The organism is Paraburkholderia lacunae, from assembly GCF_003353175.1.
In the GTDB taxonomy this organism is placed as follows: Bacteria; Pseudomonadota; Gammaproteobacteria; order Burkholderiales; family Burkholderiaceae; genus Paraburkholderia; species Paraburkholderia lacunae.
Window position 1 is genome coordinate 172,600 of the sequence record NZ_QHKS01000004.1, and the last position, 114,749, is coordinate 287,348.

The 114,749-nt window shown below is 63.0% G+C and carries 100 protein-coding genes and 3 pseudogenes (2 of these 103 only partly in view); 36 read left to right on the top strand and 67 right to left on the bottom strand.

The genetic code is table 11. From position 1 onward, the window contains the following. The 5 genes from DLM46_RS07465 to DLM46_RS07485 all read right to left on the bottom strand — a co-directional run. Window positions 1-89, bottom strand: partial view of a nicotinate phosphoribosyltransferase gene (locus DLM46_RS07465; RefSeq protein WP_115100122.1) — the beginning only. 1,354 nt of this gene lie to the left of the window's left edge; 89 of the gene's 1,443 nt are visible here — the first part of the coding sequence; the start codon lies at window positions 87-89; its stop codon lies off the left edge, out of view. A gap of 60 nt (window positions 90-149) precedes the next feature. After that, window positions 150-1,193 (bottom strand): bifunctional nicotinamide-nucleotide adenylyltransferase/Nudix hydroxylase, encoded by a 1,044-nt coding sequence (locus DLM46_RS07470; protein ID WP_115100123.1) that lies wholly within the window; start codon window positions 1,191-1,193, stop codon window positions 150-152. Window positions 1,194-1,383: 190 nt separating this feature from the next. Further along, entirely contained in the window at window positions 1,384-2,157 is a 774-nt protein-coding gene (locus DLM46_RS07475) for a methyltransferase family protein (protein ID WP_425273967.1), read from the bottom strand. Between the two features lie 418 nt (window positions 2,158-2,575). Then, window positions 2,576-3,778: a CpaE/TadZ family protein gene (locus tag DLM46_RS07480; RefSeq protein WP_115100124.1), complete on the bottom strand. Its 1,203-nt coding sequence runs from the start codon at window positions 3,776-3,778 to the stop codon at window positions 2,576-2,578. 211 nt (window positions 3,779-3,989) lie between these two features. Beyond that, window positions 3,990-4,292, bottom strand: coding sequence for a hypothetical protein (locus tag DLM46_RS07485; protein WP_115100125.1), 303 nt, complete (start codon window positions 4,290-4,292; stop codon window positions 3,990-3,992). Window positions 4,293-5,792: 1,500 nt separating this feature from the next. On the opposite strand from DLM46_RS07485, the gene DLM46_RS07490 reads away from it, so the two are divergent. The 4 genes from DLM46_RS07490 (at window position 5,793) to DLM46_RS07505 (ending at window position 12,084) form a co-directional block, all read left to right on the top strand. Beyond that, on the top strand, window positions 5,793-7,229 hold the full coding sequence (locus tag DLM46_RS07490; RefSeq protein ID WP_115100126.1) for a sigma-54-dependent transcriptional regulator: 1,437 nt from the start codon (window positions 5,793-5,795) through the stop codon (window positions 7,227-7,229). Window positions 7,230-7,338: 109 nt separating this feature from the next. Next, window positions 7,339-8,931 (top strand): MFS transporter, encoded by a 1,593-nt coding sequence (locus DLM46_RS07495; RefSeq protein ID WP_115100127.1) that lies wholly within the window; start codon window positions 7,339-7,341, stop codon window positions 8,929-8,931. 113 nt (window positions 8,932-9,044) lie between these two features. Continuing rightward, window positions 9,045-9,377 carry an NIPSNAP family protein gene (locus DLM46_RS07500; protein ID WP_115100128.1) on the top strand — a complete coding sequence of 111 codons (333 nt, stop codon included), beginning with the start codon at window positions 9,045-9,047 and terminating at the stop codon, window positions 9,375-9,377. Between the two features lie 199 nt (window positions 9,378-9,576). Next, the gene (locus DLM46_RS07505) at window positions 9,577-12,084 is read left to right on the top strand and encodes a mechanosensitive ion channel family protein (RefSeq protein WP_115100129.1); all 2,508 of its coding nucleotides are present in this window, start codon (window positions 9,577-9,579) and stop codon (window positions 12,082-12,084) included. 3 nt (window positions 12,085-12,087) lie between these two features. Here the strand turns inward: DLM46_RS07505 and DLM46_RS07510 are convergent, their stop codons facing one another. The 4 genes from DLM46_RS07510 to DLM46_RS07525 form a co-directional block, all read right to left on the bottom strand. Continuing rightward, window positions 12,088-14,358: an ATP-dependent DNA helicase gene (locus tag DLM46_RS07510; protein ID WP_115100130.1), complete on the bottom strand. Its 2,271-nt coding sequence runs from the start codon at window positions 14,356-14,358 to the stop codon at window positions 12,088-12,090. Continuing rightward, window positions 14,355-16,073, bottom strand: coding sequence for a VRR-NUC domain-containing protein (locus DLM46_RS07515; RefSeq protein WP_115100131.1), 1,719 nt, complete (start codon window positions 16,071-16,073; stop codon window positions 14,355-14,357). The genes DLM46_RS07510 and DLM46_RS07515 overlap by 4 nt, the downstream gene beginning before the upstream one ends. A 54-nt stretch (window positions 16,074-16,127) precedes the next feature. After that, complete coding sequence (locus DLM46_RS07520) at window positions 16,128-17,306, bottom strand: pyridoxal phosphate-dependent aminotransferase (protein WP_115100132.1); 1,179 nt, start codon at window positions 17,304-17,306, stop codon at window positions 16,128-16,130. Window positions 17,307-17,411: 105 nt separating this feature from the next. Next, the gene (locus DLM46_RS07525; protein WP_115100133.1) at window positions 17,412-18,368 is read right to left on the bottom strand and encodes an AraC family transcriptional regulator; all 957 of its coding nucleotides are present in this window, start codon (window positions 18,366-18,368) and stop codon (window positions 17,412-17,414) included. Between the two features lie 116 nt (window positions 18,369-18,484). Between DLM46_RS07525 and DLM46_RS07530 the strand changes: the two genes are divergently transcribed. Next, on the top strand, window positions 18,485-18,847 hold the full coding sequence (locus DLM46_RS07530; protein WP_115100134.1) for a carboxymuconolactone decarboxylase family protein: 363 nt from the start codon (window positions 18,485-18,487) through the stop codon (window positions 18,845-18,847). Between the two features lie 360 nt (window positions 18,848-19,207). Here DLM46_RS07530 and DLM46_RS07535 read toward each other — a convergent pair whose 3' ends face one another. After that, window positions 19,208-20,263, bottom strand: a complete 1,056-nt coding sequence (locus DLM46_RS07535; RefSeq protein WP_115100135.1) for an aldo/keto reductase — start codon at window positions 20,261-20,263, stop codon at window positions 19,208-19,210. Window positions 20,264-20,510: 247 nt separating this feature from the next. Between DLM46_RS07535 and DLM46_RS07540 the strand changes: the two genes are divergently transcribed. Both DLM46_RS07540 and pdeR read left to right on the top strand, forming a co-directional pair. After that, the gene (locus DLM46_RS07540; protein ID WP_425273968.1) at window positions 20,511-25,139 is read left to right on the top strand and encodes a DEAD/DEAH box helicase; all 4,629 of its coding nucleotides are present in this window, start codon (window positions 20,511-20,513) and stop codon (window positions 25,137-25,139) included. A gap of 192 nt (window positions 25,140-25,331) precedes the next feature. After that, window positions 25,332-27,335 (top strand): cyclic di-GMP phosphodiesterase, encoded by a 2,004-nt coding sequence (gene pdeR, locus DLM46_RS07545; RefSeq protein ID WP_115100137.1) that lies wholly within the window; start codon window positions 25,332-25,334, stop codon window positions 27,333-27,335. 75 nt (window positions 27,336-27,410) lie between these two features. On the opposite strand, the gene DLM46_RS07550 is transcribed toward pdeR, so the two are convergent. Together DLM46_RS07550 and DLM46_RS07555 are read right to left on the bottom strand one after the other, a co-directional pair. Beyond that, complete coding sequence (locus tag DLM46_RS07550) at window positions 27,411-28,298, bottom strand: crotonase/enoyl-CoA hydratase family protein (protein ID WP_115100138.1); 888 nt, start codon at window positions 28,296-28,298, stop codon at window positions 27,411-27,413. Window positions 28,299-28,845: 547 nt separating this feature from the next. Then, complete coding sequence (locus tag DLM46_RS07555) at window positions 28,846-30,309, bottom strand: M20 family metallopeptidase (protein ID WP_115100139.1); 1,464 nt, start codon at window positions 30,307-30,309, stop codon at window positions 28,846-28,848. A gap of 158 nt (window positions 30,310-30,467) precedes the next feature. Here DLM46_RS07555 and DLM46_RS07560 point away from each other — a divergent pair, with 158 nt between their 5' ends. Further along, window positions 30,468-30,800, top strand: coding sequence for a superinfection immunity protein (locus tag DLM46_RS07560; RefSeq protein ID WP_115100140.1), 333 nt, complete (start codon window positions 30,468-30,470; stop codon window positions 30,798-30,800). A gap of 37 nt (window positions 30,801-30,837) precedes the next feature. Here the strand turns inward: DLM46_RS07560 and DLM46_RS07565 are convergent, their stop codons facing one another. The 11 genes from DLM46_RS07565 to DLM46_RS07615 all read right to left on the bottom strand — a co-directional run bounded on the left by DLM46_RS07565 (window position 30,838) and on the right by DLM46_RS07615 (window position 42,247). Beyond that, on the bottom strand, window positions 30,838-31,113 hold the full coding sequence (locus DLM46_RS07565) for a YodC family protein (protein WP_115100141.1): 276 nt from the start codon (window positions 31,111-31,113) through the stop codon (window positions 30,838-30,840). A 111-nt stretch (window positions 31,114-31,224) separates the two neighbouring features. Then, a complete protein-coding gene (locus tag DLM46_RS07570; protein ID WP_115100142.1) occupies window positions 31,225-31,437 on the bottom strand; it encodes a hypothetical protein in 213 nt (70 codons plus the stop codon). A gap of 173 nt (window positions 31,438-31,610) precedes the next feature. Further along, window positions 31,611-33,191, bottom strand: a complete 1,581-nt coding sequence (locus DLM46_RS07575) for an MFS transporter (protein WP_115100143.1) — start codon at window positions 33,189-33,191, stop codon at window positions 31,611-31,613. Window positions 33,192-33,221: 30 nt separating this feature from the next. Then, entirely contained in the window at window positions 33,222-33,860 is a 639-nt protein-coding gene (locus DLM46_RS07580) for a TetR/AcrR family transcriptional regulator (protein ID WP_115100144.1), read from the bottom strand. A gap of 173 nt (window positions 33,861-34,033) precedes the next feature. Next, window positions 34,034-34,888, bottom strand: coding sequence for an isocitrate lyase/PEP mutase family protein (locus DLM46_RS07585; protein ID WP_115100145.1), 855 nt, complete (start codon window positions 34,886-34,888; stop codon window positions 34,034-34,036). 156 nt (window positions 34,889-35,044) lie between these two features. Further along, window positions 35,045-35,470, bottom strand: a complete 426-nt coding sequence (locus DLM46_RS07590) for an OsmC family protein (RefSeq protein WP_115100146.1) — start codon at window positions 35,468-35,470, stop codon at window positions 35,045-35,047. 280 nt (window positions 35,471-35,750) lie between these two features. Next, window positions 35,751-36,305 (bottom strand): carboxymuconolactone decarboxylase family protein, encoded by a 555-nt coding sequence (locus DLM46_RS07595; protein WP_115100147.1) that lies wholly within the window; start codon window positions 36,303-36,305, stop codon window positions 35,751-35,753. A 28-nt stretch (window positions 36,306-36,333) separates the two neighbouring features. After that, the gene (locus DLM46_RS07600) at window positions 36,334-37,662 is read right to left on the bottom strand and encodes an aspartate aminotransferase family protein (protein ID WP_115100148.1); all 1,329 of its coding nucleotides are present in this window, start codon (window positions 37,660-37,662) and stop codon (window positions 36,334-36,336) included. Window positions 37,663-37,685: 23 nt separating this feature from the next. After that, entirely contained in the window at window positions 37,686-38,744 is a 1,059-nt protein-coding gene (locus DLM46_RS07605; protein ID WP_115100149.1) for a C45 family autoproteolytic acyltransferase/hydrolase, read from the bottom strand. Window positions 38,745-38,908: 164 nt separating this feature from the next. Continuing rightward, window positions 38,909-39,763: a MurR/RpiR family transcriptional regulator gene (locus DLM46_RS07610; protein ID WP_115100150.1), complete on the bottom strand. Its 855-nt coding sequence runs from the start codon at window positions 39,761-39,763 to the stop codon at window positions 38,909-38,911. Window positions 39,764-39,967: 204 nt separating this feature from the next. Next, complete coding sequence (locus tag DLM46_RS07615; RefSeq protein WP_115100151.1) at window positions 39,968-42,247, bottom strand: amylo-alpha-1,6-glucosidase; 2,280 nt, start codon at window positions 42,245-42,247, stop codon at window positions 39,968-39,970. Between the two features lie 120 nt (window positions 42,248-42,367). Here DLM46_RS07615 and DLM46_RS38960 point away from each other — a divergent pair, with 120 nt between their 5' ends. Continuing rightward, entirely contained in the window at window positions 42,368-42,556 is a 189-nt protein-coding gene (locus DLM46_RS38960; RefSeq protein ID WP_133300306.1) for a hypothetical protein, read from the top strand. Between the two features lie 206 nt (window positions 42,557-42,762). Here DLM46_RS38960 and gltA read toward each other — a convergent pair whose 3' ends face one another. Beyond that, window positions 42,763-44,061, bottom strand: coding sequence for a citrate synthase (gene gltA, locus DLM46_RS07620; RefSeq protein WP_115100152.1), 1,299 nt, complete (start codon window positions 44,059-44,061; stop codon window positions 42,763-42,765). 415 nt (window positions 44,062-44,476) lie between these two features. Here gltA and DLM46_RS07625 point away from each other — a divergent pair, with 415 nt between their 5' ends. Beyond that, a complete protein-coding gene (locus DLM46_RS07625; RefSeq protein ID WP_115100153.1) occupies window positions 44,477-44,878 on the top strand; it encodes a hypothetical protein in 402 nt (133 codons plus the stop codon). A gap of 39 nt (window positions 44,879-44,917) precedes the next feature. Here the strand turns inward: DLM46_RS07625 and DLM46_RS07630 are convergent, their stop codons facing one another. The 3 genes from DLM46_RS07630 to DLM46_RS07640 all read right to left on the bottom strand — a co-directional run bounded on the left by DLM46_RS07630 (window position 44,918) and on the right by DLM46_RS07640 (window position 47,866). Then, a complete protein-coding gene (locus tag DLM46_RS07630) occupies window positions 44,918-45,706 on the bottom strand; it encodes an alpha/beta fold hydrolase (protein WP_115100154.1) in 789 nt (262 codons plus the stop codon). Window positions 45,707-45,962: 256 nt separating this feature from the next. After that, window positions 45,963-47,015 carry a rod shape-determining protein gene (gene mreB / locus DLM46_RS07635; protein ID WP_115100155.1) on the bottom strand — a complete coding sequence of 351 codons (1,053 nt, stop codon included), beginning with the start codon at window positions 47,013-47,015 and terminating at the stop codon, window positions 45,963-45,965. 197 nt (window positions 47,016-47,212) lie between these two features. Further along, on the bottom strand, window positions 47,213-47,866 hold the full coding sequence (locus tag DLM46_RS07640; protein ID WP_115100156.1) for an alpha/beta hydrolase: 654 nt from the start codon (window positions 47,864-47,866) through the stop codon (window positions 47,213-47,215). A 407-nt stretch (window positions 47,867-48,273) separates the two neighbouring features. Between DLM46_RS07640 and DLM46_RS07645 the strand changes: the two genes are divergently transcribed. Further along, complete coding sequence (locus tag DLM46_RS07645) at window positions 48,274-49,851, top strand: DHA2 family efflux MFS transporter permease subunit (protein ID WP_115100157.1); 1,578 nt, start codon at window positions 48,274-48,276, stop codon at window positions 49,849-49,851. A gap of 77 nt (window positions 49,852-49,928) precedes the next feature. Here DLM46_RS07645 and DLM46_RS07650 read toward each other — a convergent pair whose 3' ends face one another. Further along, complete coding sequence (locus DLM46_RS07650; RefSeq protein ID WP_115100158.1) at window positions 49,929-50,681, bottom strand: AraC family transcriptional regulator; 753 nt, start codon at window positions 50,679-50,681, stop codon at window positions 49,929-49,931. 147 nt (window positions 50,682-50,828) lie between these two features. On the opposite strand from DLM46_RS07650, the gene DLM46_RS07655 reads away from it, so the two are divergent. The 4 genes from DLM46_RS07655 (at window position 50,829) to DLM46_RS07670 (ending at window position 56,360) form a co-directional block, all read left to right on the top strand. Beyond that, a complete protein-coding gene (locus DLM46_RS07655) occupies window positions 50,829-51,743 on the top strand; it encodes a glutaminase (RefSeq protein ID WP_115100159.1) in 915 nt (304 codons plus the stop codon). Between the two features lie 314 nt (window positions 51,744-52,057). Next, window positions 52,058-52,690 (top strand): malonic semialdehyde reductase, encoded by a 633-nt coding sequence (locus tag DLM46_RS07660; RefSeq protein ID WP_115100160.1) that lies wholly within the window; start codon window positions 52,058-52,060, stop codon window positions 52,688-52,690. 933 nt (window positions 52,691-53,623) lie between these two features. Then, window positions 53,624-55,276: a sialidase family protein gene (locus DLM46_RS07665; RefSeq protein WP_115100161.1), complete on the top strand. Its 1,653-nt coding sequence runs from the start codon at window positions 53,624-53,626 to the stop codon at window positions 55,274-55,276. 262 nt (window positions 55,277-55,538) lie between these two features. Further along, complete coding sequence (locus DLM46_RS07670; protein WP_115100162.1) at window positions 55,539-56,360, top strand: alpha/beta hydrolase; 822 nt, start codon at window positions 55,539-55,541, stop codon at window positions 56,358-56,360. A 137-nt stretch (window positions 56,361-56,497) separates the two neighbouring features. Here the strand turns inward: DLM46_RS07670 and DLM46_RS07675 are convergent, their stop codons facing one another. From DLM46_RS07675 to DLM46_RS07690, 4 genes are all read right to left on the bottom strand, one after another. Further along, window positions 56,498-56,938, bottom strand: coding sequence for a MarR family winged helix-turn-helix transcriptional regulator (locus DLM46_RS07675; RefSeq protein ID WP_115100163.1), 441 nt, complete (start codon window positions 56,936-56,938; stop codon window positions 56,498-56,500). A gap of 3 nt (window positions 56,939-56,941) precedes the next feature. Continuing rightward, complete coding sequence (locus DLM46_RS07680; protein ID WP_115100164.1) at window positions 56,942-58,855, bottom strand: FAD-binding monooxygenase; 1,914 nt, start codon at window positions 58,853-58,855, stop codon at window positions 56,942-56,944. Between the two features lie 101 nt (window positions 58,856-58,956). Further along, complete coding sequence (locus tag DLM46_RS07685) at window positions 58,957-59,730, bottom strand: SDR family oxidoreductase (protein WP_115100165.1); 774 nt, start codon at window positions 59,728-59,730, stop codon at window positions 58,957-58,959. Window positions 59,731-59,766: 36 nt separating this feature from the next. Continuing rightward, window positions 59,767-60,180, bottom strand: coding sequence for an acyl-CoA thioesterase (locus DLM46_RS07690; protein WP_115100166.1), 414 nt, complete (start codon window positions 60,178-60,180; stop codon window positions 59,767-59,769). Window positions 60,181-60,293: 113 nt separating this feature from the next. Here DLM46_RS07690 and DLM46_RS07695 point away from each other — a divergent pair, with 113 nt between their 5' ends. The 4 genes from DLM46_RS07695 (at window position 60,294) to DLM46_RS07710 (ending at window position 64,435) form a co-directional block, all read left to right on the top strand. Continuing rightward, complete coding sequence (locus DLM46_RS07695) at window positions 60,294-60,998, top strand: Crp/Fnr family transcriptional regulator (protein ID WP_115100167.1); 705 nt, start codon at window positions 60,294-60,296, stop codon at window positions 60,996-60,998. 144 nt (window positions 60,999-61,142) lie between these two features. After that, complete coding sequence (locus DLM46_RS07700) at window positions 61,143-62,510, top strand: MFS transporter (RefSeq protein WP_115100168.1); 1,368 nt, start codon at window positions 61,143-61,145, stop codon at window positions 62,508-62,510. 59 nt (window positions 62,511-62,569) lie between these two features. Continuing rightward, window positions 62,570-63,490: a beta-keto acid cleavage family enzyme gene (locus DLM46_RS07705; protein ID WP_115100169.1), complete on the top strand. Its 921-nt coding sequence runs from the start codon at window positions 62,570-62,572 to the stop codon at window positions 63,488-63,490. 3 nt (window positions 63,491-63,493) lie between these two features. Continuing rightward, window positions 63,494-64,435, top strand: coding sequence for a 3-hydroxyacyl-CoA dehydrogenase NAD-binding domain-containing protein (locus DLM46_RS07710; RefSeq protein ID WP_115100170.1), 942 nt, complete (start codon window positions 63,494-63,496; stop codon window positions 64,433-64,435). Window positions 64,436-64,490: 55 nt separating this feature from the next. On the opposite strand, the gene DLM46_RS07715 is transcribed toward DLM46_RS07710, so the two are convergent. The 17 genes and pseudogenes from DLM46_RS07715 to DLM46_RS07795 all read right to left on the bottom strand — a co-directional run bounded on the left by DLM46_RS07715 (window position 64,491) and on the right by DLM46_RS07795 (window position 80,801). Further along, complete coding sequence (locus tag DLM46_RS07715) at window positions 64,491-64,802, bottom strand: high-potential iron-sulfur protein (RefSeq protein ID WP_115100171.1); 312 nt, start codon at window positions 64,800-64,802, stop codon at window positions 64,491-64,493. A 78-nt stretch (window positions 64,803-64,880) separates the two neighbouring features. Continuing rightward, window positions 64,881-66,542, bottom strand: coding sequence for a multicopper oxidase family protein (locus DLM46_RS07720; RefSeq protein WP_115100172.1), 1,662 nt, complete (start codon window positions 66,540-66,542; stop codon window positions 64,881-64,883). 84 nt (window positions 66,543-66,626) lie between these two features. Then, window positions 66,627-66,944, bottom strand: a complete 318-nt coding sequence (locus DLM46_RS07725) for a P-II family nitrogen regulator (protein WP_115100173.1) — start codon at window positions 66,942-66,944, stop codon at window positions 66,627-66,629. 62 nt (window positions 66,945-67,006) lie between these two features. Then, window positions 67,007-67,579 (bottom strand): PCYCGC motif-containing (lipo)protein, encoded by a 573-nt coding sequence (locus DLM46_RS40090; protein ID WP_244305960.1) that lies wholly within the window; start codon window positions 67,577-67,579, stop codon window positions 67,007-67,009. A gap of 95 nt (window positions 67,580-67,674) precedes the next feature. Then, window positions 67,675-67,878 carry a DUF2933 domain-containing protein gene (locus tag DLM46_RS07735; protein ID WP_115100174.1) on the bottom strand — a complete coding sequence of 68 codons (204 nt, stop codon included), beginning with the start codon at window positions 67,876-67,878 and terminating at the stop codon, window positions 67,675-67,677. Between the two features lie 242 nt (window positions 67,879-68,120). After that, on the bottom strand, window positions 68,121-68,474 hold the full coding sequence (locus DLM46_RS07740; RefSeq protein WP_244305962.1) for a hypothetical protein: 354 nt from the start codon (window positions 68,472-68,474) through the stop codon (window positions 68,121-68,123). 70 nt (window positions 68,475-68,544) lie between these two features. Further along, window positions 68,545-70,419 (bottom strand): protein-disulfide reductase DsbD, encoded by a 1,875-nt coding sequence (dsbD, locus tag DLM46_RS07745; protein WP_115100176.1) that lies wholly within the window; start codon window positions 70,417-70,419, stop codon window positions 68,545-68,547. Window positions 70,420-70,508: 89 nt separating this feature from the next. Next, on the bottom strand, window positions 70,509-70,865 hold the full coding sequence (locus DLM46_RS07750; RefSeq protein WP_115100177.1) for a copper-binding protein: 357 nt from the start codon (window positions 70,863-70,865) through the stop codon (window positions 70,509-70,511). Beyond that, a complete protein-coding gene (locus DLM46_RS07755; RefSeq protein ID WP_115100178.1) occupies window positions 70,862-74,089 on the bottom strand; it encodes an efflux RND transporter permease subunit in 3,228 nt (1,075 codons plus the stop codon). Before DLM46_RS07755 ends, DLM46_RS07750 begins: the two co-directional genes overlap by 4 nt. Further along, window positions 74,086-75,633, bottom strand: coding sequence for an efflux RND transporter periplasmic adaptor subunit (locus tag DLM46_RS07760; protein WP_115100179.1), 1,548 nt, complete (start codon window positions 75,631-75,633; stop codon window positions 74,086-74,088). The genes DLM46_RS07755 and DLM46_RS07760 overlap by 4 nt, the downstream gene beginning before the upstream one ends. 11 nt (window positions 75,634-75,644) lie before the next feature. Further along, window positions 75,645-76,940, bottom strand: coding sequence for a TolC family protein (locus DLM46_RS07765; protein ID WP_115100180.1), 1,296 nt, complete (start codon window positions 76,938-76,940; stop codon window positions 75,645-75,647). Window positions 76,941-77,029: 89 nt separating this feature from the next. Next, window positions 77,030-77,392, bottom strand: coding sequence for a hypothetical protein (locus DLM46_RS07770; protein WP_115100181.1), 363 nt, complete (start codon window positions 77,390-77,392; stop codon window positions 77,030-77,032). A gap of 395 nt (window positions 77,393-77,787) precedes the next feature. Continuing rightward, window positions 77,788-77,877: pseudogene (locus tag DLM46_RS07775) on the bottom strand (potassium-transporting ATPase subunit C); the annotation flags it as partial. 273 nt (window positions 77,878-78,150) lie between these two features. Next, window positions 78,151-78,339, bottom strand: coding sequence for a hypothetical protein (locus DLM46_RS07780; protein ID WP_133300307.1), 189 nt, complete (start codon window positions 78,337-78,339; stop codon window positions 78,151-78,153). A gap of 122 nt (window positions 78,340-78,461) precedes the next feature. Then, window positions 78,462-78,872, bottom strand: a complete 411-nt coding sequence (locus tag DLM46_RS07785) for a hypothetical protein (protein WP_115100183.1) — start codon at window positions 78,870-78,872, stop codon at window positions 78,462-78,464. Between the two features lie 451 nt (window positions 78,873-79,323). Beyond that, window positions 79,324-80,502 carry an NHL repeat-containing protein gene (locus DLM46_RS07790; RefSeq protein WP_208866244.1) on the bottom strand — a complete coding sequence of 393 codons (1,179 nt, stop codon included), beginning with the start codon at window positions 80,500-80,502 and terminating at the stop codon, window positions 79,324-79,326. A gap of 74 nt (window positions 80,503-80,576) precedes the next feature. After that, complete coding sequence (locus tag DLM46_RS07795) at window positions 80,577-80,801, bottom strand: hypothetical protein (RefSeq protein WP_115100184.1); 225 nt, start codon at window positions 80,799-80,801, stop codon at window positions 80,577-80,579. A gap of 1,003 nt (window positions 80,802-81,804) precedes the next feature. On the opposite strand from DLM46_RS07795, the gene DLM46_RS07800 reads away from it, so the two are divergent. Beyond that, window positions 81,805-82,842 (top strand): SGNH/GDSL hydrolase family protein, encoded by a 1,038-nt coding sequence (locus DLM46_RS07800; RefSeq protein ID WP_115100185.1) that lies wholly within the window; start codon window positions 81,805-81,807, stop codon window positions 82,840-82,842. A gap of 147 nt (window positions 82,843-82,989) precedes the next feature. On the opposite strand, the gene DLM46_RS07805 is transcribed toward DLM46_RS07800, so the two are convergent. The 4 genes and pseudogenes from DLM46_RS07805 to DLM46_RS07820 all read right to left on the bottom strand — a co-directional run bounded on the left by DLM46_RS07805 (window position 82,990) and on the right by DLM46_RS07820 (window position 84,796). Continuing rightward, on the bottom strand, window positions 82,990-83,220 hold the full coding sequence (locus DLM46_RS07805; protein WP_133300308.1) for a transposase: 231 nt from the start codon (window positions 83,218-83,220) through the stop codon (window positions 82,990-82,992). Between the two features lie 239 nt (window positions 83,221-83,459). Then, a pseudogene (locus DLM46_RS40095) lies at window positions 83,460-83,647 on the bottom strand (IS6 family transposase); the annotation flags it as partial. 145 nt (window positions 83,648-83,792) lie between these two features. Then, window positions 83,793-84,449 carry a class I SAM-dependent methyltransferase gene (locus DLM46_RS07815; RefSeq protein ID WP_165847923.1) on the bottom strand — a complete coding sequence of 219 codons (657 nt, stop codon included), beginning with the start codon at window positions 84,447-84,449 and terminating at the stop codon, window positions 83,793-83,795. Further along, on the bottom strand, window positions 84,446-84,796 hold the full coding sequence (locus tag DLM46_RS07820; RefSeq protein ID WP_115100187.1) for a NirD/YgiW/YdeI family stress tolerance protein: 351 nt from the start codon (window positions 84,794-84,796) through the stop codon (window positions 84,446-84,448). The genes DLM46_RS07815 and DLM46_RS07820 overlap by 4 nt, the downstream gene beginning before the upstream one ends. 217 nt (window positions 84,797-85,013) lie before the next feature. On the opposite strand from DLM46_RS07820, the gene DLM46_RS07825 reads away from it, so the two are divergent. Then, the gene (locus DLM46_RS07825; RefSeq protein ID WP_115100188.1) at window positions 85,014-85,676 is read left to right on the top strand and encodes a response regulator; all 663 of its coding nucleotides are present in this window, start codon (window positions 85,014-85,016) and stop codon (window positions 85,674-85,676) included. A 44-nt stretch (window positions 85,677-85,720) separates the two neighbouring features. Continuing rightward, complete coding sequence (locus DLM46_RS07830; protein ID WP_115100320.1) at window positions 85,721-87,055, top strand: sensor histidine kinase; 1,335 nt, start codon at window positions 85,721-85,723, stop codon at window positions 87,053-87,055. Window positions 87,056-87,500: 445 nt separating this feature from the next. Here DLM46_RS07830 and DLM46_RS07835 read toward each other — a convergent pair whose 3' ends face one another. The 7 genes and pseudogenes from DLM46_RS07835 to DLM46_RS07865 form a co-directional block, all read right to left on the bottom strand. Continuing rightward, entirely contained in the window at window positions 87,501-88,475 is a 975-nt protein-coding gene (locus tag DLM46_RS07835) for a cysteine synthase A (protein WP_115100189.1), read from the bottom strand. Between the two features lie 498 nt (window positions 88,476-88,973). Further along, entirely contained in the window at window positions 88,974-89,132 is a 159-nt protein-coding gene (locus DLM46_RS39320; protein WP_165847924.1) for a hypothetical protein, read from the bottom strand. 28 nt (window positions 89,133-89,160) lie between these two features. After that, window positions 89,161-89,904, bottom strand: a complete 744-nt coding sequence (gene phbB / locus DLM46_RS07845; RefSeq protein ID WP_115100191.1) for an acetoacetyl-CoA reductase — start codon at window positions 89,902-89,904, stop codon at window positions 89,161-89,163. A 164-nt stretch (window positions 89,905-90,068) separates the two neighbouring features. Further along, on the bottom strand, window positions 90,069-90,641 hold the full coding sequence (locus tag DLM46_RS07850) for a phasin family protein (RefSeq protein ID WP_115100192.1): 573 nt from the start codon (window positions 90,639-90,641) through the stop codon (window positions 90,069-90,071). Window positions 90,642-90,883: 242 nt separating this feature from the next. After that, window positions 90,884-91,081 (bottom strand): hypothetical protein, encoded by a 198-nt coding sequence (locus DLM46_RS07855; protein ID WP_115100193.1) that lies wholly within the window; start codon window positions 91,079-91,081, stop codon window positions 90,884-90,886. Window positions 91,082-91,685: 604 nt separating this feature from the next. After that, a pseudogene (locus tag DLM46_RS07860) lies at window positions 91,686-91,995 on the bottom strand (transposase); the annotation flags it as partial. Between the two features lie 148 nt (window positions 91,996-92,143). After that, entirely contained in the window at window positions 92,144-95,029 is a 2,886-nt protein-coding gene (locus tag DLM46_RS07865; RefSeq protein WP_244305964.1) for an alkaline phosphatase family protein, read from the bottom strand. A gap of 216 nt (window positions 95,030-95,245) precedes the next feature. Between DLM46_RS07865 and DLM46_RS38965 the strand changes: the two genes are divergently transcribed. The 3 genes from DLM46_RS38965 to DLM46_RS07880 are packed head-to-tail and all read left to right on the top strand — an operon-like array spanning window position 95,246 to window position 97,667. Next, window positions 95,246-95,656: a hypothetical protein gene (locus DLM46_RS38965; protein ID WP_133300309.1), complete on the top strand. Its 411-nt coding sequence runs from the start codon at window positions 95,246-95,248 to the stop codon at window positions 95,654-95,656. A 57-nt stretch (window positions 95,657-95,713) separates the two neighbouring features. After that, window positions 95,714-96,403, top strand: a complete 690-nt coding sequence (locus DLM46_RS07875) for a response regulator transcription factor (protein ID WP_115100195.1) — start codon at window positions 95,714-95,716, stop codon at window positions 96,401-96,403. After that, window positions 96,387-97,667, top strand: a complete 1,281-nt coding sequence (locus tag DLM46_RS07880; RefSeq protein ID WP_115100196.1) for a sensor histidine kinase — start codon at window positions 96,387-96,389, stop codon at window positions 97,665-97,667. Before DLM46_RS07875 ends, DLM46_RS07880 begins: the two co-directional genes overlap by 17 nt. Window positions 97,668-97,733: 66 nt before the next feature. On the opposite strand, the gene DLM46_RS40100 is transcribed toward DLM46_RS07880, so the two are convergent. The 5 genes from DLM46_RS40100 to DLM46_RS07905 form a co-directional block, all read right to left on the bottom strand. Next, the gene (locus DLM46_RS40100) at window positions 97,734-97,955 is read right to left on the bottom strand and encodes a GDCCVxC domain-containing (seleno)protein (protein WP_115100197.1); all 222 of its coding nucleotides are present in this window, start codon (window positions 97,953-97,955) and stop codon (window positions 97,734-97,736) included. Window positions 97,956-97,962: 7 nt separating this feature from the next. Continuing rightward, complete coding sequence (gene merP, locus DLM46_RS07890) at window positions 97,963-98,265, bottom strand: mercury resistance system periplasmic binding protein MerP (RefSeq protein WP_115100198.1); 303 nt, start codon at window positions 98,263-98,265, stop codon at window positions 97,963-97,965. 12 nt (window positions 98,266-98,277) lie between these two features. Next, entirely contained in the window at window positions 98,278-98,625 is a 348-nt protein-coding gene (locus tag DLM46_RS07895) for a mercuric transporter MerT family protein (protein ID WP_115100322.1), read from the bottom strand. A 112-nt stretch (window positions 98,626-98,737) separates the two neighbouring features. Next, complete coding sequence (locus DLM46_RS07900; protein ID WP_115100199.1) at window positions 98,738-99,394, bottom strand: NrsF family protein; 657 nt, start codon at window positions 99,392-99,394, stop codon at window positions 98,738-98,740. Continuing rightward, entirely contained in the window at window positions 99,391-100,050 is a 660-nt protein-coding gene (locus tag DLM46_RS07905) for a sigma-70 family RNA polymerase sigma factor (protein ID WP_115100200.1), read from the bottom strand. The genes DLM46_RS07900 and DLM46_RS07905 overlap by 4 nt, the downstream gene beginning before the upstream one ends. A 132-nt stretch (window positions 100,051-100,182) precedes the next feature. Here DLM46_RS07905 and bufA1 point away from each other — a divergent pair, with 132 nt between their 5' ends. The 9 genes from bufA1 to DLM46_RS07950 all read left to right on the top strand — a co-directional run bounded on the left by bufA1 (window position 100,183) and on the right by DLM46_RS07950 (window position 110,562). Further along, complete coding sequence (gene bufA1 / locus DLM46_RS07910) at window positions 100,183-100,515, top strand: BufA1 family periplasmic bufferin-type metallophore (protein ID WP_115100201.1); 333 nt, start codon at window positions 100,183-100,185, stop codon at window positions 100,513-100,515. A 13-nt stretch (window positions 100,516-100,528) separates the two neighbouring features. Further along, window positions 100,529-101,419 carry an MNIO family bufferin maturase gene (gene bufB, locus DLM46_RS07915; protein WP_115100202.1) on the top strand — a complete coding sequence of 297 codons (891 nt, stop codon included), beginning with the start codon at window positions 100,529-100,531 and terminating at the stop codon, window positions 101,417-101,419. Continuing rightward, window positions 101,391-102,206, top strand: coding sequence for an HvfC/BufC N-terminal domain-containing protein (locus DLM46_RS07920; RefSeq protein WP_115100203.1), 816 nt, complete (start codon window positions 101,391-101,393; stop codon window positions 102,204-102,206). Before bufB ends, DLM46_RS07920 begins: the two co-directional genes overlap by 29 nt. 50 nt (window positions 102,207-102,256) lie before the next feature. Beyond that, a complete protein-coding gene (locus tag DLM46_RS07925) occupies window positions 102,257-102,667 on the top strand; it encodes a DoxX family protein (protein WP_115100204.1) in 411 nt (136 codons plus the stop codon). Window positions 102,668-102,792: 125 nt separating this feature from the next. Beyond that, window positions 102,793-104,208 (top strand): TolC family protein, encoded by a 1,416-nt coding sequence (locus DLM46_RS07930; RefSeq protein WP_115100205.1) that lies wholly within the window; start codon window positions 102,793-102,795, stop codon window positions 104,206-104,208. Continuing rightward, window positions 104,205-105,269: an RND family efflux transporter gene (locus DLM46_RS07935; protein ID WP_115100206.1), complete on the top strand. Its 1,065-nt coding sequence runs from the start codon at window positions 104,205-104,207 to the stop codon at window positions 105,267-105,269. Before DLM46_RS07930 ends, DLM46_RS07935 begins: the two co-directional genes overlap by 4 nt. Before the next feature lie 66 nt (window positions 105,270-105,335). Next, entirely contained in the window at window positions 105,336-108,434 is a 3,099-nt protein-coding gene (locus tag DLM46_RS07940; protein ID WP_115100207.1) for an efflux RND transporter permease subunit, read from the top strand. Between the two features lie 406 nt (window positions 108,435-108,840). Next, on the top strand, window positions 108,841-109,257 hold the full coding sequence (locus DLM46_RS07945; RefSeq protein ID WP_115100208.1) for a cupredoxin domain-containing protein: 417 nt from the start codon (window positions 108,841-108,843) through the stop codon (window positions 109,255-109,257). Between the two features lie 228 nt (window positions 109,258-109,485). Next, the gene (locus DLM46_RS07950; protein WP_115100209.1) at window positions 109,486-110,562 is read left to right on the top strand and encodes a TIGR03118 family protein; all 1,077 of its coding nucleotides are present in this window, start codon (window positions 109,486-109,488) and stop codon (window positions 110,560-110,562) included. Window positions 110,563-110,817: 255 nt separating this feature from the next. Here DLM46_RS07950 and DLM46_RS07955 read toward each other — a convergent pair whose 3' ends face one another. Further along, window positions 110,818-111,681 (bottom strand): Nmad3 family putative nucleotide modification protein, encoded by an 864-nt coding sequence (locus DLM46_RS07955; protein WP_133300310.1) that lies wholly within the window; start codon window positions 111,679-111,681, stop codon window positions 110,818-110,820. 360 nt (window positions 111,682-112,041) lie between these two features. Further along, the gene (locus tag DLM46_RS07965) at window positions 112,042-112,479 is read right to left on the bottom strand and encodes an NUDIX domain-containing protein (protein ID WP_279635170.1); all 438 of its coding nucleotides are present in this window, start codon (window positions 112,477-112,479) and stop codon (window positions 112,042-112,044) included. 523 nt (window positions 112,480-113,002) lie between these two features. Here DLM46_RS07965 and DLM46_RS07970 point away from each other — a divergent pair. After that, window positions 113,003-113,932 carry a PadR family transcriptional regulator gene (locus tag DLM46_RS07970; RefSeq protein ID WP_115100213.1) on the top strand — a complete coding sequence of 310 codons (930 nt, stop codon included), beginning with the start codon at window positions 113,003-113,005 and terminating at the stop codon, window positions 113,930-113,932. 264 nt (window positions 113,933-114,196) lie between these two features. Continuing rightward, window positions 114,197-114,749 carry the 5' portion of a siderophore-interacting protein gene (locus tag DLM46_RS07975; protein WP_115100214.1) on the top strand. Its footprint extends 299 nt past the window's final position, so only the first 553 of its 852 coding nucleotides appear in the window; it begins with the start codon at window positions 114,197-114,199; its stop codon lies off the right edge, out of view.

Consider the following 114,749-nt stretch of genomic DNA (forward strand, 5'->3'; position numbering starts at 1 on the left):
TAGTGCGACGCCTTGTACGAATCCGTGTTGAGGATCAGATTGGACAGGATCGAGGCAATATCGTTGAGACCGCTGATATCGTTTTGCATGGCTAGAACTCCTCTAGGCCGGTGAGTTGCCGCCAGGTCTATCCCGGCGGAAGGGGTCGATCAAAGCTTGCTCAGAAAGTGATGAGCGATATCGAAGTGATCCTCGAACATCACGTTGCGCATGGTGGCGAGGACGTTTAACGGAATCCACTGCGCCTTGTCGGCGTCGTCGCTCCCCTTCACGCGCGGCAATTCGCCGAGCGGAAAGTGAAACAGGAACGCATGTGTAATAGTACGTCCACGCAGCGAACGATGCGGATGATCGAACACCTGGCGATCCTTCAGCGAACCGCGCATGACGGGTTCGGGGAGTTTCAGCCCGGTTTCCTCGCGCAACTCGCGAATGCAGGCGGTTTCGAGCCGCTCGTCCTGATTGACGAAGCCTCCCGGCAGCGCCCACAAGCCACGCCCGGGTTCACTGCGGCGTCGCACCAGCAGAATGTGGCCGGAATGGACGACTAGAGCGTCGACCGTCACGAAGGTCACCGGATAGGGCGCGGCGGCCCAGGCCTTTTTATAACCGGCGATGAATTCAGCTTCGGATTTCAGTTGCGCGAATTCGGGCCGCTTGCGGAATTGTTCGAGCCACGCAAAGACTGGCGCGGGCACGGCCCATTGCACGAAACTGTTGCTGCGTTCGGCGAATAATTGCTCGCGGATTTCTGTGGCGGAGATGTCCTCCGGCGCTTTCACGTCAATCAGTTCCCACTGCGGGAACATGCGCAGGTAGTACGAAGATGCGTCTTTTTCGTGGCCTATCAGCGCGATTTTCTTGCTCGACGTCTCGCCGAGTTCTGCTGCTACCGCGTCCTGGGTCCAGCGCAGCCAGTCGCCGTCGTTGTACGTTGAATCTTGTACTGCAGTGACGGTGACACGCTCGCGGTCTTCCGCGCTCAGCATGGACGCCAGCATTTCGCGACGTTCTTCGAATGAGAACGGGTCTTTGATTGTGCGAGGTTTGTCTGTCGATCCTATCAGGATGCAGACTTTCTTCGCCAACGCCAACGCGCGGAGCAGAACGTCCAGGTGTCCGCGGTGCGGAGGTTGGAAGCGGCCAATGAAAATGACTGCGTCGTAACGCTTTTGTGGTGATGCGGTGCTCATGAGGCTCCCTCAAGAGATTCTGGCGGTCTTCGGTCTGTCCGTTAACCGTGCGGATATAGTAATTGGTCAGCTGTTTTTTCGTCAATCTCTATTCCAGGCGCAATCTCTGCCCTGCGCGGCCACGCCGTTCGTTCAAGCCAGAGATACGGATTCAGAACGTGGATTCGGAACGCGGATTTAAAACGCGAATTCAAAACACGCCGGGAATCACGCGATAACGCACCTTGCTTCTGTAGATCCGATAGTTGTCGTCGGCGGATAGAAGCTGTTCCTCGCGCACGATTCGCACGATCTGCAAGACGAACTGACAGCCGTACACCATCATGTTCTGTATGCCGAAGTTCACCAGCAGAAAACCAGTGTCCATGAGGAAATAGCCCACGTACATCGGATGACGAACGAAGCGATACGCGCCGCGCGAAACAACGCCGCGATTGGCAGGCAAAATGCCGAACGAGCGGCGCAGCGACATCTTCGCGAATAGCTGCCAGATAATCCCCAGCAACTGCAACGACGCACCGATCATCTCCGGCACGAGTTGAACTCCTGGCGCAAGCTGCACCGCCAGAAAATAAAAAGTGCCGCCGATCGAACAAATGAAAGTGAACGGGCGCCAGTCACGCTTTGTCGGCACACGCGCGAACAACGACAAACCCACGGTCAGAAAAGCGCCCACCACTACCAGCAGGAGCGTGATGCGAGTCGGCACCGCGCGCCATTGCACGACCGCCCCATACGCGAAGAAGCTCAGCATGAGCGCAGCGCCCACGCGCGTAAGGACTTCCACTGACGCTTCGCTCATGCCTCCAACCGAAGGCGAGCGTTCAGCAGCGTCGAGACGCGCCGCCGTGGGCGATGTGGGCGATGTGGGCGATGTGGACGATGCGGGCGCCGCTTCGACGGCTACGGCTTCCGAAGCACTGCCGTCGCCGTCGAGTTCCTGCAAAGGTGTCGTGTTTGTCATGGCGCGCTCGTTCTTATGTGCGAATGACTTGCGAAGCCCACGACATGAAGTACGGTTCAAAAGCCGGCGCCATCACGGCGACAATACTGGTCGAGTCTCTCCAACTTCTTTGTGCTGTTGTTTGTTCTGTTCATTGCATTCCGCCCTTTTGCTTTTTTATTCGAATCACCACAGCGCCATCGTATACAGGTTCTGCGTGATATCTGCAAATGCTGAATGCTGGTTCGTCGAACCTCGATGGTGGTCTCGAGACACCGGCGCTGCAACGTCACGGGCAGCGACTACCCATAGTCCCGGCACTATGGAGCGCGTCATACGCGTGCATTTTCGACAACGATGGGGTCGCGGCCACGGGGTGGCAGATATGGAAGGTCCGCTAGCCGCGCCATGCTGATCCGCACAGTTGAAGACGAGTCGATCAATGCCCCGTCTTCAACTGTGGCGGCGCATTCGGCCGCGTCGAGAACAGGCGGCCAGGCACCCCCTTGCGCGACTCGGCGATGGCCGGCCACAGCATGTCGGTCAGCAGGCCGATGCCTTGCGCCAGCGTGCTGTCCCCAGCCGACGTGACAAGCGGCACACCGTGTTCGAGCGCCTCGTTCACGTGCATTTCGTCGCGCGGCAGTTGATGCGCCACTTTCGCACCGAGGGTTTCTTCTAAGGTCGGCAGGTTGATCCGCGCGTTCTTGTCGTATTGATTCACCACCACCCGTATCTTGTTGGCCGGGTAGCCGAGTCCTTTGAAAATGTCGAGCATGCGCCGCCCTGCGTACAGGTAAGACGTGTCTTGCCGCACGACCATGCAGATTGAATCGCTGTGGTCGAGCGCCTGGACCGCGAGAGGATTGATGCTTTGTCCGATGTCGATCAGGACGGCGTCGTACTGCTCGCACCCCAGCGAGAGAATCCTCTTCAATTGTGCCGGCCGCATTTCAGCCGCCCTGAGCGGATCGCCGGCGCCCGCCAGCACGTCGAGATCCGCATGCACGTGCATCACGCACGTTTCGAGGAAGGCGGGACCCAGCCGGTCGATCTGCGCGCACAGGTCGGCGACCGTCACGGGCGGCGGCTTGTCCGCCACCAGCAGACTGATATCAGCGAATTGCTGGTTCAGGTCGAGCAGCAGCACACGTTTGCCGCGCAGCGCGGCGAGCGTGTACGCGAGATTCACCGCGATCAGCGTGGCGCCGCTGCCACCCTTGCACGACGCGAGCGATACGACGCGGCCAAGGCGGCGCGCGCCCGCGCTGTTCTTCGCGTCGACCGGGTCGAGCGCATCGGGAAATCCACTTGGGTCGAGCGGCAACGACATCACGTGCCGCACGCCGATGCGTGCCGCGGCCGTCAGCAGTGCGGCCGACGGCGCCGGCGTCACCAGCATGCAAGACAGATTCGGCGTGCAGGCCAGCGCCTCCTCGATGCCCACCAGGTCGTGCGCGCTCAGATCGATATCGTCGACGATCAGCACGTCGGTATGTCTGATCGCTGTGGCGTAGACGCGCAGTTGCCGCGCCGTGCCGTGCACGGTGCGCAACCGATACGCAATACCGCTGTCTTCGAGCTGCGCACAGATACGCGACGCGCGTTCCGCGCTGGACGAAATCAGGAGGATGTCGATCATCTGGACTCTCCGCTGGCTTGAACCCATTTCGCCGACCACGCCGCGAACACCCACGCCGGCTCGACAATGCACGCACGCTGAGCGAGCCGGAGACGGCGCGGGTCAGCATCGGCGCCGGCGGCCACGCTTACGCCGACGATCGGGCGAGAGCCGTTGCAGCCTCGCGCGATCACGGCGGCGCCGGCACCGGAGTCGGGCAGATAGCTGGGTATCAGGTGTACTCGTCCGGATCGGGCCGGCGAACGTCTGGGTCGCGATCGCAGCCCCGTCCGGCCGAAGCCGGTATCTCGTACATCGCGTCGCGCAACGCTTCGCGCTGAAGCTCTGCCTGAACCTTGCGCTGCATCGCTTCAGCGATCACGAGCGTCAGCAAGTCTGGCGGCGGCGCGGCGAATAGCGCACGCGGCGGCGCGAAACAACGCTGATAAGAGAGATCGGTACCGCGAAGGTCGGCGCCGCGATCCGTGATGCGGCGCTGCGGCCGCGACACGGCCAGTTTGCTGTTCTCTTTCATGACATCCCCCGAATGCTAGACCTTCCCAAGATCGGTTCCAGGCGGGCCTTGCCTGCACAAACACGCAGGCACGGCACCTGGCTATCCTCGCAACGTGCGCCTCTCTATGGAGGCTCTGGCCATCTCTCCCCGCCTCTTCGCGCCGGCTGGTCCTGACCGTGCGCTGCCCCTTCCCTGTTCCGTGCTCGTCGCGCTGGCGAACAACGCGAGCACGCTGCCTGTCGTTATTGCCGCTTCATACGGCTTGGTCCCCGTCGCGCTGCCCCATCGCTGAATCAACTTGCCCAATCGGAATCGAACGCCCATCCAGTTCGGAATCCTGCGCGTATGCCTATCCCATAGCGGCCCCGCAGCGCAATGGGCAGTGCCAGTTGCATCGCACATGGCCCAACCGGATCAGGCGGCCCCAGGTCCATCCAACCGGACGGAAAAAGTGGCGAGGTCATCGATTGACGTCATCCCGGTCACGAACGACCGATACCCCGTATCGATCGCCCGTGCCGTCTTGTTGGATGTCCGTTTCCCAGTGGCCCCGCCGCACCCTCGTAAAACGCCTTGGCTTCCCCGGCCGCGCTTACGAAGTCTGTGATTGCTGTCGGCTATTTTTACCTGCTGCGTCCCCGCGCTCCCTACTCCCGACTGCAATGTATTTCGCTTGCGATTCCCTTATCGCAATGGCTATGCCACCCACGTCCAAACCGTTGCCGGACGGGGATGGGCGATCTAACGGACCCTGCGGACGGTGCTTCGCGTCACGCGATGATTCGTGCATGACACGACGCGCTCATGCATCGGAAATAAACGGCTCGCGTTATCCGGCCGGATGCAAACCCTGGTACGCCGCTTCTGGCAACGCTTTGCCGAGCGCCCCCGGTAAAATGTTCCGACGCCGGCCAAGCGAAACAGTCCGCGAGGCGGGCCGCCCGATTTGTCGCATACGTGAGACACGGTGGTCTGAAGGCGTCATGTCCGTCACGCGAGTGGTCCACAGCCGCTTGCATTACTGTGCGCAACGCCGCGCGCCACGGCATTGAACGGCTATTTATGAAAGACAAAGCCGGATCGCACGTCACACCGAAATCATTTCTGAATCCAGATTTGTTTGTATGGCGTTCTAAAGCGCTTTCGCTTATGGTTAAGCAATGCGCCACTTAGAGCGCCGTCAATCAGGCCAGCGAGGTATAAACGGTGACTGTAATTCGGGGATGAATTCATTTGGCGGAAACGGCGTTACACGCCGTTTCCGCTTTCTGTCTCATGTGTAGCAACCAGCGGCTTACGCCGCAGCTCCATGCCCCTGCCATTGCCGCTACCGCTACCGCTACCGCGAATGCGTGACCGCCGGGCTGCCGTAACAGAGCTCGAACGCGGCTGCGAAAACCCTGCTCGAGTCCGTGCAACCGGACCGGCTGGCTCAGTTGACCGGGGTCCGGCACCGCTTGCCGGGACGTCGAATGCATTGAAGAGCAATCGAGAGAGCAGCATCGAACCGGGGGTTACATGACTACGACCTGCATACCTGGCGACACGGAACGCACCGTTCTGCATGTGTCGAACTCGCCTGATCAAAATCTCGCCAAATTTCTTGCGGCTTCGGGCTGGCAAGCGGTGCACGCCAAAAGCACCGCGATCGCCGAGCGCATGATCGAGCGCGGCAATATCAAGGTGGGGCTCGTCGAGTTACCCGGCAATTGCACGTCGCAGCATCTGTCGGCGCTGGCCTCGTGCATGCGGCGCGTCGAAACCAACTGGGTCGCACAAATCTCCCCGGGTCAAGCGGACGACGAACTGGTGAGCCGCTTCATTCTCGACTATTGCTTCGATTTCGTGACGCGGCCATGCCTGAACGACCGGCTCGTGTTCGCGCTCGGTCACGCGCACGGGCTGTCGAGCCTGCGGCATACCCAGGTGACACCGGAGCCGTCCCTCGGCAGGCATGGCATGGTCGGCCACTGCGAGGCGATGCAGCAGCTGTATCGCCGGATCGACAAATGCGGGGTGACCGAAGCGCCCGTGTTCATCGCCGGCGAATCGGGCACCGGCAAGGAACTGACCGCCCGCGCGATTCACGACCGCTCGCCGCGCGCCGCCCAGGCATTCGTCGCGATCAATTGCGCGGCCATTCCGCCAACCCTTCTGCAAGCCGAATTGTTCGGCCACGAGCGCGGCGCCTTTACCGGCGCACTGCAACGCAAGATCGGCCGGATCGAAAGCGCCAACGGGGGCACGCTCTTTCTCGACGAGATCGGCGATATGCCGCATGAATGCCAGGCGGTGCTGTTGCGCTTCCTGCAGGAAGGCACCATCGAGCGGCTGGGCGGCAGCGGCCCGATCAAGGTCGACGTGCGCATCATTTCCGCGACCCACGTCGATCTGGACAAGGCCGTCGAAGACGAGCGCTTCCGCTCCGACCTGTATCACCGCCTATGCGTGCTGCGGCTCGTCGAGCCGCCGTTGCGCGAGCGCGGCGGCGACATCAAGCTGCTCGCCAACTATGCGCTCAGCATGTACAAACAAGACGGCGCACGCAAGCTGCGCGGGCTGTCGAGCGACGCGATCGTCGCAATGGCGAACTATTCGTGGCCGGGCAACGTGCGCGAGCTGATCAACTGCGTGCGCCGCGCGGTCGTGATGAGCGAGGGGCGCTTCATCACGGCAAGCGATCTGGGCCTGCCGGAATCCGCGAATGGACCTGCCGTGACGCTGGCGGAAATCCGCAGCAAAGCCGAGCGAGACGCGATCGAACACGCGTTGCAGCGGCACGGCTACAAACTGTCGGAGGCCGCGGTCGAGCTCGGTATTTCGCGGGCGACGCTCTATCGCCTGATGCATGCCAACCGGCTCCATCAGGACCCCTCGGGCGGTCGCGCATCGAATGCGGGCAGCGGCGCGGATGCCGACGAGGAGGCGGAGCGGCAGGCGCAGTCGCTGGCCTAGTTCCGCGTAGGCGCGACCGGCGGGCGGGTGCTCGGAGTCGCGGCTCGCGGCTGGCTGCCTGCCTATCGGATAGGCCGTCGCGTTGCTATGCTGGAAGGCGTTCATCCGGATGGGAGTGGACTTGGCCGATCAGCAGCTTCCGGCGGTTGCGCGCCGCCCGTCGTCCGTGCTCCCCGCGCAGGCGAGCCCTTGCGACACGCTCGTCATCCGCGCTCAGCCCGTAAGCTTCGACCGCCCGTGCCGCCGCAAACGGCTGGCGTTGGCCGCGACCATCCTCGGCTCGAGCATGGCGTTCATCGATGGCTCGGTGGTCAACGTCGCGCTGCCTTCGATCCAGAGTGAACTGGGCGCGAGCGTCGCGGCGATCCAGTGGGTCGTCAACGCGTATCTGCTGTTTCTCGGCGCGCTCGTGCTGGTGGGCGGCTCGCTCGGCGACAAGCTCGGCCGGCGCACGGTGTTCGTCGCGGGCATCGGTTTGTTCACGGCGGCGTCGATTGGCTGCGGCTCCGCGCCCAGCGCGGCCGCGCTCATCGCGGCGCGCGCGGTGCAAGGCATCGGCGCGGCGTTGCTGGTGCCGGGCAGCCTTGCGATCATCGGCGCGGTGTTCGACGAGAAGGAGCGCGGCCGGGCGATCGGCACCTGGGCTGGCGTCGGCGCGATTACGTCGGCGGTCGGGCCGGTGGCGGGCGGCTGGCTCGTCGATGCGTTTTCGTGGCGGGCGATTTTCTTTCTGAACGTGCCGATTGCGTGCGCGACGATCGCACTGGCGATCCTGGCCGTACCGGATAGCCACCGGACGGGCACTTCCGGCACTTCCGACACGCCCAATGCTCCCGGTCAACTCGACTGGCTCGGCGCCGCCACTGCCGCAACCGGGCTCGCCGCGCTGACTTACGGCCTGACGATTGCATCGACGCGCGGCTTTGGCGACCGCTGGGTGCTTGCCGCAATCGTCGCGGGTCTGGGCGTGCTTGCCGGCTTCATCGCGATCGAGGCGAAGAGCCGCTCGCCGATGATGCCGCTCGACGTGTTCCGTTCGCGCGATTTCGCCGGCGCGAATCTGGTGACGCTGCTGCTGTACTTCGGCTTGGGCGGCGCCTTGTTCTTTTTGCCGTTCACGCTGATTCGCGCCTACGGCTATAGCGCAACCGAAGCGGGCGCGGCCTTGTTGCCGGTGCCGGTCACGATCGGCTTGCTGTCGCGTTTCACGGGCGGCCTGACGAACCGTTACGGCGCACGGGCGTTGCTGACCGCCGGGCCGTTGATCGCGGGGCTTGGCTTCGGGATGCTGGCGCTCCCGTGGGTGCGCGGCGCTTATTGGGGCGTTTTTTTTCCCGCGCTGACGGTGCTGGGTCTTGGGATGACGATCACGGTCGCGCCGCTGACGACCACGGTGATGACCGCGGTGAGCGCCGAGCGCACGGGCGTCGCGTCGGGGATCAACAACGCCGTTGCGCGAGTGGCCAGTTTGCTGGCGATTGCCGTGCTGGGGATCGTGTTTGTGTGGTCGCATGACGCGGCGCTGGGCGTGCACTCCGGTGAATCGATGACGACGATAGCGGGCGCTTTGCCCGCTGGCGGCGCGGCGGTCCGGGCGGAAGCCGATGCGCTTGGGACGGCGTTGCGAGCGGTGGCGATGGTGTCGGCTGTTTGCGCGCTGGCCGGGGCCGGCGTGGCGGTTTCTACGATTCGCTCAAGGTAGGCTTGCCGCTGTTCGCGACAGTTCAGGTTGGCGTGAAACGTTCCGGCTCCGCCGGGCGGGATACTGGTTCCTGTCTCATCGGACAATTTTTCAGTTTCCCGGGAGTTTGGCTCATGGCTATTACCTGCTTTATTCGCTACCAGATCGATCCTTTTCAACGAGACGCATTCAACGAGTATGCGGAAAACTGGGGGAAAATTATTCCGCGCTGTGGTGGTTTTCTGGTTGGGTATTTTCTGCCCCACGAAGGGACTAATGACGTTGCCTGGGGATTGATCCGGTTTGACAGCCTCGCCGGATATGAGGTTTATCGGGCCCGGCTTCGCGCTGATGATGAAGCGATTGCCAATTTCCGGTTCGCTCAGGAGCGGAAGTTTATTTTGCGGGAGGAACGGACGTTTACCGAGGTTGTCGAGGGGGCCTTTGGTTTGAATGCCATTCGGTAGTTTTTTCCTTATAAACCCGATAGCGCGACCCGATAACGCCACCCGATAGCGCCACCCGATAACGCCACGACAAGGAACTTGTCCCCCACCCTCATGTCGCTCATACATCGCCGAGCGGCCTTGCCCGCTCTCCAAGGCGAGCCGCAAAAAGCCAAACCTCGCCCCTGCGCGGCGCCCAAGTCCTTCAACAGCCCAACCTATGCGCAAACTACTCCTCATCTGGCTCCTGGCCGTCTTCGCCTCACCGGCCCTCCCCGCGCCGGCCCAGGCAGCGCCGGCCACCTTGGCGCCGGCCTCGGCCGCGTCGATCACCCTGACGCCAGAGCAGGCCCGCCAGGCCCTCGACGTCCTCAACGACCCCAAACGCCGCGCGCAAGTTACAGATACGCTCCAGGCAATCGCCGCCGCCGGCGCACTCAACGCGCCACCCGCTTCGGCCGCTTCGTCCGCTTCTGCAGCGGCGGCGGCCTCGACCGCATCGGCCCCGGCGTCGGCTAGCGGCGCCGCGAGTCTCGTCCCGACCGCATTTCAATCGAATGGCCTCGCCTCGCAACTGGCCCGCCAGGGCGCGCATTGGGCCGTGCGCCTCGGCATGTCGTTGCGCCGTTCGGTCGCCGCGCTCCTCGACGTGTCGTCGGTCCGCGCGTGGTGGAATTGGCAATCGACCAGCCCGCAAGCGCGCGGCGTGCTGGCCCATGCCGCATGGTGGCTGCTCGCCGCGCTGCTGCCCGCGCTCGCGCTGGAATGGCTGGCGCGCCGGCTGCTGCGCCGCGCGTATCAGGCCCTCGCCGCACGCCGGGAACGTGACGATGAAGACGATGCGCCGCGAACCGGTCCGCCTGCCGAGCGCACGCCGCAGCCCGCTGATTCGCCCAACGCAGCGCCGCCGGTAGCCGGTTCGCCCGAGGCAGCGGCTGCAACGCTCACCACAGTCGCAACGGCCCCCGTTGCCGGCAAGGACGCCGACGCCAAAGGCATGTGGTACGCCGCGCATCACTGGCGCCTGTTGCAACGCCTGCCGCGCGCCATCCTGACCGTGGCGCTGCGGCTGCTGCCGCTTGCGGTGTTCGTCGGCGCGGCCAGCGCGCTGATGTCGATGTTCGCCGACGGCGGCACGCCGCCGGACCGCGCGCTCGACTCGCTGATCGACATCTACGTGCTGTGCCGGGTGATCGTGATCGTCAGCGGCTTCTTTCTGCAGCCGGCCGCGCCGCGTCTGCGCATGCTGCGCATGAATGACGCGTGGACCGCCTTTTTGCAGCGCTGGATGGTGCGCATCGTCAGCGTGGTGGGTGCGGGCTCGGCGCTCGCTGAGGTCGCGCAGTCGCTCGGCTTGAACGATGCGGCGCACCTCGCGCTGATGAAAGTGGTCGCGCTCGCGGGTCACGTGATGATCTCGATCCTGATCCTGCAATGCGCGAAGCCGGTCGGCGAACTGATCCGCACGCGCTTCGCCGCCCGCGAGTCGCTGCAAATGTTCGGCAATGCGCTCGCCGATACATGGGCATGGATCGCGCTGTTCATCGTGATGGGGACGTGGTTCATCTGGGCGCTCGACGTGCAGAACGGCTATCGCACGCTGCTGCATCTCGGCGGCATGTCGCTCGCGCTTCTGATAGCCGCGCGGGTCGTGTCGATCGTGATCTTCGGCGCGCTCGCCCGGCTCTTCAACGTGCAGGACGACGATGCCAACAACTCGCTGCTCCAGCAGCACGCGTATCGCTATTACCCGCTGTTGCGCCGCGTCGTCTCGTGGATCATCGGCGTCCTCACCGCGCTCGCGCTGCTGCACGTCTGGGGCGTCGATCTGAGCGAGCTGTTCCGCGCCGGGACGATCGGCCATCGGTTGGCCTCGGCGGTGGCGACGATCGGCGTCGCCGCCGTGATTGCGCTGCTGGTGTGGGAAGGCGTCAACGTCTCGGTCGAACGGCGCCTCGATCGCTGGACCAGCAGCGGCGATCTGATTCGCGCCGCGCGTCTGCGCACGCTGCTGCCGATGCTGCGCACCGCGCTCTTCTGCGTGATTGCCCTCGTGGTGGTGCTCACGGGCCTGAGCGAACTCGGCGTGAATATCGGACCGTTGCTGGCGGGCGCCAGTATTTTCGGTGTCGCGCTCGGCTTCGGCTCGCAAAAACTGGTGCAGGATTTCATCACCGGCATTTTCCTGTTGATGGAAAACGCGCTGCAGGTCGGCGACTGGGTGACGCTCGCGGGCGTGTCCGGCACCGTCGAATATCTGTCGATCCGCACAGTGAGGCTGCGCGGCAGCGACGGTTCGTTGTTCACCGTGCCGTTCAGTTCGGTAGCGACGGTCAACAACACCAATCGCGGACTTGGCAACGCGGCGGTGAAGGTCAATATCGTGTTCGGCCAGGACGTCGACCTGGCGATCGCCACACTCAAGGAGATCGGCGCGGCACTGCGCGAAGACGAGCAGTTCAGGGACGGCATCCTGGCCGACTTCAGCTTCTGGGGTGTCGACGCGCTGGACGGCTCCGCGGTGACGCTGGCCGGCCAGATCCAGTGCCGCGACAGCGCGCGCTGGAGTGTGCAGCGCGAGTTCAACCGCCGCATCCTCGACCAGTTCAGCACGCGCGGCATCGAGATCGCCAACCCGCAACGGCACCTGCTGACGTGGGACCCGGAGAACGCGCCGGCGAACCTGGAGAACGCGCCGGAGAACGCGCCGGCGAACGAGCATCGATAAGTGCTATTGCACCTGCCACCAGCGCGGCAACAAACGCCGCACTTCCGGCCGCCGGTAGCGGTCGTCGATCAGATGGACCACGCCCTGGTCCTGCTCGGTTCGAATCACCCGCCCGGCCGCCTGCACGACTTTCTGCAAGCCCGGATACAGATACATGTAGTCGTAGCCGTTGCCGAACTTCGCGTCCATCGTACGGCGCATCTGCTCGTTGACGTCGTTGATCTGCGGCAGGCCGAGCGTCGCAATGAATGCGCCGATCAACTGCTGGCCGGCCAGATCGACGCCTTCCGAGAAAGCGCCGCCGAGCACCGCAAAGCCGACGCCTCGATTCATGGTTCGAAAGCGCGCAAGGAACGCGTCGCGTGCCGCTTCATCCATGCCGGGTTCCTGCGCCCACACCGGCAAGTCCGGATGCCGTTCGCGCATCAGCGCGACCACTCGCTGCAAATAGTCGAAGCTGCTCAGAAAGCCCAGATAGTTGCCCGGCAGCGCCGCATATTGCCGCGCGATCAGATCGACGATCGGCAAGAGCGAACGCTCGCGGTCACGCCAGCGCGTCGACACGTTGCCGGCCACGCGCACCTGCAACTGCTCGGCGCGAAACGGCCCTTCCACGTCGAGCCAGTTCGTCTGCCCGGGCAGCCCCAACGTGTCGCGATAGAAATGATGCGGGTTGAGCGTGCCGGAGAACATCACCGTGGTGCGCGCGGCGGCGTAACGCGGCGCGAGAAACGGCGCCGGAATCACGTTGCGCACGCACAGCGTGCAACTGGTTTTGTCGCGCGGCGCGTAGCTATCGCTCGTACGCGTGATGTCGAAGATCGAATGCTCGCCGAACTGCTCGGCCAACGCGACAAAATGCATGGCGTCGAAGAAAAAGCGCAGCGATGCTTCATCGATTGAGAGCGGCGCTTCGGCGAGCAGATCGGTGACCGCGCCGATCAGATTCTGCGCGGCCGAAAGCAATTTGCCGGGCACGTCGGCGTAGACCTGATACCTGTCCGTCTGTGCGCGTTTGAGCGCGTTCCACTCGCGCTGCAACCGTTCAAGCGGCTTGCGCAATGCCGCCGGCGCGCTCTTGCGCGCGACGCGAAACGCTGTCTGATCTAGCGATGCCGTGTACATCCGGCGCGCACGGTCGAGCAGATTGTGCGCCTCGTCGACCAGCACGCCGACGCGCCACTGATTGATCTGCGTCAGCGCGTACAGCATCGCGCTGCTGTCGTAGTAGTAGTTGTAGTCGCCGACCACCACGTCGGACCAGCGCGCCAGTTCCTGAGCGAGGTAGTAAGGGCAGACGTCGTGCTTGAGCGCCGCTTCGCGCAGCGCCGCGCGATCGAGCCGCAGCCCTGCCAACGCCGTGCTGCGGGCCGCGTCGAGCCGGTCGTAGAAGCCGCGTGCAAGCGGACAGGATTCGCCGTTGCAGGCTTTGTCGGGATGCTCGCAAGCTTTGTCGCGCGCCACGAGTTCCAGCGTGCGCAATGGCAATGACGCTGGCGCCGTGCTTTGGTGCAGCGTTTCGATCGCGTCGAGCGCGAGCGCGCGGCCCGGTGTCTTGGCGGTCAGGAAAAACACGCGATCGATCTGGTCCGACGCGCACGCCTTCAGCAGCGGAAAAATCGTCGCAAGCGTCTTGCCGATGCCGGTCGGCGCCTGCGCCATCAACGCCTTGCCGTCGCGTGCCGCGCGATAGACCGACACCGCCAGCTCGCGCTGCCCGCTGCGAAATTGTCCATGCGGAAACTTCAATGCGCCCAGCGCGGCATTGCGCGCGTCGCGATGCGCCTCCTCCTGCACGGCCCAATCGAGAAAACGTTCACATTGCTCGACGAAGAAAATCTCCAAATCGCGTGCGGTGTACGTTTCCGTCAGCAGCGTTTCCTTCTGACTGCCGATATCGAAGTACACGAGTGCAACGGTCAACCCGGCCAGCCCGCGCGCCCGGCACAGCAGATGGCCGTACACCAGCGCCTGCGCCCAATGCAACGCGCGGTGGTTGGCGGGCATCCGGTCGAGATCGCCGCGATGGGTCTTCACTTCTTCCAGCCGGTTCGCCGCGGCGTCGTAGCCGTCGGCGCGGCCGCGCACGGTCAACCCGCGATGCGTGCCGGTCAGCGTGATCTCGGTTTCATAGCCGCTCGGACGCCGCCCCGCGACCGTCACATGGCCCGCCATGCCTTCCAGCGAAGTCGGCGCGGGCGTGAAGCGCAGATCCAGGTCGCCGCGCCTTGCGGTGAATTCACACATCGCCCGCACGGCGACCACGTAGGTCATGCGGCCGCCTCTTCCGCACCTTCGGGACCGGTGGCGGCTTCATCCACCCAACGCACGTCGAGCACGCGCACCGGCATGCCATGCTGCGCGCAGTACGCAAGCCAGCGGATCTGGTTGTCCTGCAGGCGGTCGCCAGGACCCTTTACCTCGATCAGCTCGTAGCGGTGCTCGGCCGGCCAGAAACGGATCAGGTCCGGCAGACCGGAACGGTTGCCACGGATGTCGCGCAAAAGACGTTCGAACCAGAGTTTCAGATGCGCGGCAGGCAGGCAATCGAGCGCCAGCGCAATCAGCTCGGGTGTCAGCAAGCCCCAGAACACGAACGGCGATTGCACGCCGGCCTTGACCTCGAGGTGCCGCAGAATCGTCTCGCGATAGGCCGTGCTGTCGAGTTGCGCGAGGCAAGCGGTGAACTGTTCGGCGCGGCGCGCATGAAAATCAGGCGCGTGCAGATCGGCCGGGCCGCGCTGGAACGGATGAAAAAACGCCCCGGGCAGCGCCGCGAACACCGGCTCCCAGCACAGCAAACCGAACAGCGAATTGATCAGCGCGTTTTCCACGTAATGAACCGGCGCATCCTCACGACTCAGATAATCGCGGGCCGCGTATTCGACCGGCTGCGCCACTTGGGGTCTCGGCAGCACCAGCGTGCTGCGCTCGACCGGCCGAGCGGCCGGCGTGCGCGCCACGGGTTCGCCACGCCGGCGCTGCAGGCGCGGCAGCATGCGCGCGATGCGCTGCGCTTCCTCTTCGCTTTCCGGCTCAGCGACGGCTTGCGAGGCGAGCGCGAAGGCATCGTCGAAACGTTCGCATTGCTCGAACACGCGCACGCGCCGATGCCGCGCACCCGGCCACGCGCAATCCGCGTAGACGGCGAGCGCGGCGGGCCAGTCGCGGCGGCGCTCGCAATGCTGGCCGATGCGGAACAGCAGCTTCGCGCGGCGCGTTTCGAGCCACGGATTCGCCGTATCGATCGCGGCGACTGCGGCGACGAGCTCGCCGATGGATTCGCCATCGGGCAGCCGTTCGAGCGCGTCGCGGCATGCCTGCAAAGCGAGGTAGACGTCGACGTCGGCACGCTGCTGGAAAGCTCGCGACGAAGGTCCGAACGCGACCGTCTCATACTGGAACACGCCGAGATCGGCGAGCACGAACTCCGACCAGTCCTGCTGCAAATTGCCGAAGAACATCAGGCGCAGACGCTCGCACAGTGGCGCGACGGCGACGTGCAGCACGGAGTCGGTGCTGGCGGCGTGCCATTCGGCGAGCGGACGCGCTGCGTCGCCTTCCGCTTCATAAAAAGGGCGTAGCGTTTCGAGCAGGTCCTGTTTGCGCAAGCTTCGGGCGCTGGGGATCGATGCAATGGCGTCGGCGAAAATGAGCAGCAGTTCGGGGCGGGTAGTGAGCGCGAACAGGTCGTCGAGCGTCAGCGGCGGTTCGGCGTCCACCCAACCGAGTTCGACTAGCGGCGCGCACGCTTGAACCGGGCAACCGATCTCGTCGTATGAAAGACGGCTCGTGCGAAACAGCGTGCCCTTGCGCATCAGCATGCGAACCAGCAGCGCTCGCGAGGCCTGCGGCAAAGCGGCGAAAGCGCGCAGGAAACCGTGCTCGTTCTCGTCCAGCAGATCGTCGTAGCGCGCCGCGAGCCACGCCAGCGCGCGCTCGAAATTCAGCAGATAGTAGGGAGCATTTGAAGAGGCTTCAGTCGCCACGGCACTTCCACGAAACCTGTATGTTTATAGCGAGTTGATGCGCATCGTTTCGGCCTACCCCACCCGCAACGCCTCGACAAACCCGGCAATCCGCTCACAAGCGTCAATCAATCGAGCTTCATCGACCACGAACCCCAACCTGACAAACCCGTCGGCGGTTTCGCCGAAAGCGCTGGCATCCAGCAACGAAACCCCTTGCGCACGAAACAGCCGCCAGGTGAAATCATAAGTATCCAGGCCCGTCCCGCTGACATCGACCATCATGAACATGCCGGCTTCCGGCAACAAACACCGCAACCCCGGCACACGATGCAAACGCTCGAACACCACGTCGCGCCGCCGCCGGTAAATCTCACGCATTTCGGCGACAATCGGCGCCTTGTTCTGCAACGCCGTCAGCGCGGCCTGCTGAATAAAGCCCGGCAACCCATACAGCATGGCCAGCGCGAGCCGCCCCATATGCTCGATCAAGGTAGCGGGCCCGACCGCCCAGCCGACACGCCAACCCGCCATGGCATGCGATTTCGACAGACTGCCGAGCGTCACGGTGCGCTCCGGCATGCCAGGCAGCGCCGCGATACTGACATGCTCGCGCTCGAACGTAAGATCAGCATAGACCTCATCGGACAACACCCACAGATCATGCTTGCAGGCCAGTTGCGCAATACGCTCGAGATCGGCGCGCGGCATCACCACGCCGGTCGGATTGCACGGCGTTGCGAAGAAAATCGCTTTGGTGCGCGGCGTGACAGCCGCTTCGAGCGCATCGCAATCGAGGTGAAAGGCTCGCACCGGATCGACCGGCACCGGCACGAGCGTGGCGCCCGCGGCGCGCACGCAAGCCTCGTAGGTGAGATACATCGGCTCGGGGACGATCACTTCGTCGCCCGCTTCGCACAGGCACAGCGACGCGGCGAACACGCCGTTCTGCGCGCCCGCGGTGAGGATCACGTTGGCGGCGCTCACGTCGCAACCGGTGGTGCGCGCATGTTCTTCGGCAATCGCCGCGCGCAGCGGCTCGCGCCCGGACACCGCGCTGTAATGCGTATCGCCGCCACGCAGCGCCTCGACCGCGCGCTCGACGATCGGCTCGGGTGTTCCAAAGTCGGGATCGCCGACGCTCAGCACGATCACGTCTTCGCCATCGGCGAGCGCCTGTTGTGCGACACGATGGATTTCCCATGCCGACGTGCGCTTACCTTGTAAGCGCTCGACCAGATTCGAGTACTTCATTGAGCCATCCCGTTTCGACTTGACCCGCCAATGTACTGGGGCGCACCTAAAACGTCCAGACAGCGGAAGGGCCGCGCAAGGGATCAGCCTCGCGTGGCGCGGTAGCTAGGTACGCTGGTCGTTCTCCTGCGGTTGACGCCGGTAGCGCCCCGGCGTCACGCCGACGCTCTGCTGAAACGCCTTGCCGAAGGCGGCTTCCGACTGATATCCGACCGCCTCGCCGATCTCCGCCGCGCTGCGCTGCGTGCGCCGCAGCAGATCGCACGCGATCGTCATGCGAATCTGCGTCAGGAAGTCCATCACCGTGATGCCGGCACGCTCGCTGAAGCGACGCGCGTAAGTCGCGCGGGACATAGCCGCGAGCTCGCCCAGATCGGCGATGGTCCAGGCCCGCTCGGGCGCCGCCAGCATGCCTTGCACCGATGCGCCGAGGCGCGCGTCGGCCAGCAGCGCCAGCACACCGGAGCCCGCTGCGTTGCGCTCGCCGTGCACGCGCAACGCCATGGCGAACAGCGCATGGCTCAGCGCGGTGACGATCGCGAGCGCGCCCGGCTGACGCTGCTCGGCCTCGGCGCGCATCAGCGCAATCACCGTTTGCAATGCGCCCAATGTTTGCACGCCGCCCAGCGACACATGAAACGGATCGGGCAACGCATTCAGCAGTAACGCGGACGAACCCGGCGCGTACACAAAACGGCCGCACAGCAGATCGAGATCGGCGCCGCCGCGTCCCTGGAGATCGCTGCTGTCATCGTTATTGCGGCGCAGCGGCAACATGCCGTCGTCGCTCAGTGTCAACGGTGCGATAGCGGGCGCCTGTTGCACGTCGCGCACCCGATGTGCCGCGCCGCGCGGAAACAGCATGAAATCGCCCGCACCTAGCGCAATCCGCGCGCCGTCAGCGGTTTCGACAACGCACGAACCGCCGAGCACCAGATGAAACGGCGCAATCCCCGCTTCCATCGGCGTGTGATCGATATCGAAGCCGCCTGTGAGCAGGCAGCGCAGATCGAGGCTGCATTGCGGCCGCGCGAGGTCGATCAGTCGGCTGAGCGTATCCATGAGACGGTCGAGCTAAAAGTTGAGCGAATCGAGTATTCAGGATATCGCGCCACGACGCAATACTTTGCTCACGACGCCGGCACCCGCCGGCGCGAGGCAAATCTGGGAGCACTGTCATGTTGAACTGGATCGACTACCGCAAAGCGCTGTTCGGCCGCATCGGCGAAATCGCCAAACTGTCGCCGGATACCGTGAAGGCCTATCAATCAATGTCGAGCGCGGGCCAGAAGGCGGACCTGCTCGGCGCGAAGACGCGCGAGCTGATTTCGCTCGCGGTGGCGGTGAGCGTGCGCTGTGACGGCTGTATCACCGTGCACACCGCCGAAGCGCTGAAACACGGCGCGACGCGCGAAGAGATCGCCGAAGCACTAGGCGTGGCGATCGCCGTGAACGCGGGCGCGGCGATGGTCTATTCGGCACGCACGATGGATGCCGTCGCCGCTTATGACGCGGACCGCAAGTCAGCGACCGCTTCATAAGGGTCCTGAGGGGGTGTTAGCCCTGCAATCAATGCTGTTTCCGACCAGAATCAACTTTAACCGACGGCACGCGCGAACTTGCTGCCTGACAATATTGGGAAAGAGTTGCGCAACCATGCCATCCTGCCGATCCTGGCGAGAATGGGATTGCGAGCCTGCGAGGTCCGGCACCTGAGGCTCGACGGTATCGACTGGGCAGCGGGATATATGGGGATCGGCACCCGGGGACCGGCACCGGGAAATCCCGCCGCGGACGACGCCTGCCTTTGCCCCTCACTGAGCAATGTGACGATCAGCTGCGCCAACTCCACGCCGCAATCTGGTTGTTATCTATAACGCGGTTGGCGCAGCAGATTCGATCTAACGTTGTACCGGATGACGTACCTGTTCGAGTTGAGCGCGGCGAGCCTCGCCCTGGCGCGTCAGCATCCAACCCGGATATTCCGCCGGCAGCGTGCTGACCTGATCGAGCTTCGCGAGATCGTCGGCGGTGAGCGAGACTTGCGTGGCCGCGATGTTGTCGTCGAGCTGTTCGATTTTCTTCGCGCCGACGATCACCGTGGTCACCGCGCGCTGATGCAGGAGCCATGCCAGCGCAATCTGCGCGACCGAAACGTGCTTCGTTTCGGCAATGCCGCGCATCACGTCGATGCAGTCATACGCGCGCTCGCGGTCCACCGGCGGAAAATCGAACGTCGTGCGGCGGCTGCCTGCTTCGCCCTGCTGCTCGCGTCCATATTTGCCGCTCAGCAAGCCGCCCGCGAGCGGACTCCAGACCATCAGCCCAAGTCCCTCGCTCTGCAGCATCGGCACGAGTTCACGTTCGAGGTCGCGGCCCGCCAGCGTGTAATACGCCTGTAACGTTTCGAACCGCGCAAGGCCGAGGCGCTCGGCAATGCCCAGCGCCTTGACGATCTGCCATGCGGCCCAGTTCGACACGCCGACATAGCGCACGTGACCATGCCGGACCAGCGTATCGAGCGCGCGCACGGTCTCCTCGATCGGCGTGGCCGGATCGAAGCCGTGGATCTGATACAGATCGACGTGATCGAGTTGCAGGCGCTTCAGGCTCGCCTTGATACCGTCGATGATGTGATAACGCGACGCCCCGCGCGCATTCGGAAATTCCGCCGTGGGGCCGAACACCTTGGTCGCCACCACCACTTTGTCGCGCGGCACCTTGAGGTTCTTCAGCGCCTGGCCGGTGATCTGTTCGGACAGGCCTTCCGCATAGACGTCGGCGGTGTCGATGAAATTGATGCCCGCGTCGAGCGCGCGGCCGACCAGCCGCTCCGCGTCCGCCTGTTGCAGATCGCCGATCTGCCGCCACATGCCTTCGCCGCCGCCGAAGGTCATCGTGCCCAGACATAGTTCTGAAACAAACACACCGGTACGGCCTAACTGGTTGTATCGCATTACCGAATCTCCATCGCGGATGGGTGAGCCGTACAGCGTACTGCAGTTGCCGACGTCCTGCGCGATACCCTACGAGTTATCGCACGAGCGGCAGCACACCCGGCTGAATACGCGGTTGAATGAGCGGCTGCATAAGCGGCCCTCGGCAAACCCCGCGAAAACCTGCCAGACTGCCAGCTGAATCTCGCAATGGCCCGGCCCTCGCCGCCCTCTGGATATGGCACGTCACGCTCCAAATTACGCAAGCATGACTCAGGTCTCGACTTCCGCGTCCGCTTCCGCCACCGCTTCTGCCACCGCCTCCGGTGCGCGCCCTCGCGCAACTGAAGGCGCAACTGAACGCACCTCCGAAAGTGCAACCGGAAGCTCGTCCACTACCGGCGCGCTGGATGGTTTCCATCCGGCGGTCGCCGGCTGGTTCCGCAAAACCTTTCCGGCTCCCACCGATGCGCAGGCCGCCGCCTGGCCGCAGATCCGCAGCGGCCGCTCGACGCTGGTCGCCGCGCCGACCGGTTCGGGCAAGACCCTCACCGCCTTCCTGTCCGCACTCGACGACCTCGTGCACCAGGGCCTCGCCAACGACGGCGTGTTACCCGACGAAACGCTGGTGGTTTATGTCTCGCCACTGAAGGCGCTCTCCAACGACATCCGCCTCAATCTGCAAATGCCGTTGCAAGGCATCGCCGAAGAACTCGCGCAGCGCGGCTCGCCGCCGCTCGAGATCCGCACCGCAGTGCGCACCGGCGACACCACGCAGCAGGAGCGCAACGCGTTGAGAAAACGCGCGCCGCATATCCTCGTGACCACCCCGGAATCGCTCTACGTGCTGCTCGGCTCGGATTCCGGCCGCCGCATGCTGTCGACCGTGCGCACCGTGATCGTCGACGAGATTCATGCGCTCGCCGGCAGCAAGCGCGGCAGCCATCTGGCGCTCAGCCTCGAGCGGCTCGAAGCGCTATGTCAACGGCGACTGCCGCGCATCGGCCTGTCGGCGACGCAAAAGCCGGTCAGCGCAGTGGCGCGCTTTCTGGTGGGCGGCGCGAGCATCGATAGCGAGATTCCGGCGGAGTGCGCGATCGTCGACGTGGGCCATATACGGGAGCGCGATCTCGCGCTCGAAATTCCGCCCGTGCCGCTCGAAGCGGTCATGCCCAACGAAGTGTGGGAGCGCGTGTACGACCGCCTCGCCGAACTGATCGCCCTGCACCGCACCACGCTGATTTTCGTCAACACGCGCCGCATGGCGGAGCGCGCCGCACGCCATCTGACCGAACGGCTCGGCAAGGAGGCGGTCGCCGCGCATCACGGCAGTCTCGCCAAGGAACATCGTTTCGACGCCGAACAGCGCCTGAAGCGCGGTGAGTTGCGCGTGCTGATCGCCACTGCTTCGCTGGAACTCGGCATCGATATCGGCGATGTCGATCTGGTTTGCCAGATGGGTTCGCCGCGCGCCATCGCGCCGTTCCTGCAACGCGTCGGACGCTCGGGTCACCAAGTCGGCGGCATGCCGAAGGGCCGGCTCTTTCCGACCTCGCGCGACGATCTGATCGAATGCGCGGCGCTGCTCGATTGCGTGCGGCGCGGCGAACTCGACGCGCTGCGGATTCCGCGCGCGCCGCTCGACGTGCTGGCGCAGCAGATCGTCGCCGAAGTCTCGAGCGTGGAATGGAACGAAGACGCGTTGTTCGACCTGATGCGCCGCGCGGCGCCGTATGCCGGGCTCGAACGCGAACAATACGACGCCGTGCTGCGCATGCTCGTCGAAGGCTATACGAGCCGTAACGGTCCGCGCGGCGCGTACCTCCATCGCGACGTGGTGAGCGGCACCTTGCGCGGCCGGCGCGGCGGCAAGCTGGTCGCCGTGACTTCCGGCGGCACGATCCCCGAGAACGCCGACTACGCAGTGGTGCTCGAACCGCAGGCGGTCAATATCGGCACCGTCAACGAAGACTTCGCGGTCGAGAGCCTCGCCGGCGACGTGTTCCAGCTCGGCAACGCGTCGTACCGGATTCTGCGAATCGAGAGCGGCCGCGTGCGGGTCGAGGACGCGCAGGGACAGCCGCCGAACATTCCGTTCTGGCTCGGCGAAGCGCCGGGGCGCAGCGACGAACTGTCGTTCGCGGTGGCGCGCCTGCGCGAACAGATTGGCCGCTTGCTCGACGGAAAAGACGCCGATACCGATGCGGTGGGGTCGCTAAGCGAGCCGCGTTCGCCGCGGCGCAAAGCGGCACGCGCGGCGCCGCACATGGCGGCGGATGCGAGTGCCGCCGATGACACGGCGACGCAGGCAATCGTCGAAGCGCCGCCGCCCGAAACCCGTTCGCCGACGCCGTGTCTGCAACGCGCGATCGGCTGGCTCGCCGACACCATCGGTCTCGATGAAGCCGCCGCACGGCAGATCGTCGACTATCTCGCACGGGCGCGCGCCGCGCTGAGCGTATTGCCGACGCAAAACACGCTGGTGATGGAACGGTTCTTCGACGAATCCGGCGGCACGCAGCTGGTGATCCATGCACCGTTCGGCAGCCGCGTGAATCGCGCCTGGGGTCTTGCGTTGCGCAAGCGTTTTTGCCGCACCTTCAACTTCGAACTGCAAGCCGCCGCGACTGAAGACGCGATCGTGCTGTCGCTGACCGGCAGCCATTCGTTCGTACTCGACGAAGTGTGGCGTTATCTGCATTCGAACAGCGCCGAGCATCTGCTGATTCAGGCGCTGCTCGATGCGCCGCTATTCGGGGTGCGCTGGCGCTGGAATGCGACCGTCGCGCTCGGGTTGCCGCGTTACACCGGCGGGCGCAAGACCGCGCCGCAATTGCAGCGCATGCGCAGCGAAGATCTGCTGGCGAGCGTATTTCCCGAGCAGGCCGCGTGTCTGGAGAACATCGTCGGCGAGCGCGAATTGCCGCGCCATCCTTTAGTGGACCAAACCGTCGACGACTGCCTGCACGACGCGATGGACAGCGAGCGCTGGCTGGCGCTGCTGCGCCGTATCGAACACGGCGAGGTGCGGCTGATTGCACGCGACTTACCGGCGCCCTCGCCGCTCGCCGCCGAAATCCTCACCGCGAAACCGTACGCCTATCTCGACGACGCACCGCTCGAAGAACGCCGCACGCAAGCCGTGCTGAATCGCCGCTGGACCGATCCTGCTTCCGCCGACGACCTCGGTGCGCTCGACGCCGACGCGATCGACAGCGTACGCGACGAAGCGTGGCCGCAGACGCGCAACGCCGACGAGATGCATGAAGCGCTGAGCGGCCTTGCGTGCATCACCGACGCCGAAGTGCGCGCCAACGAAGGCTGGCAAGCGTGGCTGAGCTCGCTCGCCGAATCCGGCCGCGCGACGCGCATGCAGATCGCAGCCGGCGACGCGCTGTGGCTGCCCGCCGAACGCCTCACCTGCTTGCAGGCGCTCTATCCCGGCGCGCCGTGCGAACCGCAGCTGCAAGCGCCGAAGGGCTACACCGACGCCTGGAGCGCCGGCGATGCGCTGCTCGACGTACTGCGCGCGCGGTTGACCGGCTTCGGCCCACTGTCGGTGCGAGCGATTGCACTGGCGTTGAGCTTGCCTGCTGCATCGATTGAACAGACGCTGACGCGCCTCGAAGCCGAGGGCTACGTGATGCGCGGCCGCTTCACGCCGGGCGCGACGGAAGAACAGTGGTGCGAGCGTCATTTGCTGGCGCGGATTCACCGCTACACCGTCAAGCGTTTGCGGCGCGAGATCGAACCGGTGGAGCGGCACGATTTCATGCGTTTTCTGTTCGAGTGGCAGCATCTGACACCGGATACGCGCAGTGAGGGACGCGAAGCGCTTGCAGCGGTGCTCGATCAACTGGAAGGTTTCCAGGCCGCGGCCGGCGCGTGGGAGGAAGACATTCTGCCTGCGCGCGTGAAAGCCTATTCGAATACTTCGCTTGACGAATTGTGCCGCGCCGGCAAGCTGGTCTGGACGCGTCTGACCGAACGCGCGCGCGGCGCCAGCGGGCCGGTGCGCAGCACGCCGATCGTGCTGCTGCCGCGGCGTCAGGTGGGCGTGTGGAGCGCGTTGATCGATCAGTCGAAACAGCCGGAGTTGTCCGCGCGTGCGCAGGACGTGTACGACGCGCTGCGGCAGCACGGGGCGATGTTCTTCGACGAATTGCTGACCGATGTGCACGTGTTGCGTCTGGAACTGGAACACGCGCTGGGCGAACTGGTTGCCGCCGGCCTCGTGAATTCGGATAGCTTCGCGGGATTGCGTGCGTTGTTGAAACCCGCCGCCAAACGTCGCGCGTTTCCGGGCAGCCGGCGCGGCAGGCCGAGCGCGCTGATCGGCGGGATGGACGATGCCGGGCGATGGGCGTTGGTCAGCCGTCGCGCGGGGGCCGCCGCGGGAGCGGAGGATTTGCCGGGGCGGCGTCAGCAGCTTGCGCCGGAGGTGCTCGAGCATATCGCGATGACGTTGTTGCGGCGCTACGGCGTGGTGTTCTGGCGTTTGCTCGAACGCGAAGCGGAGTGGCTGCCGCCATGGCGGGATGTGTTGCGCGTGTTTCAGCGGCTCGAAGCGCGCGGGGTCATTCGCGGCGGGCGGTTCGTGAATGGTCTTGCCGGAGAGCAGTTTGCTTTGCCGGAGGCCATTCCTTTATTGCGGGAAGTCCGCCGACATGCGAACGATGGTGCTTTTGTCTGTGTCTCGGGCACGGATCCTTTGAATCTTGCGGGGACGCTTCTGGTGGGGGACCGGGTGCCCGCTGTCGCGGGAAATCGGATTTTGTATCGTGACGGGGTGGTTGTTGCGACTCTGGTCGCCGGGGTTTTCTGGTTTCAACCTTCGGTCGAGGCGATCTCCGCCGAGCGGGAGCGGGCTCGGGGGTGGCTGGTTCGACGGGTCTGAGCACAAACCGCGCCAGCCTGGCCCATACCGAACCCCTAAAGCCGCGGCCAACCCTACCGTTAATGTTTACGAGCGCGAACGCCAGCTGCTTCGCTACAATGGGACAAATCTTACGTCTGATGAAGAAAGTTTGCCGTCAGCCCGCAATCGCTACAGGGCCGCCGCCGCAGGCACAGTCCGCCCGGGGATCTCATGAACGACGACCAACACGACCAGGTGCTTTATGCGCAGTTCGGCACGAGCAGTCCTTGCTGGCGTTTATCGAGCGACAGCAACGCGCTGGAGCTCACCCCCGTTACCGGCGACGTGCCCGCCAATGTCGCCATTCCGCTGAATCCTCAGCAGGCATCGCAAATCCGCTGCCTCACCGGCGTCACCTCGCATCTCATCCTCGACGTGCGCCTGTTCGGCGAACCGTTGCGTCTGCACCTCGTCGGTAAAAAACTCAACAGCAACACCTGGGCCGGCACGGCGTCGGCCTACGACGACACCGAATCCGTCGCCCGCGATCTGGTCCATGGTCTTTCGTTCGCCGAACAGGTTGTCTCCGAAGTCAACTCGGTCGTCGTCATCGTCGACCGGCATGGCCGGATACAGCGCTTCAACCGGCTCGCCGAAGAACTCACCGGCGTCAAAGAGGAAGACATCGTCGGCCGCAACGTGTGGGCGCTGTTCATGTCTTCCGAAGCCGGCGCGGCGTCGAGCCAGAATATCGCGAGCTTCTTCAATCGCGGCGTCGCGTATGAAGTCGAACGGCGCGTCAAAACCGTGCTCGGCGAGCGGCTCTTCCTGTTTCGCAACAAGTTCGTGCACAGCGGCAGCGGCGTCGAAGAACAGTTCCTGATCTGCTCCGGCACCGACATCACCGAAGAAAGAAACGCGCAGGAACGGCTCACCGAACTCGCGAACACCGATTCGCTGACCGGACTCGCCAATCGCAATGCGATTCAAGACAAGATTCGCGCCGCCATCGAAGAGGCGGGCGAAGGCGAATCGGTCGGCGTGCTGTTCCTCGATCTCGACAACTTCAAGAAGGTCAACGATCACTACGGCCACGTATTCGGCGACCGGCTGATCTGCGACGTATCGGCGGCCATCAGTACCTGCCTGACCGAAGGCGACACGCTCGCGCGTCTGGGCGGCGACGAGTTCATCGTGCTCGCCGCCAAAGGCACCGCCCACGACCTCGAAGGCACCGCGCAGCGCATTCTCGAACGTCTGCGCACGCCGTTCAGTCTCGGGCTGGTGGAGGTCTACACCGGCTGCTCGATCGGCATCGCGCTCTATCCGGAGCACGGCGACAGCCTCGAATCGCTGATCCGTTCGGCGGACACGGCGATGTACGTCGCCAAAGACGAAGGCAAGCGCACCTACCGCGTGTTCTCGCCGGAAATGAACCGCAAGGTCGCCGAGTACATGTGGCTCGACACCAACCTGCGGCGCGGCCTCGAAGAAGGTCAACTGACGCTGCACTATCAGCCGAAGCTGTCGCTCGCCACCGGCGCCGTGCAAGGCGTCGAGGCGCTCGTGCGCTGGAATTCGCCGGAACGCGGACAGATCATGCCGGCCGAATTCATCCGTTATGCAGAAGAATCCGGGCTGATCGGCGTGCTCGGCCGCTGGGTCATGGAAACGGCCGCGAAGCAAGCCGCCAAATGGAAGGCGGACGGCTACAACCTGCGCGTCGCGATCAACGTGTCGGCGCGGCAACTGGTCGATACCGCCGTGGTCCGGCATTTCACCGAAGCGCTGCAACGCGCCGGTCTCGACCCGTGCCTGATCGACCTCGAACTCACCGAGAGCTGCCTGATCGAGGACGAAGCAGCCGCGATCGATCTGATCAAGCAATTCCGTCAGCTCGGCGCGCAGGTCCATCTGGACGACTTCGGCACCGGTTATTCGTCGCTGTCGCAACTGGGCCGCATTCCGCTCGACGTCGTCAAGCTCGATCGCAGCTTCGTGCGCTCGATCAATGCGGACACCAAAGCGCAAGCGTTGGTGCGCTCGATGGTGGCAGTCGCTCAGGAGCTGAATTTCAAGGTGGTCGCCGAAGGCATCGAAACCGAATCGGAAGAGATGTTCATGAGGGGGCTGGGCGTCGAATACGTGCAAGGCTTCCTGTACGGTCAGGCGATGCCGGTCGCGGAATTCGAACGCTGGCTGAAGGACAGGCAGAAGCTCAGACTGATTGCCTGAGCTTCCGCACGCCCCGCGGGAAGTCCCCTTGGGGGCCGCTCACCGCGGCTCATTGATGGTGGGACCCGGATCGATTCAGGCGAAACTGGCCGTGCTGGCCGCGCTCTGGCGCAGGTTGGCCGTGCGGCGGTTTTGCAGCATCACGAGCCGCTCCATGAAAACGAGGTCCTTCTCCTCGATCGTGAAGGCGGCGTCCACCCAATCTTCGGTTATTTCCATCAGCTCGCTGCGCGACAGTTGCAGTACGCGCTGGCGTGCCCGCAGCATCGCGCGAATCCCGTTCATCTTCGGCTTGAGCGTGTCGATGAAGGTGCGCGTCGCCAGATAGGCGTCACCCGGTTCGAACAGCTGGTCGACCAGTCCCTTGCCGAAGTGCCATTCCGCCGTATGCGATTCGCCCATGCCGATCAGCTCTTCGGCCAGACGCATGCCCGCCCTGCGCGCGACCAGCGAATAGCCGCCCATGCCCGGGAACAGATTGAACGCGATCTCCGGAAACCCCATGCGCGAGTCGTTCTGCGCGAGCAGGAAATGGTGCGCTAACGCAGCCTCGAAGCCGCCTCCGAGGGCCGTGCCCTCCACCATCGCGATCGAAATCGCCCCCGTATCGAAGCCGCGCGCCGCGGCGTGTACGCAATCGACGCAGGCACGCGCATAAGCCATCAGCTCATGGCGCCTGCCCGAGCGGATCGCGTCGGCAAAGAAATCGAGGTCGCCCCCGGCATTGAATATGTCCGGAATCATCGAGCCGGTCACCCAGAAGTCGATCTGCAAGCCGGACTCTCGCGCTGCCTGCGCGAGACCCAGTATGTCGTGCACGAGTTCGAGGTTGAAACAGGGACGCGGCTGAGCACGCAACATCATCCACATGACGTTGCGTCCTTCTTCGTAGTACGCGGAAACTTGCGACAGATTGCCGGCTTCGAGGAATGGGCGGCAGGCGTGATGATTGAGAAGGTTCATTTTGACTGGTCCTTTTAAGGTTACACACTGGCATTGCAATGTGAGCCTAAAGCAGACCGGAATTGGCTGGGAGCGGGATAACCAACAGATGAAAGCAAAGCATGCGCGAAGGCGCGCCAGGCAAAGCCGTGGCGCGAGGCCCGCTGTGGCGCGAAACACTATGCGCGCGCAAACGTTTGTGCAGCAAAGATGGACGAAATTGGCGGCAGGAAGCCAGCAGACTGCCCGTTAATTGCTGACCGGGCAAATGCGGAATTTCTTGCCGGAATTGAAAGCAAAAGAAATGATTTCGATTAGGCAAGACAATCGAAAATATAGCTTCCCAATATTTGTTTTCGTTATTTGTGGGCTTTCAGACAGAACCGCCAGATGCACGAAATTCACACGGCGTGAATGACGCCGACGAGAACGCCGGTGAGCGAACGCCGATGAGCGCCAGTGGCCCGCTCATCCGATTGACTGAACGCCGCGTGATTGCGCGGCGTGACTTCCAACGAGCCGGCCAGCGGCCGGCTCAGCGTCCATGCGACTTGGAGCCAGGCCGCGCTCAAGGCGCGGCGGCGATCACCTCGGCAACCGCCGCCGTCAGCTTCTTGCCATACGGCACGTGCAGAAACTCGTTCGGTCCGTGTGCATTCGACTTCGGCCCGAGCACGCCGCACACCATGAACTGCGACTGCGGGAAGCCGGCTTTCAGCACGTTCATAAGCGGGATCGTGCCGCCCTGCCCGATGTAAGCGACGTCCGCGCCATAGTGCTGACGCGACGCGTCGTTGAGCGCCGTGGCGAGCCACGGCGCCAGATCGGGCGCGCTCCAGCCGGTCGCCGCCCCGGCGTCCGGCTTGAAGGTCACCTTCGCGTTGTACGGCGGATCGAATTCGAGCAACGCCTTCAGTTCGGCGACCGCCTTGTCCGCCTCGATCAGCGGCGGCAAGCGCAGCGACAGCTTGAACGCGGTGCGCGGGCGCAGCACGTTGCCGGCATCGGCAAGAGCGGGCAAGCCTGCCGCGCCGGTTACCGAGAGCGACGGACGCCACGTCGAATTGAGCAAGGCCTCTTGCGGATCGGTGGTGGTAGGCAGCACCTGGCCGCCGTCCTGGCCGCAGGCCCACGGAATCTTCTTCCAGACATCGTCGCCGAGAATATGGGCGGTCGCCTCCGCTTCGCGCAAACGCTCGGCCGGAATCGGGCAATGAAAACCCTTCGGCAGCAGATTGCCGTTGGACGCGTCTTCGAGACGGTCGAACAGTTGCCGCATGATGCGGAAGCTCGACGGAACAATGCCGCCGTAGCCGCCCGAGTGGATGCCTTCGTCGAGCACCTGGACTTCGAGGTCGCCGGACACGAGGCCGCGCAGCGACGTGGTGAGCCACAGCTGATCGTAATTGCCCGCGCCGGAATCGAGGCATACCACGAGCCCCACTTTGCCGAGCCGTTCGCGCAATGCGTCGACATACGGGAGCAGATCGTAGCTGCCCGACTCCTCGCACGTTTCGATCAGGCCGACGCAGCGCGGACGCTCGATGCCTTGCGCGTCCAGCGCGGCGAGCGCGGTCAGGCTGGCGTAGATCGCGTAGCCGTCGTCGGCGCCGCCGCGGCCGTACAGCTTGTCGTTTTCGAGCTTGGGCGTCCATGGTCCGAGGTCGTTGCGCCAACCGTCGAACTCAGGCTGCTTGTCGAGATGGCCGTACAGCACGATCGTTTCTTCGCTGCCCGAACGGGTGGCGGCCGTTTCGAAGAAAATCACCGGCGTGCGGCCCGGCAGACGAACCACCTCGAGCTTGAGACCACGCACCGGCTGCTGCTCGGCCCACCGCGCCGCGTCGGTGACTACGCGCTCAAGATAGCCGTGCTTGACCCACTCGGGATCGAACGCCGGACTTTTGGCCGGCACCGCGATGTAGTCCGTCAGCGCGGGAACGATCTCGTCGTTCCATTTGCGGTCTACGAATTCGCGTAGCGTGTCGTGATTGATGCGCTGCGCCTGCTGGGTCGTCTCGTCGGAGGTCATGATGGCGGTCCGTTCGGGTTCTGTTCAGTCGAAACGCCCATGATAGTCCGGATGAAGAACCGGCTGAACCCCTCGCCGCACTTTCACGGGCGAGACACAGCGCAAAGGCCGCAATCGCGCGACAATCGAAGCATACGTCGCGTGTTGGGGAGCCGGCCATGAGTGGCAACATCGTCGTTCAAGCGGTCGCCGCGGTGTGTGCGCTGGCGCTGTATTTCCTGCCGTCGATCCTGGCGGACCGCCGCAAGCGCCATGACCTGCTGACGCTGGCGCTGTTCAACGCGTGCGTCGGCTGGACCGGGTTCGGCTGGCTGCTCGCGCTTTACTGGTCGCTGCAGCCGAACCCGCCGAAGAACGTCGCGGGCGAAATCGTCCAGACGCGCAAAGCCGTGCTGATGCGGGCGTTTTCATCGGCGCTTCAGTTGCGCGTGCAGAAGCGCGCATCGGCGCGTGAGCGCGCCGAACATAGCGCAGAACATAAGCAGCCTTGAATAAGCTCGAGCAGGCGACGAGCAAGTGGCTCGCCTGTTAAGCTGCCGTCCGGCCGATTCGGCTCCACAGCACGGAGGCCGCGGGAATCGAGCGCGGCTCGGCCCGCACACGCTCGTGCGCAAACATCTCGCGACGCAGTTCGCCATGTTCGTCGAACCACTCGCAAATCAGCCAGTCCCCCGGATTGAGGGCCACGGGACCTGCATAGGTCACGGTCATGCGCGCACCGCCTTCCTTCAACGTGACGACGTCGCCTGCATTGAAGCGTGCGGCTGGTTGTGTTTGGAATTCGTCAAAGGTAGCGGTCAGCATAGTCAATCCCCCACGGACCTGTTGAGCGGCATTAAGCCATTGAGGCGCGCATTACTGGACGCAATACCACGCCCCACCTACTGAAGAAAAACTCTAAAAAGTTTGCCAAGATTAGCAATCGAATTTATCCGCCGCAAGTGCTTTTTTATCGATACCGTTTTCAGCCGCACTGGAATGTTTTTGCCATCCTGCCGCCGCCTCGATAATCGGGGGAAACCCTTCATAAAACAGCGCCAAGCCAGCACCCGTGCGGCACTGCACGATAGGAATCGTTACGCGCCAACCGAAAGCGGCGTGCAAAAGATGCGCGCCCGGTTTTGTCATAACTAATCCACATCTGGCGATTTAATTCGGGTTTATTCTGATCTCCATCAAAATCCAAATTACCTGTGAACGGAAAACTCATCGGTAAATCCACTATGCATCGAACACACTTTGTTTAAGGTGCATAAAAGTTTTTAGGCGCCGCGGTTGAAAACGTTTTTGCGGCATCGCAATCAGACCGGTGCCGCCATCCGCCGCGATGCCGATTGCTGATGTCGCACCAGCAGCACGCTCAAGCCGATACACGTGAACATCAGCAGCGCGTTGATCGCGAGGCTGTACTGAAACCCATGTGCGTAAGCGTCAGGCGTCGAACGGCCGCCAAGCTCACCGAAGAACGCGCCGCTGATCGCCGCCGTGCCGAAGGCCGAGCCAATCTGCAAGGTCGACGACACTACGCCCGACGCGAGACCGGCCTTCTCCGGCACCACTTCCAGCAGCACGATGCGCATGATCGACGGCAGCAGCAGCCCATGACCGACGCCCGCGCAGACCAGCCCGCAATAGAACAGCGGGTCCGGCGCGGCGGCGTGCGTGGCGGACCAGCCCGTGATCGTGAAACCCACCGTCATCATCGAAAAGCCGAGCGTCAGCACGTGCCCGCCGATACGCTTGACCACGGCCGGCGAGCTCAGCGGCCCGATCACGAAGCCGATCGCGAACGGCATGATGGCCACGCCGGAAGCAAGCGGAGTCCAGTGCAAACCGGTTTGCAGGAAGATCCCGTAGGTCAGAAAAAATGCGCTGTTGCAATAGAACAGGAACGCGAGCACGAGGCCCAATGCGAACGCCGGGTTGCGGAACAGTTGCAGATCCACCAGCGGATGGCCGCCGCGCCGCTCGACCCGCCGCTCGGTCGCCACGAATAGCGCAAACGCGGGCACGGCAAGCGCGAACATCACGAAGGTCCACGAAGGCCAGCCGGCTTCGCGGCCGTGCGTCATCGGATAAATGATCAGCAGCAGCACCGCGGAGAGCAGCGCGACGCCTTTCACGTCGATACCCGTGCTCGTGGCCGGCTGATTTTCCGGAACGAACTTCCACGTACCGACGAACGCCAGAATGCCGATCGGGATGTTGATCAGAAAGATGATGCGCCAGTCGAGTCCGAACGGGTGATAGGTAATCAACGCGCCGCCGCCGAGCTGCCCGACGATCGAAGCAAGGCCGAACACGAAGCCGTAGAAGCTCATCACTCTGGTCTGCCGATGCAGCGGCACGACCGCGCGGATCGTCGCCAGCACTTGCGGCGCCATCACCGCGGCCGCCACGCCTTGCACGATCCGCGCGATCACCAGCATGTGGCCGCTGGCGGCAAAGCCGCATAGCGCCGAGGCGACCACGAACGCCGCCATCCCCGTCATGAACATGCGGCGCCGGCCGAACAGGTCGCCGAGGCGCCCGCCGGTGATCAGCAACACGGCATACGCGGATGCGTAAGCGGAGACGACGAGTTGCAGTTGCGCGTCGGTGGCGTTCAGCCCCGTGTGAATCGACGGCAGCGCGAGATTGACGATGAAATAGTCGAGCGGCGCAAGAAACGCTCCGACGAACAGCACGGCTAGCGCAAGTCCCTGGCGCTCGAAGCGCGGCGCGGTCTTGGCTGCGACGCACGCCGCGCCGGCAACGGCGGCGGAGGCGGCGGAGGCGGCGGAGGCGGCGGAGGCGGCGGAGGCGGCGGAGGCGGCAGAGGCGGCAGAGGCGGCGGGTCCCGCCAATGCCGCCGGAGCGGACTTGATGGCTTCACAATTCATGACTGTTCGTTCAAAAATTAGGCAAAAAAATTAGACGAGCGCGCGCATGGCGACGTCCACGATATTGATTAGCGCGTCTTCTCGATGAGCGACCCGCCCGAGTACGCGCAATCCTTGCATGACGCACAACAGGAAGTCGCCGACGGCTTTTTCATCGAGCGTCGAATTGAAGGCGCCGCTCGCCTGGCCGCGGATCACCGACGCCGCCAGCAAGGTCGCCATACGCCGCTGGATCGCCGCGACGCGCGTGCGCAGTGCTTCGTCGCCCGGCTGCATCTCGAGCGTGGTGTTGGTGATGAAGCAGCTGCGCTCGCCCGTCAGCGCACTCGCCACCCGCGCATAATGCAGCATGGCGTTGCGCAGCGCCTCTTCCGGCGGCACCGGCGCGTTCAGCCGTTCGGCCAGCCGCGCCACGGAACCCTCCGCGTAATGATCGAGCGCGGCCAGCATGATGCCGTGCTTGTCGCCGAACACGCCGTACAGGCTGCCGCGCAACAGGCCGGTCGCCTTGCAGAGGTCGTCGATCGAGGTGGCGTGATAGCCGTGGTTCCAGAAAACCTGGCTCGCACTCGCCAGCACCGTGTCCGTGTCGAACTCGCGCGGCCTGCCCCGCGGGCAGACCTCGCCCGCTTTTTTCGCCGATTTGCCGGAATTGCCAGATTGGTTCATGTGACGGATATTATGACTATCCGTTCAATAAATCAAGGCATGACCAGAAATTGGCGGCGTCCAGAGCATTCAGGCACCCGCCTCCTGCGCCAGCGGCTCGGCCGACGGCGCCTTCACGGATTTGACGCAAGAGGCGGCAGTGGCACAAACGTCAGCCTGCCGCCATCCTTTCGTCATTTAGCGGCCTGCTTGCCCCACTTCTGCTCCGCGCTCGCAAACAGCTGATTGATCTCGTTGCCGCTCGCGGCGTCTTGCGTGTAGTTGAAGGTGCCGTGATCGCGCATCTCATTCGCCGCCCGCAGGAACGCGCCCAGCGCCGCACGCGCGAGCGACCCGCCCACGCTCACCCGCCGCACGCCCAGCGCCTGCAATTCGGCGAAGCTGAGCAGGACGCCCTGCAACCCCATCAGCACATTGACAGGCCGCTCGAGTGCGCCGACCACCGCGGCAATCTCTTCGCGGGTCTTCAAACCCGGCGCGTAGAGCACGTCGGCGCCGGCTTCCTGATAGGCAGAGAGACGGCGGATCGTATCGTCGAGATCGGCTCGGCCGACCAGGTAGTTCTCGGCGCGCGCGGTCAGCGTGAACGGAAACGGCAGTGAGCGAGCCGCCTCGGCCGCCGCGCGCACGCGTTCCACCGCCGCCTCGAACGGATAGATCGGGTCGTCCGCGCGGCCGGTCGCATCCTCGATCGAACCGCCGACCACGCCCGCGGCCGCCGCCTGCATGATCGTTTCGGCGGCGTCTTCCGGGGCGTCGCCGAAACCGTTCTCCAGATCGGCGCTCACCGGCAAATCGGTCGCGCCGGCAATCTCGGCGAGGTGCACCATCATCTGCGCGCGGCCGATCGAGTTATCCGGCAAGCCGCGCGAAAACGCGTAGCCGGCGCTGCTGGTCGCGAGCGCCTTGAAGCCGGCCAGCGCCAGAAGCCGCGCGGTGCCGATGTCCCACGGATTCGGAATGATGAAGGCCTCGTTGGCCGCGTGATAAGACTGGAATTGCCGTGCCTTTTCTGTTTGCGTTGTCATTGACGGTTCCATGAAAGACGACGACAGCGCCACGCCGCAAGGCGCGCAGGCGTAGTGTCGTGAAAGTGGGTCGACATCGGTCGACAAGTCTGTGCCGGCGGCGAGTTCCGCCCGCCCGCCGGCCTTGCATGCCTTCGCAGCAGCAGAACCGCGGGCTCAGGTTTCGAGCTTCGCGTCCATCGTGATCGTTGCGTTCAAGACCTTCGATACCGGGCAGCCCGCTTTGGCGTCCGCGGTGGCTTTGTCGAACGCGGCCCTGTCGCCGCCGGGAATCTTCACCGCCACGTCGAGATGCACCGCGGTGATCGAAAAGCCACCGCCGTCCTTGTCGAGCGTGACGGTTGCCGTGGTGCCGATACGTTCGGGCGTGATGCCGGCCTTGCCCAATTCCGCCGATAACGCCATCGAAAAACAACCCGCATGCGCAGCCGCAATCAACTCTTCCGGATTCGTGCCGATGCCATCCGCGAAGCGAGTCGAAAACGAGTATTGGGTCTCCTTGAGGACGCCGCTGTCAGTGGAAATCGAGCCTTTGCCGTCTTGCAGACCGCCTTGCCAGACTGCCGATGCCTTGCGCTTCATCGCTCTCTCCTGTTGTGCCCTGCGTGGCGCCGCTCTGCAACCGAACGTGATGCCCGCCGCAACGGTCCCGCCCGGGTGCTTGCGGTTTCGGCATCGATCGCGAGTGTCGCGCGGCGCGGCAGGCGCGGGCGTGGACCGAACTTCATGATAGGCGCTTCTGTGTGCCAGCGTCGTGACGATGCGGACCGCGAAGCCGTCTTCTTGTGTTCGGCTTGTCGCGGGCAGTAAGCCGCGAGCTGCGCTGCACGAAGACGAGGCCGACACCCCGGTGGCGCCGCCGCTACTCGGCGAACGGCAAGCTCTCCTGCCCCACCGCACGCATGCCGAACACGTTCAGCGTCATCGCCACCAGCGCGTAGTAGCCGAGCAGGCCGACCAGGTTGATCGTCACCTGATGTCCGAAGCGCTCGACGGTCCTGGCATACGTCGCATCCGATACCCGCTTGTTGTCGTACAGCTCGCTGGCGAAATCGTAGATCAATGCATCGTCGGTATCGGCGAAGGCCGGGCGCCGCCCTTGCAGGAGCGCTTGCGCATCCGCTTCGGCCACGCCGGCTTCGAGAGCGATCGGATAATGGATATACCACTCCGCCTGCGCCTGCCAGCGCGCTGCCGTCACCAGAATCGCCAGTTCCGACAGGCGCAGCGGCAAGCCGGTCCGGTAGCGGCAGAACGCGCCGAGACGCTGCGCCTGCTGGGCAAGTTCCGGGCTGTGAATCCAGCCGAGAAACGGCCCATTCAGATTGCCGCGCGGGCCGGACAGAATCTCATCGAGCACCGCCTTTTGTTCGGGCGTGGCATCGGAGCGGTCGAAGTGAGGCAAACGCTCGGTCATCGCAAATCTCGCAGAAGATGAAGTGTTGTCAGGCTGAGGCCAGCGCGCCGCCGATCGCATCCGTCAATCGACCGACGATCTCGTCGATGTCGCGCGCGGTGCAGATGAACGGCGGCGCCAGCAGCACATGATCGCCGATCTTGCCGTCGACGGTGCCGCCCATCGGATACACCATCAGCCCGCGTGCAAACGCCTCGCGCCGGATCGCCGCGTGCAGTTTCAGCTGCGCGTCGAACGGAGTCTTGCTCGCGCGGTCCTTCACCAGTTCGACGCCGACAAAGAGCCCCCGCCCTCGCACATCGCCGATATGCGGATGCTGCGCATAGTGCTCGCGCAACCGTCCGCGCAACTGTTCGCCGCGCGCGAGAACGTTGGGCAGAAGATGCTCGTCGGCGATCACGCGCTGCACTTCGAGCGCCGCGGCGCACGCGGTGGCGTGGCCGATATAGGTGTGCCCGTGCTGAAAGAAGCCCGAGCCGTCCACGATCGCCTGGTAAATCCGGTCGCTCACCAGCGTCGCACCGATCGGCTGATAGCCGGCGCCGAGTCCCTTGGCGATGGTCAGGAGGTCCGGCGCGACGCCGTCTTCTTCGCACGCGTACAGATAGCCGGTGCGTCCCATGCCCGACATGATCTCGTCGAGAATCAGCAGCACACCGTAACGATCGCACACCGCGCGAATCTTGCGGAAGTACTCGCGCACCGGCGGCACCGCGCCGGCCGTCGCGCCCACCACCGTTTCCGCGACGAAAGCGGCCACCGTGTCGGCGCCGAGTTCGAGGATCTTCTGTTCGAGTTCGTCGGCGAGACGCTGGGCGAATGCCTCTTCGCTTTCGCCCGCGCGCTGCTCGCGATACGCGTAACAGGGGCTCACGTGATGCGCTTCGATCAGGATCGGCAGAAACGGCTCGCGACGCCACGCATTGCCGCCGATCGCCAGCGCCCCCAGCGTGTTGCCGTGATAGCTCTGGCGGCGCGCGATGAAGTGGCGGCGCTGCAACTCGCCCTTCTCGACGAAATACTGCCGCGCCAGTTTCAACGCCGCCTCGATCGCTTCCGAGCCACCCGACACGAAATACACGTGTTCGAGCCCCTGTGGCGCGCTTGCCACCAGGCGGTCGGAGAGTTCCTCGGCGGCTTCGGTCGTGAAGAACGAAGTGTGCGCGTACGGCAACTGCTGCGCCTGCCGCTTGATCGCGCCGATCACGCGCTGGTTGCTATGGCCGAGGCACGAGACGGCGGCCCCGCCGGACGCGTCGATATAGCGCTTGCCGGTGGAGTCGATGATTTCGATGCCTTCGCCGGCGACGGCAACCGGCAACGACTGCTTCGGCGAGCGGTGAAATACGGTGGACATGGCGTTTCCTTGTTTTTTCCTTGTTAGCCGGTCAGGGTTCCGGCCTGCGAAGGTGCAGTTCGTGCGATGAAGGTGTCGAATGCGAGACGGCCCTGGCGGAAAACCTGCATCGCCACACCCGTGTTCCCGATCGCGAAGAGCGCGGTAGCGAGCGTGTTTTCGTCGTCGGGGTCGAGTGGATCGTCGCGGTAGATCGGCAAGCCCGAAGGCGCACGATCGTGCAATACGTCGAGCAAGGCGGCGGCCTTCAACGGACTGGCGAGCGCCGGCAGCAAGTGCTCGACGCGCGCCTGACGGTCGCGCGAGGAATCGGTCACGATTTGCGCTTCGGCGTCGCAGCCCGGATGAATCAGATGGTTCGCATGGCCAGCGAGGTTCGCGACGATCTGCACGGAGCAGCGCTGCACGGTTGCCTCGACACTCACGAGGCGTGCATCGCCCGCGCAGCCGAGCGTGTGATGAAAGCCGCTTGCAGCCGGCGCGCTGCGCAATGTTTGCAGCGCTTCGTCGAGTGAGGTTGCATCGAGCACCGCACGCGCGAGAATCATCCGCGGCACGCCGGCGGCGGGCATGCGAATGCGCAGATTGTTGATCGCCTGCACAAGACCGGCGCGATTCGCCGCGAAGGTATGGCCCGGCAATGATCCCGGGTAGTAGAAGCTCACGAAACCCGGCTTGCCGGCCGGTTGCACCTGAACCAGACAACAGCGCTCGCGCAGATAGGGATCGCCGTCTTCGTTGTGCGCGATGAAACGCGTGCCGCCGGCGGCCCCCGCCAGGGTGGTGCAACCGTCGGGCGCGTTGTGAATCAGCTCGCCGCGGCAGTTCCACAGAAAGATGTCATCCGCGGAGCAGTCGAGCCCCGCCGCCATGCCTTCGAGTTCGGCCAGCAGCGCGGGAAAATGCGCCTCGGATGCCTGCCGCAGCTTCTGCACGAACGGATCGCCGCGCCAGCGACGAACCGCCTGCCACGCGCCGCTTTGCTCCATGTATTCGGCGAACACGGGCCGCGCAAGTTCGCCCAGCCGGTAGCCGATGTCATACGGCTCACCGGCCACCTGGAAAAGATTCAGCTCCCGCATCGACGCCACCGCCTCCCACCCACTCAACAATCGGTACGTGTTTATACTTCCAAACAACATTTGTTGTCAAATGGGGCAACTGCGATACAGACCAAGCAGGCTTGCTTCGCGGCAGAGATCTGTCTGGGTCAAATGCGCGGAATCAACGTAACAGCAAGGCAGCCTCAAGGCACATACGCGCCTTTCGCATGCAGCGACTGCTCGGCGATGCCGAGTTGCTCGACCGCATCCGCTCCTTCGAGTGCGAGCAGATGTGCGACCAGTGCCTCCGAGATCGCCGTGGCCGCTACCAGCGAGGGAAAGAACGACGGACTCTCGTGCGAAAAGATCAGCACCTTGTCGGCGTTCAGCGCGATGGGCGAGACCGCGCTGTCGGTAATCGCAATCAGCTTGCTGCCCTTTTCCAGCGCGCCTTCGGCGACACGCGCCGCTTCCACTGAATACGGCGCGAAACTGATGACGACGGTGGCGCTGTCACGCTCGATCGTGCGCAACTGCATCTCCAGCGTACCGGCCTCGCCGTTGAGCAGCGACACCGATGAGCGAAACAGCCGATAGCCGTAGACAAAACCGAAAGCCACCGCATAGCAGGAGCGAAAACCCGCCACATGCACATGCGGCGCGCGGCGCAGCAGACGCGCCGCCTCGACGATCGCGCGGCCGTTCTGCGCGGCGGTGACCTCGAGGTTGTGTTGTTGCGCGACGAGCAGATCGCTCGCCAGCGCGTCTTTCGATTTGACCAGCGAACGCGCGCGGCTGGTGAGCGGCTCGGGCCTCGTCCGCAAGCGCGCGACGAACAGGTCGCGCAATTCGTTCCAGCCGGGAAAACCGAGTTGCTGCGACAAGCGCACCAGCGACGCGGGTTGCACCTGCGCGCGCTCGGCCACTTTGCGCATCGACGAGACCGCAACTTCGTCAGGATGATCGAGCAGGAAACCTGCGCCCATCTGGAACTGCGGACTCAGTTCGGAGAAGCGCGCCCGGATCAGGGCGGCGAGCTGGTCGAAGCTGTCTGGCATGCGATGTACCGGGCGAACGGTCGATAGGGATGACAACAAATGTTACCACCCGGTGCATCGCATCCAACAGCACTTCACGCGTGCTTTTCGCGCCTGCCTGGCCGCTGGTTGAGTACCTGCTTAAGTACCTGCTCAGGTGCCTGCTCAGATGCCTGCCTAAGTGCCCGCTCAGGTGCCTGCCCAGATGCCTGCTTAAGCGCCGGCTTAAAGCAGCGCAACCACCCGCACGTCGCCCTGCTCGGCCGATGCGACGACCTTGTCGCCGATGCGCCGGAACGTGATCGATACGGACGCATCGCCCACCCGCAAATCGCCGACTTCGAGCCAGTCGATACCTTCGGGGAGCATCGGCTGTTCGATCAGCACTTCGCGTTTGACCGCATCGATCGTGATGCCGAGACAGGCTTCGAGCATCATGAAGGGCGACCCCGCAGCCCAAGCCTGCGGCAGGCAGGCGACCGGATAGGCGGTGGGCGGCTCGCCGCGCCGCCGCGGGAAACCACAGAACAGCTCGGGCAGGCGCATGTCGAAATTGACTGCCGCCTGGAACAACGCCTGCAACAGCTTCACGGCCGACGCCTTGCCGCCGTAGCGCGACAGGCCGCGCGCGCAGAGCGCATTGTCATGCGGCCAGACCGAGCCGTTGTGATACGCCATCGGGTTGAAGCGCGACTGGCTCGCGGCCAGCGTGCGCACGCCCCAGCCGGTGTGGAACAGCGTCGAGTCGAGTGCGCGCACCACGGCCTCGCCGCGTTCGCGCGCGGGCAGGCCGAAGGCCAGCAGATGCCCCGCATTCGACGCCATCACGCGGCACAGTTCGCCGTGCCCGTCGAGCGCAATGCCGTAGAAGCCGGACTCCTCCATCCAGTACTTTTCTTCGACGCACTGGCGGATTTGCCTCGCGCGCTCCTTATAGCGCGCCGCCGGCTCGGCAAGGCCGCGCAGTCCGGCAAAATGGGCCATTGTGTCGAACGCCGCGCTTGCATACGCCTGCACTTCGACCAATGCAATCGGGCCGTCGGGAAAATGGCCGTCGGCGTGGAATACCGAATCGTGGCTGTCCTTCCAGCCCTGATTCGCGAGCCCGCCATCCGACTCGCGTTGATAGTCGAGCAGCCCGTAACGGTTCTTGTCGCAGACGCCCGCGACCCACTGCGCCGCGCGTTCGAGCGCCGGCCACAATTCGTCGATCAGCGCGAGGTCGCCCGTGCGCGCCGCGTAGGCGCCGGCCAGCACGATGAAGAGCGGCGTGGTGTCGACGCCGCCGTAGTACAGCGCGAATGGCACCTCGCCGGTAGCGGCCATTTCGCTCTTGCGCATCTCGTGCATGATCTTGCCGGGCGCGGCGTCGCGAAACGGTGAATTCTCGCGCGCCTGGTGCTCGGCGAGAAAACGCAGCACGCCGGCTGCCAATTGCGGTTGCAGCCACAGCGTTTGCAACGACGTGATCACCGCGTCACGGCCAAACGGGGTCGAGAACCATGGAATGCCGGCATACGGATACGGGCCGGTGGCCAGATCGGTGGTCAGCAGACCGAGGTCGGCGAGCGAGCGGTCTATCCACGCATTGAACAGCGGATTGCTCGAACGGACGCGCGCGGTAGCGCGGCGCCGTTCGCGCATCACGAGGTGGGCGTCGACCAGCGCGGCGCGCACCGCGGCGCGGCCGACACGCGGGCGCTCCGCGTCGATTTGCGAAAGATGGGCTTCGCTCAATGAGTGCGTCGGCTTCGACACGGCCATCCCCGGCTTGTCCGTTTGCGCGACGACGTCCACCGCGACCGACAGATAGATCGACACACACGCTTGCGCCGGCAGCTTCACCGTGTAGTCGGCGCGGTCGGCGAACAGCTTGTCCGGCCGCGGTGCGAAGGCGATCTGCACATTGCGCGCCACGCCGTCAAGGCCGATGTAGCCGAGCATCACCTCGTGGTTTTCGACGCGCGCCGGTTCGACGCGCCCCTGTTTATCGCGCTTGAGGCCGCGCACTTCGAACATGTCGCGGAAGTCGCTGACGAAGGAGATCGACAGCGGCAGGATGGCGTCGCTCGTGCCGTAGTTGGTGAGTTCGATGGCTTCGTTGAGAACGGTGCCGGACAGCACACGCACGCGCTCGACGTGGATCACGCCTTCGGGGGTGCTGTCGCCGCCGAGCGGCGGCAAGGGACGATTCGTGAGATGCGCGGTGAACGAAGTGTTGTCGCTGCTGACGCTGCCCGACAACAGTGACGGCGCGCGGCCGCCGAAGGTGAGGCGCAGTTGCGAGAGAACGCGGGTGTCGTTGACGAAGAGGCCGTCGTCGTGGCCGGTGATATCGCCGAGGGGGTCATTGACGATGAAGGTGTCGCCAGACTTCAGCACGTGCTGGGTGGCGCTCGCCACGTTCAGGTTTTCCGTCGGGATGAATACGCCGTCCGGCTCGATATCCTGGTGGTCGATGCCGCCCGAGTGGGATAGGCCGCCGAGGGCTTCTGGCTGCTGCATCAGGGTCGCTCCTGTGAGGTTCGCTTTCGGGTTCCTGCTGTCGCTTCCGATTGTAGAAGGTCTGCGGGTGTCAGACGAACTTAACACATTGGAGTTTCAGTTTTTTTCGTGGCATGGGAGATGCAGGCGGTTTTGCTTTTTTTTTGCCTTTGGCGGCGGCAATTGTGGTTTGCCTGCGGTGGTGGTCTTTGCTTGATTATTTGCCTGCGCGGCGCTTCTTATGGCTGTTTGCCTACGGTGTTGGTCTTGGCTTTTTTTGCCTGTGCGGCGCTTATGGTGGTGCTGCCTGCGGTGGTGGTCTTTCCTTGATTGATTGCCTTCGCGGCGCTTATGTTCGTGCTGCCTGCGGCGTTGGCCTTTCCTTGTTTTCTTTGTGGTCTATTAGCTTTCCCCCTGTGCGGGGGAGCACGAACATAAGTGCCACACAGGCACAAAAACCAAGACCAACGCCGCAGGCATACAGACAACAAGCGCCGCGCAGGCAAAAACCCACCTCACTCGCTACGCGCAAAAAATCACCGTTTGGCGACCGGCTTGGCCTCGCGCGGACCCTCACCAACAAACAATTGCCGCGGGCGGCCAATCTTCTGCTCAGGATCGGCAATCATTTCGTTCCACTGCGCAATCCAGCCGACCGTACGCGCCATCGCGAAGATACACGTGAACATCGAGGTCGGAATGCCCAGCGCGCGCTGCACGATGCCCGAGTAGAAGTCGACGTTCGGGTACAGCTTGCGCGACACGAAGTATTCGTCTTCCAGTGCGATCTTTTCCAGCGCCATGGCCAGCTTGAACAGCGGGTCGTCGTGCAGGCCCAGCTCTTCCAGCACTTCATGGCAGGTTTCGCGCATCAGCTTCGCACGCGGATCGTAGTTCTTGTAGACGCGGTGACCGAAGCCCATCAGCTTCACGCCGGAGTTCTTGTCCTTCACCTTCGCAATGAACTCGGGAATGTGGTCGACCGAACCAATCTCTTCCAGCATGCTCAGCGCCGCTTCATTCGCGCCGCCATGCGCCGGCCCCCACAGGCAAGCAATCCCTGCGGCAATACAGGCAAACGGATTCGCACCCGACGACCCGGCGAGACGCACCGTCGAAGTCGATGCATTCTGCTCGTGGTCGGCATGCAGGATCAGGATGCGGTCGAGCGCGCGCACCAGCACGTCGTTGACCTTGTACTCCTCGGCAGGATTGGCAAACATCATTCGCATGAAATTCGCGCTGTACGACAGATCGTTCTTCGGATACACGAACGGCTGACCCACGGTGTATTTGTAGGCCATCGCCACCAGCGTCGGCAGCTTCGCGATCATGCGGATCGCGGATACTTCGCGGTGCTGCGGATTATTGATGTCCAGCGAGTCGTGATAGAACGCCGACAGCGCGCCGACTGCGGCGACCAGAATCGCCATCGGGTGCGCGTCGCGGCGGAAGCCGCGGAAGAAGAAGTGCATCTGCTCGTGCACCATCGTGTGCTGCGTGACGGTGTTGACGAACTCTTCATTCTGCTGCGCGTTCGGCAGTTCGCCCTTTAGCAGCAGATAACAGGTTTCGAGGAAATCGGCGTTTTGCGCCAGATTGTCGATCGGGTAGCCGCGGTACAGCAGCTCGCCTTCGTCACCGTCGATATACGTGATTTCGGAATTGCAGGCCGCCGTCGACATGAAACCCGGGTCGTACGTGAACTTGCCCGTCTGCCCATACAGTTTGCGGATGTCGATCACATCCGGTCCGAGCGTGCCCTGATAAATCGGCAAATCAATCGTCTGGTCGCTGTCGGAAAAGCTCAGCGTCGCGTGTGTCTTCGAGTTCATCTACACGTTTCCTTTTACATGCACATCGCACACATGCCGGCATGCTCGATCATCGCGCTTGCGTGTTTAGGCATGCTCAGGCTCCGCTTCGCATTCTACGGTTCGATCAGGCATTGATTGCGGCGATTGACGGCAACAATCCATCTCGGCTGGCGCAACATTCGTTGCCTGACGTGGCCGCAAAGCTCCCTGAGGACGCCGCGCGAACATGCACTATGTGCCAACCGCCCAATGGCAGCCAAATGAAAGCTGGTGCGCCTGGTGCAACAATGTTTTGCTTCAGACGGGCAGCACAAGCACGGCGGCTCTGCGATACTGAATGCGTGCTTTGCCTCCCCTGCAAGCACATCGCTGTCTTTGGCCCGCCTTCCTACGGCGGGCCTTTTTAATCAGCCAGAACAACAGGAAGGACCAGATGAACGCCTCGCTCGAAACGCTGTTTCCGGATCATGTCCACAACGAAGACAGCATCGTCTCCGCACTGAACCATCAGGACATCGTCGTTGCCTTGTCGTCGGCGCTGAAGACGCAAAACGTCGCGGTGCTGCATATGCTCTACCCGCGTACCGACGCACGCACCCATCGCAGTCTCGATACATTGGTGAACGTATTGCATGGTCACGGTCTGCATCAAGTCGCGGACCTGATTGCACAAGAGGCGCATTACCTGCTGTTCAAGGACCCTGTCAAGGCGTGGAAAGCGTTCCACGAGATTCGCAACGACTCGCTCGCGATCGGCGTGCATCTGTATTACCACGGCCTAGTCGGCGAAGCCGCGGAACGCGCACTCGATACCGACGCGCATCGCAAGGCCTGAGCTTCATCGGTACTGAGCCGGGCGCCGCCCCGCTCGGGCTCATCGCACGCGCATGGCGCGAATGAATTCGTCGACATAGCGGTTGAACGCGGCCGGATGCGCGAGATTCATTCCGTGCGACGCGCCGCGCACCGTTTCGCGGCGCGCATCCGGCAACCACGCTTGCAGGGCGGTCGCCGTACGGCGGAACATGTCCGGGCTCTTTTCGCCATCGATGAGCAGCACCGGGCAGCGTATTCCGGCGGCTTCCTCGGGCACATACGCGGGCAGCGGGTCGCGGAACTGGCGTGCGAGCGTGTGCGCGTTGTCGGTCGCCATTCTGCGAAAGCCCGGCGTGCTCATCGCCCAGAAACCGGGCCGGCTCACCGAATCGACGAACAGCTGCAAGCCGGCGTCCACCTCACCCTCTTCGATCAGTTGCGCGGCTTTGGCGCGCAACGCGTTGACCGTCTCCGGCAATTGCGCGGGCGGCCGCCCGGCAATCTGCAACGGGCCGCCCGGATCGGCGAGCGTCAAGGTGCGCACCCATTCCCGATGGCGTCGCGCGAAATGATAGGCGACGCAACCGCCGCGCGAATGACCGACCACGTGCGCCGGACCGGCACCGAAACGGTCGATGAACTCGGCCACTTCGTCCGCATGCCGGCTCCAGCTGAACGGCAGCCCGGGCTCGGTATCGGTCACCGGCCAGTAGTGCGTGAGACTCACCGCGACCGAGCGGTAATGCCTCGAAAGGCCGGCGAGTTGCGGCTGCCAATAGCGGTAGTCGCATAGCGAGCCGTGCACGAACAGCAGCAGTTCGCCTTCGCCGTTTTCGACGTAAGGCATGCGCAAACCGCTTTGCAGTTCGATAAAGGACGGGGACGAAGCGGAAACAGGTTGATTCACAGGTGGATTCACGGACCGCGCGGCAACGTCTGAAGGCGACGGCGCCAGCGCCGGCTCGAAAAGATCGGGGAAAGAAAAAGAAAGCGAGCTTGCGTCCCGGCAAATGGGACGCGTCGCGTATTGTCACATAGGCGCGAAATGCGCGCCGGAGCTTACGCCACAGGACCGGCGCTGAATTCGCCGCGTCACTCGCGCGTCACGCGTAGGCGCTATCGTCCAGCAAACCGGCGGCGGCAGCAGCGGCCGCGCCGCGCACCGCACACGTCAGCGGTTCGTCGGCGACGCGGACGTCGAGCCCCAGTTCGTTGGTCAGCCGCCGGCTCAGGTTGGCGAGCAGCGCGCCGCCGCCGGTCAGCACGATGCCGCTATGCGCGATATCGGTCACCAGCTCGGCCGGCGCCGTTTCGAGCGCGCGCTTCACCGCGCCGATCACCTGCCGCAGCGGGCCGTCGATCGCGTCGGCAATATCGTGGTTGCTCAGTTGAACCGTGCGCGGCAGGCCGTCGTCGACGCTGCGCCCGGTGGCGTTCATATGCTCCATCGGCACGTCGCGCACGGCCGAACCGATGCTTTTCTTCACGTGCTCGGCGGTTTGCTCGCCGAGCAGCACGCCGTACAGACTGCGCACATAACTGACGATCGCCATATCGAAGCTGTCGCCGCCCACGCGGATCGAGCCGCTATACGCCGTGCCGCCCAGCGCGATCACACCGACTTCGGTGGTGCCGCCGCCAATATCGACCACCATCGACCCGGTCGCCTCGGACACCGGCAGGCCCGCGCCGACCGCCGACGCCAGCGATTCGCCGATCAGGCTCACTTTCCACGCACCGGCCGCCACCGCCGCTTCCCGGATCGCGCGACGCTCGACGTGGGTTGCCCCCGCCGGCACGCACAGCGTGAAAGCAGCACGCCGGCTGAACAGAGGCCGCGGGCGCGCCATGTCGACGAATTGCCGGATCATGTGCTCGGCGGCCGAGAAATTGGCGATGACGCCGTGCCGCATCGGCCGCACGGCCTCGAGATTACGCGGCGCGCGGCCGAGCAATTGCCGGGCCTCGGTGCCGACCGCGGCCACGCGTATCTGCCCGGCGGCGGGCTGTTTCTCGAAACAGACGACCGACGGCTGATTCAGCACGATGCCGCCGTGGTCGGTATAGATCAGCGTATTGGCCGTGCCGAGGTCGACCGCCACGGTGTGGCGGAACAGGCGATCGAAAAGCGGGTAATGCGGCGTCGGTCTGGCCATAGGAAGGCTCTGCTGTATCGTTATCCGCCCTTGCCGGGCAGTCTGGAAAATGCGCCCCCGGTCACCCGAGCCGCTCGGCACGTCCTGACGGGCGTTGCGCGGTCCGCGCGGCGGGGGTGATTCTCGTGCTAATGAGCAGTTAACGACAAGCAGATCAAATTCTTTAGACCGATTTTTCAATCAGGGCCGTGTCAGTCTTACGACACCTTGCCCAGCGCGCTCACCAACGCCTCGCGACCGAGTTCGACACCGTCGGCATTAATGGTGTGACCAATGCCGGGCAACACGTAGGCGTCGACGCTATAGCCTGCGTTGCTGAAAGCATTGGCGGCATATTCCAGTTCGCGCACCGGGATCACTTCGTCTGCTTCGCCGTGCACCAGCGTGAGCGGCGTGGCGCTGTGCGCGACGATCGCCGAGCCGAGCCGGCCCGAATACGCGACGACGGCGGCTGCGCCTTCCGCGCTGGTCGCCACGTGATGCATCGACATGATCGAGCCTTGCGAGAAGCCCACCAGTGCAAGCCGGTCGAAAGGAAGCTGCCAGTGCGCCAGCTCGGCTTCGAGCATCCGCCGCAGCGCCGGATAAGCGGCGGCGACGCGCGCCTCGCGGTTGCCTTCATCGACTTCGCGCAGGCTGAACCACTGACGCCCGCCAAAACCGCCGTCGAATTCTTCGCTGCCGTCGAGCGACACAAACGCGACATCCGGCAAGGACTCGCTCCAGATGTCCGCGAGCGGCATCAGATCGCGGGCATTGCTGCCGACGCCGTGCAGCACCACCACCAATGCCTTCGCAGGCGCCTTGGCCGGCGCGCGCCGCCACCCGTGTTCGAATTGCTCCCAGGCCATATCGATTTCCTTTCTCCCGATGCTTCCAGTTCGTATTTCCGCACGCGCGATGAGCTGCGCGGCGGCGTGTTGCCCCAGCCGCGAGGATACGCTGCCGGATGGCTTTGTGCCCGCGAGCCTGCCCGCGCCGGCTACGTCTATGCGTGAATGCAGTTATGCTTTGCGAGCGTTCCACCTAGGCTTTGATTACGGCTTTGGTCACGGCTTTGGTCACGGCTTCGATCACGCTTACTGGCACGCTCCCGGACGGCGCGCGACAGCCCGCCTCGGCGCGAACAGCTTGCGCCGTGCCGGCCGCGCACCGTGGTCCCGCAACGTCCTTAGCTGCCCACTCGCTTGACTGACCGCCCGGCGCCGCGCGCGAGCGGCGCACGGAAGATCCGCCGATATTCTGTCCGGAGAATTGTTTGAGCCAGCCCACTTCCGCGCAAGCCGCCACACCGCCGGCACCACCGCCGCCGCTAAAAGGCGGCCAACTGGTTCTGGCGACCATCGCCGTCGCGCTCGCCACCTTCATGAACGTGCTCGACACGTCGATTGCGAACGTCGCGATCCCGACCATTTCGGGCAACCTCGGCGTTTCGGTCGACGAAGGCACATGGGTCATCACGGTGTTCGCCGCCGCCAACGCGGTGTCGATTCCGCTGACCGGCTGGCTCACGCAGCGCTTCGGCCAGGTGAAGCTGTTCGTTAGCGCGATTCTGATGTTCGTGCTGGCTTCGTGGCTGTGCGGCATTGCGCCGACGCTGCCGATCCTGCTGATCGCGCGGGTCTTTCAGGGCGCCGTGGCAGGTCCGCTGATTCCGCTGTCGCAGGCCATTCTGCTCGGCTCGTACCCGAAGGAGAAAGCGTCGACCGCGCTCTCGTTATGGGCCATGACGGCGACCGTCGGCCCGATTGCCGGCCCCGCGCTCGGCGGCTGGATCACCGATCGTTACAGCTGGTCGTGGATCTTCTACATCAACATTCCGGTCGGCATATTCGCGGCCGGCGTCACGTGGATGATCTACCGCAACCGCGAGTCCGCCACCCGCAGACCGCCGATCGACGTGATCGGCCTCGGCTTGCTGGTTGCCTGGGTCGCCTCGTTGCAGATCATGCTCGACAAGGGCAAGGACCTCGACTGGTTCTCGTCGCCGGTGATCGTGATCCTGGGCATCACGGCGCTCATCAGCTTTGCGTTTTTCCTTGTGTGGGAGCTGACCGAGGAGCATCCGATCGTCGATTTGCGGCTCTTCACGCAGCGTAATTTTCTCGGCGGCACGATTGCGATTTCGGTCGCGTACGGCGTGTTTTTCGGCAACCTGGTGCTGTTGCCGCAATGGATGCAGGAGTATCTGAACTACCGTTCGGTGGATGCGGGTCTGGTCACCGCGCCGCTCGGCGTCTTCGCCGTGCTGCTCGCGCCGGTGATGGGCCGCGTGCTGCCGCGCTCCGACGCGCGTATCATCGCCACCCTCGCCTTTGTCGGCTTCGCGATCGTGTTCTATATGCGCTCGAAGTACGTGATCGAAATCGACACGTGGCACCTCGTGATACCCACGCTGCTGCAAGGCATTCCGATGGCGCTGTTCTTCGTGCCGCTGACCTCGATCATTCTGTCCGGCCAGCCGCCGAACAGGATTCCGGCCGCTGCGGGCCTGTCGAATTTCGTGCGGGTGTTTTGCGGCGCGGTGGGCACCTCGGTCGCCGGCAACGAGTGGAACAACCGCACGGTGCTGCATCACGAGCGGCTCACCGAGCGCGCCACCGTCGACAACCCGCTGTTCAACCAGCAGATCGATTCGACCCAGTCGCTGCTGCATCTGAATACGCAATCGGCGCATGCGCTGTTCGACTTCACCGTGAACACGCAGGCCGCGATGATGGGCCTGAACGACATCTTTTATGTGTCGGCGATCATTTTCATTCTGATCATTCCGCTGATCTGGATTACGCGGCCGGCCAAAGGCGGCGGCGGACCGGGTGCGGCGGGCGCGCACTGATGGCGGCGGACCGGAGCGACCCACAGGGGCAGCGTGACGCTTCGCGTTCGTGAAGCGGCGCAATTTGCGCCATAACGTCAGCGGAAATAGCGCGCCGGCGTGTCGCCGAACGCGTCGCGGAACACCGCGATAAACGACGACACATCGTTGTAGCCGACTTCGAGCGCCACCTGCGTGACGCTGGCGCCCGCGCCCAGGCGCTCCAGCGCAACGAGCAGCCGCAATTGCTGGCGCCACTGGCCGAAGGTCAGCCCGGTCTCCTTGACGAACAGGCGCGCCGCGGTGCGAGCGGTGACGCCGGCAGCGGCCGCCAGATCCTCGAGCACCGCCTGTTCCGCCGGGTTGGCGCTCAGCGCGTCGGCGATCCGCTGGGCGCGCAGATCGCGTGGCCAGTTCACCGCCAGCGGTGCGGCAGGCAGACCCGGCAGCCGGTCCAGCAATACTTGCACGAGGCGCGTGGACGGGGCATCGAGCGGCTCGTCCTTCGGCAAATCGGCCACCGCGATTAGCAAGGCCTCCACCAGCCGGTCGAGCACGACCGCCGCGCCCTGTCCTGGCAGCGGCACCGCGTCCGCCTCGGCATACAGCGAATAGAGCCGCACCGGTTCGGCTGCGGACAGGCGATGCAACACGTCCGGCAGCATCCAGACGGCGTGGCCCGGCGGCACCACCCACCGTGCGATTTCGGTGCGCACGGTCAGTACGCCTTCGCTCGCGTGAATCAGACGCGCGCGACCGCACGCGTGCAACGGCTCGTCCAGCGCATCGTACCGTTCCTCGACCACGAATACCGAACGCTCGATGAGGTCCGGATCGAAGGCTCCCGTCATGGGTGTCCGTTTTGCCCGGTTGTCGTTGGAAAGACAGAAAGACTAGCATAGCCGCCGCAAACGAGGTTCGCGCCTGGGCGCTCGGCGCCGCACGAACAATTCGCTCCGGGTTGTCGGTAAAATCGCGGCTCCAACGGTCCGAGCCCAATGAACTACTCATCCATCCTCGAACAGATTCATCGCGATCTCCAGCCTTATCTGGGCACCGGCAAAGTAGCCGACTACATTCCGGAGCTGGCAAAAGTCCCCGCCGACAGCTTCGGCATGGCAATCGTCACGACCTCGGGCGAAGTGTTTCGCACCGGCGCCGCCGACACGCGCTTTTCCATCCAGAGCATCTCCAAGCTGTTCGCCTGCACCATGGCGTTCCGGCTGCTCGGCGACGCGTTGTGGCAGCGCGTCGGGCGCGAGCCTTCCGGCACCGCGTTCAACTCGCTGGTCCAGCTCGAAGCCGAACAGGGCAAGCCGCGCAATCCGTTCATCAACGCGGGCGCGCTGGTCGTCACCGACGTGCTGTGCCGCCGCTTCGTGCAGGCCGAGACGGCGCTGGTCGAATTCATGCGGCGCCTGACCGGCGAAACGAGCATCGACTACGATTCGCGCGTCGCCCAGTCTGAACGGCAGCACGCCCACCGCAACCAGGCGATGGCGCACTTCATGGCGAGCTTCGGCAACATGGAGATGCCGCCGCAAGTGGTGGTCGACGCTTATTGCCGGCAGTGCGCGATTTCGATGAGTTGCGTCGAACTGGCGAAAGCGGCGCTGTTTCTGGCCAACCACGGTGTCGTGCCCGCCACCGGCGAGCGGATTCTCGACACCAGTTCCGCCAAGCGTCTGTCCGCGCTGATGCTGACCTGCGGCACCTACGATGCTGCGGGCGATTTCGTCTATCGGGTCGGCTTGCCGGCGAAAAGCGGCGTGGGCGGCGGAATCGTCGCCGTGCTGCCCGGCGAGATGGCCGTGTGCGTGTGGTCGCCTGGGCTCGACACCAACGGCAATTCGCTGGCGGGCGTGTTGGCATTGGAATGGTTGACCACGCTTACCGCGCAGTCGATTTTTTGATACCACTCGCGCAGACACCCCAAAAAGTTTGGGTGTCCGTATTTGCCGGTTGACGCCCGAGTGCTCTGTTGCATTGCAAAACAGCAGGGTGCTCCCTGGAGCGTCACTGGTACCCGACCGCGCAAATTTTTCCATGAACGACGCGTGGTACGTCTATAACACCCGAACGGGGCTGCGCTCAGCTCATCGATGACCAGCTGCGTGATGTTCACGAAAGTTCACGAAACGCTTGGAAGGCATATCGCCCTCCAGGAATTCGTGGTTGTTGATGCAGGAAGGCAACCTGCAACGTCCGTTTCCGTTGGGAGGCAATTATGGACAAGCGATTGAATGAAGAAGGGATGGATCTGCTGTTCCGCCAGGCCCGAACCCACAATAGCTGGCTGCCTAAACCGGTCAGTGATGACACATTGCGCGAACTCTACGAGCTGATGAAGTGGTGTCCAACGAGCGCAAACTGCAGCCCAGCACGTTTTCTGTTCCTGCGCAGTCAGGAAGCGAAGCAACGACTTCTGCCGGCATTGGCACCAGGCAACATCGACAAGACGATGGGTGCACCGGTGACGGCCATCATCGCTTATGACGGCAAGTTCTATGACAAGCTGCCTAAACTGTTCCCGCACGCAGATGCGCGAGCCTGGTTCGCCGACACACCGGAACTGGCCGAGGTCACGGCACGGCGCAATAGCTCGCTACAAGGGGCTTATTTCATCCTGGCTGCCCGCTCGCTCGGACTGGATTGTGGTCCGATGTCCGGGTTCGATCATGCAAAAGTCGACCATGAATTTTTTCCTGCGAGCGCACAGGAGGGCGCCTTCCAGCAGGAGCACTTTCCCGACAGCCACATCAAGTCGAATTTCCTCTGCAATCTGGGCTATGGTGATCCGGCAGGGCTGTTCCCGCGCAGCCCACGCCTGGATTTTGACGAGGCCTGCATATTGCTTTGACCATCAGGAACCCCGCTTCGCAGGCCTGATCCCCCTCGCCTAGGTGCAAACGGCTCACGTGCTGGTGGATCAGCATGTGGGCCCAATTGCACGGCCAATGCAAGAAGACGTTCTGGTCCGGTGCGGGCCTACCCATACGACCGACACAAACATGGGTGCATGCGACCGAGACCGACGCTCACGGGTGCCGGCCCTGCATCGCCAATCGTGCCGCCGAGCGCCGAGACGCCATGCCCACCGACCGTGGCGCCCCATGGTCCCAAGGAATAGGTCCTCTCTCCACCACCTGTCGACAGCCATCGCATTCTCGGCGATCGCAGCCGTGTCCTGCAAAGCCGACCGCTGCAGACATTCGGTTTGGCCATCAACTCTGGTTTGAAGCGGATTCCTTTGTTGCAGATGGCAACGGCTCCCCTGACGCTGATTCGAACAAGTCGAAGTGACATGGAGACGCTGGTGTACGGTGATCATGTACGGCCGCGGATCTTGATTGTCTGCAGCAGGCTCGTAAGCGGACGAGCGGGTCATCTTCTCGCTACCATGGACCTTATCGCGGGTACGAAAGCAGTGGGGCAAACTCCGGTTCTGCCGTCGAAAGCGCACGTTGATTTGAGGCGCCATGTTTCTGCAAGCACATACATGTTCTGACAGGTTCTGACCGATCTTCTGCATGCCCCATGCCACGTCAATTAAGGTGGGGATGCCGCGTGACCAATCGGCATCCATATTGAATTCTTCACCCATATGAGGTTGCCGCGACCTAGTGTGTTTATGGAGGCGAATCTCTCGGTGGGTGGCAGCAATCGGTGGTTTTGCGGCGGGGCAAGTCGTTTTGCGCACGTAAATCGGCCGTTCACACGGCGAGAGTCATCGTGCCGGTGATGTGCTGCCGGCAGTGCAAAAGGCGTTTTACCCTTTTTCGCGAGGCACAAAATGAAATCAATTTCCAGACGCCTATCCCGTTTTATTTCCCAGGGTCTCGCAGGTGGCGGCATCATCGCACTCACGTGCGCGATTGGCACAGGCTCCCAGGCGCAGACGCTCGGCCCACTCGTCCAGGTGGCCGCGGGCGATCCGTTCAGTGGCTGCACTGCCGACCAGGTGCACGCGCAGGAGGCCGCATTCGGGAGCATCCTTTATCCAGCCACGTTGATCGAGCCGTGGGTGGCGGCTGATCCGACCGACCCGTCTCGCCTCCTCGTCGGCCACCAGCAGGACCGCTGGGACGACGGTGGCTCACGCGGGCTCGTCGGCGTCGTCTCCAACGATGCGGGCAGCAGCTGGACCAATTCGATCCCGACCGGCGTTACCGAGTGCACCGGGGGTAAATTCGGTCGTGCCTCCGATCCCTGGGTAGACTTTGCGCAAAATGGAACGGCCTTCTTCTTCTCGCTGGTGTTGGATCCGATGAGGGCGACGACTCCGTTTGGCGCACGAAATAGCGGGCTGCTGGTCAGCCGGTCCGTCGACCACGGCGCGACGTGGCAAACTCCGGTTACGCTGATCCGCAACAACTCGCCGCACGTGCTCAATGACAAGAACTCGCTCACCGCCGATCCGACCGCAAGCAATAATGTCTATGCGGTGTGGGATCAGCTGAGCGTTTTCCCGCCAACCAAGAACGGCGCTCAATTGCTCGCGGAAAACGATGGTGTCGCAATCGCGCGCGAATTGCTTAACGCTACAGCGGGCGGTGCTCCGTCCTTCAAATTTAATTTTACCGGCCCGACCTTCTTCTCGCGATCCATCGACAATGGCGTGACCTGGAGCACGGCCGCCCCGATCTACCAGCCGGGCACGAACAAACAGACGATCGACAACATCGTGCGGGTGTTGCCTGATGGGACCGTGCTCGATTTCTTCACCGCGATCGGTGTCACGAATTCGGGTCTCAGCATCGGCTATATCAAGTCCACGGATAAGGGAGCGAGCTGGAGCGGGCCAACGTTCGCCAACGATATTCACGTGGTCAGAGTGGTCACTCCGGACACCGGCGGGCGGATACGCGATGCCTCCATTCTCTACAGCGTGGCTGTGAACCCAGTCACGGGGGCAATCTATCTCGCCTGGCAGGACGATCGCTTTTCGAAGGCCATGTGCCCCACCCCCACAAGTTCCACTGGGTCAATCCCGATCGACAGCATCGTCTTCAGCGAGTCGGATGACGGCGGGCTAACCTGGTCGGCGCCGGTGATGATCAACAAGACGCCGGCGAATGCCACGAATCCGTGCCGTCAGCAGGCCTTCATCCCCGCGGTGGTGGCGTCGGGCGACGGCAAGACGGTCGTGGTGACGTACTACGACTTTCGTAACGACGGGAAGACACCTGGCATCGAGGGCACCGACTATTTCGCGCTCTTCTGCCCTACCTCCAGCGATTGCACGAAGCCTGCCAACTGGGGCAATGAGGAGCCTCTGACCACAGCCTCGTTCAACATACTTGACGCTCCCGTGGCGCGTGGCCATTTCCTCGGCGATTACATGGGCTTGACTGCTAGCGGGCCCACGACCGTGTACCCGGTATTCGGCATAGCCACGGGTCACAACGTGACGGCGGAATTCACCCGCCAGATCTCATTGCCGTGAGCGCAACCGGCGGCGACTGAAGGAGGGTCGCCGCCCGGTCCTCCGTCATCGATCGCCTCCCATTCAGGAAGCACCACACCGGAAGCACCCCTCGCAACTGCCTTGAGCCAGTCTGTGGCAAACTGCGACGCCGTACGTGGACACATCCGAGGCGCTGCATAGACCAGCGCCGCCGCCCACGCAATACGCACACCGGCGCGAAGCGCCTTAAAACACCTAGGAATCCATACCTCCAGATCTTTACGACCGAGGCTAACTGACTATGACGAATCTCTATCGCGGGATGGATCGGGCGACGCTTGACGCCGCCTACAACAACACGCAAGCAATTCCGGATTTCCCCGAAGTGCTGCGGGTTTTTCAGTCGCGCAGCGCGAAGCTCTATGAAAGAGTCTCGTGCCGGCGCGACCTGCGCTATGGCGAGCACCCCCGCGAACGTTTTGACTGGCTTCCCTGCGGCAATTCCGGAGCGCCCACCTTCATCTTCATCCACGGTGGCTACTGGCAGAACTGCGCCAAGGAAGATTTTGCGTTTATCGCGGATGGCGCGCTTGCCAGAGGCTTCAATGTTGTACTGGCCGAATACACGCTTGCGCCGGAAGCATCGATCACGCAAATCGCTGGGGAAATCGGCCGTCTATTGGATCACCTCGGGGCCGACGCCGAAGGGCTTGGAACAGCAGGTCGCCAGGTGTGTCTCAGCGGTCATTCGGCCGGCGGTCATCTGACGGCGCTGCATCGCGCGCACCCGGTTGTCACGCGTGCGCTGGCGATCAGCGCTCTGGTCGATCTTGAGCCGATCAGCCTTTCCTGGCTCAACGACAAGCTGCAACTGAGCAAGGACGAAATCGACACCTACAGTCCGTTGCACCATATAGGCAAGGGAGCGCCGATGATCGTCGCGGTCGGTGCCGCGGAACTGCCCGAGCTGGTGCGTCAGTCAGACGAGTATGCGGCAGCATGTAACGCAGCAGGGGAGAAAGTCGAACACGTTCACGTGCCGGCGTGTACCCATTTCTCGGTGCTCGACGACCTTGCTCGACCGGACGGCATCTTGATGAGTGCGCTCGACCGGTTAGGCTAGCCTTTGGCGGCTCGTGTTCCCTGAAGACAATTGACGGTCGCACGCGCAGCGGAGCAACGCCAAGTCGCGGCAGCCGAACGATTACTCGGCGAGACCTGTGAACGGCCGCAACGACACCCCTGCGGGTAACGAACGCACTATTCCCCGAGGGGCAATAGCGCCAAAAGCAGGCGCCGCAACTCCAGACATTCGGCCGGCGTCAGCCTCGCAGTGAGAATGCGCTCGAGCTCCTCGACACGTGGACGCAACGTCGCAAGCTGCTTCTTGCCGGCGGGAGTAAGGAACAGCACATAGCTACGTTTGTCGACGGGATCGTCCGAGCGTTCGATCAAATTATTGCGGACCATACGCGCGACTAGATCAGCGATTGTCGAACGGTCCACGTCGAGTTCATCGCCGAGTTGTCGTTGATTGACGCCGGGCGTCATCTGCAAGATTTCGAGCGCCGCGTACTGAACGCTCGTGATCTCGGCGGAGACTACGCTGAGCCATACCGCTACGTGGCGCTGCTGGGCGCGGCGTACCAGGCTGCCCGTGAATCTGGACAGCGTTTCGGGGTCGTCGTGTTTGGTCGGCAATTTCTAAGCGTGTAGCGAAGAGGTGTTCGTTCGGAAAATGGGCCGCAAAAATGCCTTCAATTCGGCGTAGGCGTCAAGCGGAAGTACATGCGCGACGTACTGGTCCGGACGGACCACGACGAGCGCGCCCCGTTCCCGGTCGATGCCACGCTCGTCGAAGATATCAGTCGCCGCGTCGCTCGTAAATGCTTTCTCGTAGTCAATGAGGCCGTAGCGTCCCTTGCGCGGCAGCAACAACGCATGTAGATCCTCGAGTCGTACTTCGCGATGAGGCTGCTGCAACACTGCGCGAAGATCGAAGACGCTATCCGCATCGGCATCTTCCGGCGTGACGAGACGCAAGATCGAATCGGGCGACCTGGCGAGATGTTCGCACAGTGCATTGAGCGCACCTCCGCTTGCGTCCGAGAAAGCGTACAGGCGCCAGCGACCATCGGCGCGTGCCGCGTGACCGAGTTGCACCGGCTTCGCATCGGCGAGACGAACGACGGGCGACGAATGAAAGCGCGTGCCGATGGTGAAGCCGCTCGCGAGCGATTGATATGTCGATTCGCCCGTCAACGCGCCCGGCCGATATCGCGTCGCTACGCCCGCCGTATACCGACCCGCGCGAACGAAATAGTCCTGCAGTTCGGTTGGATCGACACCGCCTGCTTCGGGGCGGTTGGGGTCTTTCGGCGGGGCGGCCATCATGGCTGACCATTCCTTGTCGAAGTCGATCAGTTCTTGCGCGACGGGCTGGCGTTCATCGGAATACGTGCGTAACAGGTCGATGTCGCTAAGTCCTTGCAGCACCGCGCCGAGCTTCCAGCCGAGATTGAAGCCGTCCTGCATCGAAACGTTCATGCCCTGACCCGCTTTCGCGCTATGCGTGTGACAGGCATCACCAGCGATGAACACGCGCGGCTCGCGAGATGTTCCATCGGCGGCGATGGCATCGTCGAAGCGATCGGTCAGACGCTGCCCCACTTCATAAACCGAAAACCACGCAACTTCTTTCACGTCGAGTGAATAGGGATGCAGAATCCGTTGCGCGGTCTGAATGATGCGATCGACCGTGGTCTGCTTGATCGTGTCGCGATTCTCCGGCGTGACTTCGCCCAGATCGACGTAAAAGCGCACGAGATAACCGCCTTCACGCGGAATGATGAGCAGATTTCCGTTGTTTGCAGACTGAATCGCCGCTTTCAGGCGGATGTCCGGAAAGTCGGTGACGGCAAGTGCATCCATCACGCCCCACGCATGGTTGGCCGCATCGCCTTGCAGCGTCTGCCCGATGGCAGCACGCACACGACTGCGGGCGCCATCGGAGCCCACGACATAGCGAGCACGCACGGTGACTGTTTCATTGAGCCGCGATGCATCCGTTCGACGTAATGTGACGCGTACGGGATACTCGCCCGCGTTATCGCGCCGCACGTCCTCGACCTCGAGATCGTAATCCGGTTCGAGCCGTTGCGCGGACCGGCGCATCACATCGAGCAGATACTCCTGCACGCGGGCCTGATTGACAATGACGTGCGGAAACTCCGACATACCTGATTCGGTATCCTGAACACGACCGGTACGCTTGATCGCGCCACGGTCATCTGCATCTGGTCTCCAAAAAACGGTTTCGTTGACCCAATAGGCTTCGCGCAACAAGCGATCGCTAAGGCCGAATGCATTGAACATCTCGACGGTGCGGCATGCGACTCCGTCTGCCTGCCCCATCAGCAACGGGCCCGAGCGACGCTCGACGATGCGCGTCCTGATCGACGGAAACTGCGACAGCTGAGCCGCAAGCACGAGCCCGGCCGGTCCGCTTCCGACGATGAGCACATCGACCGCATCGGGCATTTCGACGCTAGGCGCGCCATCGGCGCCTGGCTCGATCGTCGGATCCCCGACGCGGAAACCGTTGAGATGAAATTGCATGATGTCTTCCTCCAATCTGTCTCGATCACCTGGTGACGAATATACTCCGTACACCAACTATATAAAAGCACTTCTTGTGATCATGGATGTTTACCCTGATCTCAGGATGCGCTTTGCGAATCTCCGTCGATCGGGATCATTTGCCCGGAAATTGAACGCCCGGCGTCAGATGCCAGAAAAACAGCGAGCGCGGCAATGTCGGCCGGATCGACAAAATGCTTGATGGATTGATTGGCGAGCGCAGCCGCCTCTTCCTGCGCGACGGTGCGGCCGCTGGCTGATGCGCGTCCCGCCAGCACCTGCTGAATCCGTGGACCTTCCACGGCACCCGGCAGAATCGCGTTGACTCGTATGCCGAATTCGCCGAGCTCACGCGACAAGGTCTTTGCGAATCCGATGAGACCCCATTTGGTCGTCGCGTAGGGACTGCGGTTCGGGTAACCGAAGCGGCCGGCGAGCGACGACATGATGAGAATCACGCCCGCGCTCGACTGCTTCAGGAACGGGATGGCCCGTTGCGTCACCATGAACGTCCCGGTGAGGTTCAGACGAAGCACCGCTTCCCAGGCGTCCGGATCCATCTCCGCGACACTTGCGGTCGGTCCCGCAATGCCCGCGTTGTTCACGAGAACATCCAAGCCGCCGAGAGCGGACGCGGCGTCCTCGACCATGCGCGAAGCCGCCGCGCGATCGGCGATGTCGCACACCGATGCCCTGACGCCCGGCAATTGCGTTTGCATCTCTTGAAGCGCCGCTTCGTCGATATCGCAGACAAAAACGCTCGCGCCTGCCGATACGAATGCTTCCGTAATGGTGCGTCCTATACCGCCCGCACCAGCGGTCACCAGCACGCGCATGCCTTTTGATGTGGTCATGAATCCCCCTGCTCTGACTTGGATCACGCTCACCGCTCACTCGCAGGCGGCACGTATAAACTCCGGCACGGGGACGGCCTTCAGCCGCCCATCGGCCTGTTTGATACACAACGCGCGAGTCGCGCGACCCTCGCAGATCAGCGTATCGTTGCGCATGATGCGGTGGCTTTGAATAAAGACTTTGCCTCGCCACTCTTCAATGCCGGTATGCACCTCCAGACTTTCACCGTAGGTCGCCGAGGTGTGAAAACCAGCGTGCATCTCCAGCAGCGGCGCGCCGATGCAATGGGGTAGCGCTCGCATCTCCCGCCACGGCGGCAGGCCGCACTGTATAAAATAATTGTGTGAAGCGGCGTCCATCCAGCGCGAGAAGTTCGGAAAAAAGACGATTCCGGCCGGGTCGCAATCACCGAATTGCACATCGATACGATAGACAGTTTCTTTACTCACGGGTCTATGCTCCAGCTTCCAATCCGACCATTGTGCGTGTATTGCACCCGCAACACTGTCAGTGCGGCGACATTTCGCATTGGCCGCCGGGCGAGCGGCGCTGGGAGCACGCGATGACCAGGCAAAAGCGGATGGCCGCTATGTCGCTTACGGTCGACGAACTGCTCGCTCAGTCGCCGTGGTTCGTGAGGCTGGACGAACCCGCGAAGTCCCGCGTGCGCTCTGACGCGTCGGAGCGCGCCGTCGCTGCTGGTCAGGCTCTGGGGCACCACGGCGAAAGGCAACATGTCTGGTTTGGCATGCTCGAGGGCCTCATCAAGTGGTCAATCACCGCGCGCGACGGCCAGACGGTGACGTTGGGCGGACAGTCGGTCGGCAGCTGGTTCGGCGAAGGCACGCTGATTCGGAACGCCCCGCGTGAGTCCGATCTCATCGCGTTGCGCAACAGCCGCGTCGCACAGGTTCCACGCGCCACCTTCAACTGGCTGCGCGATCAGCAGCCGTCGTTCAACGAATTTCTGCTGTTACAGGTCAACGAGCGTCTGCACTGGTTCATGGGCGCCGTCGCCGCGCACGGACTGCTCGACACCGACGGTCTTGTTGCACGGGCGCTCGTGGGCATGGTGCAACCATTGTCCAATCCGAGCGGCGTGGCGCATTTGCCGCTCTCCCAGGAAGAGCTCGCCAACCTGGCCGCCGTGTCGCGTCAAACATGCAATAAAGCGATGACCCGCTTCAAGAACTCCGGCCTCGTGCGCACCGAGTACGGCGGCATCGTCGTGTTGGATTTGCCCGGGCTTCATGCCTTGGCACGATAGCTCCACCCATCTTTCTTCGTGAATCATTGCCGGCGGCGTTAGCGCTTTGCATGGTGTTTACGCTAATCCCAACTGTCGCGCGATAGACAGTCGTGGGAGCGGTCGCCCGAAATAATGCGTGTCATACAAGACCAGGAGACACGCATGATTCGCGCTCGTACGCTGCCCGCCGCAGCCGTGTTTGTCGAGAGCTCGACGGACCAGATAGTCGAAGACGCCGTCTTCCGTAAAATCAGTTGGCGCGTCATGCCGCTCGTTTTGATCGCCTATATCTTCGCATTCCTCGACCGTATCAACATCGGCTACGCGCAACTGCAGATGAAGCACGACCTGGCCTTCTCCGATGCTGTCTATGGGCTCGGAGCCGGCATTTTCTTCGTCACCTATCTGCTGTTCGAGGTGCCCAGCAATCTGCTGCTCGAAAAGATCGGTGCGCGGCTGACCTTTTTAAGAATCATGGTGCTGTGGGGCTTCACGTCCGCCGCGACCGCGTTCGTCACGACGCCGTGGCAGTTTTACGGAATCAGGCTGATGCTCGGCGTATTCGAAGCAGGTTTCTTCCCTGGCATCATTCTGTATTTGACGTACTGGTACCCGAGCCAGCGCCGCGGACGTGTGACGGGTCTGTTTCTGTTCGGCATGCCGATCACGGGCGTCCTGGGCGGCCCGCTGTCGGGAATGGTCATGAGCGGCATGGAGGGCCTCGGCGGCATGCATGGGTGGCAGTGGCTCTTCCTCGTCGAAGGCTTGCCGACAGTTCTGCTGGGGCTCCTGCTGTATCGCATGCTTCCGGACAAGCCGGGCCGCGCGCCCTGGCTGAACGATGCCGAGAAAGCGCTGGTGCAGTCGGTCCTGGATTCCGACCACCGAGGCGCCGCAAAGGCTGGACATCATGGCAGGCTCGCCGCGGCGCTGGCCGACCCAAAGACTTACGTGCTTGCCTTCGTGTACTTCTGCTGCGCTTGCGCCGTCTACACGCTCACGTTCTGGCTGCCGGCCATGATCAAGGGCCTCGGCATCGCCCCGATCGCCACGATCGGCTGGTACGCGGCAGTGCCCTATATCTTCGGTGCGCTTGGCGTTCTCGTCATCAGCCGCAGTTCGGACCGATTCAAGGAGCGTCGCTGGCATGTCGGGGGAACCTTGGTTCTCGGCGCAGTGGCCCTGGCTTCAACTTCCTTTCTTGGCACCGCCGTCGTCGCGGTGATGGGCCTGCTGTGCGTTGCCGCGTTCTTCATCTTTGGCGGCGGGTCACTGTTCTGGTCAATTCCTCCCACCTACCTTGGCCGGGACGCAGCCGCAGCCGGCATCGCGGTGATCAGCTCGCTGGGTATCCTCGGCGGCTTCGTCAGCCCGACTCTGATCGGCTGGGTCAAGGGCGCGACCGGCAGCATCCAGATGGGTCTCCTGGTCTTGACCGCTCTTGTCATCGGGGGCGGCCTCACGATCCTGCTGGGCCTGCCAAAGAGCGCGGTCCGAGTGGGCGCTGCGGATGGCGTGAGCTCGCACTGATCGAGCCACCATAGTCAATCCTGTCCTTTAGACCCATTTCTTCTCTGGAGAAGACCAGCATGAGCAAGCCCAAAGTCATTGTGACCGTCGCGCCGACCGGCGGCATGGCGAACAAGAAAATGAACCCGAACCTGCCGACACAGCCGCAGGAGATCGCTGACGACACCTACCGGTGCTACAACGCCGGTGCCAGTGTCGTTGCAGTGCATGCGCGACGTCCTGACGACGAGGCCACCTGCGATCCTGCCATCTATAGCCGCATCAACCGGCTGATTCGCGACAAGTGCGACATCATCCTGAACAACTCCACCGGCGGCGGAATTAACGGCGACATGGTTCGCGAACTCGACAACGGCCTGTGGGAGATCCAGTGGGAGGAACGCCTTAAGGGAATGCGGGGTGACGGCGTCGAGATGTGCACGCTCGATGCACAGACCGTGATCGCAAGCTTCGGCGGCAAGGAGATCCTGGTGGCGACGCCGCCATCGCGAATCCGGCAGATTGCCCAGATGATGAAAGAGCGGGGCATCAAGCCCGAATGGGAGGTGTTCGGCCTTGCCGACATCGTCCAGGATGTACAGCGCGCCATCAACGAGGGCCTCGACGACGCGCCGCACTTTATCAATATCGTCATCGGTGCCAATGCCTTCCAGGGCGCATTACCCTACACGCCTCGCCTGTTGCAGACCATGGTCGACCACCTGCCCCGCAACACCGTCTTCAATGTCAGCGCCATCGGCGCGGCGCAGTTGCCCGCCGCGATGAATTCGCTCTTGCTGGGTGGCCACGTGCGCGTCGGGCTCGAAGACAACCTGTACTACAAGCAGGGGGAGTTGGCCACCAACGTGCAATTGGTCGAGCGGCTTGTTCGCCTGGTACGTGAGATGGGTTACGAGCCGGCCACCCCGACCGAGGCGCGCGAGATCATTGGACTGCGGCCGTTGCGCGAAACAATCGACGCTGCCTGCCTGGAGGGTTAGACAATGCCCAAGGGAGCCGTCAACATCGCCATCATCGGCACCGGCGTCATTGGCGCAGGCTGGGCGACGCATTTCCTGGCGCATGGTTTTGCGGTCACGGCGATGGATCCTGGCGCGGGGGCCGAGTCGCGCCTGCGCGACTGGATCGACAACTGTTGGCCTGTAGTCGAGAGACTCGGGCTGGCGAATGGCGCCTCGCGGGACAAGCTGACCTTCACGACTGACGTGCGCGCGGCGGTGCGCAATGCCGATTTCATTCAGGAAAGCGGCCCCGAGCGTCTGGATGTCAAACACTCGTTGATAGCAAGCATCGAATCGGCGGCAAGGGCAGACGCGATCATCGCTTCGTCGTCGTCGGGCCTGGCTATCAGCGAGATTCAGGCAGGCGCGAAGCATCCGGAACGAATCGTCCTTGGGCATCCATTCAATCCGTCTCACATCATTCCATTGGTGGAGGTCGGTGGCGGCCGGCTTACATCGCCCGAGAACCTGGCGAGGACCATGGCGTTCTATTCCTCAACGGGCAAGAAGGTCATCCGGATCAACAAAGAAGTCAAAGGTCATATCGCCAACCGCCTGCAGGTGGCGCTTTGGCAAGAAGCCATTAGTCTTGTACAGCGCGGTGTCGCGTCTGTGGAGGACGTCGACGCGGCGATCTCCTACGGCCCAGGCTTGCGCTGGGCACTGCTCGGCCCGTTTCTCAACCTTCACGCTTCTGGAGGCGCCGGTGGCATCAGGCATGTGCTGCAGCATCTGGGTGCGGCCCAGCGCGAGTGGGCCAGAGACCTGGGCACGTATCCCGAGACGGACGACTACATCGAGTCGATCGCGAAAGGCGTCGATACGGAACTGCAGTCGTACGATTTTCCAGAAATGCTTCACCAGCGCGATCAATTGCTGATTCAACTCCTCGAGGCGAAGCGAAATCTTTCTCAGATTCCGTAGGCGAACGCCAATCAGGACCTCCGGCGCCCAGACCGCATTGCTGATCGTCATCGCCTCACGCCTTCTTTACGTACGCGCTGCACCACCCTTTCGCGTTCACCAGCTTGCCCGCAAAGATCGTACAGGGCGCCGTTGCATCGCCAGCCTTGCCCTGGAAGAACTGGCAGTTCGCACACGTCTGCCCCGTCTGAAACTTCGGGTACTTTGCACGGTCGACCTTCCCTGCATCGGTTTTGTATCCGAGCGCCTGAGCGTTCGCATCGGACTCCATGACCGGAGCAGCGTCGGCCCATGCTTCGTGCGACAGCACGAGCGACGACGCAACGCCCACTACACTGATCATGAAACTACGGCGGGATGATTTCATGGTTTCACTCCAGATTACCTTCCACTGTTTTCGCTTCGCGACCGGATAGCGCAGTCGCGGATAGCGGGCGCCACCTCGTTACGTCTCGATCAGATAGTTGCGCATCAAACCGGTATCCTCGTGCTCCAGCATGTGGCAATGGTAGAGAAACATGCCTGCATAGTGCTCGAACCGGAGCAGCAACCGAATGCGCTCGCCAGGCATCAGCAGCACGGTGTCTTTCCACCCGTCGTCGACCAGTCCCGCAGCCACGGTGCGGTGCGCGGAAACGAAGTCAGGCAGTACGGTACGGCCGAGCACGCGGAACTGCAGGCCGTGGACATGCATGGAATGAGCCATCAGCATCATCGACTTCTCGTTACGGAATTCCCAGAGTTCCGCGCTGTTGCGCCTCACGGTTTCCGTCTTTGTCACGTTGTCCATGTCGAAGCTGCGCCCGTTGATCCCCCAGACCATCATTCCCATCGTGATGTTGAACACCTTCGGAGCTCGCGCATTGATCGCGTCCCGAGGCAAAGCCACCGGTAGCGACGCGAGCCGCTTTGGCAGTTCGGCCTTTGCATTCGCGCGCTGTTCGACCCGGACCTTCAGGACGGGGAACGACGCACCGTTCGGTAGTGATGCATTACCCATCATGCCGCCCATTGCCATCTCGCCATCGAACGCCAGGCATTGCAGCGTGAGTTCAGTTCCGATCGATCGCTGACTGAAATTCACCCAGATGTCCGCGCGTTCCGCGGGTGACAGCGTGATGTACGGACGCATCACCGGCCTGTCCAGCAGTCCGCCGTCGGTACCGATAATCGCGAGAGGCGAGCGGTCGCTCCAGCCCAGCTTGTAGATGCGCGTGTTCGAGGCATTCAGCAGCCGCAGGCGATACGCACGGGTCGCTACCGGCAACACGAAATCGGGCTTCCCGTTGACCAGAATCCGGTCGCCCAGGAAACCCATCATCCGCGCCATCATCTGCCCCGTGCCATCACCACCCATCATGCCTCGGCCCATCATCCCGCCGCCGCCCATCATCCCCTGCCCCATCATGCCGCCACCGCCCATCATGCCGCGTCCCATCATTCCGCCGTCGCTGTCGGACAGGTACGTGAACTGGTTCTGGCCGTCCAGCACGCGGTCCTGAATCACCAGCGGCACATCGTACGCACCACTGGGCAAGCCGAGGGCTGCCTCCTCGTCATCTGCGACGATCAGGACCCCGGCCTGGCCGAAGTAGATCTGCGCGCCGGTACGCCCGTCCGGGTGCGCATGGAACCAGTACGTCCCCGCCCGGTTGAGCACCTCAAACTCGTAGACGTAATGCTGGCCGGTCGCAATTGCATTGCGCGGATGCCCGTCCATGGCTGCCGGCACGTACAGGCCATGCCAGTGGATGATGGTCGGTTCGGGCAATTCGTTGACGAGGTCGATCCTCACTTTCTGGCCGCGTTGCACGCGCAACACGGGCAGGTAACCGTTCGACAGGAAAGCGAGACTGCCAGGATCGCCCTTCAGGACCTTGCCATCGTAACGCCAGACGCGGGTGGGTTCTCCATGCAGGATCTGCACGTGGTCTTCCCTGGCGCGCAACTGGACCTCAAGGTCCGGAACGAACTGTGGATTTACGACGCCCGGTTGCGCTCGCGCCGGGCGCAGCGTCAATAGCCCGGACGCACTGGCTGCGACAAGACAGGACAGAGTGGACGCGCGCAGAAAGGCACGCCGCGTTGCATCCTCCAGTCGTAACATATCGTTCTCCGTTCCACTGGCCTTCAGACCCGTTGATTGAACGTTTTACCCGGTTCGTCATTGACAGCGGGTCCGGGCTGCGGCTCAAGGCATTGCTTCGGACGAGGTGCTGATACGGAAGAACCTTTCGACCGGGAAAACTGCGACGACTCCGTCCCCGCCCGCACCCGCGTGCGCGATGGCCGTGATCTCCCTGACAAGGGCGTCGACATTCGCTTCCTGGGTGAAGATCTCGATCTTGATGTGCTCAGTCGTCCAGTCATTGGAAAACAGGTTCGGGTGCGCGCCGAATCCCTTGACCTTGCTGACCGTGACACCGTGGATGTGAATCGCGCCGAGTCGCCTTTCGAGCGTCTCCAGGATGTCAGACCTGACGATGGCGACAACGCATCTGATTTCCATGATCTCCTCCTGAGTAGCGGACGAATGAAGCGTTATTCATATTGCCTGGGTCAGCTTTGGGGTCACCCTTTTGGTGCCCATTTGGCATCGACCGCGGCCTGAATTTTCCCGGCGTCCCGATGCCCGTTCTGCGTCATCTGCCAGGCGATTTCCGCGGTCCCCTGGCACACCGCGCAGTCGACCGCCATCTTGTCTTCGAAGCATTGCAGGTTGGAGCGATGCACGCCGCGGTTTTCGCAGCCACACCAGCAGTAGAGCTGGTTCAATACCGCGGGTATCTGTGTCGCCACCCAGTAGGAGTGCCTGATGCCCTTGTCGGAAAACTGGTTCGGATCAAGAACGTGAGATGCATCCGACCGTCCGCTCGGAATGATGCGCAATCCGTTCGGACGCAGCATGCCCACCTGCCACTTGGACTGAGGCGCCGCAGGTGAATCCGGTTTCGCGGCGGCTAGGCTGAGCAGCCGGTGCCTCGTGATGAGAGGCAACAATGCGTACACGGCAGGGAAGACGGCGAACGCCAGGATGAACAGTGCCAGCAGGCGCCATCTCCTGCCATCGGGGCGGTGCGTCGCTGCGGGTATGCCAGCTCCCTGCGTACCCGCAGCCTTCCGGTTGTGATCTCGATGTTTCATTACAGCTTCTCTCGTCGTCACAAGATGCCTGCTACAGGGCGACATGCGTAGCCGCACTGCAGAAGCACATGCGATGCATCCTGCTCACGTTCACATCAGTCCTCGTGGTCCGGTCGATCCCTGTCCGGCCGCTTGCCACGCATCATGAACAGCATCGACAGCGGGCAGATCACCAGGCAGGCGAGAACGATGAGGTTCAGCCAGGAAACCCGGAACTGAGGCAGCAGCCAATATCCCAGCGCGACCAGGACCACGAGACCCAGCACCATCGTGACCGTCGCTTTCACGTTGCTTTTCATGGAATGTTTTCCCGACACGTGGTGTGTCCTTCGAACCCGGACTGTCGCACATCACTTCGACGTCGATATGCCCGGTCTGTCGGCATACCTCGACCTGGCATCGCCCGTTGCCCTCGTCACGTCTGTCGAAGCAGGCGTGACGGGTGCGAGCAAGCCAGTTCCCGGGCAACGTCGCCTGCGGCGCACGTGCGCGCACTCGCACTGCCACGCAGGCAGCGGAACCGGGACGTGTTGATGACGGACTACAGGGTTCGCGGGGGAGGCTGAAGCGGTTCGGGGATGAACTGCCCGAAGAGGAACGGAATCGTTGCCCGGTACACCGGCAACGATGGGATGTCGAGCGCGGCATGCGTGGCCGGCAAGATAGCCGCGCCACATGACAGACCACCAGAACCATGACAGACCGACGCGGCGCCGCTTGCATGCGTGGATGCCTTCTGCGCATCGGGTGGCATACCTGTCATGGAGGAAACGCCTGCCGGTCGCGACATGCCCGAAGACATCATTTCCGGACACGCGCCCGCCTGCGCGGTGTAGCCGAGCAGCGGCAACCACGCGATCAGAAAGCAGGCGACGAAGCGGGTCCAGAATTTCATGGGTTCAGTATAGGCGCTGCGGCTGCGCGTTTCCACGCCTTGGCGGCGATCCAGAAAGCGGTTTCATGACTTACCGGTCCCATCGTTTGAGGTGTGTCAGAAACGCGTCGGCACCGACAAACCCCACCAACTGCGCGTCATCTTGCTCCTCACCGTTGCGGTCATAGAAAATCAGTGCGGGCGGCCCGAACAGTCCATAACGCCGCAGCATCAGGACGTCCTCGGTGGTGCCTTTTGTCACATCAATCTTCAGCAGTTTCCAGTGCGCAAATTCATTCACCACGCGCGGGTCGGCGAAGGTGAAGCGTTCGAGTTCTTTGCAGGTGACGCACCAGTCCGCATAGAAATCCAGCATGACTGGCTGGCCACGCGCGGCCTTGAGCGCCTGGTCCAACTCGGCACTCGTCCGTACCATTTCAAACCGCGCCGTTGCACTTGCATCCGCGTTTGCGCTCACCGGTGACGATACGCGCACCACGCCGCCGAGCGGTTTCAGAACGTCGAAATTGCCCGATGCAACACCAATGAATTCAGCGACTCCGGCAACCAGCAACAATAGTCCGACTGCCTTGCCTATACGAACGACACCAGCAGCATCTGGCGGCAGCGGGTCGATGGCGCGCAGCATCATGCCGCAGCCAGCCAGCAGCAACGCGATCAGCACCATCAGCAGCCAGTCTGGCAGTAACGAATAAACGAACCACAGGGCTGCAGCCAACAGCATGACACCCAGCGTGTTCTGCACCGCGACCATCCAGTGGCCCGACCTGGGCAGAACGTGCGCCCCGAACGTGCCAACCAGCAACAGCGGAAGACCGATGCCGATGCCCATCACATAGAGTGCCAGCGCTCCGCCGATCACGTCACGGCTGTTGGCGATATACAGCAGCGCGCCCGCCAGTGCCGGTGTGGAGCACGGCCCGACGATCAGCGCGGACAGCATGCCCATCACGAACACCGGAACAATCCGGCCCCCTGGCAGACGATTGCTCCATTCGGTCAAGCGAGTCTGCGCGCTTGCGGGTAACTGCAGCCGGAACACCCCGAACATGGCAAGTGCGAGTAGCACCATGAGCACGCCGAAGCCGGCCAGTACCCAGGGTTTTTGCGTCAGGGCCACCAGCGGAATACCGGCAAGCGCCGCAACGGTGCCTGCCAGCGCATAGGTCAGCGCGAGTCCTTGCACGTAGGTGAACGACAACGCGAAGCCACGCCACCGGTGCGGTAGGTCTCGGGTGCCACCGATAACGGCGGTCACGATCGGGATGAGCGGATACATGCACACCGTGCCCGCCATCAACAGGCCAGCCAGGAGGAAGCCCAGTAATTCAGGTACGCCAAGGCCGTTCGCCGGTCGCAGATTCAGACCGAAAACACTAAGCGTCCGATTTTCACCAGCGACTGTGGTTTCACCCGAGCCTGTCGTCGCCGTTGCCGTCCCGTCCTGCACGATGGCGGCGACGGTCCCGTCGGCCGCGATCCGGTAGGTCCGCGTCAGCGGCGGATAACACACGCCCAGGTCCGAGCAGCCCTGCGACGTGACGGAAAGCACGATGCCCGATGCGATAACGTGAGGAAGAGGAAGCTGTAGTTGCACTGGCCGGTGATAAACCTGCACTACCCCGAACGTCGGGTCATTCTTCGATTCTGACGCCGGCATCCCGGCCGGCTTCACGGGCACGCCATCCACCGCGAAGCTGAAGCGATCCCGGTACAGGTAGTACCCGGGTTTTGTACCGAAGTCGAGCGTCACCTGCTGCGGCCCGCTGAGGCTGACCTTCAGTGGGAAGGCATCACGGGGTGACAGCAGATCGGACTCGCTCACTGCATGCGCAGCGAAGGAAGTGAGCACGAGCAGAAAAGCGAGCACCATGCGCAACGCCCGGTGCAGCGTGCCCGCCAGACGACGCATGCCGCCGCGTTTGCTGGTTGATGTCGTTCGCATGGTAGTACTCCTGCTCAAGACGTGAGCGAAAACGCGACCCCAGGCCCGCCGTTACGCGACGGGCCTGGGGTGATCGTGTCAGCGCCCTATCACTGCTGTTTTTCCAGATTCACGATGGTCAACGCACCGTTGACGCTTTCAACGCGGACCTTGACCTTCTCGCCTTCCTTGACCTGCTTGACCATTGACGCATCCTTCGCCTTGAATGCCATCGTCATCGGCGGCATGCCAACGTTGTTCAACGCGCCGTGCTTCAGCGTCACCATGCCGGTCGACGGGTCGACCTTCTTGACCACCGCGTCAGTGAGTGCGGTGTCTGTCGATGAAGCTGTGTCCATGGCACCTGTCTTCATTTTCATACCTGCCATATCGTCGGCTGCCAGCGCGGTGCCGGCAAACGCAGTAGCGGTACAGACCATAGCGGATACGATCATCAACTTCTTCATTGGTTTTCTCCAGGGAGGGTTTGCGGCACGGACGTGCCAATAGGTACTGCATGAGGTTGAGACGGTACTGCGTGAGGTTGAGACGCTTTTCTGGTACGGATAACGCGACGGCGTTGCAGCAGCAGCCAGGCGGCCGGAATGATGAGCATCGACAGGAGCGGCGCCGTCACCATCCCACCCACCATCGGCGCGGCGATACGCTGCATGACTTCCGACCCGGCACCATGGCCCAGCATGATCGGAATGAGGCCGGCCAGCACCACGGCAACCGTCATGGCCTTCGGTCTGACCCGCAGCACGGCGCCCTCACGAATAGCGTCCACGAGGGTCGCCTCCGTGAACGGTTCGCCTCGCTCAAGCCGGCTGTTGAGCGCCCCCTTCAGGTACAGGAGCATCACGACCCCGAACTCGGCAGCGACCCCTGAGAGTGCGATGAATCCAACCGCCGTTGCGACAGACACGGCGTGACCGAGAATCCAGATCAGCCAGAAACCGCCGACCAGCGCGAACGGCACGGTCGACATCAGCAGGAGCGCGTCAGCCGCCGCATTGAACGTGAGGAAGAGCAACACGAAGATAACCACGAGCGTGACCGGAATCACAGTGCGCAACTTGGCCGCCGCCCGCTCGAGGTACTCGAACTGGCCGGACCAGGCGATCGAATAACCCGGCGGCAACACGACGTTCTGCGACACGGCCTGCTGCATCGCCTTCACAGCCGATTGAAGATCTGTATCGCGAATGTCGACGTAGACGTAGCCCGACAGCCGCGCGTTCTCACTACGGATCATGGGTGGGCCATCGGCAATCCTGATGGCAGCTACGTCGCCCAGCGTGATCTGCGCGCCCCGGTCCGTGACCACCGGCAACTGGCGCAGATTGTCGACCGAGTCCCGGACCTCGCGTGGATAGCGGATATTGATCGGGAAACGCTCGCGACCCGCGATGACCTCGCCGACGTTGTCGCCCCCGACCGCCGACGACACGACCGACTGGATGTCAGCGACCGACAGGCCGTAGCGGGCGGCCGCCAGCCGGTCGATGTCGACGTCGATGTAGTGCCCGCCGTTCAGCCGTTCCGCAAGCGCCGACGTGACGCCTGGAACGTTCTTCACTGCAGCCTCCACCTGTGTGGCGATCCTGTCGATCTGCCCGAGATCCGCGCCGGAAATCTTGACCCCCACGGGCGTCTTGATGCCGGTTGACAGCATGTCCAGCCGGTTGCGGATCGGCGGCACCCAGACGTTCGACAGGCCTGGAATTTTCACCCGTGCATCGAGTTCATCGACCAGCTTCTCCGGTGTCATGCCGGGGCGCCATTCACTACGTGGCTTGAACTGGATAGTGGTCTCGAACATCTCGAACGGCGCGGGGTCGGTCGCCGTATCCGCACGGCCCGACTTGCCGAATACGGTTGCCACTTCCGGTACCGTCTTGATCAGGCGATCCGTCTGCTGCAGCAGTTCGGCCGCCTTGTCTGCCGAGATACCCGGTAGCGCCGTCGGCATGTAGAGCAGGTCGCCCTCGTCGAGCGGCGGCATGAACTCGCCACCGAGCCGCGACACGGGAATCAGCGTGATGGCGAGCGCGACCACCGCCAGCCCGATCGCCACCCACGGCCGGCGCAGCGTCGCTTCGAGCAGCGGGCGGTAGAGCCTGATCAGCACGCGATTGATCGGATTGGCGTTCTCGTGCGGGATCCGGCCGCGAATGAGGTAGCCCATCAGCACCGGCACGAGCGTCACCGACAGGCCAGCCGCAGCGGCAATCGTGTACGTCTTGGTGAACGCCAGCGGCGAAAAGAGCTTTCCTTCCTGTCCCTCCAGCGAAAACACCGGGATGAACGACAGCGTGATGATCAGCAGCGAGAAGAACAGTGCCGGCCCCACCTCCGCCGCAGAGGTCGCGATGAGCTCCCAGCGCTGTGCCGTCGTGATGGGTTCGCCCGGATGGTCGTGGTCGTACGCTTCAAGGTGCTTGTGAGCGTTCTCAATCATCACGATGGCCGCGTCGATCATCGCGCCGATGGCAATCGCAATGCCGCCCAACGACATCAGGTTCGCGTTCACCCCCTGGTAACGCATCACGATGAACGCGGCCAGCACACCAAGCGGCAGCGACAGAATGGCGACGAACGCACTACGCAGATGGAACAGGAACACTGCACAGACTAGCCCGACGATGATGAATTCCTCGATGAGCTTGTCCTTCAGGTTGTCCACGGCGCGCTCAATGAGCTGGGAGCGGTCGTAAGTCGTCACAACTTGCACGCCAGCCGGCAATGAACGCTTCAGGTCGGCCAGTTTCGCCTTCACTGCATCGATGGTCGTGAGCGCGTTCTTGCCAGAACGCATGACGATCACGCCACCCGCGACTTCGCCTTCGCCGTTCAGCTCGGCGATGCCGCGGCGCATCTCTGGCCCGATCTGGATGCGCGCGACGTCCCCGAGCAGCACCGGCGTCCCGGCATCGTTGGTGCGCAGCACGATGTTGCGGAAGTCGTCCAGTGAATGCAGATATCCGGACGACCTGACCATGTACTCGGATTCGGCCAGTTCCACCACCGAACCACCCGACTCCTGGTTCGCCTTGCCGAGCGCGTCCGCGACGGTGGCCTGCGTCAGGTTGTAGGCCCGCAGCTTGTCCGGGTCGAGGACGACCTGATACTGGCGAACCATGCCGCCGATGGATGCCACTTCCGAAACATCCGGTACTGACTTCAGTTCGAACTTCAGGAACCAGTCATTCAGCGCGCGCAGTTGTCCGAGGTCGTGTTGTCCGGTCTTGTCGACGAGTGCATATTCGTACACCCAGCCCACACCCGTTGCATCCGGTCCAAGCGACACGGTCGCACCGGGCGGCAGGCGACTCTGCACCTGGTTCAGGTATTCGAGTACCCGCGAGCGTGCCCAGTACTGGTCCGTCTTGTCGTCGAACAGCACATAGACGAATGCATCGCCGAACGACGAATACGCGCGGATCGTTTTCGCGCCCGGCACACCGAGCAGTGTCGTCGTGAGCGGATAGGTCACCTGATCCTCGATGACCTGCGGCGCCTTGCCCGGATACGACGCCTTGATGATGACCTGCGTGTCCGACAGGTCGGGCAGCGCATCGAGCGGTGTCTGCGTCACGGAATACACGCCCCAGGCGGTAACGAGCAGGGTCGCGAGCAGCACCAGAAACCGGTTGTGGATGGACCAGCGAATCAGGCGGGCAATCATTTGACACCTCCGGCTGCCTCGACCTTCGTCAACGTATATCCGTCATCCGACTGCCTGAAAACGAAATGCACGGTCTCGCCAGCCTTCACGTCTGGAAAAGCCGTCGGCGATGGCTTGCCAAACGTCATCGTCATCGCACCCCAGCCCAGTGCCGGCACGGGTTGGTGCGAGAACGTGATGTCACCAGGTGTGACCTTTTCAACCTTGCCGGTCGTTTCGTAGGTTTGGGGAGCGGTCGCGGCAGCGCCGGAAGCCGGCAACGCTGCGGAAGTTGCAGACGCGCCGGCGCCAGCCGCGGCGGCGCCTTCCAGCTTCGGCAGCACCGACTTCAGGCTGGCTTCGGAGTCGATCAGGAACTGCCCCGAGGCGACGACCTGCTGGCCTTCCGTCAACCCGCCCGTTACTTCAGTGCTGTCCCCGGCATCGTTGCCGATCGTGACTGCAACGGGTTGCAGCCGACCGTCGCTGTTCCTCGCGATCACGACGGACCGCTTGCCGGTGGTGATGACCGCTTCCGAAGGTACGAGAAGGCGCGACACAGGTTTCGCTGCACCGACACGCGCGCGCATCAGCATCCCCGGCGTCAGCTTCAGCCCGGCATTGTCGATTTCGAGACGCGCCTGCAGCGTGCGGCTGCTCGTGCTGATGCCAGGCAGGATTTCGCGGATGTGTCCCGTGAAGTGCTGCGTCGGGTCACCGGCAAACACCGCATCCACCGTCATCCCGGGCCGCACCTGAAGGGCCAGCGCCTCGGGCACTTCGACGATGAGCCATAGTCTGCTCAGCCCGGATACCTTGGCCAGCGTCTGGCCGGGCGACACCATCGCGCCATCGCGCACATTGAGTTCGGTCAGCACACCGGTTTCCGGTGCGGACAGCGTGACGTGTGTCTGTGCCTTGCCGGTCCGGTCGAGACTGGCAATCACGCCCTCCGGAATCGACATTGCCCGCATGCGCGCGCGGGAAGCGGCCAGCATGCTGTCATCCATGCCGCCACGCTTCAGCGCCAGATATTCCTCCTGCGGCGCCAGCCAGTCGGGAACGAACAGCGACGCAATGGGCGCGCCCTTCGCCACGCGCTGCATCGGGGCACTCGCGTAAAGGTGGTCGATATAGCCCGTCACCCGCGACTGGACGACGTCCGCCATCGACTCGTCGAACTGCGTCGTGCCAACCGCATCGAATCCTTCCGTTGTTTCCTGCCGCCGTACCGTCGCGTAGCGGATGCCCAGATTCTGCTGCAGCCCTGCGTCAATCCTGATGCCGCTCGACCCGCCTTCGTCCGCATAGACCGGCTCGAGCTGCATGTTCATGAAAGGCGATTTGCCCGGCTTGTCGAAGTGCTGGTTCGGCACCATCGGGTCGTGCCAGTACAGCACCTTGCGACCCGTCTTCGGGTCAATTTTGTCGCTGGAGGGGGTTGCCGCAACAGCGCTTGCGCCACTCATCGCCTCGCGATGCGTGCCTGCAACATACCCTGCTCCCAGCAGCGCGGCGGCGGCAAACAGAGCTAGAACCGCACGCACCTGTTGATTCGTTTGCATAGGTTTCTCCTTCACTGAGCGGCGGACATGGTGGCGGGCACGACCTGGTATTCCAGCTGCGCCCACGTCTGGGATACATCGCGCTGGAGATCGAGCACCTGCAATTGCGCGTCGAGTCGCCCACGTCGGGCAGCGAATGTATCGGCGAGCGAGCCTGTGCCCGCCTTATACGCCGCCGTCGCCAGTTGCACGCGCTGGTCGGCCGCCGGCAGCAAGGCCTGATTGAGACTGGCGATGCGCTCGCGGCCGTTGGCCAAGGTGGCTGACAGCGTCCGGACATCCGCTTCGACCTGCCGCTGGGTGTCCTCATACATCAGGCGTGCCTTGGTCCCAAGCTCCGCTTTTTCAGCCGCGTCCCGGTCCTGGTAGTTCTTGCGATGGATGGGCAACGGGATGCTGACGCCAACCGACACCATGTTCGAGTACGCCCCGCCGCGCTGCTGGTATGAGACTTCCCACGTCCAGTTGGGGCTGCGGTTGCTGTTCGCGACGGCGGTGTCGGCATCAGCGACGGCAATCTCTGCAGAAGCCGCGATGAGCGCCGGCTCCACGTGCCGCAGCTCCTCGGGCGGCAGGGAAGTAACGAACGACTGGGGCGCTGGCGGCTCGCCCGCTACGTCAGTGACCGGTGCGGCAGTCCATCGCGATAGCGAAATCAGTGCGGTCTGCAGTGTCTGTTGAGACTTGAGCAGTTGGTCCTGCGCCTGCGCCAGCATGAGCTGGGCTTGCGTAACGTCGGCGGCCGACGCTTTTGCACCCCGGTAGGAGGCTTGTGTGGCCGCAAGCTCATGCGTCATGTGCCTGATCAGCTCCTGCTGCAACGACACCGTTTTTTTGGCGTAGGCCGCGTTCAGCCATGCGGTCGCGGTTTGCTGACGCACGTTGGTGTATTGCGTGAGATAGCCCGAGCGCTCGCGATCGACGACCTGGTTCGCCAGCGCTGACCGGAGCCGGCGCTTTTCAGGGGAAACCCATTCCTGCTCGATGCCGATACGGCGCATCGTCATGAAATCCTGGCCGATGGTGAACCGTTGAGGTCCGTTCACCGGCAGATTGTCGACGCCGGCCTTGAGCATTGGGTCCGGCAACTGGCCGGCACTGATGACCACCTCAGAACTGGCTCGCACGGATGACTGCGCGGCCTGCATCGCTGCGGATCGGTCCGTCGCGGATTGCAATGCGGCATCAAGGGTGAGTGCTGCCTGCTGAGCGTGTGCTGCCACACTCGCAATGGCGAGCAACGCGAAAAGCGTGCGCGCGTGCACCGTTGCACGCCGTAACGACGGCGTGCCGAATATTAAAGACATGTTCTAACCCCAAACGGTCGAATCCCATAGGGAATCACGTCCTGGACGCAGGACGACCTCACCGCGAACGCGGCGAACTTACTAGGGGCTTAGAGTGCGCGAGGCGGTCGCCAGAATCCACCCGGCTCACGGACGGACAGCGACTGTGCGTAGTGGAAAACGACGGGGCTAGAACGCCCCGCGGGACGGGTCACCTCGGTGCGGGAGACCGGGTGATAGAGGCTGCCGATCTGGCATTGCGCCGTCACCTTGCAGGAAAAACCTTTGGTCTTTCCGCCCGGTGCAGACTTCATGTTTTCGCAGCCGGACATGTCCGACGACATTGCGCTGCTTTCACCTGCGCTCATGCTCATCTGCATCGGACACGCGCCCGTCAGCCCGCTCGCTGCCAGCCCACTGACGGGTAGCGCAACGCAGAGCAGCAGCAGGAACAATGTCCGGAGGAATTTCATGGCGGCGATTATAGCGTGAAAAATATAGCCGGTTTGTGGCGTCGTCTACTGGTCGTGCAACCCAGTTCGCCAACACCCACCCCATGCTTTTCTGGACGTTCTCATTGTCCCTCCAGCAACAATCGACGGCATGCCGCAACTGATCGCCCGGCGTCGAAATCGTCTCCGATTGTGCGTTCCGACTTCTCCCCGCATTTGCATTGTGCAAACGGCCGATGACGCCCGGCATGGGGCAACACCCTACTGATACGGTAGGGCAATCCATCCAGGTTTTCCCCTGACCAGGAGTCTGTCCGACGATCGGCGTGCATCGGGTTCGACGTCACAAACCAATCAGGGTGCAGCGCCGAGACTGCGTTGGAGGAAATTCCAGTGCGCTAAACTGAATGGATCCAGGAGCCTTGGGCGTTGTACGGCATCGGCGACGTGGCCGACAGCCGGGCCCAGAAATACTAGGGCGCGTCGAACTGCTGGCCGAGCAGCGCATCTTCGGATGCGCAGACGTGTCATCGGAACGGCGCTATTCCGGGCCGCTCCGGTGAGGGCACCTCAGCCCCGACCCGAGCATCATCCGCCCTCCAGTCTTTGAACGCCTGGGATGTCCATTCCGCGAGATTCTGGCGCAATATAAGGGTGCGGCAACCGTCGACGAAGGCGGAGGCAAGCGTGGCAAACTCCACCAGGCTCGAGCTGTTTTGTCGGTTATTCCTTGGTCTCTTTGTGGGTTTTTTTTGCATAACAACCGCCCTTTTCGTGCGTTACATGTCGGCGAACCAGCTGCCGCAAATAACCGTCGTGCAGTTGAAAAGCGCATCACAAGCCTTGTCGGTAAGCGCCCCGCCAGTCCCATTCTCATCCGCTTCCCAAACCCAACCGACAACGCCTTCGCTAGATACTGAGGAAAAGACACTCATTGCGTCGTCGGCCTCCACTATCGTCACGTTCATCGTGGCCGCGGTGACTAACGTCCTTAGCTGGCGGAAGGACAAGGCGAAGGCGACCAAAGAAAAGCGGGACGCGTCCCTCTAGTCCCTTGAACTGGATAGGTTGCGACTCGACCCGTACGCCGTCAGCCGTGAGACCTGGTACGCATGCCGCCCACGCCGACCTTGCCACGCCCGACACGGCCGGTTTTGCTATGCGCCGAACTGCCAGGGCGCAGCTTCTTCCTGGAGACGGCCGTGAACGTCACATAATTTGCAGGGTAGTAAGTCGCCCTGTGCACCGCTGCGTGATAGGCCGGATGGACCGGGTTGAGGGCGAGCTTGATGGATTTCACGCCGTAAAATTTTCCACTGCCCTTGATTACGTCCCCCAGCGGAACCGACAGCGATTTGCCACACGGCGCAGGGGGGGGCGCGGACCCGATCTGGTCGAACCAGGCGTCCGCGCGCACGACCGCATACTTGACGCCGTTGACGGTGACATATGTCGCTTCCTCGCCGAGCTCGTAGTCGGGATCCTTGACTTCGATTGCCATGATGGACACCTCCTCGGACGATACCGACACTAATAGTTTAGCGCCAGTGCCGCGATCGAGGCCGTTCACCACGCGCTGCCGATCCGCCGTCTGCGGCTCGAGAAGGTGTGTCCTCAAGATTCAGACTTCGTACGCCAGGTGACCAGGTGGGGCGCTTCGAATGTCGCTGATCGACCCATCTCGACCCTAAGCGGTCGAATCAACCGTCAGATCATCACCCCCCGTCCCAGATGTCTACCCGCCATTCATCGTTGAAGTCCAGCGCATCGTTGGGGCCGCCGGTATTCCGGTCGGCACCTCAACGCGAGGCTCCGATGGCGCCAGCATGATGGCAATAGCCGGCAACGCATGCGGTTGGGTGGGACCGCATTGCGCTGAGCGACCTCGTCGACAGTCGTTGAATCCGACGCCAACGCGCGCCAGGTATCGGCGGAGCCACCCTCCAGGCAGATCAGTTGCCACTGCCCGGGCCCAACGTCCAGACTGTCGCCGTATTCGTATTGTCGTTGACTGCCGCGAACTGTGACTGGCCACTGCTGCCGAGTCCGAACGCGAGGCCGAACGCGGCGCCTGCCGTCGGATCGACCTGCATCTGTGCGACGAACTGCCCGCCGGGCGTGAACTCGACGATTTCGCTCGCGTGCTGCGCATCGGGTGGATTAATAGCATCGCCGTTCGCTGTCACCAGATCTCCATTCGGCGCAAGCGCCAATGCCAGCGGCCCGTGAAGGTGGGTAGTGTCCTTGTAAATCGGGGTTCCCGGGCCATTATCCTTCTTGAGCTTCATCGCGCCCATAATCCGGAACACCGCGTTGTCACCGGTTGATGCGACATACAGAAAATCGTTTGTACCGTCGTAGGCCAGTCCTGTCGGGCCGACAACCAGCGCCGCGGTGTTGGGCAGGTGCGTATAGCCGGACGCAATGATGACCGAGCTTGTCGCCAGCGTCGTGCCGCTCTCCCCGAGGTTGATATCGATCCTCGCCACGGTTCCGCTCAGCACGTTTGAGACGAACGCCGTGACCTGCGGCGCCTGAGCCTGCTCGTTGATTACCGTCATATCCCACGGACCGTCCAGGAGAGTGGCATCTGTCAGTTCACTAACGAGCCCGCCTTGGGGGTTGATCACCAGTAGCGAGCCGGGTGGCCTGATGGCCGATCCGTTCGTCGTCGGAAGATTGCCGACCAGCACAAAGCCGCTCTTCAGCACCGCCAGTGCGGTAGTGAGGCCAAGATTCTGCCCCTGGAAAAAGGTGACTGGCTTGCTGTCGGTCACAAGCTTCACGATGGTCGTGCCGGTGCCTTGCTTGTTCGACGCGGCGTTGAAGTTGGATACCAGGACGTCGCCCGGCTTCAGCGTGCTCCACGACGGCACGCCGCTGGGCACGAACGCAATGCCGTACGGATTGACGTCACCCCTGGTTGGAACCGTCGACGCGACCGTGGATGACGGCGGAAGGATCCCCTCTGCACCTGCTATGGAGGATCCCAGCGACAATACGACGAGACCGACTCCACACATGGCGCCGCGTAATCGCCGGGGCAAAAGGCTGGATGGGCGACGGAATTTCGACGAGCGGATAAACCGGGTCGATGCTTCGAAGGCAGACAACTGACGCGCAGTTTTCATTGGGCACCTCCTGTGTTTGGGGACCACCCCAGCTGGCTTGGCGGCTGGGGCAAGCTCAGAGAGTCCGCAATGCTTCAACGTAAAAGGTCGTTGATGCCGCGGAAGGCGACGTTCGCGCCGCTGATGCACGGGTCCGGCGGCCAGGAAAAAAACGTGCCGCTGCCGCCGGGGATGGCGGTCGTGGTATCGACGACGGTGACGAGCACGGCGGTCGGGCCGCCGTTGACCGCCACCGCGTGGCTGACGAGGGGCAGTGCCGCGAGGAACAGGGCCAGCCAGGCAGACCATAGACGCCGCATGAGTATCTCCTCAGCGCAATCGACCCCGTTCAAAGCTTCTTTTTGGTGGCACCGATGCCGGGACAGCGTCTGGTGGTCATACCCGTCTGTAAAGCGTAGTAACGCATCAACGCGCTTCGCCACACGAATGCGTGCCTATGTGCGGTACCGCACAGAAGTCTGCCGCGGAGCGTTCGCCGCATGGCAACCTTCGATCCCGCCGTGGTGCGGGGATGGCGGCCGTTCAACGATCGCATACGATCAGGTGCTCGCGCATGTAGTTCGCCTTTGTTACTAGTGAAGCCGTCAATTCATTGGAAGCGTCTTTAGAGGACCGCACACTGCGGTCGTTGGACCATTCGTGCGCCTTTCACACCTTACCTGGTGTCATTCCCCAGTGACGCGTCACCATGGTGGTAGGCGGATATTGCTCGACGTGGTTACCGTCTTTCCAGTCGTGAGCCAGTCGCACCGGCCGCGGCTCAAGTCGGCGATGATCCATACGCCTGAGGGGGTACGCGCACTGCGAACCGACCGACTTCAGGGCTGGCGTGAACTGCCTGGAGACATGGTCGAGCGGCCAACGCGTTTTTCTTGTAACTCATCATGCAAAGCAAAACAACATAGCAAGTTCAACATGCGCTTGAATATGCGCTTGCGCACATTTGTGACGCAAACGTCATCCGGGGTTGTACTCACTGCCCTTTCGCGCCGCGCCACCTATGTTGAAGACGCACGCATGTATTTGGGACATCTTCGAGCTACGTGTGCGTCACGATGCACGCTATTCGCGGTCGATCGGCAGAGTGTGAACGCCTATTAGAAGATCAATATAAAGTTTGGCACGCTGGCGCACCGTGACTTCGCCTGCCCCTGGACAAAGTGCGTTGCCACTTTTGTCAGGCGTTGAACAGATGGCCCGACAACGCATAAGAAAATAGCCATATATGGACGTGGCCCGTTGCAATACCCGTCGCGATCGGAAGTCTCGAACTTCCGATCCAAATGATGGAGGTGAACGAACATGGCGAACGCACACAGGCAAAAATGGATGCAGATCATCCTGGCTCTGACGGTCCTCGCCCTCCCTGGCGTCGCAGGTGCCGCATTGACATTCAGCAGCATCGTCGTGTTCGGTACCAGCCTTTCCGACCCGGGCAATGCGTTCACGCTGCTGGCTCACCCACCGGCGGGAATGAATCTCGGGGTCAACGTCGCCCAGAGCACGCCGCCGTATGACACCCTCGACGAGTCGCTGGTGCCGATCGCCCCTTACGCAAAGGGAGGGCACCACTTCAGCAACGGTGCGACATGGATCGAGCAGTTCGCCATAGGTACAGGGCTGGCCGCGAACGCCCAGCCAGCGTTCCAGAGCAGCAGCGGCAACGCGCGCAACTACGCAGTGGGCGGAGCGAGAGCCACGCCGTATCCGAACACGGTCAATCTACCGGATCAAGTGAAGACCTTTCTCCAGGATGTGAACCAGATCGCTGCGTCAGACGCGTTGTACGTCATCGAAATGGGAAGTAACGACCTTCGTGACGCCCTCGCCGCCTATCTCACCGTGTACCTGAAAACGGGCAGTCAAAGCCAGGCTGCGGCGGCGGCGAATCTCATCTTGACGGGTGCCCTGAACGGTATCGCGCAAAGTGTTCAAACGCTTCATCACTTTGGGGCAAACAAGTTTCTTATCTGGAATGCGCCGAGGATAGATTTGGTGCCTGCTGTCCAGGCCTTTGGCCCCGGCGCGGTGGGCGTCGCCCTCAAGCTGGTGGCCGGGTTCGATCAGGGGCTAGCCCAAATCGTCTCGTCTTCGGCGGCACTCGGCATTCAAATCGCGCAAATGGACATCTCCGGCCAGATGGCGGCCATCTTCCAATCGCCGCGCAACTTCGGCTTCACCAATGTCACGAATCCCTGTGTAACCCCCGACACGCCGCCTTTTACGTGCCAACAACCTGACGACTATTTCTTCTGGGACGGCATCCACCCGACGAAGGCAGTACACGCGTTGCTTGCGCAACTGGCGGTGCGTACGTTGGCACAGTATCCGGGCCCCTAGCGCCACCGCCAAGGCATCCGAGATAACAATGAATCGTAGCCGCGCAGAGCCGGCGCTGCTGTATCGGCATGGCCCACGCTGTCCGTGCATTCCTTGCCGCGAGCGCCACGGCAGCGATGTATTTGTGTCGGCGTTGACACAGTTTCATCAACCATGAACCAGTCGAACGGTGTGCCCGAGCTTCGCGAGCTCCCGGCCCTGGTAGGGCGAAGAGCCGCACGCTTCCATGCCGATCAGACACGGTTCAAGCGCTGCGAAATACCGAATTACATTCGTGCGTCTGAGCTGTTTTCGTCCAACGATGTGGCCTTGCCAATCCACTGCGTGAACCTGCAGCACGCTCGTGGCGAGATCCAGTCCAACAGTCACTATGTTCATGATGAACGCTCCGTTGCCGTGGACATCACGACTTGTCCACTTTGGCATAAATCTCTCGCCGTTTAGCGGGAGTTGTCCGTCACATCGGAGCCAGTCACGACATTAGTCGCATTTTTGTTTTGGACCGCCTGACTGTTTTCATCGGCGTGGCGCAGTCGCGCATTCGCGGCTACCAGCAAGTCGGCTTCCTTGTGATGGACTTGCGTCTCGAGCAACCTGATCGTCACTTGCAGCAGGACAGCCTTGACGCGGTGCGCGAAGCCCGCACCCAATTTATCGCACCAGCGCCGGATCGTTTCGTCACTGACGCCCCCCCGCGCTCGAACAGCAACGCTTCAATGTCACGAAGGAGCTGAAGCCTGGAATACCAGCGCACTGCGCAACTGATGATGCCGACGGGAAAGCGGTGACGTGATAGAAGGGCGATTTGGCTTTCTTTATCCCGCTATCTTACGCGACCGCTTCGGCAACCTGACAACGCCCTCCAGCGTATGTGAGTTCGGCCGGTCAGCCGTCGGCATCGGTTCGCACCGGTGGCTGACCCTGGCCTGGTTTGGAAAAATCCAGGTGTTTTACGATTGAGAACGAGACTTTATTTCGACGGCAGATCGTGAGTGCTGATGTCCTGCACCAACCGGTCGATCGGAGGCGACCGTCGCGCGTTTGCACGTCGTCACAACGCGCGCCGGCGGCGCATTCGCCCAGACGATCCGGCTCGAGCAGATCACAAAATCCGGGTGGTAAGCGGCGATGTACCGGAGGGGCCGAATGTCATAGGTAAACTGGATCACGACGCCGTTCTCGCCAAGGACCTGATGCCATTGTTCGACGATCACCGCAGTCTCGTGACGCGGTAGCGAGCGTAACGGCAGGCAGGACACAATCGCGTCGATCCGCACGTCCGGCGGCAGGAAGTGTGCCAGCCGCGCCGCGTCGCCGTGCACGACCGGCACGTCCGGGAAGCGATTGCGAAGGTGATGAACAAACGCCGGCGCGCGCTCCACCACGATGAGCCGCTCCGGCGTCACACCGCTTTCAAGCAGGGCCTGCGTCACAGTGCCGGTGCCGCCTCCCAGTTCGATCACGAGGCCGTCGCCCGCCGGCACCTGGCGGGCAATCTGCATGGCCAGCCGCCGCGAGCTAGGGCAGATCGCGCCCACCGCGCCAGGCTTGGAGACCCATTCGCGCGCAAACAGGGCGGAAGCGCGCAGAGCGTTGGGCACGATCACTGGATCACCTTGATCTCGTCGACTTTCACCGTCGAGGTACCGACGAACTCCTTGTCGTATTTGCCCGTCAGTTCGACCGTGCTCGCGTCGCTGACCGGTTGTCCGGCCGGCCACCGCTTGTGGTCAATTTTCACGAGCACCTGGCCGGTGTTGTCGGCGAACCGGTATTGCTCGTCACTGACTCGCTTGACGAGGTGGCCGCGCAGCACGACGTGCTGATCGTCCTTCCCGGCGTCGAGGAGCTGCTTGACCGTAGTGGCGGCAGCTTCAGCACCCGGGCCGGTATATTGCGCGTACGCGGCAATCGCAGGGGCGGCCAGCAGGCAGGCGATAATCGTCTTGTTCATAGGTCCTCTCTCACAGAAAATCCGCGGCGCAACGACTGCGACCGAGGACAGCTTATTGCAGGCAAACTTAAGCTTGCGTGAAGACGGGTGAATGTCGGACCGGCCGCTACGGCGGCCCCTCGTTAGCGCAGCGTTAACGTTACGTTAACGCGCGGCCCGATACCATCCTGGCGTCTTGCCAGAGAAGACGACAAGTGCATTAAGACAGGATCTTGAGATGCGCGTACTACTGGTCGAAGACGATCCGCTGATTGGCAATGGATTGCAGCACGGGCTGCGACAGGAGGGCTTTGCGGTGGACTGGGTGCAGGACGGCCATGCCGTCGCGCTTGCACTGCGCACGACCCCGTACGGACTGTTGCTGCTCGATCTGGGCTTACCCAATCAGGATGGCCTGATGGTGCTCAAAGAACTTCGGCAACGCGACGACACCCTGCCGGTCATCATAATCACGGCGCGCGATACGTTGCCTGACCGGGTCGCGGGACTCGATGGCGGCGCCGACGACTATCTGGTGAAGCCGTTCGCCCTCGAGGAACTCCTCGCGCGTGTTCGCGCGGTGAATCGCCGCCATGCGGGACGCGCGCAAACCGCGCTCACGGTAGGCGCGCTGCGGCTCGATCCGGTGCAGCACCGGGTGTGGCTGCGCAACGACGAAGTACTGGTCTCGCCCAAGGAGTTCGTGCTGCTGCATGAATTGATGCAGCAGCCCGGCGCGGTCATCTCCCGCGAGCAGCTCGAGGAGCGTCTGTATGGGTGGAATGAGGAGGTCGAAAGCAACGCTGTACAGATTCATGTCCATAATCTACGCAAGAAGCTCGGATCCGATGCGATCCGCAACGTGCGGGGCGTGGGTTATCGCATCGGGGAGATGGCATGACCGCTGGTAGGGCCGCACTACGTGCGCGTCTCACGCGCTGGTTCATGACGTCACTGCGTCGCCGGTTATTGCTCTGGTTGTTACCGGCGACGTTCCTCGCCGGCGTGCTGGCGAGCGCGGGAACGTACTGGGGCTCGCTGGACGAGCTCAACGACCTGCTCAATGACCAGATGCGCGTGATCGCCCGACAGGCGCAAGTCGACGATGACGGAAAACTGTCGCTGGCTGGTCGGGACGGGAAGAAGCACGTCTCGAAGGGGGACGAAGCCGACCGTGTGCTCCTTCAGGTATGGCGCGGTCAGGCGATCCAGTTCACGACCGATCCGGCCTCGCCGTTACCGGCCCCGCTGCATCCCGGATTCGCCGACATCATCGCAGATGGCCAGACCTGGCATACGTTCGTCAGCCAGAGCGGCGATACGCTGATCCGCGTCGCGCAGGCGCGACAGGCGCGCTGGGAAGCGCTCGCCGCCATTGCCGTGCACCTGTTCTGGCCGGTGCTGTCGCTGTTGCCGCTGCTCGCGCTCTTCCTCTGGTTTGGCATCGGCTACGGGCTGCGGCCGCTACGGCAAATCGCCTCCGGGCTGGCCCGGCGCAACGCCAGCAACATGGAGCGGATCGACACTGCGGCATTGCCGGGCGAGGTCAAACCGCTGGTCGAGGCGCTCAACGATCTGCTGCTGCGCCTTGACCGCTCGTTCACGATGCAGAAGCACTTCATCGCCGATGCCGCACATGAGCTGCGCACGCCGATCATGGGACTCAGTATCCAGGCGCAGCTCCTGCTGCGCGCATCGAGCGCCGCGGAGCGGGAGAGCATCCAGACCCAGATCCAGACCGGCACCACGCGGCTTGCGCACCTGGCCGAGCAGTTGCTGACCCTGGCGCGGCTCGCACCCGAAACCGAGGGCGCGTCGGTCAGCATCGTTGACCTGTCGGCGCTCGCCCGGTCGGTCGTGACGGACAGGGCGCGTATCGCCGAGGCAAACCAGATCGACCTGGGGCTGGTCAGTACGGAAACCGTGACCGTTGAAGGCAGCGGCGACAATCTGCGCATCCTGCTCAACAATCTGGTTGACAATGCGATTCGTTACGCGGGACCCCGCGCGAGCGTAGATGTCGTCGTGCGGCGCAATGGCGAGACTGCAGTGCTTGAAGTGAGCGACAACGGACCGGGGATTCCCGAGGCGGATCGGTCGCGCGTCTGGGAACGCTTCTACCGGAGCAGCGCCCACACGGCGTCCGGCAGCGGTTTGGGACTGTCGATCGTCAAGCGCATCGCTGAACAGCATCGAGCCACGGTATCGCTTGACGCGGGACCCGATAGCAAGGGACTGACGGTCCGGCTTTGTTTTTACCTACCGCCATCGCAGCAATGAGGGGACGTCACCGCCATATCCAGACTTGAACAGCCATGAAAGTGCTCATTGTTGGAGTCGACACAGCCATCGCGACCAAACTGTACGACTACCTCGATAGCGCCGGCTACAGGCGGACATCGCGTCCATGGCGCGATGGGCCTGCACCTGGCCGTGACGCATGGAGATTCTTCGCCGGTCCCGTCATGATGGACTCCCGATTCTCGCTTGCACCTGTTCCAGAGACGCTCGACCCCGTTGTCCAGCAAGCTCACCGCAGCCGCCCGGATGTCGCGTCGCGGCGCCCTTACTTGACGCCGTACGGGCGGTGTTGCCGCCCGCCGTCAACGGCGGCGCACCGGCCAGTTTCGTGATGACGGTCTGGCCGGAAAGAGGGGCGCGGTTTCGTGGGCTACCGGGACGCCCTGCCGGTTCGCGGGTGATGCCGTCACGTGAAGTCCTCTCTTCAACCCGGCGCCAGTCCTCTTTCCATTAGCCAGGCGGGGTTGAATAGCCGCGCAAAATACAGCCCCCCACCATCGCACAGCACCGTAACGATGGTGTGGCCCGGCCCCATCTGCCGAGCCAGCCAGACGGCCGCCGCGACATTGATGCCGCTGGAACCGCCCACAAACAGCCCCTCTTCCCGCAGCAGGCGATACACCATCGTGACGCAACTCTGGTCGTCGATGCGCACCGCGTCGTCGATAGGCGTGCCCTCGAGGTTGGCGGTGACGCGGCTGGAGCCTATGCCCTCCGTGATCGAGGTGCCTTCCGCCCTGATGTCGTGCGTTTTGACGAAACTGTACAGTCCGCTGCCGTGCGGATCAGCCAGCACGGTCCTCACCCTGGAATTCTGTTCCTTGAGAAAGCGCGCGACGCCCGCGAGCGTGCCGCCGGTCCCGGTGGCACACACGAAAGCGTCCACCGTGCCGGCCGTGTCGCGCCAGATTTCCGGCCCGGTGGTTTCATAGTGGGCCTGCCGGTTGACGAGGTTATCGAACTGATTGGCCCAGATAGCGTTCTCGATCTCCTCTGCCAGACGGCCGGCGATCTTCTGGTAGTTGTTGGGATCCTTGTACGGCACTGCCGGCACCGGACGCACCTGCGCGCCGAGTACGCGCAGGAGGTCCATTTTTTCCTGCGACTGGGTTTCAGGAATGACGATCACGCAGCGATAACCGCGCGCGGCACAGATGTGCGCCAGCCCGATGCCGGTATTGCCGGCGGTGCCCTCCACCACCGTGCCGCCCGCCTTGAGCACGCCACGCCGCTCGGCGTCCTGGATGATATAGAGCGCTGCGCGGTCTTTCACCGACCCGCCCGGATTCAGGAACTCCGCCTTGCCGAGAATTTCGCATCCGGTCTCGGCGCTGAGCTTTGCGAGCCGGATCAGCGGCGTGTTGCCAATGCAGGCAGTGAAACCATCCTGTACCTTCATGATGCCCCCCTAGCCCGCGATCAATCGTGACGCACGGCGAATGCTTCCAGAATAGGTCGATAAACCCGACGCAGGCTACCCCTGTCCGCGTCGCCAGGCGGCAGCGTGTCTGCTCGGGCGGGGTGCTTTCTTCGGATCGATCTATCCTCGTTGTACGTACGGCAAGCGTTGTCTGATCCGCAAGGTGGCAGTGCTGTCGGCTCGTGGGGAACCGGACGTGACCCGGGCTGCTGGCATTCATTGGGTGTGCCGGCCGCGCGGGGTAAGGGGTGGTTGAGGAGCAGCGCCTGCGACGCCGACCGCTGGTCCGGCACCGGATTCCATCCCGTCTCTGGCAAAAAGAAAGGAACCGTGATATCCCGACCAAACGCCACCGCCTCCGCTCCACGTTCTGGTCGTGCAGGGCGGCGGCGCCCTCGCCGCCTACCAGGCTGGTGCCTATGGGCCGATCAGCGAGACCCACAGCCTGATCCCCAACAGGTTAGCGAGGGCGGAAGCTCAACGCCGGGCGCTGCCCCAGTCCCACCAGTACTGACGGTAATCCAGCTCTCTAAGCCGTCTTCGGCGCATTAGCTCCCGGTGGTAGTGAACGGCGACGAACGCGGTTGCCGTCACCAGCACGAATGAACCTGCGACGATTGCCACTGCTTCGCTCATCGGAACCTCCCTTGCTGATCTCTCGGGCTCACTGCAGGTGCTGCCCTCCATTGATCGCGATGTTGGCGCCGGTCACGAAGCCCGCCTCGTGCGAGCACAGGTACAGCACGAGAGCGGCGACTTCGTCGGGCTGTCCGAGCCGGCCGACCGGAATCTGCGGAATGATCTTCGTCTCGCGGATTTCCTCGGGCACCGCCATCACCATCTTCGTCGCGATATAGCCGGGCGAGATCGTGTTGACGGTGACGCCTTTCTTCGCCACTTCAAGCGCCAGCGATTTCGTGAAGCCATGCATGCCGGCCTTTGCCGCCGCATAGTTGGTCTGGCCGAACCCACCCTTGGAGCCGATGATCGACGACACGTTGATGATGCGGCCCCAGCCACGCTCGACCATGCTGTCGCACACCGGCTTCGTCATGTTGAACACCGAATCGAGGTTGGTCCGGATGACCGCGTCCCAATTGACCTTGTCGAGCTTCTTGAAGCTGGCGTCGCGCGTGATGCCGGCGTTGTTGATCAGGATGTCGACCGGTCCGACTTCCGCTTTGATCTGCGCCGCGCATCTTTCGCATGAATCGTAGTCGGCGACGTCGACCGGGTACGCGCGGAACTGTCGTCCCTCGGCTTCCATGCGTGCAAGCCACTCGTTCGCCCCCGTGTTGCCAGACGAATAGGTGACTACAACCGCATAACCGGCGTCATGCAGCTTGATGCTGATCGCCTCGCCCAGTCCACCCATGCCACCCGTTACTACCGCGATCTGCTTTGCCATCGAATCGTCCTCACAAATACCGGCGGCGTGCTCATCTGGAGCAACACTGCCTTCAGTCAAAAATTGGATGCATTGAAAATGCCGGACTTTTATCCAGAATGAATAAAGGAATCCTACATATAGGCATGGAACCGATAACGCGGGCATCGCTGCCCGCGTGAATCTTAGTGCTTCCCGTTCGCGACTACGGCAGCCGACTCGGCACTGCGCTTGGCGGCCTTGGACGCTGAGGCCGTCACGGCTTCGAGATTGGTCCCGGCCATCTCCACGGCCTGTTGCCCCGTCTTCCGCAGCGAATCGCACAGCGTGGTGGTGGCGCTGATTGCGGACTTCCACGCGGCGATCGCCGCTTCGGAACCCGCGGGAGCACTCTTCGCTGCTTCTCCGATGAAGTCCTGCACGCGTACGTTATACCGTTCGTACTGCGTCTGTGCGAGTTGCGCGACCTCAGCCTGCGTGGTTGACGCGATGTCGAAGAGTTGACGGCCGTATGACAGTGATTTCTCCACGAAAGGCGCGGTGAAACCGGCTTGCAGCGTGAACCACTGCTGCGGGTCTGCTGTGCCGGGCGCCTTCGTCAGGTTCTCCTGCGACTCCGCCAGCGTGGACCTGACGACCTGCAGGTTCAGTGCGACCAGTTTTTCGACGCCTTCAAAGACCTTGCCGGTCAATCCGAAGAATGCGTCGAGGCTGGCCTTCTGCGATGCGGCGATTTGCTCGGGACTCGATAGAACCATTGTTGAAATTCCTCAGGATTCAGTCCGCTGCGCGAAGCCCCGGTCAACCGGATGTCGCACGGCGAATGGCGATGATAGATGGACCGAAGCGCAAGGACGCCTGCCAGGCAGCATGCGTCGCGAATACTTCGGAGGGTCGTTACAGCAAGAGGCACTACACATTAAAGTCCAGCTAAACCTACTTCGCTTACTTTTTCTGCGGCGCGCTCGCCGCGGGGTGCAGCGGTGCGCGCCGAAATTCCCTAGCGCCTACGCGCGACGGCCTTGAGAATGGAAGCGCCTTCGCTTGTGACATGAGGACGTGGATGACCCGACGCGAGGCGTTCCAGTGATATGAGTTGACGCTCCAGCAGCGTGTCGAGCTCGGCGCGGCCCAGTTCGATCTGATCCGGCCCGTCCTTGATGAGCATCAAGGTGGCGAATTCATGGGGACTCAGCATATCGTCTCCTCGATTTAGTCGGTCCTGCGCCGCGAGCATTACTTACCCTCTCCGCGGCGAATGGCGGCAAATATTTCCTTTGCCCTTACAAAGCAAAACGTTCGGGAAATCCTTACAGAGACGTCATCATAACCGCACAATTTTCAATTGCAATATGCGGAGTACTTTTTTTGATTTGTCTGTTTATTTAGCCTGCATATTGGGGCAACGCCTTGCCGTCGCCTGCCGGCGCGGAGGCCATGTAAGCCTTCATCGGCGGCGGGGGGGCGGGCCGATCTGGAGCGCACGCCATGCCCGAATTGGCACTCAATCAAGGACACCGCGCAGTGAGTCTATTCATATCTGAATATGACATTTATAGGTCAACATTGCCTTCTTCAGACATTGCCGCTTATAACCTGATATTGAGAAATATTTATTACATCGTATGCGAGTTGCTTATTTTCAGAACCCTGATCAGCGAAAAGGCCCAAGAAGTATTGACTTCTCCCGCTGTCGCGAAGGACCAGGGGATGTCGGCAAAACCACATCGGATCACCACACTTCACCATGTTCGATTCCGCCACTGCAGCACGGGATTGCTCCGAGATGCGCCGATAGGTTAGCGAGCGATACTTGACTCGATGTCACGCATGCGTCGTTCGAGCTTGGCGCTGGTGAAGTTGCGGTCGCGATGGTTCACCGCTTTGAACTTGCTGCCGTCGATCGCAACGAGCGCTTCGGCGAGGAGGTCCAGACGCTGGCATAGCATCACGAACTGACGACAGACGCTGCGGATCGCTTTGCCGTTGTCTTTGCGGAAACGCGCAATGGTCTTGAAGTTCGGCGCCAGGCGGGCCCGTGAGCGACTTCAGTTCAACGTCGCGCTGGGCCTCACGTTCAAGGCGACGGCCGGATTGAATACGATTCAGGTAGTGGCATGAGACGGCCCGGGCTTGGATCGTTGCGGCGACATCTTCAAACAAATGAACCACGAGCCGACGACCGGGCCAGTTGCTCGTTGAGTTGCAGATGGGCATCTGAATGCCCACCCGCCGACTTCACGATCGACCAATCCGGCGATCAGTCGTTGTCCCGCATCGCCACTTTCTGCGGGCTACCCTTGATCCGCGGATAAGGCTTGCCGCCCATCATGCCCTTCCACAGCACACGGTTGAACTGATCCGCCGGTACTTCGTCGGCGTCATCGAAATTGAACTTCGCGGTCACCCTGGCCCAGTACGTCGCGTCATGCTTCGGCGCGACGTCTGCGCCGGCCGCAAACTTCGTACCGGCTTCCTCTGTCATCTGGGCCACTTGGGTGGTCTTCAGTACCGTCGAGGCGACGGCCGTGTAATTCCACGAGGCCGAACCATGCACGTCGAACACGTCGGCCATCGGACGCTGGTAGGCGGTGTTGAGGTTCATGTGCTGCGTGCCGAGCACGTCTTCGATCGTGCGCAGCGCATTGACCTGGCTGTAACCCGTCCGAATCACCGCCCCCTGCTTCACGTAGGGGCCGACGATATACGCCGGGCCACGGTGCGAGTCCACATGGTCAGGACCGTCCTGCACATCGTCTTCGGTCACGACGATCAGCGTGTCGTTCGCGTACGGGCTCTTTGCGACCGCTTCAACCAGGCGGCCGACGGCGAGGTCGTTATCGGCCTGCTGCGTCTCCGGTGTGTTCACGCCCGCGAAGGCGGTGCCGAACGAACCCATGTGATCATGGGACAGGCGCACCAGTGACAGAGTCGGCAGACTGCCGCCCGCGACATACTGGTCGAATTCGCGTTTCCACTCGTTGAAACGCCACTGATCCGGATAGTTCTGGTCGAAGCCGCGGAAGTAAGCGTCAGTCAGCGACGCGAGTTTCGGATCGAGTGGTGCGACCTGGACAACGCCCGCTGCGTGCGGATCCGTCACGGGATTGGCCGCGGTGCCGATGCTGCCGATATTCTTCACGAGGAAGCCATAATTGCGGACCGTGCCGCCGGCAGCGAGTACTGCGTCGAAGATGTAGCCCTGCTGGTGGCCGAACGGCGCGTCAGACGACGCGTGGTTGCCCGTGCCCGTCAGCAGGTTGTCCGTGCCGCCCGTGACACTGGCCGAGTTGTTGCTGTAGTTCGTGGTGCCGCTCGGACCGGCGGCCGCGTCGCGCTGCTGGACCGTCGCCCAGTTGACGGGCACGTTGCGGTTCGAGCCCTCGCTGTCATATGACAGGCCGCGATTGACCGCCGCATAATTCATCTGCTGCGTGAGCGTCTCGGTATTGGTGACTCGGCCCTGCAGCGCCCACGACCAGCCGTCCATGCTGCCGTCGCCGGGGTTCATGAAATTGTCGAGCGTCACGAACTGGCTCGCCAGACGATGGAAGTTCGGCGTGATGGCCCGGCCAAACTGGCTCAGTCGCGGGTCGCCGTTACCGCCGTTGCCGAGATCACCGAGGATCTGGTCGTACGTGCGGTTTTCCTTGACGATGTAGATCACGTGCTTGATGTGATTGTGCAGGAAGCCCATCACCTCGTTGTCCTGGTCATTGGAATCCGGGCGATAGAAGTTGTTGCGCGCGACCTGCTGGGTGAGCCGCGCCAGGTCGTTGTCCGTCGGCACCGGCGCACTGACCAACGATGCGCGCTCGAGCTGGAACTGGTATTCGTTCGACGCGCGCGCGGCGGCGGCCTGTGCCGCGGTGCCGCCCGACAGGTGGTCCGGGTTCGGACCGGTCACGCTCTTGCCGTTCACGACATACATCCACGAACCGTCTGCGCTGAACGTCACATCATGCGGTTCGAATGCGGTTGGGATCAGGCCGGTAACATGAAATGCGCGCGGGCCCCTCAGCGGAATCACCGCGATCTCGTTGGCGCCGGCATTCGTCGCGTACAGCGTGCCGCCGTCGCGCGACAGCGTCACCGAGTAGGTGCCTGCGCCGGTGTGTTCCTGACGGTGGTCGAGCACGCCGGCCGGCGCACGCGCATCGATCCTGGCCACCACGGCATTCGCGCTGGTATTGATCACCGCGACCTGGTCTGCATTGTCCTGTGCGACGTACAGCAGCGACTGCGATGCGTCCAGCGTCATGCCGAGCGCGTTGCCGTCGAGCTTGATGCGCTTGACCAGGCGGCCGTGTGACGGCGACGAGATATCGATTGCGACGATTTCGCGATCGCGGTCCGACGAGACATAGGCCGTGTTGTTGCCCTTCACGACCACCGCGAACGGATAAGTGCCGCCGACACCGCCCGGCGTGCCCTCGTTGCCGGAGAAGAACGGGCGCAGATCGTGCTCGTAACGCACCGAGTTGGAGGCGGTATCGATCACGCTGATCGAATCGTTGTAGTTATTGGCCACGACGAGCGTCTTGCCGTCGGCCGAAAGCGCGAGACCGCCCGCGTTCGGCTGCACGCCGATCCCCACGCCCTTCCCACTATGGCCGAGCGCGATCGTGGCCGACTGCACCCATGCGCCGCCGTGTTGGGTGTAAACCTGGACGACGTCATCATTGCCGCCCGTCGCATACAGCGTGTTGCCGTCGTGCGAGAACACCAGACCCACGAACGCGTTCGTCTGGTGGATCACCTGCTTGAGCTGCGGCCGGGTCTTGTTCGCGCCCGACACGTCGTACAGGAAGATGTACTGCGTCGAGTCGGCCGTGTCGACCGAACCGTCCGCGTTGTACAGCGAGTTCTGGCCCGCGGTGATGATCGCGAGCGTCTTGCCGTCCGGGCTCAACTGCGAACGCACGGCTTCGCCAGCCACGAAATTCGGATGGGCCGGCAGGCCCGGATTCAGATATTGCTGAACCGCGCCGCGCACGACCAGCGGCGTGATCGACTGACCGCTGGGCACGCGTGCGGTGTCGACAGCGCTGAGGTTGTCAGCGTGAGACTGCGCTACGAGCAGCACGGCCGACATGATGACGCCGAGCCGGAGCCCAGTCACGATATTGCGGGTTTTCATTTTCATAGGATTCCTCATTACGCAATAGCCATCCCGGACCGGCGACCGATCTGGCATGACAGGCATGACCCGGCGCCGCTGCGTCGCCGTACGCTGCGCAAATGTGCCGGAATGTAATTTCTGGATATGTCGAATACGACCTGTCGAGCGAACCTCTCATCGGCCAGTGGGGCTTGACCGACAAAGCGGTATTAAGTCACTGCCGAATGTCAACAGGATGACGTGTTTCTAGGCAGCCTCGACAATTACAGATTGTTACAATGCCGATTATCATATGACAAACGGCCGGTCGCCCGCCGACGCGATGCTTGCCGACGTCCAGTCCGCAAAGGTCCAGCGAAATACGAGTCATTGCAGGCTGAAATGGGCGCATTGCGGACTGATCTGATCGACAAAAAGCGGATGCTCGAACGATCGGGTAAGACACTCGAGCAAGCTGAAGCCGATCTTCACCGCTTGCAACATGAACGTGAAAGGTTGCTTGCCGAACTGGCCGAAGCGCGCTGCAAGTTGGCGAGCGCTGCGCAACTCGTTGCCTCACTGGAAGCCCGTGCGACCGCTGCTGTGGCGCGTCCTTCGGACGGGATGTCCGGCCGCCGTGGCACGGCAGCATCGGGTAGCGGTAAGCGTTAGGCGTTGCCCCCAACGTATGACTGCCTGCCCGCTTGAATTCTCCTGGAGGACCGCGCAGTGAAAGTATTGATCATCGAGGACGACGCGGACATCGCCACCAACCTTTTCGATTATCTGGAAGGCAGCGGCTTTGACGTCGACATTGCGTCCAACGGAACTGCGGGCTTGCAGCTCGCGCTGACGCAGCACTGGGAAGCGATTTTGCTGGACCTGTCGCTGCCCGGCGTGGACGGTTTGACGATCTGCCGCAAACTGCGGGAAGAAGCACGTCGGGACACGCCGGTGCTGATGCTAACCGCGAAAGATACGCTCGACGACAAACTCGAGGGATTCGTGCACGGCGCGGACGACTACCTGGTCAAGCCGTTCTCGCTCAAGGAAGTCGGCGCACGGCTCCATGCACTGATCAAGCGCTACAAGGGCCAGGTGACGCAGGCGAGCCTGTGTTGCGCGGACGTGCGCTTTGATCTGGCGACGCTCACGGTGGAGCGCGCCGGAAGGCCTGTCAAGCTACCGCCGAAGTGCCTGCAACTGCTGCGCATCCTGATGCAATCGCCGAATCGGGTGTTTGGCCGGGCCGAACTCGAGGCCGATATCTGGGGCGAGCAATTGCCGGACAGCGATACGCTGCGCGCGCACGTCTACACGTTGCGACGTGCGCTGACCGCCGATGGTAAGGACGATCTCATTGAGACGGTACACGGTCTGGGCTACCGGTTCGTGGACAGCGATGCAGACGCGTCGTAGCCTGCGCCTGAAGGTCGCGCTGGTCTTTTCCGCGCTGACGGTCCTGCTGCTCGTAGGCCAGGCGCTCGGCGTGAAGGCACTCGCCGAAGCGCAGGAGGAGCGACTCATCACTGCGCTGATCTCCGACGACATGGCGAGCCTCCTTCAAAGCTGGAGGTCGCAGCCAACGCTTGTGCCGCCGCTCGATCCGCGACTCGGCGGCCATGTCTCGGCAGGCGATCGCGTACGCGTACCGCTGCCTGCGTCGGTCGGGGATCTGCGCGATGGCACCCACGAGATCATCGTCGACGGCCGCGAAATCCACGTGGCGGTCGCACACTTCGACGATGCGCGCGTCTATCGGATCTATGACTTCAGTACATACGAACAGCGTTTCAGGCAGGTGATTGACGCCCTGATGATCGGCACCGGGATATTTGCCCTGCTGGCCTTCTGGCTCGCGTTCGGCCTGTCGGGCCTGCTGGTCCGGCAGGTCGCCGGCTTCGCCCGTGAGGTCAACGCACTCAGGCACGGTGCGGCGACCACGCTGGATCCCGGCAAATACGATGAAGCGGAGGTCGTCCAGCTGGTCGAAGCGTTCAACGAATATCACGGTCGGATGGCACAGATGATCGAGCGCGAAAAGGAGTTCGCCAGCAACGTCAGCCACGAATTGCGCACGCCGCTCACGGCGATCAAGACCAGCTGCGAACTTCTCGACCAGGATGAGACGATGGGCACAAAGTCCAGGGCGCGGCTGCGACAGATCGATCGCGCGGCGGACAACATGACCGATCTCGTCAACGCGCTGCTGCTGCTCGCGCGCGAAGAGTCGTCGGCCGATGTCGGCCCGGTGCGCATCGCAAGCGCCATCGAGGACGCGCTGGATCCGTTTGCCATCGTTCTGACGGGCAAGGGAATCGAGACGAGAATCGACATCGACAGCCGCCTGCGCATCGAGGCGAATCGGCCCGCGCTCGCGATCGTGCTGTCGAACCTGATCGACAACGCTGTGCGCTACACGGACAGCGGCCAAATCCGTTTCACCTATGTGGGCGGCTGGTTGCATATCGAAGACTCGGGCTGCGGCATCCCGCCGGATGCACTGCCGCTGGTGTTCGAACGGTTCTATCAGGCTAAACCGCCGCGGCCCGGCAAACACGGGTTTGGCATCGGCCTGTCGATAGTCAGGAAGATCTGCGATCGCTACCACTGGTCGATCAGACTCGATAGCGAGCCCGGGAAAGGAACGCGCGTATCCCTGTACCTGCCGCCGCTCGACTGAGATCTGTCCAATGCGGCGGCCCTGCCAGATTGGAACATGCCGTTACCCAGACTGGGGCAGGCATGGTTACCCACTCGCCCCGCAGCAGCCTTGCAGTTGTTGCATCGGCGGGCACTTCACGGAACCGAACGAGCAGAACACGCAGCAGTCGCCCGGCCTGGCGTGCAGCAGGGCCTTGCAGTGGCTGCACTCGTAAAAGAACTGGCAGGCATCCGTGGGCATGGTTTCCCGTCGTGCAAAACCACAGTGCGGACAGGTCAGCACGGATTCCAGGACGATCGCATCCATCGCGGCCTCACTTCTGCAGAGTCGAGGGATAGCCCGCATTCGCGGTCGCCCTGGTCAGAGCGTCGGGCTGGGCCTTGGCGGGGTCATAGGTGACCGTGGCGGTCTTCCCGTCGAAATCGACTTTCACGGCGCTCACGCCGGGTACTTTTTCAAGCGACTTCCGCACCGTGACCGGACAGAGTTCGCACGTCATGTTCTTCACGTCGAGCGTGACGGTCCTCGGCGCGGCGGCCAGCGTGAGGAGCGGCAAGGCGGCAAGCGCGGCAAGCGCGGCAATCGCGGCAATCGCGGCAATCGGCAGTTTGCGCATGGGAACCTCCTTTCAGGAGATCAATGGGGCCAATGACGGCACGGCCAGCAGTCCGAGCAGCAGGACGGTGACGATCCAGAACGTCATCCGTCGTCGCTTCACCACGCCCGGATCGACGCACGGTGCGCCCGGCGCACAGACCTGCGGCACCAGGTAGAGCTCGCGGAAGGCCAAGCCGAGAAACAGCAGCGTGAGCCCGATGAAGATGGGCCGGTAAGGCGCCATCGCCGTAAGGCTACCGACCCACGTGCCGCCGATGCCGAGCGCCAGCAGCACGAGCGGTGCGACACAGCACACCGACGCACCGACGGCGGCCAGTACGCCGGCGATCAGTGAACCCTTTCCGGTGAGCGGCGTCATGTCCATCTCCTTGAAGCGGTTTGCCCACGTGCGTCCCCGGATTCCGTGTCGTCGCCAACCTTCCGGGCTTCGGCCCGGGCGCACCTTCACCAATCGTCACTGTCCCGCAATCTCATCCCCGCGGCGCCACCCAGCCGAATAGCCGACGCCCATACAGGCCGCTGAGGGCCAGCAGCAGCAGCGCCACGCCGACATTCCACATCAGGATCATGACCGTCGCGTCGAGCGGATGGAGCAGCGACAGAGCGGCCGCGGTCATCGCGGCAACCGCAAGGCTCGCCGTCATCACGACAGGCGTCGGAGCCAGACGCGCCACGTACCGCAGCATGATGAGCATCGCCAGCGACAGCGGAACACCGGTGATCGCGAGCGTCGCAAAGCAGCGCGCGGTTTCGCCCGGCGAGATCCCGTCCGGCCCGATGCTCACCCAGTTCGTCAGACAGCCGTAACCCACCGTGGACATCCACACCATCACGGCGGGTGCAGGCAGCCATAGCCACCGTCGCGAGCGGCCCGGCACGCTCGCAATGAACGACGCCGTCGAGGCGAGCGCGGCGGTGATCAGGGCTGCCACCACACCAACAACAAAGGTGGGTTGGCGCAGCTTGAGTACGAGATCAGGCCGCACGCCATGCACGAGCGCAACCAGTGCCAGCAACAGCGCCGCAAACAGCAGCCAGCACAGCGCCCGCGTCACAGGCGGTCGCAGGCGTCGCACCGGTTTCGCGTCCGCGACCAGCGAGTCGATCAGTTCAGGGGTTGAAGTCATGGCCGGCCACCCCGCTTTTCTATCAACCGGCGCAGATTCTTCATGGCCCGATGCGTGGCCACTTTCAGCGCCGCCACAGACATGCCGCTCGCGGCAGCGGCTTCCTTCAACGACATTTCTTCCAGTTTCAGCATTCGTACTGCGTCCCGTTGTCCGGCCGGCAGGTGCTCGACAGCGTCACGCAACACACTGGCATCCACCGCCTCTTCCTGTAGATTCGCTTCAGCAGCCTGAAAGGTTTCATGTTCCGGATCGAACGGTGCTTCGCGCACGCCCAGACGCCCCTGGCGCCGCAGCCCGTCGACGATGCGCCGGTTGGCGATGGTGATCAGCCAGGGGCCGAATGGACGGGTTGGGTCGTACGTCTGACGCACCGTATGGAGGGTCAGCAGAATGTCCTGAACCGTATCTTCGACGTCGCTCCGGTTGGCGATATGGCGGGCCGCGAGCGCCCGCAGATACGGCGTGATCGCTTCGAGAAGGCGCCGGTACGCGTCCCGGTCGCCCGATTGCGCGTGCGCCATCAGGATCGACCAGTCGAGCGTGCCGTCGGGGCGCGTCTCCGACGTTTCGGGAGGGTGATCAGCCTGGGCCGCATCGTGAGCATTCCGTACGACACTCAGCGTCGGGCCAGGGCGGTGCATTCTGGAGGACATGTACGAATTCTGCACGTTTGGCCGGATGCCTGCGTGAATATAAATTTTGCGTGCTGCGTAACCTTTTCCCGTCGTCCGGCGAATCTTCCTGCAGGTTGCGATTCTGCGACCCCAACCTCAGGAGGATGCAAAATGAGCAAGCAACTGGGTAAGCCGCTACTGGCCGCTTCGACCCTGTCCGCAGCGATCGGTCTCGCGCTTGCGATGCAGGCGTTGCCAGCACAGGCGCAGGAGATGAAGGACATGAGCAAGATGCCGCAGGTTGTCCAGGACAACATGATGCGGATGCAGAAGAACAAGCTGGAAAAATGCTACGGCGTCAATGCGGTCGCGAAGAACGACTGTGCCGAGGGCGCCCATTCGTGTGCAGGCCAGGCCACCCAGGCGCGCGATACGAAGTCCTTCGTGCTGCTGCCGGCGGGTGACTGCTCGAAGATTCAGGGCGGCAAGCTGCAGGCAAGCTGAGCGGCCCACACCGATGAGCGTGACCGTGCTCCCTGCGCTGGAAGCCTCCAGCCCGATTCCGGTGGAGGCCGGTGTCGGGCTGCGCTTTCGCCATCACCAACCCGTGCTCGACACACGACCCGCGGTCGCCTGGTTCGAGGTGCATACCGAGAACTACATGGGCGGCGGCAGCGCACCCCAATACCTGGACACGATTCGCCGCGACTATCCGGTGTCGCTGCACGGCGTAGGGTTGTCCCTCGGCAGCGCCGACGGGCTCGACGCGGCGCATCTGGCCCGGGTGCGCAGTGTGGTCGAGCGGGTCGAACCCGGGCTCGTTTCGGAACATCTGGCGTGGAGCGTGGCCGGCGGCACGTATCTGGCCGACCTGTTGCCCCTGCCGATGACTGAAGAAGCGTTGAGCGTGGTCTGCCGGCATGTCGATGAGCTGCAAACGTGCCTGCGCCGACGCATCCTGGTGGAGAACCCATCGACCTATCTACGCTTCAGGCATTCGACGATTCCGGAATGGGAATTCCTCGCCCAGGTCGCACAGCGCACCGGTTGCGGCATCCTGTGCGACGTCAACAACATCTACGTGAGCGCCTGCAATCACGGCTGGAACGCGATGACCTACCTCGATGCCTTGCCGCCGGCCTCGATCGGCGAAATCCATCTCGCCGGGCACAGCGTCCGGCAGCTCGATAACGGGAAGACATTGCGCATCGACGACCACGGTTCACGCGTGGTACCGCAAGTCTGGGCGCTCTACCGCGAGGCGCTCAAGCGCTTCGGGCCGGTTCCGACGCTGATCGAATGGGATACCGACGTACCGCCGATCGAAACCCTGATCGAAGAGGCCGTCCTCGCCGAGACGGAACTGGAAAGGCAACGCCATGAACACGGACACGCCAGCGCTGCTTGAGTTGCAGCGCGCGATGCAGCGAACCCTGCTCGACCGCACTGACGGCGACGCGTCGGCCTGGGTGATCGCCGACGGGTTGGACGCCGGCGCACGGCTCGGCATTTACCGGAATACCTGCGCCAGCGTGCTCGTCTCGGCCCTTCGCCTGGCCTTCCCGGCGGTACAGCATCTGGTCGGTCCGGCGTTTTTTGAGGGCGCTGCGGGGTTATTCGTTGCAGAGGCTCCACCGCGGAGTGCGTGGCTGGATGAGTACGGTGCAGGATTTCCGGATTTTCTGGACCGGCTGCCGCAAGCGGCGTCGGTGCCTTATCTCGCCGACGTGGCACGCCTGGAATGGCACGTCAACCTCGTCCTTCACGCGCCAGACGCCCCGCCGCTCGATATCGCGCGCCTGACGGCACTGGGCGAAGCCGGGCCGGCGCAATTGCGCTTCCAGTCTCACCCGGCGGTACGACTGCTGCGATGTGATTTCCCGGTTGACGTCATCTGGCATGCGGTACTGGAGCGCGATGAGCGGGCCATGGCAGCGGTCGATCTCGCGGAAGGGCCCGTCTGGCTGCTCGTTCACCGAACGCGCAGCGGCATCGAGGTGGTGCGTCTGGGCGAGTGCGAATGGCGCTTTACCGCAGCGCTGTTGTCGGGAAAGCCGTTATCCGCAGCGTTGGAAGAGGCGCCATGCGACGACGCGTACACCGTGCTCGCCACGCACCTGGCGCGCGGATGCCTTGCGGATGTTAGCGTGGTTCCCAGGGCGGTGGCACGCGGAATACGGAGGACCCACACATGACTCGCTCTCATCAACCCGTCACTCTGTCGCCGGTCGACAGCAGTCAAATCATGCGTCTTGTCAGATGGCTCGAGCGCGTGCCCTACGCCCTGCTCGCCATCCCGTTGCGAATTGCGGTTGCGACCGTCTTCTGGAACTCCGCGATGACCAAACTGGCGAACTGGGAGGCCGCTCTTGCCCTGTTCCGCGATGAATACAGATTGCCGCTGCTGCCGCCGGAACTTGCCGCTTACATGGCCGTGTCGATCGAGTTGTCGACGCCTGTCCTGTTGATACTCGGCCTGGCTACCAGGCCCGTTGCATTTCTACTTCTGGGGATGACAAGCGTCATCGAGATATTTGTCTATCCCCAGGCATGGCCCACCCATATCCAGTGGGCTGCCATGCTGCTGGTGCTCTTATGCCGCGGTGCCGGAAGCGGGTCCGTCGACCATTGGCTACGAAAGCGCTGGATCGGCTAATTCGCCACAGACGCACCGACTTCACACCGAATTAACACCTACTTGACGAAAACTTCACAGGCCGTTGCGTAGCATCCACGTCTGTCGCCATCCCGACAGATGGCCAACAGACCCTGGATGTCGCTATGCGCCGATCGTTGCTGCTCGCCTGCCCGATATTGACAGTGACGCTGACGGTGGTGCTGACGGGATGCGCGACTTACCGCCCGCAGCCGATCGCGCCGATGCAAATCGCCCAACGCTTCGAGGAACGCACGCTTGCGAGCGCCGAACTGCGCGCGTACCTCGCGCGGCAGCTCGGGCACGATATCGATCCGTGGCCTCTGCCGCGCTGGAACCGCGGGATGCTCACGCTCGCGGCTGACTACTACAGCCCGGTCCTCGATATCGCGCGTGCGCAATGGGGCACCGCCAAAGCGGGCATCGATGTCGCGGGCGCGATGCCGAACCCGGTGCTGCAACTGCCGTTCCAGTACACGACGCCGAACCCGGGGCCCGGTGCGCCATGGGTCGTCGGCCCCGGGCTCGACATTCCGATCGAGACCGCGCACAAGCGCGGCTATCGGATCGACCAGGCGTCACACCTGTCGGAAGCCGCGCGCCTCGCCATCGGCAACGAGGCGTGGAAGGTGCGCGCCCAGGTGCGCGACGCGCTGCTTTCGCTCTACGCCGCCCGGCAACACACCGCGTTGCTGGCGCGCAAGGCCGGCGCCCAGCAGCAGATCGTCGCGATGGTAACGAAGCGCCGTTCGGTCGGCGAAAACTCAGGGCCGGACGTCGATGCGGCGGTGCTCGCAGCCACCCAGGCACAGGCCGATCTCGCCGCCGCACGCAGTGCCGCACAGGACGCGCGCGCGCAACTGGCGACGGCGATCGGCGTGCCGGTCACCGCGCTCGACGACATCCAGTTCGATGACGAGGCGTTCGTTACCGCGCCACCTGCGCCGCCCGCCGCTGACGCGCAGCGCGAAGCGGTTTTCCATCGTCTCGATCTGTTGGCATCGCTGGCCGAGTATGCGGCTGCCGAATCGGCGTTGCAGCTCGAAGTCGCGAAGCAATATCCGGACATCCATTTCGGCCCCGGCTACACCTACGACACCGGCACGCACAAGATCGCATTCGGGCTGGCCGGCATCACGCTGCCGGTCTTCGACCAGAACCAGGGCGGCATTACGCAGGCGGAGGCGAAACGCAAGGAGGCGGCCGCGCGCACCGCAGCCTTGCAGGACACGATTTTCAACGACCTCGACCATGCGCTCACCCATTACCAGGCAAGCCGCGATGCCGTGCAGCTCTCCGTCACACGCCTGGCCACCGCGCGCAAGCAGCTGGACAGCCAGGCCGCCAGCTTCACGACCGGCACCAGCGACCGCCTGACGTTCACCCAGGCCAGGGCGGACTACGAAGCGAGCGAGATCGCCCATCTGGACGCCGTGGTCGGTGCCCAGCAGGCGGCCGGCGCACTCGAAGACGCGATGCAGCGGCCGCTCGCACCGGAGAGCGCCAACCCTACCGTGACCCAACAAGAGATATCCCGATGAAACGCACATTGGTCATTCTTTCGGTTGTCTCCGTGCTGCTGGCGGCCGGCGCCAGCTGGTTCATCTACCAGACACTCGTTGGCAGTCAACCGAGGCCGGGCGCACCGGCGCAGGCCGCCACCCAACCGTCCGTGCAGACGGTGAACGGCGAAACGGTGGTCGTCGTCGCCACCGACGTGCAGCGCGCCAGCCATATCGATGTCGCGCCGCTCGCGGTCGCCGCCATCCAGCCTGAGAACACCGCATACGCGACGGTGGTCGACTTGCAGCCGCTGTTCGATCTGCGCAACCGGCTCGCGGCCGCGCGGGCGGACTACGACACGTTGCGCGCACAGGCCGGCAATTCGCACGCGCAATACGAGCGTAGCCGCGTGCTGTTCGAAGACGATCGCAACGTCTCGCAAAAGAGCCTGCAGGACGCGCGAGCGGCCATGCAGGGCGATCAGGCGAAGCTCCAGTCGGCCGAAGCGGCGCAAAGCGGTCTGGATGCGACGATGCGGCAACAGTTCGGCGATGCGCTCGCGAGCGCCGCGATGGCGCCGGCTTCGGATCTGTTCCAGCGCCTGCTCGCCGGCCGCGCGGTCGTATTGCGCGTGACGCTGCCCGCCGGCTACAGCGGCGCCCCGCCCGAGCGCATCAAGGTCGACGCGCCGGACGGCCAGCCGGTCGCGGCACAGAAACTCTCTGCCTCGCCGCAAGGCGATCCGGCGGTCCAGGGCAACCCGTATTTCTACGCGGCCGGGCGCGCGTTGCCCGTTGGAATGCACACCGCCGCGCATGTGCCGGCGTCGAACCGGAACGTGTCCGCGCTCGTGATCCCCGAACCTGCCGTGATCTGGTACGGCGGACAGCTATGGGTCTATGTGCGCACTGCACCCGATCGCTTCACACGACGTTACGTGCCGGACGCCGCTTCAAGCGATCAGGGCTTCGTCGTGACCGATGGTTTTCACGCGGGCGATGAAGTGGTGATGCATGGCGCGCAGTTGCTGCTCTCCCAGGAACTGCGGCCACAGGGCATCGCGACGGCTTGCAAGGATCCGCCCGAATGTGACGACTGATCCGCAGGTCGGCGGGCCTACTTGCGGCTTGCCCACTTCACCCACACCGCACCCTTCCGGCCGCCGATGCTCAACGCCATCATCCGATTCTCGCTGCGCTTTCGCGGTGTGATTTACGCGCTGGCCGTGCTGCTGGCCGGCTATGGCCTCTATACGCTCACGCGCGCGAAGCTCGATGTATTTCCGGAGTTCGCTCCGCCGATGAGCATTGTGCAGACCGAGGCGCCGGGCCTCACGAGCGAACAGGTCGAGACGCTGGTCACCCAGCCAGTCGAAAACGCGCTTGCCGGCATGGTCGGCCTGCAGTCGATGCGTTCGAAGTCGCTGCAGGGCCTGTCCGCGATCACGGTGGTGTTCGACAGTCATGCGAACCTGCTGCAGGTCCGGCAACTCGTGTCCGAGCGCGTGAACGCGCTGGCCGCGACCCTGCCTGCGGGCGTGCAGCCGCCGAGGCTGCTGCCGCTCACCACCACCACGAGTGTGGTGCGCACCATTGGCCTGACCTCGAAGACACGCTCGCTGATGGACCTGTACGACATTGCGCAGTGGACGGTCAAGCCGCAACTGTTGAGCGTGCCGGGGGTCGCGGACGCCATCGTGTTCGGCGGCGACACGCGGCAGCTGCAGATTCAGGCCGATCCGGCCAGGCTGATGCGCTACGGGCTGTCGATCCAGGACGTGATCACCGCGGCCCGGACGTCTACCGGCGTGCGCGGCGCGGGCTTCATCGAGAGCGCGAATCAGCGCATCGCCATCAATACCGATGGACAGATCCGGACACCCGGCGCCATGGCCGGTGTGGTCCTGCGCTGGAGCAACGGCGCAGCCGTGCGGCTCGGCGACGTCGCAACCGTCACCTGGGGCGGCGCGCCTGCGGTCGGTGCCGCATCGATCATGGGCACGCCCGGTGTGATGCTGGTCCTCGAAAGCCAGTACGGCACCAACACGCTCGCCGTCACCAAGGACATCGAGAAGACGCTCGCCGCGCTCAAGCCGGCGCTGACCCAGCAAGGCGTCGACCTGAACGCCGACGTGTTCAGGCCGGCAAATTTCATCGACGCGGCGGTCGGCCATCTGCGCACGGCGCTGCTGGTCGGCGCGGTGCTGGTGATCGCGGTGCTGTTCCTGTTCCTGCTCAATGTCCGGACCGCGGTCATTTCAGCCGTCGCGATCCCGCTCTCGCTGCTGGTCGCGATCATCGTGCTGACGTCGTTCGGCGTGAGCCTGAATACGATGACGCTTGGCGGCCTCGCGATCGCGCTCGGCGAAGTGGTCGACGACGCGATCATCGACGTGGAGAACATCTACCGGCGGCTGCGCGAGAACCGCACCCGGCGCGAGCCGATGGCGGCGTTCCGCGTCGTGCTGCGCGCCTCGCTCGAGGTGCGCAGTGCGGTCGTGTTCGCAACCTTCATCGTGATGCTGATCTTCCTGCCGGTGCTGACGCTCTCGGGGATAGCCGGCAAGCTGTTCGCTCCGCTAGGCGTCGCCTACATCCTCGCAGTGCTGGCGTCGCTCGGCGTCGCGCTCACGCTCACGCCGGCGATGGCGCTCGCGCTGCTGGCGCGCGGGCCGCTGCCCGCTCACGAGCCACGCCTGCTGACGTGGCTGAAGGCGCGCTACGCCGCCCTGCTGCTGAAGGTCGAGCAGCGCGTGAAGACGATCATGGTGGTGGTCGCCGTGATGTGCGTGGCGGCTCTGGCCGCGCTGCCGTTTCTACGCGGCAACTTCATTCCTGAGCTGCGCGAGGGACACTACATCGTGCACATGGGCCTGGCCCCCGGCACATCGCTCGGCGAATCGATGCGCATCGGCACGCAGGTTTCGCAGGCGCTGATGCACGTGCCGGGGGTGCGGCTGGTCGCGCAGCGCGCCGGCCGGGCGAACGAGGTCGTCGATCCGGTCGGCGTTCAGTTGAGCGAGTTCGAGGTCGACCTCACGCCGATGAGCGCGGACCGGCAGAGCGCGATCCTGCGCAGCATCCAGGATGCGCTCGCCCGCTTTCCCGGCCTCACGACCTCGGTCAACACGTTTCTTGTCGAACGGATCGACGAGACCATTTCTGGCGTGACGGCGCCCGTTGCGGTCAACGTCTTCGGCGACAACCTCGATGTGATCGATCGCAAGGCGCAGGACATCGCCCGGCTGCTCGGCACGATCCGCGGCGCAGCGAGCGTGCGGGTGGAATCGCCGCCGGGCATCCCGGAGCTCGACGTCAGACTGAAGCCCGACCAGTTGAGCCGCTGGGGCTTCCGGCCCGTCGACGTGCTCGATGCAATCCAGAGCGCCTGGCAGGGGAGCACGGTTGCGCAAACCTATGAAGGCAGCCGGCCCTACGACGTCACCGTGGTTCTCGCGCCCGATGCGCGCAGGAATCTGGGCGACGTCGGCGCGCTGATGCTGCGCAATCCGGATGGGTTGGCCGTGCCGTTGCGCGAACTGGCGAGCATCGGCCAGGTCTCCGGCCGGTATCAGATCACGCACGACGGCGGTCGCCGGATGCAGACCGTATCCGTCAATCTCGGCAGCCGCGCGGTGAGCGATTTCGTGAGCGAAGCGCAGGCGCGTGTGAATCGCGACATCGTGATGCCCAGAGGCACGTACGCAGTGTTCTCGGGCGAAAGCGAAGCGCGCACACAATCGCAGCGCGACCTGCTCGCCTATGGGGCGATGTCAGCGGCCGGCATCGCACTGCTGCTGTTCCTCGCGATGAGGAGCCGCCGAGGTGTCGTGCTGGTGATGGTGAACCTGCCGTTCGCGCTGGTGGGCGGGGTGCTGAGCGTGCTGCTGAGCGGCGGCGACCTGTCGCTGGGCGGCATGGTCGGTTTCATCACCCTGTTCGGCATTTCGCTGCGCAACTCGATCATGCTGATCAGCCACTATGAGCATCTGGTGCATGTCGACGAAATGCCGTGGGGCATGGAGGCGGCCGTGCGCGGCGCATCGGAGCGGCTGATACCGATCCTGATGACGGCGCTCGTGACCGCCCTCGCCTTGCTGCCGCTCGCACTGACCAGCGGCGCGGCCGGCAACGAGATCGAGGGGCCGATGGCGATCGTCATTCTCGGCGGACTGACCACCTCCACGATCCTGAACCTGATTGTCCTGCCGACGCTTGCGCTGCGCTATGGCCGCTTCGAGCGCGACACGCTGGCGGAACCGTAGGCCACGTCATCGAACGGGTGATCCATTGTGTAACGCGCGTACGGCGCCGATTCGCTGGGGTGCGTCATAGTCCGGGCTGCAGTGTCGTCGTATAGCGACTGACATAAAAATAATTTCTGGACGTAGGAATATCCAGTGCTGCGTCGACGTTTTAATAACGTAGTGCGCGGGCGGAATGGACAGTGCTAGAAGGGCAATCGAGCCTGCAATTCATTGCCTCTTGCGACGACTACGACCCGGACGGCAGCGTGAGCAACGCTCTGCCGTTAGCTAGTAATTCGTGCTGCGGTCGAAGGACCGCTCGTCGTTTCTTTGTGCTCCGTCTGACCCATCTCAATGAATCGCCCGGCCATGGCATGACGCGTAGCACGCGGAAGCCCACAGCGACCTGCGGGGGGAAAACGTCATGATCGTCAGTCCGCGTGTTGCCGTCTTCCTTGCTGTGACCGCGCTCTGCTTCGTTTGCAGTCCCGGCTACGCAAAGGAGACGATACGAGCCACGTTGCTCAACAACGCGATCCAGCTTGATAAGAATCGCGTGAAGGCGGGTACAGTCACGTTCGAGGTAAGCAATGCACCGGACACCGGTGAAACACACGAACTCGTCGTGCTAAAAACGGACCAGGCCGCCGACAGGCTGCCAGTTAGAAAAAAACAGGTGCCAGAGAGCCAGTTCAAAAAAATGGGAGAGGCCGAAGACATTGACCCTGGCAGGAGCAAGCGTTTGACGCTCAAGTTGGCGCCCGGCCGCTACGTGCTGAGCTGCAACAAAGCCGGCCACTACGCTATGGGGATGCGCACGTCCCTGGTCGTCACGCCCTGACCGGCCTGCATGACGCGCATCCTTGATGCACCTTCACTTATCGCCGAAGGCGTCAGGCCGGTCGCAGTAGGTGGCCGCAGCCGGGTTAAAGTGCGAGCCAATTCAAATGGAAGCGCTGATTAATCTCTGCGTCGCACACCCCGAAATAATTCGCCGACAAGGGAATAAAGCCACGTCACCGCACGTTCAGTAATCTCATTGACTCTCGATCAGGTAAGGAGCGCTGTTATGAAATCGCTGCTTAAGGTGTTGAGCATCGTTGCAGGCGGCGTAGCTTTAGCGAGTCTCGTCGCATGTGGCGGATCCGTCCACGTGCAATCGTTTACGGCGACCGCGCTGGTTTCGGATGGCGCCGTCCCTGCGCCGCACACCGATACGAACTTGAAAAACCCTTGGGGCATCGCATTCAATCCGAAGGGCTTCGTCTGGGTCGCGGACAACGCGACGTCGGTCGCCACGCTCTATGACGGCAACGGCGTGCCGCAATCGCTCATCGTCAGTATTCCTGACGGTAGCAGCGGTCCTGCGAATCCGACCGGCATCGTTTTCAACGGCACCACGGATTTCGTCGTCAGTCAGGGCGGCAAGTCCGGCGTGGGCGTTTTCATCTTCGTGGGCGAAGGCGGCACCGTCACTGCGTGGTCGCCCGCAGTCAGTCCGACGGCCGCGATCACGATGTTCGACGACGGCAGTGGCGGCGCCGTCTACAAAGGGCTTGCGCTCGCGAGCAACGGCGGCGCCAACTTTCTGTATGCCGCTGATTTTCACAACGGCAAGATCGACGTTTTCGACAGGACCTTCACGAAAGTCGCGATGCCCGGCAAGTTTCAGGATCCGACGCTACCGCCCGGGTTCGCACCGTTTGGCATTCAGGCAATCGGTTCGAAGCTGTTCGTGACCTACGCGAAACAGAATGCGGCGATGCATGACAATCTCGACGGCCCAGGCCTCGGCTTCGTCGATGTATTCGATACGGCGGGCAATCTCATGCAGCGCTTCGCATCGGCCGGTCCGCTGAATGCACCGTGGGGCGTCGCGCAGGCGCCCGGCAACTTCGGTCCGTTTAGTGGCGACGTGCTGATCGGCAATTTCGGCGATGGCACGATCAACGCTTTCGACCCGGTGAGCGGCCAGTTCGTCGGCGCCCTCAAGCTGAAGGACGGGACCGTATTCGTGCAGCAGGGCCTGTGGGGGATCGCGTTCGGCAACGGGCTCGACAACCAGCCTGTGAACACGTTGTTCTTTGCCGCAGGACCCAATGACGAAGCGGACGGCGTCTACGGACGGATCGACGTGCAGATGTAGCATGCAGCGATCGTCGCGCACGTTCGTTGCGATCTGTGAAACCTGCACTGGGACGTGCCCGGAACTCACCTTGCGTCCATTGGGTGCGTCACGGGGTGCTACGGAGATCTCGGTGACGAGCGGCCGCAGATTGGCATGCGATCACGTCGCCGCTCCCCGCAGAACAACAAATCCGCCCCCTCGCCCGCGACGAACCATTTCAACCCTGATAACTCCACGTATCAGGATTGCGTTTAATGGCGGATCGGCGCACGCTCATGCCGGCGCTCCTGTCGAGGTGCGATGACGAAGCACCAGGCAATGCAGCCATTGCGAGGCCTCTTCGCAGTCGCCCACGTCAATCACGAACTCCTGCCCCTTGCCAACCGTTTGCACGATGACGCACTCGTCGTCGATACGCCACCGGGCAGGATCGCGGTGGTAGCTGAGAGTCGGCTGCTCAGGGTTTTTGAGCAGCCAGCGCGGCACACGCCAGACGGAACGGGAACGACCGGGCGCAGTAAGCTGCAGGTCAGCGCCCCAGCCCCGGAATGCGCCGGCCGCTGGTACTCGATGGCGCGAACCCACCAGGCGCTCGCCGGCGACATAGATCGTGTTGTCCACGCCAATGTGGGCGGCGTGCTGCACGTGCGGATGATCCTCAAGCCACGCCGGGCATTCAGATGCACCTACCTTGTGGACCTGCCCGACCTGAAGCCAGCCGAAGAGGGCGTGGACGTTCGGCGCACCGGGTACGTACCGCCACCGGCCCGCGAAGTGCTCAGCTTGACGGAACCACCCGAAGAACAGGAAAACGTCCCCCGGCCCCACGCCCTGTTTGGCGAGGTGCTTCTGCGCCGCGCCTACCTGCCCGAGCGACGCACGCCACCCAGGTCGGCGCGCCACACTGCCATCACTCAGGTCAGGATCGAGATGAACAGAAGTGCGCGAAGTGACCGTGCCTTCCGTCAGGTCGCTGGCGAGATTGTGCAATGGCCCCAGAGGGCCCTGGATGTCGCCGAGCGGGCGGCCGTAACGCGATGGGATGGGCAAGGTCTGAAGCGACCCGTCCGGGAGGATCGGGCTCGGCACCCGGCCATACTGGGAATCAAATCCTTTGCGGCTAAAGATGATTTTCAAAGGTCACTCCCGCCAGTCGCTGGCACCATGCTGGCGAGTATATTCAAATCCGCTATCCTCGCTTTGGCCTCCTGCCTATACGGGACTCGTTCTCACATACGATCGAGAACGAATTTGAAACTCCTTGTCGTGGCCGGTCATTGCGAACCGACTTGTCGCTGCCTTCTTCGTCGCCGCGGGTTAGGTACCCTCAGCCACAGAACAATCGACGGCACATAAAGTGGGAGAGTATTCATATGTGGCAATAATCAGATAGTGATGGATCGCACGACCGTCCACCAGCCTCGCCGATGCAAGGTTGATTGCCGTGGGCTCGCCAAACAACGCGCTCTTGTCGACGTGATCAGCAACGCATCCCATTCAAGCCTCCGAATGCTCACGCATGAAGTGTTTCAGCATGGGCAAGAAAAAATCATGCCCACCGATCAGCGCGAATTCTGTTTCGAAAAGGGAAAGCCACTGAAAACTGAATTCAATGGGTTCGTCACCGGAACCTGGATGGGTTTCGAAATGCGTCCAGTACTCCTTCATAGCAATGGAATCGCTCACCTTAACATGCACGACATGCCGGTGCTGGATCTCGCTTCTTCCGAATTTCCTCATCGAATAAAAGTAGTCGCCCAGAATACGCACAACTTCGGCGTCCTCGACACCACTTTCCTCGCGTAGCTCGCGTAGCGCGGCGGCCACCGGAATTTCGTCCTGCTCCATCGTGCCGGCGATCACCTGCCGCCCGGCTTCCGGGAACTTAGGCTGCGTGAAAGTGAGCAATCTATTTCGCCACGTAAGATAGACCAATACTTTATTCTTGATTCACACGATAGTTCTTCCAGCCGGAACCATTGAATACGAGGCGCGCTAGCGGCCAGCGGTATCTCGAGGCCTCCTAAAACCTGCCGCGTCACCTAACGAAAATACCCGAGTTGGCTGCACCGTGTTGCGCGATCATAAACTCTACGGGATTCCAACCTCCGTCGCCCGCCATTACGAGCGAGCCCGTTTTGTAGTTGCGCAAGAACCGCCTTCATCAGGAAAACAACGCTATTTCCTATCGCGCCCCCAAGAGGCGCTCTGCCATTGATGGCACACCGGGTTGCAGCCGTATCCGTAGAAGGCGGGTAACTCCTCGCGCTCCCCCGCGCCCAATACCAGATCTGGTCATAGATGCATCCGCTGACGATCGTCCGGGAATGCCTTGGATGCATAGATGTGGAATCGCTTCCGTGCTCGGGCACAGCGCCTTTCCCGAAAAGTAGTTTGACAAACTATCTTTAGATATATATCTTACGACACATCTTAAGACATAAATGGAGCACCCAGGATGCGTCATCACCACCGTCTTTCCCAGTCACGCAACGCGGACGACCATTCCTACGCCGAACACGGCAAACCTTCGCTGCATGCGCTTTGGCATGCGCTCGCCCGCCATCATGAGTATCGCGGCGAGCGCCGCCATGGTGGGTACGATGGTCTCGGCCGCCGGCCTGACTTCCGCGACGGCGACCGTGGCGGCGATCACAGCCGCCGTGGCCACGACGAGCGCGGCAACTTCGCCGGCGACCCACGCTTTGGCCATCGAGGCTACGACCGCTTCTCGCTGCATGCGCTGTGGCACGCGATCGGCCGCCATCACGAGCACCGCGGCGGAGGCCGGGGTGGACGCTTCGGCGGCGGTCCCGGCGGCTTCGGCGGCGACGGCGACGGTTTCCCACGCGGCCGAAAATTCACCTCCGAAGATCTGCAGTTGCTGCTGCTGTCGATGATCGACGCGCAGCCGAGCCACGGCTACGAGTTGATCAAGGCGCTTGAAACCCGCTCGAACGGCTTCTACAGCCCGAGCCCCGGCATGGTCTATCCGGCGCTCACGTATCTGGAAGAACTCGGCTACGTGACCGTGCAGCTCGAAGGCAACCGCAAGCGCTATGAACTGGCCGAAGCCGGCCGCGAGTATCTGAGCGCCAACCGCGACCGCGTCGAGTTGATGCTCGCGAAACTGAGCCATATTGCCCGCAAGATGGATTCCGTGCGTCGCGCTTTTGCCGGCGAGGAGCCGGCCGACATCAGCGAAGGCGGCTGGCTGCCGGAACTGAACGAAGCACGCCGCGCGCTCAAGCATGCGCTGCTGCGCCGGGACAATGCGCCCGCTGCTGAACAGCGCCGCATCGCCGCGATCCTGATGCGCGCGGCAAAGGAAATCGAAGGCGAAGGCGAAAGCAGCGCCGATGACAACCGCGGTGGCCAGACTGTTTGAGAGCGCTTAAGCCGCCTGAGCCGTCTGAGCCGTCTGAGCCGTCTGAGCCGTCTGAGCCGTCTGAGCCGTCTGAGCCGTCTGAGCCGTCTGAGCCGTCTGAGCCGTCTGAGCCGTTTGAGCCGTTTGAGCCGTTTGAGCCGTTTGAGCCGTTTAAGCGCGCTTGAAACTGCTTGAAATTGCACTGCAAAACCGTCGCGCGCCATTACAAGTCGTTAGCGCCCTTGCACCCTCGCGCACCGGTCAAACCAACAGGAGTAGCACCCAATGTCGAGAAACGAGTTGCCCAATGAGCTGGCAATTAACCACCGGGCCGATCTGGCGGTCAATCGCGTGCGGCATCCGCTGAAGTTCCGTCTGTTGCAGGTCGCGCGCGTGCAGGCGCTGACGCCGCATCTGATTCGCGTCACCTTCACGGGCGAGGACCTGCACGACTTCGTCTCCGCGTCGTTCGACGACCACATCAAAGTCTTTTTCCCCGTGCCCGGCGCCGACCGACCCGTGCTGCCGGTTGCCGGTCCGGACGGTCCCACGTTCCCCGCCGACCAGCCGCGTCCGATCGCGCGCGACTTCACGCCGCGACGCTTCGACCGCGCAGCCCGCGAACTCGACATCGAATTTGCGATGCATGAGGCCGGTCCAGCCGCTGCATGGGCGGCGCAGGCCAAGGTCGGCCAATACCTCGGCATCGGCGGGCCACGCGGGTCGCTGGTGATACCCACCGGTTTCGACTGGCATCTTTTGATCGGCGACGATACCGCGCTGCCGGCCATTGCGCGCCGCCTCGAAGAACTGCCTGTCGGCGCGCGCGTCGCGGCGG

What these genes read in the sequence shown, in the direction of transcription:
- DLM46_RS07470 (WP_115100123.1), bottom strand. Translation starts at nt 1,193, where the DNA reads ATGAGCACCGCATCACCACAAAAGCGTTACGACGCAGTCATTTTCATT.
- DLM46_RS07475 (WP_425273967.1), bottom strand. Translation starts at nt 2,157, where the DNA reads ATGACAAACACGACACCTTTGCAGGAACTCGACGGCGACGGCAGTGCT.
- DLM46_RS07480 (WP_115100124.1), bottom strand. Translation starts at nt 3,778, where the DNA reads ATGATCGACATCCTCCTGATTTCGTCCAGCGCGGAACGCGCGTCGCGT.
- DLM46_RS07485 (WP_115100125.1), bottom strand. Translation starts at nt 4,292, where the DNA reads ATGAAAGAGAACAGCAAACTGGCCGTGTCGCGGCCGCAGCGCCGCATC.
- DLM46_RS07490 (WP_115100126.1), top strand. Translation starts at nt 5,793, where the DNA reads ATGACTACGACCTGCATACCTGGCGACACGGAACGCACCGTTCTGCAT.
- DLM46_RS07495 (WP_115100127.1), top strand. Translation starts at nt 7,339, where the DNA reads ATGGGAGTGGACTTGGCCGATCAGCAGCTTCCGGCGGTTGCGCGCCGC.
- DLM46_RS07500 (WP_115100128.1), top strand. Translation starts at nt 9,045, where the DNA reads ATGGCTATTACCTGCTTTATTCGCTACCAGATCGATCCTTTTCAACGA.
- DLM46_RS07505 (WP_115100129.1), top strand. Translation starts at nt 9,577, where the DNA reads ATGCGCAAACTACTCCTCATCTGGCTCCTGGCCGTCTTCGCCTCACCG.
- DLM46_RS07510 (WP_115100130.1), bottom strand. Translation starts at nt 14,358, where the DNA reads ATGACCTACGTGGTCGCCGTGCGGGCGATGTGTGAATTCACCGCAAGG.
- DLM46_RS07520 (WP_115100132.1), bottom strand. Translation starts at nt 17,306, where the DNA reads ATGAAGTACTCGAATCTGGTCGAGCGCTTACAAGGTAAGCGCACGTCG.
- DLM46_RS07525 (WP_115100133.1), bottom strand. Translation starts at nt 18,368, where the DNA reads ATGGATACGCTCAGCCGACTGATCGACCTCGCGCGGCCGCAATGCAGC.
- DLM46_RS07530 (WP_115100134.1), top strand. Translation starts at nt 18,485, where the DNA reads ATGTTGAACTGGATCGACTACCGCAAAGCGCTGTTCGGCCGCATCGGC.
- DLM46_RS07535 (WP_115100135.1), bottom strand. Translation starts at nt 20,263, where the DNA reads ATGCGATACAACCAGTTAGGCCGTACCGGTGTGTTTGTTTCAGAACTA.
- DLM46_RS07540 (WP_425273968.1), top strand. Translation starts at nt 20,511, where the DNA reads ATGACTCAGGTCTCGACTTCCGCGTCCGCTTCCGCCACCGCTTCTGCC.
- pdeR (WP_115100137.1), top strand. Translation starts at nt 25,332, where the DNA reads ATGAACGACGACCAACACGACCAGGTGCTTTATGCGCAGTTCGGCACG.
- DLM46_RS07550 (WP_115100138.1), bottom strand. Translation starts at nt 28,298, where the DNA reads ATGAACCTTCTCAATCATCACGCCTGCCGCCCATTCCTCGAAGCCGGC.
- DLM46_RS07555 (WP_115100139.1), bottom strand. Translation starts at nt 30,309, where the DNA reads ATGACCTCCGACGAGACGACCCAGCAGGCGCAGCGCATCAATCACGAC.
- DLM46_RS07560 (WP_115100140.1), top strand. Translation starts at nt 30,468, where the DNA reads ATGAGTGGCAACATCGTCGTTCAAGCGGTCGCCGCGGTGTGTGCGCTG.
- DLM46_RS07565 (WP_115100141.1), bottom strand. Translation starts at nt 31,113, where the DNA reads ATGCTGACCGCTACCTTTGACGAATTCCAAACACAACCAGCCGCACGC.
- DLM46_RS07570 (WP_115100142.1), bottom strand. Translation starts at nt 31,437, where the DNA reads ATGACAAAACCGGGCGCGCATCTTTTGCACGCCGCTTTCGGTTGGCGC.
- DLM46_RS07575 (WP_115100143.1), bottom strand. Translation starts at nt 33,191, where the DNA reads ATGAATTGTGAAGCCATCAAGTCCGCTCCGGCGGCATTGGCGGGACCC.
- DLM46_RS07580 (WP_115100144.1), bottom strand. Translation starts at nt 33,860, where the DNA reads ATGAACCAATCTGGCAATTCCGGCAAATCGGCGAAAAAAGCGGGCGAG.
- DLM46_RS07585 (WP_115100145.1), bottom strand. Translation starts at nt 34,888, where the DNA reads ATGACAACGCAAACAGAAAAGGCACGGCAATTCCAGTCTTATCACGCG.
- DLM46_RS07590 (WP_115100146.1), bottom strand. Translation starts at nt 35,470, where the DNA reads ATGAAGCGCAAGGCATCGGCAGTCTGGCAAGGCGGTCTGCAAGACGGC.
- DLM46_RS07595 (WP_115100147.1), bottom strand. Translation starts at nt 36,305, where the DNA reads ATGACCGAGCGTTTGCCTCACTTCGACCGCTCCGATGCCACGCCCGAA.
- DLM46_RS07600 (WP_115100148.1), bottom strand. Translation starts at nt 37,662, where the DNA reads ATGTCCACCGTATTTCACCGCTCGCCGAAGCAGTCGTTGCCGGTTGCC.
- DLM46_RS07605 (WP_115100149.1), bottom strand. Translation starts at nt 38,744, where the DNA reads ATGCGGGAGCTGAATCTTTTCCAGGTGGCCGGTGAGCCGTATGACATC.
- DLM46_RS07610 (WP_115100150.1), bottom strand. Translation starts at nt 39,763, where the DNA reads ATGCCAGACAGCTTCGACCAGCTCGCCGCCCTGATCCGGGCGCGCTTC.
- DLM46_RS07615 (WP_115100151.1), bottom strand. Translation starts at nt 42,247, where the DNA reads ATGCAGCAGCCAGAAGCCCTCGGCGGCCTATCCCACTCGGGCGGCATC.
- DLM46_RS38960 (WP_133300306.1), top strand. Translation starts at nt 42,368, where the DNA reads ATGCAGGCGGTTTTGCTTTTTTTTTGCCTTTGGCGGCGGCAATTGTGG.
- gltA (WP_115100152.1), bottom strand. Translation starts at nt 44,061, where the DNA reads ATGAACTCGAAGACACACGCGACGCTGAGCTTTTCCGACAGCGACCAG.
- DLM46_RS07625 (WP_115100153.1), top strand. Translation starts at nt 44,477, where the DNA reads ATGAACGCCTCGCTCGAAACGCTGTTTCCGGATCATGTCCACAACGAA.
- DLM46_RS07630 (WP_115100154.1), bottom strand. Translation starts at nt 45,706, where the DNA reads ATGCCTTACGTCGAAAACGGCGAAGGCGAACTGCTGCTGTTCGTGCAC.
- mreB (WP_115100155.1), bottom strand. Translation starts at nt 47,015, where the DNA reads ATGGCCAGACCGACGCCGCATTACCCGCTTTTCGATCGCCTGTTCCGC.
- DLM46_RS07640 (WP_115100156.1), bottom strand. Translation starts at nt 47,866, where the DNA reads ATGGCCTGGGAGCAATTCGAACACGGGTGGCGGCGCGCGCCGGCCAAG.
- DLM46_RS07650 (WP_115100158.1), bottom strand. Translation starts at nt 50,681, where the DNA reads ATGACGGGAGCCTTCGATCCGGACCTCATCGAGCGTTCGGTATTCGTG.
- DLM46_RS07655 (WP_115100159.1), top strand. Translation starts at nt 50,829, where the DNA reads ATGAACTACTCATCCATCCTCGAACAGATTCATCGCGATCTCCAGCCT.
- DLM46_RS07660 (WP_115100160.1), top strand. Translation starts at nt 52,058, where the DNA reads ATGGACAAGCGATTGAATGAAGAAGGGATGGATCTGCTGTTCCGCCAG.
- DLM46_RS07665 (WP_115100161.1), top strand. Translation starts at nt 53,624, where the DNA reads ATGAAATCAATTTCCAGACGCCTATCCCGTTTTATTTCCCAGGGTCTC.
- DLM46_RS07670 (WP_115100162.1), top strand. Translation starts at nt 55,539, where the DNA reads ATGACGAATCTCTATCGCGGGATGGATCGGGCGACGCTTGACGCCGCC.
- DLM46_RS07680 (WP_115100164.1), bottom strand. Translation starts at nt 58,855, where the DNA reads ATGCAATTTCATCTCAACGGTTTCCGCGTCGGGGATCCGACGATCGAG.
- DLM46_RS07685 (WP_115100165.1), bottom strand. Translation starts at nt 59,730, where the DNA reads ATGACCACATCAAAAGGCATGCGCGTGCTGGTGACCGCTGGTGCGGGC.
- DLM46_RS07695 (WP_115100167.1), top strand. Translation starts at nt 60,294, where the DNA reads ATGACCAGGCAAAAGCGGATGGCCGCTATGTCGCTTACGGTCGACGAA.
- DLM46_RS07700 (WP_115100168.1), top strand. Translation starts at nt 61,143, where the DNA reads ATGATTCGCGCTCGTACGCTGCCCGCCGCAGCCGTGTTTGTCGAGAGC.
- DLM46_RS07705 (WP_115100169.1), top strand. Translation starts at nt 62,570, where the DNA reads ATGAGCAAGCCCAAAGTCATTGTGACCGTCGCGCCGACCGGCGGCATG.
- DLM46_RS07710 (WP_115100170.1), top strand. Translation starts at nt 63,494, where the DNA reads ATGCCCAAGGGAGCCGTCAACATCGCCATCATCGGCACCGGCGTCATT.
- DLM46_RS07715 (WP_115100171.1), bottom strand. Translation starts at nt 64,802, where the DNA reads ATGAAATCATCCCGCCGTAGTTTCATGATCAGTGTAGTGGGCGTTGCG.
- DLM46_RS07720 (WP_115100172.1), bottom strand. Translation starts at nt 66,542, where the DNA reads ATGTTACGACTGGAGGATGCAACGCGGCGTGCCTTTCTGCGCGCGTCC.
- DLM46_RS07725 (WP_115100173.1), bottom strand. Translation starts at nt 66,944, where the DNA reads ATGGAAATCAGATGCGTTGTCGCCATCGTCAGGTCTGACATCCTGGAG.
- DLM46_RS40090 (WP_244305960.1), bottom strand. Translation starts at nt 67,579, where the DNA reads ATGAAACATCGAGATCACAACCGGAAGGCTGCGGGTACGCAGGGAGCT.
- DLM46_RS07735 (WP_115100174.1), bottom strand. Translation starts at nt 67,878, where the DNA reads ATGAAAAGCAACGTGAAAGCGACGGTCACGATGGTGCTGGGTCTCGTG.
- DLM46_RS07740 (WP_244305962.1), bottom strand. Translation starts at nt 68,474, where the DNA reads ATGAAATTCTGGACCCGCTTCGTCGCCTGCTTTCTGATCGCGTGGTTG.
- dsbD (WP_115100176.1), bottom strand. Translation starts at nt 70,419, where the DNA reads ATGCGAACGACATCAACCAGCAAACGCGGCGGCATGCGTCGTCTGGCG.
- DLM46_RS07750 (WP_115100177.1), bottom strand. Translation starts at nt 70,865, where the DNA reads ATGAAGAAGTTGATGATCGTATCCGCTATGGTCTGTACCGCTACTGCG.
- DLM46_RS07755 (WP_115100178.1), bottom strand. Translation starts at nt 74,089, where the DNA reads ATGATTGCCCGCCTGATTCGCTGGTCCATCCACAACCGGTTTCTGGTG.
- DLM46_RS07760 (WP_115100179.1), bottom strand. Translation starts at nt 75,633, where the DNA reads ATGCAAACGAATCAACAGGTGCGTGCGGTTCTAGCTCTGTTTGCCGCC.
- DLM46_RS07765 (WP_115100180.1), bottom strand. Translation starts at nt 76,940, where the DNA reads ATGTCTTTAATATTCGGCACGCCGTCGTTACGGCGTGCAACGGTGCAC.
- DLM46_RS07770 (WP_115100181.1), bottom strand. Translation starts at nt 77,392, where the DNA reads ATGAAATTCCTCCGGACATTGTTCCTGCTGCTGCTCTGCGTTGCGCTA.
- DLM46_RS07780 (WP_133300307.1), bottom strand. Translation starts at nt 78,339, where the DNA reads ATGAACGTGACGATAGTGGAGGCCGACGACGCAATGAGTGTCTTTTCC.
- DLM46_RS07785 (WP_115100183.1), bottom strand. Translation starts at nt 78,872, where the DNA reads ATGGCAATCGAAGTCAAGGATCCCGACTACGAGCTCGGCGAGGAAGCG.
- DLM46_RS07790 (WP_208866244.1), bottom strand. Translation starts at nt 80,502, where the DNA reads ATGAAAACTGCGCGTCAGTTGTCTGCCTTCGAAGCATCGACCCGGTTT.
- DLM46_RS07795 (WP_115100184.1), bottom strand. Translation starts at nt 80,801, where the DNA reads ATGCGGCGTCTATGGTCTGCCTGGCTGGCCCTGTTCCTCGCGGCACTG.
- DLM46_RS07800 (WP_115100185.1), top strand. Translation starts at nt 81,805, where the DNA reads ATGGCGAACGCACACAGGCAAAAATGGATGCAGATCATCCTGGCTCTG.
- DLM46_RS07805 (WP_133300308.1), bottom strand. Translation starts at nt 83,220, where the DNA reads ATGAACATAGTGACTGTTGGACTGGATCTCGCCACGAGCGTGCTGCAG.
- DLM46_RS07820 (WP_115100187.1), bottom strand. Translation starts at nt 84,796, where the DNA reads ATGAACAAGACGATTATCGCCTGCCTGCTGGCCGCCCCTGCGATTGCC.
- DLM46_RS07825 (WP_115100188.1), top strand. Translation starts at nt 85,014, where the DNA reads ATGCGCGTACTACTGGTCGAAGACGATCCGCTGATTGGCAATGGATTG.
- DLM46_RS07830 (WP_115100320.1), top strand. Translation starts at nt 85,721, where the DNA reads ATGACGTCACTGCGTCGCCGGTTATTGCTCTGGTTGTTACCGGCGACG.
- DLM46_RS07835 (WP_115100189.1), bottom strand. Translation starts at nt 88,475, where the DNA reads ATGAAGGTACAGGATGGTTTCACTGCCTGCATTGGCAACACGCCGCTG.
- DLM46_RS39320 (WP_165847924.1), bottom strand. Translation starts at nt 89,132, where the DNA reads ATGAGCGAAGCAGTGGCAATCGTCGCAGGTTCATTCGTGCTGGTGACG.
- phbB (WP_115100191.1), bottom strand. Translation starts at nt 89,904, where the DNA reads ATGGCAAAGCAGATCGCGGTAGTAACGGGTGGCATGGGTGGACTGGGC.
- DLM46_RS07850 (WP_115100192.1), bottom strand. Translation starts at nt 90,641, where the DNA reads ATGGTTCTATCGAGTCCCGAGCAAATCGCCGCATCGCAGAAGGCCAGC.
- DLM46_RS07855 (WP_115100193.1), bottom strand. Translation starts at nt 91,081, where the DNA reads ATGCTGAGTCCCCATGAATTCGCCACCTTGATGCTCATCAAGGACGGG.
- DLM46_RS07865 (WP_244305964.1), bottom strand. Translation starts at nt 95,029, where the DNA reads ATGAAAATGAAAACCCGCAATATCGTGACTGGGCTCCGGCTCGGCGTC.
- DLM46_RS07880 (WP_115100196.1), top strand. Translation starts at nt 96,387, where the DNA reads ATGCAGACGCGTCGTAGCCTGCGCCTGAAGGTCGCGCTGGTCTTTTCC.
- DLM46_RS40100 (WP_115100197.1), bottom strand. Translation starts at nt 97,955, where the DNA reads ATGGATGCGATCGTCCTGGAATCCGTGCTGACCTGTCCGCACTGTGGT.
- merP (WP_115100198.1), bottom strand. Translation starts at nt 98,265, where the DNA reads ATGCGCAAACTGCCGATTGCCGCGATTGCCGCGATTGCCGCGCTTGCC.
- DLM46_RS07895 (WP_115100322.1), bottom strand. Translation starts at nt 98,625, where the DNA reads ATGACGCCGCTCACCGGAAAGGGTTCACTGATCGCCGGCGTACTGGCC.
- DLM46_RS07900 (WP_115100199.1), bottom strand. Translation starts at nt 99,394, where the DNA reads ATGACTTCAACCCCTGAACTGATCGACTCGCTGGTCGCGGACGCGAAA.
- DLM46_RS07905 (WP_115100200.1), bottom strand. Translation starts at nt 100,050, where the DNA reads ATGTCCTCCAGAATGCACCGCCCTGGCCCGACGCTGAGTGTCGTACGG.
- bufA1 (WP_115100201.1), top strand. Translation starts at nt 100,183, where the DNA reads ATGAGCAAGCAACTGGGTAAGCCGCTACTGGCCGCTTCGACCCTGTCC.
- bufB (WP_115100202.1), top strand. Translation starts at nt 100,529, where the DNA reads ATGAGCGTGACCGTGCTCCCTGCGCTGGAAGCCTCCAGCCCGATTCCG.
- DLM46_RS07920 (WP_115100203.1), top strand. Translation starts at nt 101,391, where the DNA reads ATGAACACGGACACGCCAGCGCTGCTTGAGTTGCAGCGCGCGATGCAG.
- DLM46_RS07925 (WP_115100204.1), top strand. Translation starts at nt 102,257, where the DNA reads ATGCGTCTTGTCAGATGGCTCGAGCGCGTGCCCTACGCCCTGCTCGCC.
- DLM46_RS07930 (WP_115100205.1), top strand. Translation starts at nt 102,793, where the DNA reads ATGCGCCGATCGTTGCTGCTCGCCTGCCCGATATTGACAGTGACGCTG.
- DLM46_RS07935 (WP_115100206.1), top strand. Translation starts at nt 104,205, where the DNA reads ATGAAACGCACATTGGTCATTCTTTCGGTTGTCTCCGTGCTGCTGGCG.
- DLM46_RS07940 (WP_115100207.1), top strand. Translation starts at nt 105,336, where the DNA reads ATGCTCAACGCCATCATCCGATTCTCGCTGCGCTTTCGCGGTGTGATT.
- DLM46_RS07945 (WP_115100208.1), top strand. Translation starts at nt 108,841, where the DNA reads ATGATCGTCAGTCCGCGTGTTGCCGTCTTCCTTGCTGTGACCGCGCTC.
- DLM46_RS07950 (WP_115100209.1), top strand. Translation starts at nt 109,486, where the DNA reads ATGAAATCGCTGCTTAAGGTGTTGAGCATCGTTGCAGGCGGCGTAGCT.
- DLM46_RS07970 (WP_115100213.1), top strand. Translation starts at nt 113,003, where the DNA reads ATGCGTCATCACCACCGTCTTTCCCAGTCACGCAACGCGGACGACCAT.